The 115,343-nt window shown below is 60.1% G+C and carries 104 protein-coding genes (2 of these 104 only partly in view); 54 read left to right on the top strand and 50 right to left on the bottom strand.

Annotated features, from left to right (window positions below; translation table 11 throughout):
* Positions 1-989, top strand: partial view of an ATP-binding protein gene (locus J3A65_RS00545; RefSeq protein WP_209898415.1) — the 3' portion only. The gene continues 901 nt to the left of window position 1, outside the view; only the last 989 of its 1,890 coding nucleotides appear in the window; the start codon falls outside the window, past its left edge; the stop codon is at positions 987-989.
* Positions 976-2,343: a sigma-54 dependent transcriptional regulator gene (locus tag J3A65_RS00540; protein ID WP_281064454.1), complete on the top strand. Its 1,368-nt coding sequence runs from the start codon at positions 976-978 to the stop codon at positions 2,341-2,343. The genes J3A65_RS00545 and J3A65_RS00540 overlap by 14 nt, the downstream gene beginning before the upstream one ends.
* 36 nt (positions 2,344-2,379) lie before the next feature.
* On the opposite strand, the gene J3A65_RS00535 is transcribed toward J3A65_RS00540, so the two are convergent.
* Positions 2,380-3,636 (bottom strand): D-amino acid dehydrogenase, encoded by a 1,257-nt coding sequence (locus J3A65_RS00535; RefSeq protein ID WP_209898412.1) that lies wholly within the window; start codon positions 3,634-3,636, stop codon positions 2,380-2,382.
* 9 nt (positions 3,637-3,645) lie between these two features.
* Complete coding sequence (alr, locus tag J3A65_RS00530; RefSeq protein ID WP_209898409.1) at positions 3,646-4,800, bottom strand: alanine racemase; 1,155 nt, start codon at positions 4,798-4,800, stop codon at positions 3,646-3,648.
* 124 nt (positions 4,801-4,924) lie between these two features.
* Between alr and J3A65_RS00525 the strand changes: the two genes are divergently transcribed.
* From J3A65_RS00525 to J3A65_RS00490, 8 genes are all read left to right on the top strand, one after another.
* Positions 4,925-5,389: an Lrp/AsnC ligand binding domain-containing protein gene (locus J3A65_RS00525; protein WP_209898406.1), complete on the top strand. Its 465-nt coding sequence runs from the start codon at positions 4,925-4,927 to the stop codon at positions 5,387-5,389.
* 176 nt (positions 5,390-5,565) lie between these two features.
* Positions 5,566-7,005, top strand: coding sequence for an NADH:flavin oxidoreductase (locus J3A65_RS00520; RefSeq protein WP_245341360.1), 1,440 nt, complete (start codon positions 5,566-5,568; stop codon positions 7,003-7,005).
* Positions 7,002-8,525, top strand: coding sequence for a cytochrome c (locus J3A65_RS00515; RefSeq protein WP_209898403.1), 1,524 nt, complete (start codon positions 7,002-7,004; stop codon positions 8,523-8,525). The genes J3A65_RS00520 and J3A65_RS00515 overlap by 4 nt, the downstream gene beginning before the upstream one ends.
* Positions 8,522-8,953 (top strand): hypothetical protein, encoded by a 432-nt coding sequence (locus J3A65_RS00510; RefSeq protein ID WP_174197484.1) that lies wholly within the window; start codon positions 8,522-8,524, stop codon positions 8,951-8,953. The genes J3A65_RS00515 and J3A65_RS00510 overlap by 4 nt, the downstream gene beginning before the upstream one ends.
* Entirely contained in the window at positions 8,950-10,431 is a 1,482-nt protein-coding gene (locus J3A65_RS00505; RefSeq protein ID WP_209898400.1) for a cytochrome c, read from the top strand. Before J3A65_RS00510 ends, J3A65_RS00505 begins: the two co-directional genes overlap by 4 nt.
* Before the next feature lie 18 nt (positions 10,432-10,449).
* Positions 10,450-13,257, top strand: a complete 2,808-nt coding sequence (locus tag J3A65_RS00500; protein WP_209898397.1) for a c-type cytochrome — start codon at positions 10,450-10,452, stop codon at positions 13,255-13,257.
* Between the two features lies 1 nt (position 13,258).
* The gene (locus J3A65_RS00495; RefSeq protein WP_092664265.1) at positions 13,259-15,091 is read left to right on the top strand and encodes a GMC oxidoreductase; all 1,833 of its coding nucleotides are present in this window, start codon (positions 13,259-13,261) and stop codon (positions 15,089-15,091) included.
* Entirely contained in the window at positions 15,091-17,964 is a 2,874-nt protein-coding gene (locus J3A65_RS00490) for a hypothetical protein (RefSeq protein ID WP_209898392.1), read from the top strand. Before J3A65_RS00495 ends, J3A65_RS00490 begins: the two co-directional genes overlap by 1 nt.
* A gap of 15 nt (positions 17,965-17,979) precedes the next feature.
* Here J3A65_RS00490 and J3A65_RS00485 read toward each other — a convergent pair whose 3' ends face one another.
* Complete coding sequence (locus J3A65_RS00485; RefSeq protein ID WP_062458856.1) at positions 17,980-18,447, bottom strand: Lrp/AsnC ligand binding domain-containing protein; 468 nt, start codon at positions 18,445-18,447, stop codon at positions 17,980-17,982.
* A gap of 200 nt (positions 18,448-18,647) precedes the next feature.
* Between J3A65_RS00485 and putA the strand changes: the two genes are divergently transcribed.
* Both putA and J3A65_RS00475 read left to right on the top strand, forming a co-directional pair.
* Positions 18,648-22,304: a trifunctional transcriptional regulator/proline dehydrogenase/L-glutamate gamma-semialdehyde dehydrogenase gene (putA, locus tag J3A65_RS00480; RefSeq protein WP_209899851.1), complete on the top strand. Its 3,657-nt coding sequence runs from the start codon at positions 18,648-18,650 to the stop codon at positions 22,302-22,304.
* A 7-nt stretch (positions 22,305-22,311) separates the two neighbouring features.
* Positions 22,312-23,385, top strand: a complete 1,074-nt coding sequence (locus J3A65_RS00475; protein WP_209898389.1) for a lactonase family protein — start codon at positions 22,312-22,314, stop codon at positions 23,383-23,385.
* 3 nt (positions 23,386-23,388) lie between these two features.
* Here J3A65_RS00475 and copD read toward each other — a convergent pair whose 3' ends face one another.
* The 8 genes from copD to J3A65_RS00435 form a co-directional block, all read right to left on the bottom strand.
* Positions 23,389-24,273, bottom strand: a complete 885-nt coding sequence (copD, locus tag J3A65_RS00470; RefSeq protein ID WP_348635240.1) for a copper homeostasis membrane protein CopD — start codon at positions 24,271-24,273, stop codon at positions 23,389-23,391.
* Complete coding sequence (gene copC, locus J3A65_RS00465; RefSeq protein WP_113110071.1) at positions 24,270-24,632, bottom strand: copper homeostasis periplasmic binding protein CopC; 363 nt, start codon at positions 24,630-24,632, stop codon at positions 24,270-24,272. The genes copD and copC overlap by 4 nt, the downstream gene beginning before the upstream one ends.
* A gap of 10 nt (positions 24,633-24,642) precedes the next feature.
* A complete protein-coding gene (locus tag J3A65_RS00460; RefSeq protein ID WP_209898383.1) occupies positions 24,643-26,007 on the bottom strand; it encodes a PepSY domain-containing protein in 1,365 nt (454 codons plus the stop codon).
* A 91-nt stretch (positions 26,008-26,098) separates the two neighbouring features.
* Complete coding sequence (locus tag J3A65_RS00455; RefSeq protein WP_209898380.1) at positions 26,099-26,506, bottom strand: hypothetical protein; 408 nt, start codon at positions 26,504-26,506, stop codon at positions 26,099-26,101.
* A gap of 94 nt (positions 26,507-26,600) precedes the next feature.
* Positions 26,601-28,502: a potassium transporter Kup gene (locus tag J3A65_RS00450; protein ID WP_062458874.1), complete on the bottom strand. Its 1,902-nt coding sequence runs from the start codon at positions 28,500-28,502 to the stop codon at positions 26,601-26,603.
* A gap of 235 nt (positions 28,503-28,737) precedes the next feature.
* A complete protein-coding gene (locus J3A65_RS00445) occupies positions 28,738-29,454 on the bottom strand; it encodes a Bax inhibitor-1/YccA family protein (RefSeq protein ID WP_062458877.1) in 717 nt (238 codons plus the stop codon).
* 17 nt (positions 29,455-29,471) lie between these two features.
* Positions 29,472-30,242, bottom strand: a complete 771-nt coding sequence (locus J3A65_RS00440) for an anti-sigma factor (protein ID WP_062576492.1) — start codon at positions 30,240-30,242, stop codon at positions 29,472-29,474.
* The gene (locus J3A65_RS00435; protein ID WP_209898377.1) at positions 30,235-30,777 is read right to left on the bottom strand and encodes a sigma-70 family RNA polymerase sigma factor; all 543 of its coding nucleotides are present in this window, start codon (positions 30,775-30,777) and stop codon (positions 30,235-30,237) included. The genes J3A65_RS00440 and J3A65_RS00435 overlap by 8 nt, the downstream gene beginning before the upstream one ends.
* Before the next feature lie 449 nt (positions 30,778-31,226).
* Here J3A65_RS00435 and J3A65_RS00430 point away from each other — a divergent pair, with 449 nt between their 5' ends.
* The 8 genes from J3A65_RS00430 (at position 31,227) to J3A65_RS00395 (ending at position 39,660) form a co-directional block, all read left to right on the top strand.
* Positions 31,227-32,024, top strand: coding sequence for a DeoR/GlpR family DNA-binding transcription regulator (locus tag J3A65_RS00430; RefSeq protein WP_209898374.1), 798 nt, complete (start codon positions 31,227-31,229; stop codon positions 32,022-32,024).
* A 100-nt stretch (positions 32,025-32,124) separates the two neighbouring features.
* On the top strand, positions 32,125-33,651 hold the full coding sequence (gene glpD / locus J3A65_RS00425; protein WP_209898371.1) for a glycerol-3-phosphate dehydrogenase: 1,527 nt from the start codon (positions 32,125-32,127) through the stop codon (positions 33,649-33,651).
* Positions 33,652-33,691: 40 nt separating this feature from the next.
* Positions 33,692-34,765 carry an ABC transporter ATP-binding protein gene (locus tag J3A65_RS00420; protein ID WP_209898368.1) on the top strand — a complete coding sequence of 358 codons (1,074 nt, stop codon included), beginning with the start codon at positions 33,692-33,694 and terminating at the stop codon, positions 34,763-34,765.
* Between the two features lie 11 nt (positions 34,766-34,776).
* Positions 34,777-35,847 carry an ABC transporter ATP-binding protein gene (locus J3A65_RS00415; RefSeq protein ID WP_209898365.1) on the top strand — a complete coding sequence of 357 codons (1,071 nt, stop codon included), beginning with the start codon at positions 34,777-34,779 and terminating at the stop codon, positions 35,845-35,847.
* 5 nt (positions 35,848-35,852) lie between these two features.
* Complete coding sequence (locus J3A65_RS00410; protein WP_062576486.1) at positions 35,853-36,719, top strand: sugar ABC transporter permease; 867 nt, start codon at positions 35,853-35,855, stop codon at positions 36,717-36,719.
* Positions 36,720-36,733: 14 nt separating this feature from the next.
* A complete protein-coding gene (locus J3A65_RS00405; protein WP_209898362.1) occupies positions 36,734-37,561 on the top strand; it encodes a carbohydrate ABC transporter permease in 828 nt (275 codons plus the stop codon).
* 13 nt (positions 37,562-37,574) lie between these two features.
* Entirely contained in the window at positions 37,575-37,856 is a 282-nt protein-coding gene (locus J3A65_RS00400) for a DUF2160 domain-containing protein (RefSeq protein ID WP_062458904.1), read from the top strand.
* A gap of 73 nt (positions 37,857-37,929) precedes the next feature.
* Positions 37,930-39,660, top strand: coding sequence for an ABC transporter substrate-binding protein (locus tag J3A65_RS00395; protein ID WP_113165103.1), 1,731 nt, complete (start codon positions 37,930-37,932; stop codon positions 39,658-39,660).
* Between the two features lie 134 nt (positions 39,661-39,794).
* Here J3A65_RS00395 and J3A65_RS00390 read toward each other — a convergent pair whose 3' ends face one another.
* Complete coding sequence (locus J3A65_RS00390; protein ID WP_209898359.1) at positions 39,795-40,184, bottom strand: DoxX family protein; 390 nt, start codon at positions 40,182-40,184, stop codon at positions 39,795-39,797.
* A gap of 366 nt (positions 40,185-40,550) precedes the next feature.
* Positions 40,551-40,724, bottom strand: coding sequence for a hypothetical protein (locus J3A65_RS00385; protein ID WP_165699857.1), 174 nt, complete (start codon positions 40,722-40,724; stop codon positions 40,551-40,553).
* A 202-nt stretch (positions 40,725-40,926) separates the two neighbouring features.
* On the opposite strand from J3A65_RS00385, the gene gnd reads away from it, so the two are divergent.
* Entirely contained in the window at positions 40,927-41,913 is a 987-nt protein-coding gene (gnd, locus tag J3A65_RS00380) for a phosphogluconate dehydrogenase (NAD(+)-dependent, decarboxylating) (RefSeq protein ID WP_062458911.1), read from the top strand.
* An 80-nt stretch (positions 41,914-41,993) separates the two neighbouring features.
* Here the strand turns inward: gnd and J3A65_RS00375 are convergent, their stop codons facing one another.
* The 11 genes from J3A65_RS00375 to J3A65_RS00325 form a co-directional block, all read right to left on the bottom strand.
* Positions 41,994-43,439 carry a carboxypeptidase gene (locus tag J3A65_RS00375; RefSeq protein WP_348635244.1) on the bottom strand — a complete coding sequence of 482 codons (1,446 nt, stop codon included), beginning with the start codon at positions 43,437-43,439 and terminating at the stop codon, positions 41,994-41,996.
* A gap of 116 nt (positions 43,440-43,555) precedes the next feature.
* Positions 43,556-44,671, bottom strand: coding sequence for an anhydro-N-acetylmuramic acid kinase (locus J3A65_RS00370; protein WP_209898356.1), 1,116 nt, complete (start codon positions 44,669-44,671; stop codon positions 43,556-43,558).
* Between the two features lie 63 nt (positions 44,672-44,734).
* Positions 44,735-46,012, bottom strand: coding sequence for an L-fuconate dehydratase (locus tag J3A65_RS00365; RefSeq protein ID WP_209898353.1), 1,278 nt, complete (start codon positions 46,010-46,012; stop codon positions 44,735-44,737).
* Positions 46,013-46,088: 76 nt separating this feature from the next.
* Positions 46,089-46,820: an SDR family oxidoreductase gene (locus J3A65_RS00360; RefSeq protein WP_209898350.1), complete on the bottom strand. Its 732-nt coding sequence runs from the start codon at positions 46,818-46,820 to the stop codon at positions 46,089-46,091.
* A 25-nt stretch (positions 46,821-46,845) separates the two neighbouring features.
* The gene (locus J3A65_RS00355) at positions 46,846-47,175 is read right to left on the bottom strand and encodes an L-rhamnose mutarotase (protein WP_209898324.1); all 330 of its coding nucleotides are present in this window, start codon (positions 47,173-47,175) and stop codon (positions 46,846-46,848) included.
* A gap of 10 nt (positions 47,176-47,185) precedes the next feature.
* On the bottom strand, positions 47,186-48,196 hold the full coding sequence (locus J3A65_RS00350) for a zinc-binding alcohol dehydrogenase family protein (RefSeq protein WP_209898321.1): 1,011 nt from the start codon (positions 48,194-48,196) through the stop codon (positions 47,186-47,188).
* A 1-nt stretch (position 48,197) separates the two neighbouring features.
* Complete coding sequence (locus J3A65_RS00345; protein ID WP_209898318.1) at positions 48,198-49,019, bottom strand: amidohydrolase family protein; 822 nt, start codon at positions 49,017-49,019, stop codon at positions 48,198-48,200.
* Positions 49,020-49,022: 3 nt separating this feature from the next.
* Entirely contained in the window at positions 49,023-50,036 is a 1,014-nt protein-coding gene (locus tag J3A65_RS00340; protein ID WP_209898315.1) for an aldo/keto reductase, read from the bottom strand.
* A 74-nt stretch (positions 50,037-50,110) separates the two neighbouring features.
* Positions 50,111-51,052: an ABC transporter substrate-binding protein gene (locus tag J3A65_RS00335; protein ID WP_062576463.1), complete on the bottom strand. Its 942-nt coding sequence runs from the start codon at positions 51,050-51,052 to the stop codon at positions 50,111-50,113.
* Between the two features lie 87 nt (positions 51,053-51,139).
* On the bottom strand, positions 51,140-52,168 hold the full coding sequence (locus J3A65_RS00330; protein WP_062458936.1) for an ABC transporter permease: 1,029 nt from the start codon (positions 52,166-52,168) through the stop codon (positions 51,140-51,142).
* Entirely contained in the window at positions 52,161-53,753 is a 1,593-nt protein-coding gene (locus J3A65_RS00325; protein ID WP_209898312.1) for a sugar ABC transporter ATP-binding protein, read from the bottom strand. Before J3A65_RS00325 ends, J3A65_RS00330 begins: the two co-directional genes overlap by 8 nt.
* Positions 53,754-53,973: 220 nt before the next feature.
* Between J3A65_RS00325 and J3A65_RS00320 the strand changes: the two genes are divergently transcribed.
* The 9 genes from J3A65_RS00320 to J3A65_RS00280 all read left to right on the top strand — a co-directional run bounded on the left by J3A65_RS00320 (position 53,974) and on the right by J3A65_RS00280 (position 62,379).
* A complete protein-coding gene (locus J3A65_RS00320; RefSeq protein ID WP_062458943.1) occupies positions 53,974-54,660 on the top strand; it encodes a FadR/GntR family transcriptional regulator in 687 nt (228 codons plus the stop codon).
* 55 nt (positions 54,661-54,715) lie between these two features.
* Positions 54,716-56,248, top strand: a complete 1,533-nt coding sequence (locus J3A65_RS00315; RefSeq protein WP_209898310.1) for an altronate dehydratase family protein — start codon at positions 54,716-54,718, stop codon at positions 56,246-56,248.
* Positions 56,249-56,324: 76 nt separating this feature from the next.
* On the top strand, positions 56,325-57,143 hold the full coding sequence (locus J3A65_RS00310; RefSeq protein ID WP_209898305.1) for a bifunctional allantoicase/(S)-ureidoglycine aminohydrolase: 819 nt from the start codon (positions 56,325-56,327) through the stop codon (positions 57,141-57,143).
* 211 nt (positions 57,144-57,354) lie between these two features.
* Positions 57,355-58,446, top strand: coding sequence for a pyrimidine utilization protein A (rutA, locus tag J3A65_RS00305; RefSeq protein ID WP_062458952.1), 1,092 nt, complete (start codon positions 57,355-57,357; stop codon positions 58,444-58,446).
* Complete coding sequence (gene rutB / locus J3A65_RS00300; protein WP_184655227.1) at positions 58,443-59,177, top strand: pyrimidine utilization protein B; 735 nt, start codon at positions 58,443-58,445, stop codon at positions 59,175-59,177. The genes rutA and rutB overlap by 4 nt, the downstream gene beginning before the upstream one ends.
* A 26-nt stretch (positions 59,178-59,203) precedes the next feature.
* Positions 59,204-59,590 (top strand): pyrimidine utilization protein C, encoded by a 387-nt coding sequence (rutC, locus tag J3A65_RS00295; RefSeq protein ID WP_062458958.1) that lies wholly within the window; start codon positions 59,204-59,206, stop codon positions 59,588-59,590.
* Between the two features lie 4 nt (positions 59,591-59,594).
* Positions 59,595-60,374, top strand: a complete 780-nt coding sequence (gene rutD / locus J3A65_RS00290) for a pyrimidine utilization protein D (RefSeq protein WP_209898302.1) — start codon at positions 59,595-59,597, stop codon at positions 60,372-60,374.
* Positions 60,375-60,413: 39 nt separating this feature from the next.
* Complete coding sequence (locus J3A65_RS00285) at positions 60,414-60,935, top strand: flavin reductase (RefSeq protein ID WP_062576445.1); 522 nt, start codon at positions 60,414-60,416, stop codon at positions 60,933-60,935.
* A 685-nt stretch (positions 60,936-61,620) separates the two neighbouring features.
* Positions 61,621-62,379 carry a WecB/TagA/CpsF family glycosyltransferase gene (locus J3A65_RS00280; protein ID WP_209898299.1) on the top strand — a complete coding sequence of 253 codons (759 nt, stop codon included), beginning with the start codon at positions 61,621-61,623 and terminating at the stop codon, positions 62,377-62,379.
* A gap of 57 nt (positions 62,380-62,436) precedes the next feature.
* Here the strand turns inward: J3A65_RS00280 and J3A65_RS00275 are convergent, their stop codons facing one another.
* The 4 genes from J3A65_RS00275 to J3A65_RS00260 all read right to left on the bottom strand — a co-directional run bounded on the left by J3A65_RS00275 (position 62,437) and on the right by J3A65_RS00260 (position 67,959).
* Positions 62,437-64,020: a hypothetical protein gene (locus J3A65_RS00275; protein ID WP_209898296.1), complete on the bottom strand. Its 1,584-nt coding sequence runs from the start codon at positions 64,018-64,020 to the stop codon at positions 62,437-62,439.
* 6 nt (positions 64,021-64,026) lie between these two features.
* Positions 64,027-65,211: a glycosyltransferase family 4 protein gene (locus tag J3A65_RS00270; protein WP_209898292.1), complete on the bottom strand. Its 1,185-nt coding sequence runs from the start codon at positions 65,209-65,211 to the stop codon at positions 64,027-64,029.
* Between the two features lie 149 nt (positions 65,212-65,360).
* Entirely contained in the window at positions 65,361-66,515 is a 1,155-nt protein-coding gene (locus tag J3A65_RS00265; protein WP_348635812.1) for a glycosyltransferase family 4 protein, read from the bottom strand.
* Between the two features lie 148 nt (positions 66,516-66,663).
* Positions 66,664-67,959, bottom strand: a complete 1,296-nt coding sequence (locus tag J3A65_RS00260) for an O-antigen ligase family protein (protein WP_209898286.1) — start codon at positions 67,957-67,959, stop codon at positions 66,664-66,666.
* Positions 67,960-68,167: 208 nt separating this feature from the next.
* Here J3A65_RS00260 and J3A65_RS00255 point away from each other — a divergent pair, with 208 nt between their 5' ends.
* The 5 genes from J3A65_RS00255 to J3A65_RS00235 all read left to right on the top strand — a co-directional run bounded on the left by J3A65_RS00255 (position 68,168) and on the right by J3A65_RS00235 (position 74,506).
* Positions 68,168-69,703, top strand: a complete 1,536-nt coding sequence (locus tag J3A65_RS00255) for a GumC family protein (protein WP_062458979.1) — start codon at positions 68,168-68,170, stop codon at positions 69,701-69,703.
* 229 nt (positions 69,704-69,932) lie between these two features.
* On the top strand, positions 69,933-70,868 hold the full coding sequence (locus J3A65_RS00250) for a hypothetical protein (protein ID WP_209898284.1): 936 nt from the start codon (positions 69,933-69,935) through the stop codon (positions 70,866-70,868).
* 63 nt (positions 70,869-70,931) lie between these two features.
* Complete coding sequence (locus J3A65_RS00245) at positions 70,932-72,011, top strand: GNAT family N-acetyltransferase (RefSeq protein ID WP_209898280.1); 1,080 nt, start codon at positions 70,932-70,934, stop codon at positions 72,009-72,011.
* Entirely contained in the window at positions 72,001-73,359 is a 1,359-nt protein-coding gene (locus J3A65_RS00240; RefSeq protein ID WP_209898277.1) for a lipopolysaccharide biosynthesis protein, read from the top strand. The genes J3A65_RS00245 and J3A65_RS00240 overlap by 11 nt, the downstream gene beginning before the upstream one ends.
* Positions 73,360-73,468: 109 nt before the next feature.
* The gene (locus tag J3A65_RS00235) at positions 73,469-74,506 is read left to right on the top strand and encodes a dipeptidase (protein WP_209898274.1); all 1,038 of its coding nucleotides are present in this window, start codon (positions 73,469-73,471) and stop codon (positions 74,504-74,506) included.
* 106 nt (positions 74,507-74,612) lie between these two features.
* Here the strand turns inward: J3A65_RS00235 and J3A65_RS23440 are convergent, their stop codons facing one another.
* Both J3A65_RS23440 and J3A65_RS00230 read right to left on the bottom strand, forming a co-directional pair.
* Positions 74,613-74,738 carry a hypothetical protein gene (locus J3A65_RS23440; protein WP_256413830.1) on the bottom strand — a complete coding sequence of 42 codons (126 nt, stop codon included), beginning with the start codon at positions 74,736-74,738 and terminating at the stop codon, positions 74,613-74,615.
* 92 nt (positions 74,739-74,830) lie between these two features.
* Complete coding sequence (locus J3A65_RS00230; protein WP_062458994.1) at positions 74,831-75,139, bottom strand: helix-turn-helix transcriptional regulator; 309 nt, start codon at positions 75,137-75,139, stop codon at positions 74,831-74,833.
* 75 nt (positions 75,140-75,214) lie between these two features.
* On the opposite strand from J3A65_RS00230, the gene J3A65_RS00225 reads away from it, so the two are divergent.
* Genes J3A65_RS00225 through mnhG form a run of 6 tightly spaced genes read left to right on the top strand, consistent with a single transcriptional unit; the run spans position 75,215 to position 81,215 of the window.
* Positions 75,215-78,136, top strand: a complete 2,922-nt coding sequence (locus J3A65_RS00225) for a monovalent cation/H+ antiporter subunit A (RefSeq protein ID WP_209899845.1) — start codon at positions 75,215-75,217, stop codon at positions 78,134-78,136.
* On the top strand, positions 78,136-78,474 hold the full coding sequence (locus J3A65_RS00220; protein ID WP_062458996.1) for a Na+/H+ antiporter subunit C: 339 nt from the start codon (positions 78,136-78,138) through the stop codon (positions 78,472-78,474). Before J3A65_RS00225 ends, J3A65_RS00220 begins: the two co-directional genes overlap by 1 nt.
* Complete coding sequence (locus tag J3A65_RS00215) at positions 78,471-80,096, top strand: monovalent cation/H+ antiporter subunit D (protein ID WP_062576429.1); 1,626 nt, start codon at positions 78,471-78,473, stop codon at positions 80,094-80,096. Before J3A65_RS00220 ends, J3A65_RS00215 begins: the two co-directional genes overlap by 4 nt.
* Complete coding sequence (locus tag J3A65_RS00210; protein ID WP_062459002.1) at positions 80,096-80,572, top strand: Na+/H+ antiporter subunit E; 477 nt, start codon at positions 80,096-80,098, stop codon at positions 80,570-80,572. The genes J3A65_RS00215 and J3A65_RS00210 overlap by 1 nt, the downstream gene beginning before the upstream one ends.
* Entirely contained in the window at positions 80,569-80,850 is a 282-nt protein-coding gene (locus J3A65_RS00205) for a K+/H+ antiporter subunit F (RefSeq protein ID WP_062459005.1), read from the top strand. Before J3A65_RS00210 ends, J3A65_RS00205 begins: the two co-directional genes overlap by 4 nt.
* Entirely contained in the window at positions 80,847-81,215 is a 369-nt protein-coding gene (gene mnhG / locus J3A65_RS00200; RefSeq protein WP_062459008.1) for a monovalent cation/H(+) antiporter subunit G, read from the top strand. Before J3A65_RS00205 ends, mnhG begins: the two co-directional genes overlap by 4 nt.
* A 36-nt stretch (positions 81,216-81,251) precedes the next feature.
* Here mnhG and J3A65_RS00195 read toward each other — a convergent pair whose 3' ends face one another.
* The 3 genes from J3A65_RS00195 to J3A65_RS00185 form a co-directional block, all read right to left on the bottom strand.
* Positions 81,252-81,965, bottom strand: coding sequence for a GntR family transcriptional regulator (locus tag J3A65_RS00195; RefSeq protein WP_162759444.1), 714 nt, complete (start codon positions 81,963-81,965; stop codon positions 81,252-81,254).
* A 106-nt stretch (positions 81,966-82,071) separates the two neighbouring features.
* A complete protein-coding gene (locus J3A65_RS00190; protein WP_209898271.1) occupies positions 82,072-82,890 on the bottom strand; it encodes a TIM barrel protein in 819 nt (272 codons plus the stop codon).
* A gap of 10 nt (positions 82,891-82,900) precedes the next feature.
* Positions 82,901-83,641, bottom strand: a complete 741-nt coding sequence (locus J3A65_RS00185; RefSeq protein ID WP_062459017.1) for an SDR family NAD(P)-dependent oxidoreductase — start codon at positions 83,639-83,641, stop codon at positions 82,901-82,903.
* Between the two features lie 195 nt (positions 83,642-83,836).
* Here J3A65_RS00185 and J3A65_RS00180 point away from each other — a divergent pair, with 195 nt between their 5' ends.
* The gene (locus tag J3A65_RS00180) at positions 83,837-84,535 is read left to right on the top strand and encodes a hypothetical protein (RefSeq protein ID WP_209898268.1); all 699 of its coding nucleotides are present in this window, start codon (positions 83,837-83,839) and stop codon (positions 84,533-84,535) included.
* Entirely contained in the window at positions 84,532-85,440 is a 909-nt protein-coding gene (locus J3A65_RS00175; protein ID WP_209898266.1) for an NAD(P)-dependent oxidoreductase, read from the top strand. Before J3A65_RS00180 ends, J3A65_RS00175 begins: the two co-directional genes overlap by 4 nt.
* Here the strand turns inward: J3A65_RS00175 and J3A65_RS00170 are convergent.
* The gene (locus J3A65_RS00170) at positions 85,410-86,099 is read right to left on the bottom strand and encodes a TetR family transcriptional regulator (RefSeq protein WP_209898263.1); all 690 of its coding nucleotides are present in this window, start codon (positions 86,097-86,099) and stop codon (positions 85,410-85,412) included. The two genes, J3A65_RS00175 and J3A65_RS00170, sit on opposite strands and share 31 nt — an antisense overlap.
* 210 nt (positions 86,100-86,309) lie before the next feature.
* On the opposite strand from J3A65_RS00170, the gene J3A65_RS00165 reads away from it, so the two are divergent.
* The 9 genes from J3A65_RS00165 to J3A65_RS00125 all read left to right on the top strand — a co-directional run bounded on the left by J3A65_RS00165 (position 86,310) and on the right by J3A65_RS00125 (position 94,498).
* Positions 86,310-87,143, top strand: coding sequence for a transporter substrate-binding domain-containing protein (locus J3A65_RS00165; RefSeq protein WP_209898259.1), 834 nt, complete (start codon positions 86,310-86,312; stop codon positions 87,141-87,143).
* Between the two features lie 86 nt (positions 87,144-87,229).
* Positions 87,230-87,670, top strand: coding sequence for a type II 3-dehydroquinate dehydratase (aroQ, locus tag J3A65_RS00160; protein WP_174197518.1), 441 nt, complete (start codon positions 87,230-87,232; stop codon positions 87,668-87,670).
* Entirely contained in the window at positions 87,667-88,728 is a 1,062-nt protein-coding gene (locus J3A65_RS00155; RefSeq protein WP_209898256.1) for a Gfo/Idh/MocA family oxidoreductase, read from the top strand. The genes aroQ and J3A65_RS00155 overlap by 4 nt, the downstream gene beginning before the upstream one ends.
* Positions 88,725-89,549, top strand: coding sequence for a TIM barrel protein (locus J3A65_RS00150; protein WP_209898253.1), 825 nt, complete (start codon positions 88,725-88,727; stop codon positions 89,547-89,549). Before J3A65_RS00155 ends, J3A65_RS00150 begins: the two co-directional genes overlap by 4 nt.
* Positions 89,546-90,373, top strand: a complete 828-nt coding sequence (locus J3A65_RS00145; RefSeq protein WP_209898250.1) for an aldo/keto reductase — start codon at positions 89,546-89,548, stop codon at positions 90,371-90,373. Before J3A65_RS00150 ends, J3A65_RS00145 begins: the two co-directional genes overlap by 4 nt.
* A gap of 37 nt (positions 90,374-90,410) precedes the next feature.
* Positions 90,411-91,073: an amino acid ABC transporter permease gene (locus tag J3A65_RS00140; protein ID WP_092664176.1), complete on the top strand. Its 663-nt coding sequence runs from the start codon at positions 90,411-90,413 to the stop codon at positions 91,071-91,073.
* Between the two features lie 13 nt (positions 91,074-91,086).
* A complete protein-coding gene (locus J3A65_RS00135; protein WP_062459043.1) occupies positions 91,087-91,731 on the top strand; it encodes an amino acid ABC transporter permease in 645 nt (214 codons plus the stop codon).
* A 16-nt stretch (positions 91,732-91,747) separates the two neighbouring features.
* Entirely contained in the window at positions 91,748-92,527 is a 780-nt protein-coding gene (locus J3A65_RS00130; protein ID WP_281064450.1) for an amino acid ABC transporter ATP-binding protein, read from the top strand.
* Positions 92,528-92,608: 81 nt separating this feature from the next.
* Positions 92,609-94,498: a sugar phosphate isomerase/epimerase and 4-hydroxyphenylpyruvate domain-containing protein gene (locus J3A65_RS00125; protein WP_062576410.1), complete on the top strand. Its 1,890-nt coding sequence runs from the start codon at positions 92,609-92,611 to the stop codon at positions 94,496-94,498.
* Positions 94,499-94,563: 65 nt separating this feature from the next.
* On the opposite strand, the gene J3A65_RS00120 is transcribed toward J3A65_RS00125, so the two are convergent.
* The 16 genes from J3A65_RS00120 to J3A65_RS00045 all read right to left on the bottom strand — a co-directional run bounded on the left by J3A65_RS00120 (position 94,564) and on the right by J3A65_RS00045 (position 113,340).
* Positions 94,564-96,219, bottom strand: a complete 1,656-nt coding sequence (locus J3A65_RS00120; RefSeq protein ID WP_209898246.1) for an OFA family MFS transporter — start codon at positions 96,217-96,219, stop codon at positions 94,564-94,566.
* Positions 96,220-96,345: 126 nt separating this feature from the next.
* Entirely contained in the window at positions 96,346-96,663 is a 318-nt protein-coding gene (locus J3A65_RS00115) for a formate dehydrogenase subunit delta (protein WP_209898243.1), read from the bottom strand.
* Between the two features lie 305 nt (positions 96,664-96,968).
* Positions 96,969-99,848, bottom strand: a complete 2,880-nt coding sequence (fdhF, locus tag J3A65_RS00110; RefSeq protein ID WP_209898240.1) for a formate dehydrogenase subunit alpha — start codon at positions 99,846-99,848, stop codon at positions 96,969-96,971.
* Positions 99,849-100,136: 288 nt separating this feature from the next.
* Positions 100,137-101,693 (bottom strand): NADH-quinone oxidoreductase subunit NuoF, encoded by a 1,557-nt coding sequence (locus J3A65_RS00105; RefSeq protein ID WP_209898237.1) that lies wholly within the window; start codon positions 101,691-101,693, stop codon positions 100,137-100,139.
* On the bottom strand, positions 101,690-102,169 hold the full coding sequence (locus J3A65_RS00100) for a formate dehydrogenase subunit gamma (protein WP_209898234.1): 480 nt from the start codon (positions 102,167-102,169) through the stop codon (positions 101,690-101,692). The genes J3A65_RS00105 and J3A65_RS00100 overlap by 4 nt, the downstream gene beginning before the upstream one ends.
* Before the next feature lie 237 nt (positions 102,170-102,406).
* Positions 102,407-103,015, bottom strand: a complete 609-nt coding sequence (locus J3A65_RS00095) for a J domain-containing protein (RefSeq protein ID WP_113110025.1) — start codon at positions 103,013-103,015, stop codon at positions 102,407-102,409.
* A 151-nt stretch (positions 103,016-103,166) separates the two neighbouring features.
* The gene (locus J3A65_RS00090; protein WP_244476187.1) at positions 103,167-104,453 is read right to left on the bottom strand and encodes a TRAP transporter large permease; all 1,287 of its coding nucleotides are present in this window, start codon (positions 104,451-104,453) and stop codon (positions 103,167-103,169) included.
* Between the two features lie 2 nt (positions 104,454-104,455).
* Positions 104,456-104,965: a TRAP transporter small permease gene (locus J3A65_RS00085; RefSeq protein ID WP_062459070.1), complete on the bottom strand. Its 510-nt coding sequence runs from the start codon at positions 104,963-104,965 to the stop codon at positions 104,456-104,458.
* Between the two features lie 90 nt (positions 104,966-105,055).
* A complete protein-coding gene (locus tag J3A65_RS00080; protein ID WP_244508887.1) occupies positions 105,056-106,060 on the bottom strand; it encodes a TRAP transporter substrate-binding protein in 1,005 nt (334 codons plus the stop codon).
* Positions 106,061-106,299: 239 nt separating this feature from the next.
* The gene (locus tag J3A65_RS00075; RefSeq protein ID WP_209898230.1) at positions 106,300-107,100 is read right to left on the bottom strand and encodes a phosphodiesterase; all 801 of its coding nucleotides are present in this window, start codon (positions 107,098-107,100) and stop codon (positions 106,300-106,302) included.
* A gap of 66 nt (positions 107,101-107,166) precedes the next feature.
* Positions 107,167-108,459, bottom strand: coding sequence for an ABC transporter substrate-binding protein (locus J3A65_RS00070; protein WP_209898227.1), 1,293 nt, complete (start codon positions 108,457-108,459; stop codon positions 107,167-107,169).
* Positions 108,460-108,518: 59 nt separating this feature from the next.
* Positions 108,519-109,340 carry a carbohydrate ABC transporter permease gene (locus J3A65_RS00065; protein WP_209898225.1) on the bottom strand — a complete coding sequence of 274 codons (822 nt, stop codon included), beginning with the start codon at positions 109,338-109,340 and terminating at the stop codon, positions 108,519-108,521.
* Positions 109,340-110,260 carry a sugar ABC transporter permease gene (locus tag J3A65_RS00060; protein ID WP_209898222.1) on the bottom strand — a complete coding sequence of 307 codons (921 nt, stop codon included), beginning with the start codon at positions 110,258-110,260 and terminating at the stop codon, positions 109,340-109,342. Before J3A65_RS00060 ends, J3A65_RS00065 begins: the two co-directional genes overlap by 1 nt.
* A gap of 2 nt (positions 110,261-110,262) precedes the next feature.
* Positions 110,263-111,408 (bottom strand): ABC transporter ATP-binding protein, encoded by a 1,146-nt coding sequence (locus J3A65_RS00055; protein ID WP_209898218.1) that lies wholly within the window; start codon positions 111,406-111,408, stop codon positions 110,263-110,265.
* A gap of 161 nt (positions 111,409-111,569) precedes the next feature.
* Positions 111,570-112,358: a potassium channel family protein gene (locus J3A65_RS00050; protein ID WP_062463298.1), complete on the bottom strand. Its 789-nt coding sequence runs from the start codon at positions 112,356-112,358 to the stop codon at positions 111,570-111,572.
* A 91-nt stretch (positions 112,359-112,449) separates the two neighbouring features.
* Positions 112,450-113,340 (bottom strand): LysR family transcriptional regulator, encoded by an 891-nt coding sequence (locus J3A65_RS00045; protein ID WP_209898216.1) that lies wholly within the window; start codon positions 113,338-113,340, stop codon positions 112,450-112,452.
* Between the two features lie 98 nt (positions 113,341-113,438).
* Between J3A65_RS00045 and J3A65_RS00040 the strand changes: the two genes are divergently transcribed.
* Together J3A65_RS00040 and J3A65_RS00035 are read left to right on the top strand one after the other, a co-directional pair.
* Positions 113,439-114,542, top strand: a complete 1,104-nt coding sequence (locus J3A65_RS00040; RefSeq protein WP_209898211.1) for an aldo/keto reductase — start codon at positions 113,439-113,441, stop codon at positions 114,540-114,542.
* Between the two features lie 211 nt (positions 114,543-114,753).
* Positions 114,754-115,343, top strand: the start of a protein-coding gene (locus J3A65_RS00035; protein ID WP_113165144.1) for an LLM class flavin-dependent oxidoreductase. Its footprint extends 760 nt past the window's final position; the window shows 590 of its 1,350 coding nt (coding positions 1-590); its start codon is at positions 114,754-114,756; its stop codon lies off the right edge, out of view.

The following is a 115,343-nucleotide window of genomic DNA, read 5'->3' as shown; positions in this document are numbered from 1 at the left end:
TCGAATATCTTCTGCCAATCTCGAAGGCGATGTCCGATGCGCTTCGCGAAACGCGGCTGATGGCGATCCTGGCCGTAACGACACTATTGGCGCTGGCAGCCTTCCTGCTGCGTCGGCGGCAGGTGACTGAGATGGCGATTGCCCAGCAGAGGCTTGCGCGGGAAGATCTCGAAAATCGGGTTGCAGCGCGCACGATCGACCTCAGTCTGGCGCGCGACAGGCTCGAAGCGGAGATCATGGATCACAAGCAGACCGAGAGCCGGCTGCAGTCCGTCCAGCAGGATCTGGTACATGCCAACAGGCTTGCCATCCTCGGCCAGGTTGCAGCCGGTGTCGCCCACGAGATCAACCAGCCTGTCGCGACGATCCGCGCCTATGCGGACAATTCCAAGGTACTGCTCGAACGGGGCAGGGCCGAGACTGCGGTCGAAAATCTGGATCACATCGCGTCTCTCACGGAACGGATCGGTGCGATTACGGATGATCTGAAGGCACTTGCGCGCAAAGGCCGACCGGCTCCGGAACCGGTCCTGCTGCAGGAAGTCTTCGACGGTGCGACCATGCTGGTTCGCAGCCGCTTCACCGGACGAATGGATACGCTGAAGATCACGCCGCCGCCAAGCGGGCTGGTCGTGATGGGGAGCCGGTTGCGGCTGGAACAGGTGTTTATCAATCTGTTCCAGAATGCGCTGGAGGCTGTTGAGGGCCGGCCGGATGCGCTGATCCAGGTGACGACGGATGTGTCTGCCGATCGGGTGCTGGTGCATGTCTGCGACAACGGTCCCGGCATCGCGCCGCAGATTCTCAAGGCTCTGTTCGAGCCCTTCAACTCGTCGAAGGAAAAAGGGCTGGGGCTCGGCCTCGTCATCTCCAAAGACATCGTCACCGATTACGGCGGGCGCATCGAGGTCGAGAGCCGCGATGGACGGACCTGCTTTACAATATCGCTCGTGAGAGCTGATGAGGAAAACGATCATGACAGAGCCTGACATGGGCGCGGTACCGGTTATCCTGATAGACGACGATGCGGATCTCCTGCGCGCCACAGGCCAGACGCTGGAGCTTGCCGGTTTCGAGCCGATCGCGTTCACCTCGGCCACGGACGCCCTGTCTAAAATTTCCGCCGACTTCCCGGGCATCGTCGTCTCCGACATTCGAATGTTGGGGCTCGATGGTCTCGAACTTTACGACCGCCTCCGCAGTCTGGACGAAGAGCTGCCGGTCATTCTGATGACCGGCCACGGCGATATTCCAATGGCTGTGAAGGCCATCCAAAGCGGCGTCTACGACTTCCTTGCCAAGCCGTTTGCGACGGACAGGCTTGTGCAATGCGTCCGGCGCGCTGCTGAAAAGCGACGTCTGACACTGGAAAACCGCCGGCTGCGCGCAGCAGCTCAAAGTTCCAGCCAGGAATCCCCGTTGATCGGCCAGACACCCGTCATGCAGCGACTACGCAACATGCTTCGCCAGATCGCCGATACCGATATCGATGTCCTCGTCACCGGCGAGACCGGAAGCGGCAAGGAAATCGTTGCCGGTCTTCTGCATGGATGGAGCCGCCGTGCCGCCGGGAACTTCGTGGCGCTCAATTGCGGCGCCTTGCCGCAGCAGGTGATCGAAAGCGAGCTGTTCGGTCACGAACCGGGCGCCTTCACCGGCGCGCAAAAAAAGCGCATCGGTCGCATCGAGCACTCGAGCGGCGGCACGCTTTTTCTCGATGAGATCGAGAGCATGCCGATGTCTGCGCAGGTGCAGATGCTGCGCGTGCTGGAGATGCGCGAGGTGATGCCGCTCGGGACAAACGAAGTGCGTCCCGTGGATCTGCGGATCATCGCCGCGTCCAAGGTGGATCTGGGCGATCAGGCTCAGCGCGAGACGTTTCGGGAGGACCTCTATTTCCGGTTGAACGTCGTTACGATCGCCATTCCGCCCCTGCGGGAGCGGCGGGACGATATTCCCCTGTTGTTCAGCTATTTCGCAGATCGTGCCGCAACCCGCTTCGATCGGGAAGCGCCCTCGATCACGCCAACAATCGGCCAATACCTGCGCGACCATCACTGGCCCGGCAACGTCCGCGAGTTGTCCCATTTTGCCGAGCGTGTGGTTCTGGGGCTCGATCCGACAAGCTCTCCCGCTCAGCAATCAGCCGATCCGGAAACGGGTTCGCTGCCCCAGCGGCTGGAGCGATACGAAGCCGAGATCATTCGTGAAACGTTGACGGCGTGCGATGGCGATGTGCAGCAGACGATTGCAGCGCTCGGCATTCCCCGCAAGACCTTCTACGACAAGCTGCAGCGGCACGGCATCGTCAGAAGCGAATTCGCGGACAAGCGCCTTTCCTGAACTTGCTCGCGGCTCCGCGTTTGCGGGCGACGCCGATCAGCGGCGCGCGTATCGCGCATAGGCAAGGTCGGTTGCATCGATGTCGGGCGTTTTGCCGCTGACGAGATCGCTGATCACCCGCGCCGAGCCGCAGCTCATCGTCCAGCCCAGCGTTCCGTGCCCGGTATTGAGGTAGAGACCACCGATCTTGGTTGCTCCGATCACCGGCGTTCCATCGGGTGTCATCGGACGAAGGCCCGACCAGAACGACGCCTTGGTGATATCGCCGCCGGGGAAAAGGTCGGTCACGGAATGTTCGAGCGTGCGCCTGCGCGGCGCACCGAGATCGTTCGTATAGCCGGAAATTTCGGCCATGCCGCCCACCCGGATGCGGTCGCCCAGCCGCGTGATGGCGATCTTGTAGGTCTCGTCCATGATCGTTGATTCCGGCGCGCGGCTGGCATCCTTGATCGGGATGGTCAGCGAATAGCCCTTGACCGGATAGACCGGCAGATCGATGCCGTGGTCTTTCACGACCAGCGGCGAATAGCTGCCGAGCGCGACCACGACCGCATCGCTTCGAAGCGTTTCGCGGTCCGTCACGACACCCCTGACCTTACCGCCTTCGACATCGAGCCGTTTGATGGTCGTACCATAGGCAAACCGGACGCCGAGAGCTTCGGCCTTGGCGGCGAGAAGATTGGTGAACTTGAAGCAGTCGCCGGTCTCGTCCTTGGGCGTCAGCAGGCCGCCGACGATCTTTTCGCGCACATGGGCGAGCGCCGGTTCCACCCGGATACAGCCTTCGGGATCGAGCACTTCATAGGGAATGCCATCGGCCGCCAGCGCCTTGACATCCTTTGCGGAGGCGTCGAGCTGCTGCTGCGTGCGAAACAGCTGCAGCGTTCCCTGCATGCGCGCGTCGTAATCAATCCCGGTTTCATTCCGGACATCTGCAAGGCAGATCCGGCTGTAATCGGAAAGTCGCAGCATCCGGCTTTTGTTGATCGCGTAGCGCTCCGAGGTGCAGTTCGACAGCATCTTGAACATCCACGACAGCATGGCGCGATCAAGCTTCGGGCGCAGGATCAGCGGCGCGTGCTCCATGAAGATCCATTTGAGCGCCTTCCGGGGTATGCCCGGCGCTGCCCAGGGAGAGCAGTAACCGAACGAGACTTCGCCGGCATTGGCGAAACTCGTCTCAAGCGCAGGGCCTGTCTGGCGATCGACAACGACGACCTCGTGGCCGGCCTTGGCCAGTTGATAGGCGGTGGTCGTGCCGATGACGCCGGCGCCGAGTACGATGACTTTCATGGCATTCCCCTAGACGTCTTGCAGCTGAACTTGGCGGTATAGTCTTTGGTAACGGTGTCCTAGGCCCGTGAGTATCTCATAGGATATCGTTCCGGCGGCCTCGGCAATCGCTTCCAGCGTCTGGTGTTCCCCGACCACCTCGACGAGACTGCCGAGTGTCAAAGTATCCTTTGGCAGCGCGCTGACATCGATGATGATACTGTCCATGGAAACCCGCCCGACGATCGGCAGTCGTACGCCAGCGTGATACACTGCACCCGTGCCGCTGAGGGCACGGGGCAGGCCGTCCGCATAACCGGCTGCGATCGTTGCCAGATGCATCTCTCGGTCAGCAATATGCGATCCGCCATAGCCGATCCGGGTTCCGGTCGGCACGGTACGTGTCTGGACCACGGCGACATCGAGTCTGACGACCGGCTCCATCGGGTTTGGAGCTCCGACGGTCGGGTTGCCGCCGTAAAGCGCAATGCCGGGCCGCGCCAGCGTGTGGTGGAAATCGCCTCCTAGAAAGATGCCACCGGAATTGGCGAGGCAAATCCGAATTCCCGGAAACAGACCAGAAAGTCTTTCAAATTCCGCCAGCTGCTTGCCGTTCATAAGGTGTCCGCCTTCGTCGGCGCATGCGAGATGGCTCATGACGAACTGGAATTCCAAGCCGGCATGCTCGTTCATTTCCCGGGACAGGATGCTGCATTCTTCCGGCGACAAACCGAGACGGGACATGCCGCTGTCGACCTGCAAAACTGCGGGGAGCGATCGGCCAACCTGACGGGCGAGCTCAGACCAGCGGCGCAACTGAGGCAAAGAGTTCAGGACAGGGATGATGCCGTCGGCAGCGCAGCGCTCTTCGTTTCCGGGCTGCAGTCCGTTCAAGACATAGAGACGTGCATCGGCAGGGAGAGTATCCTTGAGCCTGATGGCCTCGACGAACTGGGCCACGAAAAAGTCCCGGCATCCGGCATCGCCGAGCGTTCTTGATACGACCGTTGCACCAAGTCCATAGGCATCAGCCTTCACGACCGCTGCGCAGCGTGCCGGTCGAAGCATGGCGACGAGCGTTTCGTAGTTGCGCCGGAGGGCACCCAGATCGATTGTCAGGTATCCCGATGCACCCTCGGCAACGAACTGTACTTCGGCGTCACCAAACGAGGACGAAATATCCATGCTGCTGCCCTCCCTGTGAGAGCAGATTATTTGAATATTCGGTGAGTTTGGTGCTATTTGATGACAGGATGTGCGACGAATACCGATATTCTGGTGAATTCTGTCGTGTTTTGAAAGAATATGCATGGAAGCGATAGATGCGATTGACCGCAACCTTCTCCGGCTCCTTCGTCTGAAAGGGCGGATCAGCAATGCGGCACTGGCCGCGGAAGTCGGGTTGTCTGCCTCCGCGTGTCTCAGGCGCGTCAAGCTCCTGGAAGAAGCCGGCGTCATCCGCGGGTATACGGCGCTGATCGACAATGGCCAGATCGAGAGCGCCATCGCCGTGATTATCAACATCACGCTGGAGCGGCAGACCGAGGATTATCTCAACCGGTTCGAAGCTGCTGTGAGGAAACATCCGGAAATTCAGGAATGCTTCCTGATGACCGGCGGCTCGGATTATATCCTGCGGGTGGAAGTTGCAAACGCCGGCGCGTTCGAGCGCATCCACAAGGAAATCCTGTCGGCGCTTCCCGGGGTTTTGCGGATCCATTCCAGCTTTTCCATCCGAAACGTGCTTGCCTCACGTTCGAAAAACCGTCGTTAGAAGATCACTCCCGACAGTTCACCTTCGCGAATTAGTGCCGGTTTCGAGGTTGCATATTCCCGTTGCAAGCTCGATAAAATTGCAATAACGTGATCATCAGTCACAAGCATTTTACGCATAGCATCCAAAAATTCTGACCTTTGAATTTGGCGTCCTCTTAACTCAGCGGGCGAACGATGATGCATGACGATCAGCAGTACACTCACGAAGACAATTCCAGACAGATCTTCCAGGAGCTGAAATTCCGCTCTTTGACGGTGAAAAACCGTCTTTTCCGATCGAATGTCTCGGGGCAGTTCGACGATTACAACGGTCACGGCGGCTCTGCGCGTCTGAATTGGGAGGAGAAATTCGCCCGCGGCGGGGTCGGCTGTATCATCTCGTCCTTCACGCCGGTTTCCGTGCGTGGGAGAATCCTCGTGCGCTACGCGATGATCGATGATGATGACAAGATCCCGTTCTGGAGGGCGATCGGCGACCGGGTGCACGCCCACGACTGTCGGTTCTTGATGCAGCTCAGTCATTCGGGCCGCCAGCAGGACATGGGCGGTGCTGAAAACCTCTACAAAAGGGGACTGAGCTCAACGAACAAAAGCGATTACTTTCACGGCCTGCTCGCCGAAGCGATGAGCAGGGAGGATATTCGCACTGTCGTCGAGCAGTTTGCCCAGGGCGCGCGCCGGGCCAAAGAGGCCGGTCTCGACGGTGTCGAGCTGCATGGCGCCAACGGCTATCTCATCACGCAGTTTCTCAGCAGCGGCATCAATGACCGCACCGACGAATACGGCGGCGACTGGGAGGGGCGGGCGCGGTTCGTGCTGGAGATCGTTCGCGCCATTCGCCGCGAGGTCGGTCAGGACTTTCACCTGCAGATGAAGATCAACGGGGTCGATCACAACGACTGGCTCTATCCCTGGATCAAGAAGGGCAATACGCTCGACGAGACGGTCAAGATCTGTACCCTCCTGCTGGATGGCGGCAAGGGTGTCGATGCCTTCCATATTTCCAGCGGGTCGACCTTTCCGCACCCTCGCAACCCGCCGGGTGATCTGCCCCTGAACGACCTGCGACGCTGGTATGACGGCATGCTTTCGCAAGGCACAAGGGCGCGTTTCAACTATTCGATCTTTTCGAATCCGGTCCTGGGACCTGCATTTGTGGCCTGGTGGCGTTTCCGGCGGGGGAAAGTCATCGAAGGCATCAACCTCGATTATGCCCGCGCTGTCACGGAAGCGGTCCGGGGCATCGATCCCAGCGTCAAGGTTCTCTGTACGGGCGGTTTTCAGCATGCCGATGTGATCGGCGAGGCGATCCGCAGCGGCGCCTGCGATGCCGTCAGCATGGCAAGACCGTTGATTGCCAACAATGATTTGCCAAAGATCCTCAAGACCCAGAATGGCCCGGACAAAGGCCGCGAGTGCACCTATTGCAACAAGTGTCTTCTCAATGATCTGGAGAACCCTCTCGGCTGCTACGAGGTAAAACGGTATCCCGGGTCAACGTTTGAGGCCCGGCATCAGAACATGATCGACGAGGTGATGTCGGTGTTTACGCCGCCGGCCTTTCCGGGAAGCGTTGTGGCGACACCACCTCAGGCGGTGGAGGCGGAGCCATGAGTGATCTCAACGATCCGCTGACCCCGGTCGAGATCGTCCTCGGGCGCAAGCGGAAAATCGTCGTGGTGATCGCAGTGCTTGTGCTCGCAGCGATCGTCTACTGGCTCGTTTTCGTCAACCAGTATGTCGTCGCGTTCCGAAACCAGGAAGATCATTTCCTCTACGGCTCGATTGGCAGCGAGGCATCGACCGGGCCACCCTACTGGGTCTTCAAGGCGCTGCCGGTGATGTATGCCGACAAGCTTGGGCCGGCCGGATGGGGTCATTTCGGCATGCTTTACGAGAAGCCGGGCGACGACCTGCCGATCGGCGTCTCCAGGCGCATCGTGTCCGGAGTCGATCGCGTCTGGCTGAACTGCTCGGTTTGTCATGTCGGAACCTACACGCTTCCGAACCAGACGGAGCGGCATCTGGTCTACGGTGCACCTTCAAACAATTTGCGGCTTCAGGAATTCATTCTCTTCTTCATCGACCTCGGGTCGGATCCCGGGTTTACCGCCGACCGGCTGATCGCCGCGATCAACAGTCCAGAAGTCGGCGGCCATCTCAATGCGTTCGAGCAGGTGGTGTATCGCTATGTGATCTTTCCGCGCCTCCAGGCGGCATTCGCAGATCTCGGCAAACGGCTGACATTCGTTGCGCGGCAGGAGAAATGGGGACCCGGGCGGGTGGATACATTCAACCCCTATAAAAGCCTGCAGTTCAACTTTCCGATGGACGCTGCATCGATCAGTGATGCAGCGCTGAACGGAAGCTCCGATTATCCGTCGATCTGGCAGCAACGCCCGCGGGAGGGAATGAACCTTCACTGGGACGGCAATAACAATTCGGTTGCCGAGCGCAACCTGAGCGCAGCACTCGGCGCAGGTGTGACACCGGTAACGGTGGATCGATCGTCGATCCGCCGCATCGAACAATGGATGTGGGATCTTCCCGCGCCACAGTTTCCGGCAAAGGTAGATGTCGACGCTGCCGAGCGCGGCAGGGAGGTGTTCTCGGATACCTGCGCCGGTTGCCATGGCATGAAGACAGGCGGAACCTATTCCTACAATACCGATCATTTCAAGCGGCTCGGACGGACGGTCGCGCTGGCCGATATCGGGACGGATCGCGGCCGCTGGGCCTCCTACACACCGGATTTTGCGGCCGCACAGAACCAGCTCTATGCGGGCTATCCGTGGCGTTTCAAGCGGTTCCACAAGACCAACGGCTATGCGAACCATCCCCTTGACGGGATCTGGGCCCGCTCACCCTATCTGCACAATGGGTCAATACCGACGCTGCGCGATCTGCTCGAACCCTCGTCGCAGCGGCCGGCGCGGTGGTATCGCGGCAGTGAGGTGCTCGACCTGGCACGGGTCGGATATCGATCCGACGATGCGGCACCGGGCGATCAGCTGTTTCTCTATGACACCTCAAAAACCGGTAATTCCAACCGCGGACACGAGGGCAAAGCTTACGGCACGGAGCTTTCCGGAGCCGATAAGGATGCCCTCGTCGAATACATGAAGACGCTATGATCAGGACCCGCTCGCTCAGCACCTGGAAGGCCCGTCACGCCATCGTCGTATGGATCGGCGTGATCCTGAACCTGTGTTTCGTGCTGCCGCTGATCTTCTGCCCGGAATGGCTGCTTTCCCTGTTCGGCATCGTCGTCAACCAGGTGATCTGGGCGCAGTTCGCGGGCCTCCTGCTAGGTATTCTCTCCGTCTTCTATATTCCCGCGTCGATCGATATCGACCGCTACCGGCTATTTGCCTGGCTGCAGGTCTTTCCATCGCGCACAGCCGGCGTCGTGTTCTTCCTGCTTGCCGTGACGGTGTTCGACCAGCCGATCGGCTATATCACCGGTGTCCTTCTCGATGGTTCGGTGGCGATCCCGACGCTGATCTGCCTCCTCAACATCAGCCGCCTTGAACAGGAACTCGCCGACGGGGGCCGCCCATGAGCGCGCGCAAAACCCGGCTGTTCTGGAAAGGGCTTCTGGCGCTGCTGGTCGTCGTCGTGGCGGGTGCGCTTTCCGTTTATCTTCTTCTTTTCCGCCCGGTTGCCGCCCCTCGTACGGAGGATCTCGCCCGGCTTTTCAATCACGGCTCGATCGGCAATGAAGAGGTTCAGGGCCTGCCCTACTGGATCTGGCGCGTGCTGCCGCAGATCTTTCCGGAGCATGTGCCGAACGGCAAGGATGGCTACGGTGCCTTCGGCATGTACTGGCGTGCCGGAGACAAGGTGCCGATCGGCTTTTCGGTGACGACACTGGGTGTCATCGATCGCGTCTCGCCCAACTGTGCCTTCTGCCATCAGGGCAGCTACCGGCTGAAACCCGATGAGCCTCGCGTGCTGGTCTCGGCCGGTGCCGGAACGCGCGTTGATCCGCAGGCCTATATCCGCTTCCTGATCAAGGTCGGTGCCGATGCCCGCTTCACCGCGGACCGGGTGATGCGGGAAATCACCACGATCTACGACATGCCGCTTTATGAGAGGTTGCTCTACCGTTTCGTTCTGATCCCGGCAACGCGCAAGGCATTTCAGGATCAGGCGCGGCGGTTCGCTTGGCAGGACACTCGACCCGACTGGGGCCCGGGCCGCATCGATCCTTTCAACCCCGTCAAATTCCAGAACCTCGAGCTCCCGGACGACGGCACGATCGGCAATTCCGACATGATGCCGCTGTGGAACATGAGCGAGCTTGCCCCGACGAACATTCGCAACTTCTCGCTTCATTGGGACGGGTTGCAAACGGATGTGCGCGAAACCGCGGTATCGGGCGCCATCGGCGATGGCATGAGTTCCAAAACCTTTCTGCGGACCCAGGAAAACCTCGACCGGATGATCGCCTTCACCTCGGTGCAGCGGCCGCCGCCTTCGCCGTTCAAGAGTAGTCGTGAGACGAACGATCCCCTTCGGGTTGACGCCTCCGCCGTCGATGCGGGGCAGGGGGTCTACCAGGCGCAGTGTGCCGTTTGCCATGACACGAACGGTGCGCGCTACCGATCTCCGATCCCGATTGTCGAACTCGGAACGGATCGGCATCGCATCGACATGTGGAGCCCCGCGGCGAAGTCCCGATATGCCGATTACGAGACTGGCTACCGGTGGGGGTTCACGCATTTCCAGAAGGCGGAAGGCTACGTGGCCGTCGATATGGCGGGCCTGTGGTTGCGCGGGCCATATCTCCACAATGGCAGCGTTCCGACGCTTGCCGATCTCCTCAAATCTCCGGAACAGAGGCCGAAGCAGTTTTATCGCGGCTCCGATCTCGTCGACACGGTGAACGGGGGTTTCGTCAGCGCCGAGCGACCGGAAACGGGCGGGTTTCTCTATGACACGAGCCTGCCGGGCAACGGCAATGGCGGCCATCTCTGGGGCACGGACCTGCCGCAGGCCGAAAAGGACAATTTGCTCGCCTATCTGAAGACACTTTGAAAAAGGGGAGGGGGACGCATGCACGGTTGGACCAAGAAAGCGAAGCGTTTCCTCTTCTGGCTGGTCACGACCGCTGCCGCTTTGGTGGTGCTCTTTTTGTTCGTGGCCGGCTTCGTCGTCTGGTCACTCATCCAGCCACCATCCGATCAGTTCGGCAAGGTCGAGGACGAGGCCAAGCTTGCGCGGCGCGACGTTTCCAGTCTGCCAGCCGCAACCGAGCCCTATTTCGCCGAGATGGACAAGGGTCTCCTCAAGGGGATTGAGGGAGGGGCGTATCCGCAGGAAATCCGCCAGATTGCAGCCGCGACGGGGCTTGACCCCGAGGCGATCCGACAGGCGGCAATCCGCGGTCAGAATGCCTGGATTGTCTGGACCGGCGGCAATGATCGCTTCTGGGATTTTGCCGCGCGCAACACGATCGGAGCATTTGATCTTCTGAAGACGGTTTCCTCGCATCCGAGCCAGGCCTATGGCCGCGACAATCGCTTTCGGTATCTCGGGCTCGTCAATGAGCCGGGCTTCGATGAGGCGACGGGACCGGACCCGAAACACTTCGGATTGTGGCTCGACCAGCGCCGGACTGACACGCCTCCCGATCCGTTCGGCGGCAATCCGGACGCGGACAGGCGATACCCAGGCGTGGAAGTGGGTGCGCGGGGTAAGCCGGTTGAGTTTGAAGCCCGGGAGGTGACCCTGCCGGTCGGCTCCTATTACGGGGAACCGACCGGCGTCATGGGGCTGCGCCTGTTTCCCAACCCGGATTTCGACTTGAAGGCCTCGAAAAAGTGGGACCCCGACCGCTACTATAACGACCCTTCCTACTACAACGACAAGGATCTGGTGCGTCCGTACCGCGTCGGCATGTCCTGCGCGTTCTGCCATGTCGGACCGAACCCGATCACGCCGCCGGCGGATGTGGAAAGGCCGCAGTTTTCGCAGATCACCTCGAACCCGGGAGCGCAGTACTTCTGGGTGGACCGGATCTTCTTCTGGAACACGCAACCGCGCGGCGAGGACGATAAGCCGACCTCCAACGAAGGCAATTTCCTTTTCCAGCTGTTCCACACCAATCCGCCGGGCTCGCTGGATACCTCGCTCGTTTCGAGCGATTACATCAACAACCCTCGCACGATGAATGCGGTCTATGAGACAGTAGCGCGCCTTGGAATTGCATCCGGTACGGGCTGGGAAAATTTGACCGGCGACGAGCTGGCGAACAAGCAGTTTCAGGATTACTCGCAGACGGCGGCACTGCATGCCTTCTTCAACAAGCGGGATGGCAAGTCTGCTTCGATGCGGGTGCTGAAGGATGGGGCTGACTCCGTCGGCACGCTTGGGGCGCTCAACCGTGTTTACTTGAACATCGGGCTGTTCAGCGAAGAGTGGCTTCTGCACTTCCGCCCCTTCCTGGGTGGCCAGAAGATATCGCCAATCCGCGTTCCGGATGCACAAAAGAACTCCGTCTATTGGCAGGCGACCGAGACGATGACGGCCGACATGGCGATCTTTTTTCTCGTCACCGGTCGCTCCGATCTCCTCAAGGACGCGCCGGGCGGAAAGGAGCTGCTGGCCGCGCTGGATCAGCAGCAGGTAGCCCGTGGTCGTGATGTCTTCGCTGAAAACTGCGCGGCGTGCCATTCGAGCAAACAACCCAAGGCTCCGGCCGAATTCGGCGTTGGCGAGGGGATCTGCGAGGGCGGCGGCGCGGGGCCGCAGTACCGTGAATGCTGGGACCGCTACTGGGCATGGGCACAATCGGCGCAGTTCAAACAATTGATGCGTGCGCAGGCCGAGAAACCGGACTTTCTCGTCGACAACTATCTGTCAAATGAACGAAGGGTGCCGATCGATCTGGTGCGCACCAATGCGTGCAGTGCCATCGCCACCAATGGCCTGGCCGGCGATATCTGGGATAACTTCACCTCGTCGACGTACAAAACCCTGCCTGCACCGAAGGAAGTGACGGTGCACCATCCGGTTTCGGGTGCAGCAACGCCGATGCAATCACCTGGTAACGGACGCGGCTATTTGCGACCGCCTTCGCTGATCAGCCTCTGGTCGACGGCGCCCTATCTCCTCAACAATTCCGTCGGGCACGAGATCCCCTATTCCTATCCGCGTTATGGCAAGGATACGGCAAGCGGGCCTGTTGGGACGTCTGGTACGCAGGCAAACTCCGGCAACGGAAACTACCCACGATCTCCCAGCGCCTGCCCTGCTGCGGATCCCAAAGACCCCTACATGCCCTGTATCGAAAACCGGCTTTCGGCCTTCGACACGTCGATCCGGCAGATGCTTTCACCGGAAACGCGGCGGATGGACAAAGCGACCGAAGAGGCCGTGCCAGGCTATATCTATCGTACCAGCGCCCCTTCCTGCCTGATCATCCCAAAAGGCTTCGTGCCGGATCAGATCCGCCCCTTTAGCGGCTTGCTCAGCCGCATTGCGCCCTGGGCGTTCAAGGATGACGGATCGATTGCACTCGGGCCCTTCCCGTCGGGATTTCCGGTCAATGCGCTGGTCAATACCAAGCTTTTGCCGGATCATGACGAAGACGCCTGGCCCGTTTACAAGCGGCTGATCACCAATGGTCCCGGCCTGGTTTCGGCCTTCGCAGAGCTGGGCGGGCAATGCTCCGCGCAGGAACTGGCCGACCCGGCGGTGCGGAGCCATTCCGAGACGGTCGTGCGCGAGACCGGCCTGATCGATCGGCTCGTGACCCTCAGCAAGTGCCCCGATTACGTCGTCAATGCGGGACATGCCTTCGGCTCGGATCTGTCGCAGGCGGACAAGGACGCATTGATTTCATTCCTGAAGCAGCTGTGACATGGCAGGGAGCGAAGCGACCCACGACTACATCGTGATTGGCGCCGGTGCGGGTGGGGCGGTCGTGGCTGCGCGGCTTGTGGAGGCGGGGTGCACCGTTCTGGTGATCGAAGCTGGTGGTGATCCGCTCGCCGAACGGCCTTACAGCGATGCGGTTGCAGATGACGACCCCGATATGCCTCTGGCCGATGCTTATAAAGTGCCGGCGTTCCATGCTTTCGCGTCCGAACACGAGGGTTTGGCGCGTGATTACTATGTCAGGCATTATGAGGATACGGCCGTGCAGAAACGCGACTGGCGGTACTGCGATGAAAAGGGCGGAATTCTCTATCCCCGTGCACAGGGGCTGGGTGGCTGCAGTGCCCATCATGCGATGATCATCGTCAAACCGAATGCCTGCGACTGGAACCATATCCGCGACCTCACAGGCGACGAGAGCTGGCGGGCTGCGCATATGCAGACCTATTTCGAACGGATCGAACGCTGCCGCTACCGCATCTTTTTCTGGCGCTGGCTTTCCTTCCTCACTGGTCTCAATCCGACCGGACACGGCTGGTGGGGCTGGATGCAAACGGAACTGGTTTTTCCGCTGAGACCAATCCGCGACCGCCTGCTGTTGAGCTCGCTTCTGCGCTGTGTGCGCGCGGCAGCTGATGCCTTCGGTCATTCCGGGACGCAATGGGAGACGGCGGAAACCGATCCGAATGCGCACCGGGTCTGGAACCCCTTCGCAAGCGGCATCCGCATCGCGCCCCTTTCCACCCGCAGGCATGTGCGGCATGGGCCGCGCGAACGGTTGCTCGACGTCAAGGCGAGGTATCCCGACAGGCTCGATATCCGGCTGAGAACAGCGGTGGCGCGTATTGCGATTGAGGATAGGCGCGCCGTGGGCGTCCACGCGATCGATGCGAACGGCAACGAACTCTTCGTTGAGGCGCGGCGAGAGGTCATCCTCGCAGCCGGCGCTTTCGCATCGCCGAAGATCCTGATGCTGTCGGGAATTGGCGATGCCGCTCATCTCGCTCGTTACGAGATCGCCGTCGTCGAAGATCTGCCGGGCGTTGGCCGCAATCTGCAGGACCGATATGAGATCGGCGTCGTCAGCCGCATGAACAAGCCCTGGGCGACGCTTAAAAACGCAGCCTATTCGATCCGTGACGCGGAATACCGCAAGTGGCGGCGCTTTCGTCTTGGCAACTACACAAGCAACGGCCTGTTGTTTTCCATGGCGCTCAAATCGCGCGACAGCCTGAACGAGCCTGATCTCCACTGCTTTTCGCTGCTGGGTGATTTCCGCGGCTACTACAAAGGCTATTCGCAGCGGATCAGAAAGAAAGACTATCTGAGCTGGGTCGTGCTGAAGGCCTATACGGAAAACCGAGCCGGTACAGTGAGGCTGCGATCTTCGGACTGGCGGACAGACCCGGACATCCAGTTCCATTCGTTTGCCGAAGGCAGCGGTGATTACCGTCGCGATCTCGATGCGATGGTAAAGGGCGTCCGTTTCGTGCGCAAAGTTGCCGAAGGGATGGACGACCTCGTTGCCGAAGAGGAAGAGCCCGGCCGCTGGCGCGACAGCGACGAAGCACTGCGCAACTACGTGGCCGAAAACGCATGGGGTCACCACGCCTGCGGGACCTGCGCCATCGGGCCGCGTGACAGCGGCGGCGTGACGGACAGCCGGTTCAAGGTGCACGGCGTCGATGGGTTGCGGATCGTGGATGCGTCGGTCTTTCCCCGCATTCCCGGCTATTTCCTCGCCTGCGCGGTCTACATGATCGCCGAGAAGGCGGCCGACGTTTTGCTTTCGCCACCACAGGGGGAGATGGCGTGATGACGCAGGTTCAAGCACGCGGCCGGTTTCTCGTTCGGCAAGCCTATCCTTGGCTGAACGACAGGGTTGCGGATTTCGTTCGCGGCTGGCGACGTCTGGATGCGTGGGCCAACCGGCCGCTTCCGACAAGGCGACGCGCCTACTGGAAACTGCTCGCCCCGGACCGTTATCCCTGGTACGCGCCGGCGCTGTTTCTGGTTCTGACCGTCATGCTGGCACTTGGCCCCACCATGGAAACCGATTGGCCGAACCTCATTCTGCTGGTGATCGGACTTGTGCTTTTTCTGGGTCTCAACGCTCTTGCCGAGCGTCGCCAAGTCGCCAACAACTATCTGCTGACCGGGCAACTGACATGTCTGGTTGCGATGCTGGCATTGCTGTTGTGGAGTTCTCTGCCCGAGGTCTACGGGGAGATGGTCGCCGCACCCCGACTGCACGTGGGCGTGGCCGTCGTTCTTGCGATAACCGTCGCGCTTGCTGCTGCATTCGGTTTTGCCGCAGCGCTATTCAGGTCGACAGCCGATGGAGGATTGGCCGATGCCCTGCCAGAGGTGGAGCTGTTTCTTCCGAAGGATCGCTACAGTTTCGTGGGGGGCGGGGCGAAAGCTGCCTTCTTTTCCGCCTTGGCAATCGCTCCGGTTCGTTATCCGGTAGAACTCCTTCTGCCCGGGTCGCTGCTGACCCTGTTCGTCCCCGACCATCTTCTTGCCCTGACTTTCCTTTTCGTCGGCGGGATCATGTGGATCTTGCTTTTCCTCGGCATTCTCTTCGAGCGGCTGATGGAAATCCTGAAGACGCTGGGCCGGATGTTTTTCATCGGTCCGCAGCGCGTGATTTCCATTCTCGTCATTGCCGTCGCCGGGGCACGGCTCGCGGAAATACATTTCATCACGTACCTCTTCAATGGCGGCAGCACGGGTTATGGCAACCCGGTCCTGATGCTTTACATCCTGCTTTCTTATGCGTGCGCCTGGTATTACGGATTTTGGACCGACCAGTTCGTTGCCCGCAGGCTCATGCGCATGCTCACACTCAAGCCCGACTGGCGCACCGCCATATCGGTCGCCTATCCCTACCACGGTGATCCGACACTCAGCCGCGTCGAAAGCGAAGGTCGCACGATCAGCCTGCATGGCGCCGGCCGCTTGAAGCTGCGGGGTCACTACGAAGACGGGTATGCCGGCGGCGGCACGGCGCTCCAGTTCATGACGCCCGCGGAGCTGATCGGTCAGTTCCGGCGCCAGATCGAGCTTCGCTCCCGCGACATAATAAAGGCAGACGATCTGCTGGCGAGCCTGCGCAATTTCGAGCGGGCGGCGGTGATCTATCCGGTCATCGTCGGAACGTTGGCCTTTGGCCTGATTGTCGGGCCGATTGTCCTGACGTTCTATTACGCGGTGCAACCGCCGGAGCTCACAGTCCATGCCGAGGGTGGGGGCGGTCGCGATGCTCTCGCGTTCATGAAGAACCAGGATTATGAAAATGGCGACTGCTCACCTCTGAAAGCGGGCATGCCTCGCATCGCCATCGCGGCTTCCGGAGGTGGTACACGCGCTGCAATCTATACCGCCTCGTTGCTGAGGGGCTTGGCGGAGGCGGGACATGTCTGCGACGTGGTGATGGCGAGCGGCGTTTCCGGCGGGAGCGCTGCGCTTGCGTATTTTGGCTTGCACGAGGCGGAACTGCGCTCCCGCGGTGGCGTCGGCTTCATGGCTTGGGAGCGCTATTCGCGGGAAATGGCGCATCCTTATATTGAAGATGTCATCAATCGCGCCAGCGACCTGCGGATCACATTCGGTCGCTTTCACTGGAGACGTTTTACATGCGGCGAGCCGGCGGTGCCGGATGGTTCTGTGAGCGGCCTTGCACCAGCCCGCTCCAAACTCGGCCATATCCTGGCGGAATCCTTCGCCTGCCGAATGGGGGCGGGAAAGATGGGCGACGTCTCGTTTGGATTGATGCTGAATTCGTCGATCGTCGGATCCTATCCCGATCCTGGAAATCCGTGCCGCCGAGGCGACGGGTATTCGCTGCCGGAACAGGCCAGCCGGTGCCAGGGGTTGCTGGATGGCGCGGGCGCGGGCGGGCGGCTTGTGCTGACCAACATCGGATCGACACAGACGATGCAGGCAAACACGTCGCCCGGGATGGAAATCGTCACCATCGACGAACCTGACGTCTCCGTGTCACGGGCCGCAGCATTGAGCGCCAATTTCCCCCCTGTGTTTCCGGATGCCGCCGTGGATATCATGCCGAGCAGCGGCACTGCCAAACGTTATTGGGTGACGGACGGCGGGACGGTCGAGAATCGCGGTACCGTGACCATGTATCGTGCCTTGCGCGATGCGGCGAGACGAGAACCCAAATCTTGCGGGTGCGGCAGTTCGCCAAAGTTCGCCCCGCTCCACGTCATCGTCGCGGATGTTTCCGCTCTCGCGGGGCCCTATCGCGAAAGTTTCGGTTTCGACTCTGTCCTTGGAGCGGGTGGACAGCTCGGGCTCGGCATGGAAGCGGAACTGCGCGCCGACCTCAAAACGCTCTACGAAACGACCCACTGCAGCAAGATCTACTTTCATGACATCGTGATACCGCCCGTTTTTTCGAGCAATGGAGGCATCGGAACGCACTGGTTGCTGCCGGGCTCGATGACGTTTCGCGATCCCAACCATTCGGGCGAACAGGTTACGCTCCATGCCGAGGACGTCGAAAAACTCGTGCTATCTCTGCACAGCAGCCGGGCCTTCAGCTATCAGGACAACGGGGGCGTCAAGAGGGTCTTGGGTTGGGCGCAGGATGGTCCCGGTAACCGGCATCGTGCGAATTGGGTCAGGCTGCTCGACATGTTGAACGGAAAGCTGCCGCCGCAACTCTGACCAGTGGTCTTGGACCTATCGTTCCTTCACCGCCTCCATGGCAACCGAGGTTGAGGTGCTTGCCACAAATGGCAGACTGGAGATTTTCTCGCCCAGCACTTCGCGATAGCGGCGGATGTTGGGTGTGCGGATCTTCAGGAGATAATCAAAGCGCCCAGCGATCATGTGGCACTCCTCGACTTCAGGAATTCGCCACACCGCCGCGTTGAACGCGTTGAGTGCCGTTTCGCGCGTATCGGACAGTTTCACCTCTGCGAAAGCGACGTGGTCGAGGCCAAGTTTCTTCGGGTTGAGGACGGCGCGGAAGCCGAGAATGAAGCCGTCCTGCATCAGCCGCTTCAGGCGCGCATTCACCGGAGTCTTGGAAAGGCCGACTTTGTCGGCAAGATCCGTCACCGAGACGCGGCCATCGCCGACCAGGACATCCATGATCTTCCGGTCAAAGTGGTCGATATCCCCAGGTGTATCGCTCTTCCTCTCCATTTTCTCTGTCGTCCTCCCGAAACGTGGTGAAATTCTCCAAATTCTACGCATTTTCAGAGAAGCTATATAGAGCAGTTTCGATTATTTTTCTCGCATCGCGGGATCGTTGCTGGTCCGCTAGATTGGCTTGATATTCGGGAGGCGGAACAATGGCATCTGCGATGGAACACAACACATTCTCGCCTGGCTCTTTGGAGACCATGCCCTTTGAAGATTTCGCCCCGCCGATCCGGCCGCAGTCGGATTTGCGCAAGGCCATCACAGCCGCCTATCGCAGACCTGAAATCGACAGTGTGCTGCCGCTTCTCGAGCAGGCAACACTGCCCGCCGACCTCGCAGACAAAGTCCGCTCGACAGCGCGCGATCTGATTGTCGCGCTGCGCCGCAAGGCCAAGGGGTCGGGCGTCGAAGCGCTTGTGCAGGAATACTCGCTTTCCAGCCAGGAAGGCATCGCCCTGATGTGCCTGGCTGAGGCGCTGCTGCGCATTCCGGATATGGCGACGCGCGATGCGCTGATCCGCGACAAGATTTCCGGCGGAAACTGGAAGTCGCATGTGGGCGAGGGCCGTTCGCTCTTCGTCAACGCTGCAACCTGGGGCCTTGTCGTGACCGGCAAGCTGACGTCGACCGTCAGCGACCGCAGCCTTTCGGCGGCACTGACGCGCCTGATCGCCCGCTGTGGCGAACCGGTCATCCGCCGCGGCGTCGATATGGCGATGCGGATGATGGGCGAGCAGTTCGTCACCGGTGAGACGATCGAGGAAGCGCTGCGCCGCTCGCGGACCATGGAGCAGAAGGGCTTTCGCTATTCCTACGACATGCTTGGCGAGGCAGCGACGACAGGAGAAGACGCGGAGCGCTATTACAAGGATTACGAGAAGGCGATCCATGCGATCGGAAAGGCCTCTGCCGGACGCGGGATCTACAACGGCCCTGGCATTTCCATCAAGCTCTCGGCACTTCATCCGCGCTATACCCGCGCCCAGGCCGGCCGCGTCATGGAAGAACTTCTGCCGCGCGTCAAAGCGCTGGCCGCCATCGCCAAGTCCTACAATATTGGTCTGAACATCGATGCGGAGGAGGCCGATCGCCTCGAATTGTCGCTCGATCTTCTGGAGGACCTCTGCTTCGACCCTGCTCTTTCTGGCTGGGACGGCATCGGCTTCGTTGTGCAGGCCTATGGCAAGCGATGCCCGTTCGTGCTCGATTTCATCATCGACCTCGCACGCCGTTCCAACCGCCGCATCATGCTGCGTCTGGTCAAGGGCGCCTATTGGGATGCGGAAATCAAGAAGGCGCAGATCGAAGGCCTCGAAGACTTCCCGGTCTTTACCCGCAAGGTGCACACGGATGTCTCCTACATCGCCTGCGCCCGGAAACTGCTTGGCGCCCGCGATGCCGTCTTTCCGCAATTTGCCTCGCACAATGCCCAGACTCTCGCCACGATCTATCAACTGGCCGGACCTGATTTCAAGGTTGGCGATTACGAGTTCCAGTGCCTGCACGGCATGGGCGAGCCGCTTTACGAAGAGGTCGTCGGTCAGGCAAAGCTGAACCGGCCCGCCCGCATCTATGCGCCTGTTGGAACCCACGAAACGCTTCTCGCCTATCTCGTCCGCCGTCTCCTGGAAAACGGCGCCAATTCATCCTTCGTGAACCGGATCGGCGATGACCAGGTGTCCGTCGACGAGCTGATTGCCGATCCGGCCGCCGTCGTTCGCGGCATGTCCGTTCCCGGCGGAAAACACGATCAGATCGCTCTGCCTGCCGACCTGTTCGGCAAGGACCGTCAGAACTCCCTAGGGTTCGATCTCTCCAACGAAACGACGCTCGCCTCGCTTGCGGCAGTTTTCCAGGACGGCGCCCGGGCTCCCTTCACGGCGGCACCGGAGCTTGCTGATGGAACTTCATCAGGAGAAACGAGGCCGGTGCTCAATCCGGCTGACCATCAGGATGTGGTCGGCTCAGTCACCGAAGCAGGCGTGGAGGATGCGCAAAAGGCAGCGGCTCTCGCAGAGGAGGCTTTTGCCGAGTGGCAGTCCGTTGCGCCGCAGGAACGGGCTGCCTGCCTCGAAAGGGCTGCCGATGCCATGCAGGAAAGCATGCCGTCCCTTCTCGGCCTGATCATGCGCGAGGCCGGAAAATCCCTGCCGAACGCGATTGCCGAAGTGCGCGAGGCGATCGATTTTCTGCGCTATTATGCGGAACAGGCCAAGCGCACGCTGGGGCCGGGGCATAAGGCGCTCGGGCCGGTAGTCTGCATCAGCCCGTGGAACTTCCCGCTGGCAATCTTCACCGGTCAGATCGCGGCCGCTCTCGTCGCCGGCAACAGCGTGCTGGCAAAGCCCGCTGAGGAAACGCCGTTGATCGCAGCGGCAGGCGTGAAACTTCTCTATCAGGCCGGCGTACCACGCGGCGCGCTTCAGCTTTTGCCGGGTGATGGAAAGATCGGCGCAGCGCTGGTGGCTGCCCCCGAAACCCAGGGCGTGATGTTTACCGGTTCAACAGACGTCGCTCGCCTGATCCAGGCCGAGCTTGCCGGCCGGCTGTCGAACGCCGGAAAGCCGATCCCGCTGATTGCCGAAACGGGTGGCCAGAACGCGATGATCGTCGATTCCTCGGCGCTGGCTGAACAGGTGGTCGGCGACGTTATCGCGTCCGCCTTCGACAGCGCCGGTCAGCGTTGCTCGGCCCTCCGTGTCCTGTGCCTGCAGGAAGACATAGCGGACCGCGTGCTGACCATGCTGCGCGGCGCCCTTGCCGAACTCACGGTCGGGCGCACCGACCAGCTGAAGATCGATATCGGGCCGGTCATCACAGCCGAAGCGAAGGGTGTTATCGACGGCCACATCGATGCGATACGCGCCAAGGGCCGGCGCATTGAGCAGGTCGCCATCCCCGCTGCAACGGCTGCCGGAACCTTCGTCGCGCCGACGATCATCGAACTGAACAACCTCTCGGACCTCGAGAGGGAAGTGTTCGGACCTGTCCTTCACGTCATCCGCTATCGTCGTGAGGATCTCGACAGGCTGATCGACGATATCAACGCCACCGGCTACGGTCTCACATTCGGCCTCCACACGCGTCTCGACGAAACGATTGCGCATGTGACGAGCCGTGTCCGGGCCGGCAATATCTACGTCAACCGCAACGTCATCGGCGCTGTCGTCGGCGTGCAGCCGTTTGGCGGGCGCGGCCTCTCGGGCACGGGGCCCAAGGCCGGCGGTCCGCTCTATCTCGGTCGCCTGCTGCAGCAACCGCCGGTGCCGCCGCGCCACAGTTCGGTTCATGTCGATCCGGCGATCTCGTTGCTGGCCGAATGGCTGCGCGCCAAGGGCAAAACCGAGGACGCCGAAGCGATCCGCGAACTGGGTGGCGAATCCGCTCTCGGCATGTCGCAGGAACTTCCGGGGCCCGTCGGTGAGCGCAACACCTATAGTCTGCATCCGCGCGGGCGCATCCTGCTCGTGCCGCAGACAGAGGCGGGTCTCGTTTCCCAGCTGGGTGCCGCGCTCGCAACAGGCAACAGCGTCACCATCGACACGGACTCCGGGCTGGAGGGCAAGTTCTCCGATCTATCGGCCGAAATCGCTGCCCGAATCATCTGGTCTTCCGATTGGGCAAACCATGGACCCTATGCCGGTGCGTTGGTGGAAGGCGACGGCAATAGCCTGATCTCCGTCTCGCGCCGTATTGCCAGCCTTCCCGGCCCGCTGGTGCTGACGCAGGCGGCTTCCTCAGCTGACGTCGCCGGCATGGATGATCCCTATTGCCTGAACTGGCTGCTTGAAGAAGTGTCGGTCTCCGTGAATACGGCGGCCGCTGGCGGCAATGCGAGCCTGATGGCGATAGGGTGAGGACAGCATGGACGATCTTCAGACGGCGCGCGTCATCATAGGCAGCTACACGGAATCGATGCCGCATGTGGAGGGAAAGGGAAAAGGCGTCAGCCTGCTTTCCCTTGATCTAAAAACAGCGCGATTCGAAGAGGTCGCGGCGTTTGAAGCGATTCGCAACCCCACCTATCTGGCGCAAGGGCAGGATGGACGCGTCCTCTACGCCGTCGAGGAAGTCGACGACGAGGCGCAGGCGGGCGTGGTTGTGCTGCAGATCGACGGGGACGGCGGTCTAAAATTGGCGAAGCGAGTTTCGGCAAGAGGTTCTGCGCCCTGTCATGTCACGCTCGACAGGTCAGGGGAGCGCCTGTTCGTTGCCAATTACGGCAGCGGAAGTGCGGTCGCTTACGGTCTTGATCATCAGGGTCTTCCTAATGACGACGAGGTCATGGTGATCCAGCGGACAGGATCCGGCCCCGTCACCGACAGGCAGGAAGGCCCGCATGTGCACCAGGTTTTGGTCATGCCTGGCGATCGGCATGTTCTCGTTTGCGATCTCGGGACCGACGAGATCGCCAGATATGCATTCGGCGATCAGGGAATAGGCTCAGAGCCGGATGTCGTGCTGCACGTGTCCGGCGGTTCGCTTCCACGCCATATCGTCTGCTCGCAGGATGGCCGCCGGCTCTACGTCGCGCATGAGGCCGCCTGCACCGTCGGCTCCTATGCCATCGAGGGAGACAATTTCACGCTCCTGTCAGAAACCAGCACAGTGCCGGCCGATTTTGCCGGCACGTCGTCCTGCGCGGCGATCAAAATTCATCCGAATGGCAGGTTTCTTTATGTCTCCAACCGCGGCCACGACACGATCGTCGCCTGTGAAATTTTGGCCGATGGCGGGTTGAGAACCCTCGGCTGGTATCCCACCATGGGCAGAATCCCGCGGGATTTCGCCATCGATCCCACCGGTCGCTATCTCATCGTCGCCAACCAGGACAGCCACTCGCTGGTGTTCTTTGAGATCAATGGGGAACACGGAACGCTGACTACCATCGGCGAGCCGTTCGAGATCGGCAGTCCCGTCTGCGTCCTGTTCGCCTGACGTCTAGACCGGCTGCAAACGACCGAAATAGGCGACGAGGGCGAGCACTCCGAGGCTAAGCCCGATTTCCGTGACCGTCGCGCAGACGAGGCTTCGATACATCAGCGAGCTGCGGTCGAGCAGCCGCACGAAGACGTAACGGTTGACGATCGCCAGCGCGACCATGGTTGCAACGATCAAGATCTTGGCCGAAAGCAGCAGCTGATAGGGCAAGGACCAGTTAAGCGGCAGGCCGCCGACGATGAGCCATGTGCTGAACAGCCCTGTTACGATCACAAGTGCCACGGCAACATGACCTGCCCGGGAAAAGCCGATCAAAGCGGTCGTGGCATCGTGTCGAGTCGACTGGTCCCTGAGCGCGGGGAGAAGCAGAGCGACCGGTAACAGCGCCCCGAACCAGAACCCGCCCGAGAGAAGGTGCAGCAGATCGTTCGCCCGGTGCAGCAGGCGCAACGGTCCATCGTGGATAGCGGCGTGTCCGGAGATCGGAAGGCTGGCGAGAGCGACCATAGCCGCCAGCGCCGTCGGCAGGATTTTCGAGCGCGAGGAGGGCGTAAGGGCCGCGAACAACAGGCCTGCAGCAATCGCCTGCACTATCCAGACGGTGCCGATACTGGTCTGGGTTATGACCGTCCACAGTATACCGAGATCCGCCGCATCCTGCCAGCCGTCGCCGAGAAGGGCGGCGCTGAGCGGCAGAGATGCAACCGTCGCACCCGCTATCACAAGCACCGACAGGCCGCGGATCGGTGTGAGCTTCGCCCACACCGATTGCCGTAGACCGTCCGGCACAAAACCGGCGATATAGGTTGCGGCGCCCCAGAGGAACAGGGCGCCTGCGTAGAAGCCGAAACGGCAGACTACAATGAGGGTCTCAGCCGTTGTCACGGCTTCACGGTGAACGTGTAAGTGCCGTTGGTCTTGTGGCCATCGACCGAAAGCACATTCCATCTGACCGTATATGTGCCGGGCTTGAGCGGCCCGGTGACCGGCGCAGTCAGCGTCTTGTCAGCGTCTTTCAGCACGCCTTTGCCGATCTCGATCTCCTTGCCGTCGGGGCCGAGAAGGTGAAGCTTGCTGAACGGCAGGTTCAGGGCTTCGGAAAATGCCAGGTCCAGTTCTTCCGGCGATGCAACGGATGCCTTGTCGGTTGGGGTCGTTGATTTGACGCTGGCATGGGCAGCAGCCTGGCCAGCGGCGGCAACAAAAGCCGCGAGTGCAAGCGAAGCGATGAGTGTGTTACGCATGTGTTTTCCTTTAAGCGAAGGCGCGTTTGAGCGGCGGAACGAAGCGGACGACGATCTGGTCGAAGGCGATCATCGCGACGATCGCAATCCCGCTCATCGGAAACGCGATGGCAAAAACCAGCGTGATCAGCCACAGACCGAAATAGACGGAACGGCTCGGCGGCATCGGCGGGACGCCAAGGCGGCCGGATGGACGGCGTTTCCACCACATGACGACAGCGGTGACGCAGGTAAAGACGATTGCAAGGCAGGTGGCGAGCATCAGCATCTGGTTAAACCGACCCCATTCCTGGCCCATATGAACATTGACACCCCACGCGACAGCCTTTCCAGGCGCCGGATAGAGCGGATAACCCATGTCGACCAGCGGTGTTCCGGAATACTGATCAATATGGATCGTCCTTTCCTTCGAAAGGTCGTCAGGAAAGATGGAGGCGGTATAGACGCCCGTTTCCGTGCGGGGGATCGCCGTATCGAAACCCGGGGCTATGCCCAGATCCTTCGCGATCGCGACGGCCTTTCCGAGGCCTATCGGTTCGCCGGTCAGCGTACCCGACATCGGCACCGGCGCCTTTTCGACGCTCCAGCCGCTATTGGGCGCGACATCGCCCGTCACCTTCTTCGACACCGGCACGTTGTCCCAAAGCTCTGCGGGATAGCCGAGGCCCTTGTTGGTGAGCCAGGCCTGGACATTGCTGCCCCAGGTGTTCGACCAGAACATGCCTGTGGCGGCGAGAAAGAAGATCAGCAACCCTCCGAAAGCGCCGGTGACCGCGTGCATGTCGCGCCAGAACACCCGCCGCGAAGGATTTCCGCGCACCGTCACCACACCGCCGGTCTGTCGCCGCGGCCACCAGAGATAGATCCCGGTCGCGACCAGAACCATGGCAAAGCCGCCGGCGATCTCTGTCAGGATGTTGGGAAATGTACCGAAATAGGCGAGGCTGTGGATGCTTCTGACCACCTGATTGAACTCTTCGGCGGACGCGACCGTATCCAGCACGTCGCCATCGTAGGGATTGACGAAGACGAGCGTGGAGCCGGCTTTGGACGACACGGTGACTATGGCGCTCCGTGTTGCCGAAGCAGGGTCCTTGTAAGAGCGCGCCACCGAACCCGGGACGGCGGATGCGGCGACTTCGACGATCCGGTCCGGCGAAAGCGGCGAACCGGCGGCTTCCACCTGGTAGCGATATGCAAAAAACGTATCGTTGATTTCGTCCTTGAACAGGTAGAGCCCACCGGTGATGGCTAGGTTGAGCATGAAGGGAATGGCGAGAAGACCCGCAAAGAAATGCCAGCGCCATAGGGCGCGGTAAAGCGAAACGCTCGAGGCGTCGCTTTCCGCGGGTGAGGCGGAAGTTAAGATGGTCATTCGGTATCATCCTGATGGCAGGCGGGGCTGTGCCGATCTGCAACATTGAACAAGCCGCGGGCAAAAGCCGCAGCGGAGGCTCAAATGATCATCAGGCGAAGGGGGGTGCTCGGGGACCGGTATTCGGCGGATATAACTGGCGGGTGATCTCGCCCGCCGGGAACGGATACTTGGCCAGTTCTTGGGCGAGGAATACCCGTTCTGCGTGGATCGGCGCGGGTGGCACCATGGCCGCGGCGCTTATGCGGCAGGCTTCGCAGTCGGTCTTGGCGAATTGGCTATGGTGGTGTTGTCCGTCCCGGTCAGGCCGATCGCTGTTTGACGTGACGCAGAGCGTCGGCAGCGTGCCGTCCGGCAGCACATACTCGGCATAGTCAGCCGGATCGAAACCGGTGGCTGCAAGGGCAGGCGGCTGATGCGAGAGGCCGAGAACAACAAGCGCGATGGCGCATAGAATGCGCACCGCCCATTGTTCCGATTTGCCGACCAGCCTTCCCATCGCGTCCTCGTGCACGGGGTTCGATCTTTCGATAGCACACCCCGGCGCAAGTACAATGCGGCATACTGTCCGCGTGATGACGAACGGGATCAGGTCAGATCGCCACCTGCTCTCCCAATTCCACGACACGGTTGGGTGGGAGCTTGAAATAGGCGGATGGGTCGATCGCGAAATCGGCCAGTGCCATGTAGATCTGCTCCTGCCAGGCCGGCAACCCGGTATTCGGTGTGCTGACCAGGTTCCGCCGTCCCAGATAGAACGAGGTCTGCATGATCTCGAACTTGAAGCCCGCCTTCCGACAGAGCGTCAGCGCTCTGGTGACATTTGGCTCGTCCATGTAGCCGAAGGTGATGTCGAGGCGGATAAAACGTTTGGAAATGCGTTTCATTTCCACCCGTTCGCGATCGGGAACGTAGGGCTTGTCCTGCGTCCAGATCGTCAGGATGACGTTTTGTTCGTGCAGGACATGATTGTGCTTGATGTTGTGCAGCAGGACTGCCGGCGTCCGGTTGGGAACGCTGGTGAGGAAGATTGCAGTGCCGGGAACCACGACCGGCGAATGATCGGATTCCTTTTCGATCATCGGAATGAAGACTTCCAGCGGGATGTCGTTCCTGGCGGTCTTGTCCTTGATGTATTTCGAACCCTTCGTCCACGTCCACATCAGGATCATGATAAAGAAGGCGAGCGCCACGGGCACCCAGCCGCCGTCGTGGATTTTGAGAAGGTTTGCGGCAAGGAACACCGCTTCGATCAACAGCAGCGGCAGCAGAAGTGCGCCGGCGATGAGGGCCGAGTATCCGCGCACCGCCCGCAAGAACTGGAACGACATCAGCGTTGTCACGACCATCGCGCCCGTGACCGAGATACCGTAGGCGGTTGCCAGCGATTCCGAATCGCCGAAGGAGAAGATCAGCACCAGGACGCCGATGAACAGAATCATGTTCACGGCCGGAACATAGATCTGGCCGGTATTGGTTTCCGAGGTGAACTTGATCATCAAACGCGGCAGGAAGCCGAGATGCACGGCCTGGCGCGCAAGCGAAAACGCGCCCGTAATGACAGCCTGGCTGGCGATGACGGTTGCCATCGTCGCCAGAATGACCATCGGCAGCAGCGCCCAGTCCGGATAAAGCAGGTAGAACGGGTTCTCGATGGCGGCCGGGTTGCTCAGGACCAACGCGCCCTGCCCAAGGTAATTCAATGCCAGCGCGGGAAACACGAGGATGAACCAGGCGACACTGATTGGCTTGCGACCGAAATGGCCGAGATCGGCGTAAAGGGCTTCCGCGCCCGTCACGGTCAGAAATACCGCGCCGAGCACGATGAGACCCGCCCAGCCGGCATGGGTGATAAACCAGAGCGCATTGATAGGGTTGAGGGCTTCGAGGATGGTCCAATCGTCGCCGATATGGATCATGCCACCCCATGCCATCGCCAGAAACCAGACGACCGTGATCGGGCCGAAGAATTTGGCAACTGCTTCGGTGCCCTTGGACTGGATCGCAAACAGGCCGACCATGATCGCGGCTGAGAGCGGCAAGACATAGTCGGAGAAGGCGGGCGTCACGAGCTTCATACCTTCAAGCGCCGACATGACCGACAGTGCGGGTGTGATCATTGCATCGCCGATGAACAGAGCCGAACCGATCAGGCCTGCAAAGAACAGGACAGGCATGTAGCCGCCTGTCTTCTTCATCAACAGGGCAAGCAGCGACAGCGTGCCGCCTTCTCCGTCATTATCGGCGCGAAGCAGGAACAGGACGTATTTGAACGTGACGATGATCGTCAGTGTCCAAACCATCAGAGAGATCAGTCCGATGACATGTTCGGGCTGGACGCCATTCTCTGAAAATGGTCGCAGAGCCTCCCGGAACGCGTAGAGCGGACTGGTGCCAATATCACCGTAGACGACGCCGATCGAGCCCAAGAGCAGGACAAGAAATTTCCGGTGGCCTGCGGCTTTGTCGGCCGAACCGGCGGTCGAGGATGTCATGCGGACTCCAGTCTGAGGGTTTTCCAACCGAACGAGCTCGAACGGTTTACTGCCGGAATAGACGCGTAAACACGTGTTGAACGAATTCGATCCACGCATTCCTATTTCATCTGAAGTCGCAGGTCGATATCCTTCAGCAGGCCGTCATTCGCGTGGTCACAGAAAAGCAGGGCGGAGTGATCCGCCCTGCTGGTAGAGGTCCGAAAGGTGTCTCGGAACCGGTTGTTCTTGTCGTCTATTCTTCGCGCTGGCCGGTGAAATTGAGCAGCAGCTGGAAGATGTTGACGAAGTTCAGGTAGAGTGACAGCGCGCCCATCACGGCCATTTTCTGCTGGCTTTCCTGATCGTAGTTTTCTGCATACTGCTGCTTGATGTTCTGGGTATCCCAAGCAGTCAGGCCGACGAATACGACGATACCGATCACCGATACGGCAAACTGCAGGGCGCTGGAGCCGAGGAAGATGTTGACGATCGAAGCGATCATCACACCGATCAGACCCATGATCATGAACGAGCCGAACTTGGCGAGGTCACGCTTGGTGACGTAGCCGTAAAGGCTGGTCGCGCCGAACATGGTGGCGGCGATAAAGAAGGTGCGGGCGATGCTTGCGCCGGTAAATACAAGGAATACCGAAGCAAGGGACAGACCCATGACGGCGCAGAACGCCCAGAAGGTCATCTGCGCAGAGGCGGCCGACATGGACTGAATCTTGAACGAGAAGAAGAACACGAAGGCGAGCGGCGCCAGCATCACCACCCACTTCAGCGGGCTGGAGAAGATCGGCACGTAAAGCGCCGGCGTGGTGCCGACGATGAAGGCGACGATACCGGTGATGACGAGGCCAAGCCCCATGTAATTGTAGATGCGCAGCATGTGCTGGCGAAGGCCTTCATCGAAGACTGCGCCGGATTGTGCTGTCGTGGCGCCCCAGCGCCGGTCGTTTTCATACATTCGGAATCTCCTGTTGATCAGTAAAGGGAATTCTTGAGAAGCTCGGCCTCGTCTGCGAGGCCGATATCGGTCGTGCTCGACACCACGGCGTAAGCCACGTCGCCGATCTGCCACCAGGCCGCTTCGGCCTTCGGCATATTCATGTCCTTGATCGGCTCGACCGCGAAATGGCCAGGTCGCACCGCATAGAGCGATACTCTGACGCCATCGGCCGTGCGCATACTTGCCTCGACGCTTGGGCCGTAGTCCGAAGGGAAGATCTGCACGTCGGTTACCTGCCAGCCCTTGGGCAGTTCTGGCATGACGATTGCCGTTGCGGCGCGGATGTCCTCCCGGTCGTAGGTCCTTGCTTCCGGCTGGGATGGCATTTTTTCGCGAACGAGCGACGTCTCGTGCGCCCGCACCGCGTTTTCGATCAGTGCCGGCGGCTGGACCGAAGCATTGACTTCGCTTGGACCAAACGGACCGATCGAGGAATTGGCAAACCATCCTGCCGAAACAAGCATGGCAATCGCCGCGACGCGTCTGAGAGCGGTAAAAGTACGCCGGCTTTCAAGGCTCGCGGAAAGTCGTCTCGCCGCCTCGCGGGTCTCCGTCCTGCCATGCACGGCGTCATCGGTGAGAGCGAGCTTCAGCGTCGTCCGCATTCCGAGATCTGCCATGACGCGTGCGGCGTCTTCCGGGTGGCTGGACAGGTAGTTCTCGACACGCAGGCGTCCCGCCGCGTCGAGCTGGTTGTCCACGTAGGCGTCGAGGTCATTCAGGACGACCGTTCCGGTCTCATTCATCTTTGCCTCCTACGATTTTCAGGTGGCCGCTACGCCCTTTGTCATCTTCCATGCTGCGCAGCCGAGCACGGGCCCTCGATATCCGCGACATCAGCGTGCCGACTGGAATACCCAACGTGTCGGCGGCTTCCTGATAGGACAGGTCTTCCACCGCAACGAGGTGCAACGCTTCGCGCTGATCCTCCGGCAAGGTCATGAAAGCCTCGCGAACCTGCTGCAGGCGAACCGAATGTTCCTGCGCTGCCGGATAGGACGGCTCGGTTGCGGTCGAGCCATCATCGGCAAACAGGTCGTCGCGGCGACGACGGGCAAGGGCGCTGCGGCGACCGTCCAGATGCGTGTTGTGGACGATCGAGAGCAGCCAGTTCCGCAGATTTCCACCCGAGTGGAAGGTTGAACGCTTCTCATACGCTTTGACCAGCGCGTCATGCACCAGGTCTTCGGCGTCGACAGAGTTGCGCGCAAGCGAGCGTGCGTAGCGTCTCAACGCGGCAAGCTGTGCGATCACGTCGAATGAGCGTTTGTTCCGGTCCATACCTGCTTATACGAACGCCGGCCGGATTTTATTCCATTAGTCAGAAATTATTTTCGTGATTTTTTGCCCTTCAAAGACGCAGGGCAAACCCTCGTTTTGACGGCCAAGGTAGGTATGCGTCCGGTGCATGTCTGCCCTGACAATTCCTGCCTAGAAAATGAGCGGGTTTAGCGTATCTTCCATCTTGTCGAAACGATTTACCTCCTCCCAAATCGTCAGACACGCAGAACCCTCCCTCCTCCTCCCAGAGGTTTCTGCAGCAGAGCACCGGCACTCCTCCTCCCAGCCGTTGCTCTCGTGTTTTGAAGAGCCTGCCGCACCTCCTCCCGCGGCGGGCTCTTTTCGTTTTCACCCTATGGCAACGTCCTCAGGCGACCTCCTTCGTAAAGGCTGTTGCCTGCGCGCGGCTTTTGTCTCAAAGTGAAAGAAAACGAAAGCACGGGGACGAGATGCATCTGACGGACAGGCAGGCAAGGATCGTCGAGGTGGCGAGGATGACCGGGCGGGTCCTGGTGGAGGATCTGGCCACTCAGTTCTCCGTCACGCCGCAGACGATCCGCAAGGACTTGAATGATCTCTGTGAGGCGGACGTCCTCAACCGCATCCATGGTGGAGCCACGTTTCCGCGCAGCATCGAGAACATGCGCTATGAAGCGCGCCGCCAGATCGCTGCCGTCGAGAAGCAGGCGATCGGCGAGGCTGCGGCAGCCCTCATTCCGGACGGAGCGTCCCTGTTCATCAACATCGGGACCACGACGGAGGCCGTCGGTGAAGCGCTGGCCGCCCACAAGGACCTTATGGTCATTACAAATAATATCAACGTTGCCAACAGGTTGAGAGTAGTCGACGATATCGAGGTCGTCATTGCCGGGGGTGTCGTTCGCCAGTCTGATGGCGGCATCGTCGGCGAGGCGGCCGTCGACTTTATCCGGCAGTTCAAGGTTGACTATGCGGTCATCGGTGCGTCGGCCATCGACCACGACGGCGCTCTGCTCGACTACGATTTTCGCGAAGTGAAAGTGGCGCAGGCGATCATTGCCAACGCCCGGCATGTGATCCTCGTGGCCGACTCGACAAAATTCGAACGAACGGCGCCGGTTCGTATCGCCCAGATCTCCCAGGTTCATACGTTCATCACCGACGCCTGCCAGTCCGAACTGATCCGTGATCTTTGCCATCAGACGAATGTTGCGCTGATCGAAACAGCCACCTCGGATGCTGCAACGCACGCGTCTTCTTTCGTTTGACATTCGAGATATTTTCACTCTAATGGGGTTAGCTTTCGATTTGCCGCTGCCGGCATGTCGAGCCGGGCTCTGTGAGGGGACAGGGCTTAGCGAGGGGATAATGAGTCAGGCAATTCACGACGTCTTTGTGATCGGTGGAGGGATCAACGGTTGCGGTATCGCGCGCGATGCTGTGGGTCGCGGCTATTCGGTCGCCTTGGCAGAAATGAACGATTTTGCCTCAGGCACGTCGTCAGGCGCCACCAAGCTTATCCATGGGGGGCTGCGCTATCTCGAGCATTATGAATTTCGGCTGGTGCGCGAGTCTCTTATGGAGCGCGAAGTGCTGTGGGCAATGGCACCACATATCATCTGGCCGATGCGCTTCGTTCTCCCCTATCACAAGGGTGGCGTCCGACCCTCCTGGCTGATCCGGCTGGGGTTGTTTCTCTACGATCACCTGGGTGGCCGCAAGCTCCTGCCGCCGACGGCAACGCTTGATATGCGCAAAGATCCGGCCGGAAAGCCTTTGAAATCAGTGTTTACGAAGGCCTTCGAATACTCCGATGGCTGGGTGGACGACGCGCGGATGGTGGTGCTGAACGCCCGTGACGCTGCCGACAAGGGTGCCCTGATCCTTCCGCGCACGAAAGTCGTTTCGGCGCGGCGCGAAGAAGGCATTTGGACGATTGTTACCCGAAGCACGGTCACCGGCTCCAGTCAGACCCACAAGTCTCGTATGCTGGTCAATGCCGCCGGCCCGTGGGTGGACCAGGTGATCCGCTCCGCCTTCGGCGAAAACGAAGCGCACCATGTCCGGCTGGTTCAGGGCAGCCATATCGTCGTCAAGAAGAAGTTCGACGACCCGCGCGCCTATTTCTTCCAGAACCCGGATAACCGGATCATTTTTGCTATCCCCTACGAAGAGGATTTCACGCTGATCGGCACGACCGATCGCGACTTCAAGGAGGATCCGAAGGACGTTCGGATCTCCGAAGAGGAAACCAACTATCTCTGCAAGGCGGCGAGCGAGTATTTCAAGGAGCCGGTGCGCAAGGAAGATATCGTCTGGACCTACTCGGCTGTCCGACCGCTGTTCGACGACGGCGCCTCGAAAGCGCAGGAGGCAACCCGCGACTATGTGTTGAAGCTGGATACGGTCGGCCTCGGGGAGGGCGGAGCGCCGCTTCTCAATGTGTTCGGTGGCAAGCTCACCACTTATCGACGGCTTTCGGAACATGCGGTCGAAAAGATCGGCGAAGCCATCGGCGTCAAAGGCAAGCCCTGGACCGCTGACAGCCACCTCCCGGGTGGCGATTTCCCTGCCCGCGGCTACGAAAGCGAAGTCGCTGGGCTGAAGGCGCGATATCCCTTCCTGACCGATCGCCATGCGCGTAGGCTGGTCCGCCGTTACGGTACGAGGGCCGCCACATTGCTCGGCAACGCTGCTCGAGCAGAGGATCTTGGGCATAATTTCGGAGGCGAACTCTATGAGGTGGAGGTTCGCTATCTTGCCGATCAGGAATGGGCGTTAAGCGCCGAGGACGTGCTTTGGAGGAGAACCAAGGACGGGCTACGGCTCGACGCTGACGAGAAGAGGGTTTTGGAGGAGTACATGGCCGCAATACCGGAAAGGATCGCCGGATAAGCGGCATGTGTTCCCGCTGTGAGGAGGCAGGGGAACAAGCATGTTGGAATTGCGAAAAGCTGCGAAAATGGTGGCGGGCGAATATCATATTCACCCGAGCGACCTTACGCTCGAGCGTGGCAGTCTGAATGTGCTGCTCGGCCCGACGCTTTCGGGCAAGACATCGCTGATGCGGCTGATGGCTGGATTGGACCGGCCGACGGAGGGTGCTGTCTATTTCGATGGAATAGACGTGACCGGCATGCCGGTACAAAAGCGCAATATCGCGATGGTGTACCAGCAGTTCATCAACTATCCGCTCCTGACCGTCTATGAAAACATTGCCTCGCCGATGCGCATTTCCGGCAAGGACAAGGCGACCGTCGACCGCGAGGTGCGCAAGGCTGCGGAACTCTTGCGGTTGACGCCCTATCTCGACCGTACGCCGCTGCATCTCTCCGGCGGCCAGCAGCAGCGCACCGCCCTTGCCCGCGCCCTGGTCAAGAACGCCAGCCTCGTGCTGATGGACGAGCCACTCGCCAACCTCGATTACAAGCTGCGTGAAGAACTGCGGGAAGAGCTTCCCAAGATCTTTGCCCAGTCCGGCGCAATCTTTGTCTATGCGACGACCGAACCTTCGGAAGCGCTGATGCTGGGCGGCAATACGGCAACCCTTTCCGAGGGCCGCATCACCCAGTTCGGGCCGACGATCGACATTTATAGAAGGCCGGCGGATCTGACGACCGCGAAGACCTTTGCCGATCCGCCGCTGAATTTCATCGAGGTGGTCAAGTCGGGTGGCGGGCTCCGCCACCGCGAAGGCGACGTTCTTCCCTTGCCTGCGCATCTCGGAACCATACCGGATGGTCCTCTGACGGTTGCGTTTCATCCACATCATCTGGGCTTCACGCAGCAGACCGAGAATTCGGCCCGCCTTGCCGCCCGCACGCAGATCTCGGAAATCACCGGTTCGGAAAGCTTCGTGCATCTTGAATATGAAGGCGTGAAATGGGTCATGCTGGCGCCCGGCATTCACAACATTGATCCAGATACCGGCATCGAAGTCTTTCTCGATACCCGACATCTGATGGCGTTCGGCAGCGATGGCCGGGCAATCGCTGCGGCTGCGGCTTAGGGGGAAACATCATGGCACGCATCACCCTCGACCATATCCGCCACGCCTACGGCGCCAACCCTGTCGCCGACAGCGACTATGCGCTTCGCGAAGTTCATCACGAATGGAACGACGGTGGCGCCTACGCGCTGCTTGGCCCCTCCGGCTGCGGCAAGACCACGCTGCTGAACATCATCTCCGGTCTGCTGCAGCCGTCGCACGGACGCATCCTGTTTGATGGAAACGACGTGACGGAAGTCTCGACACAGGGTCGCAACATCGCGCAGGTGTTCCAGTTCCCGGTCATCTACGACACGATGACGGTCTACGACAATCTGGCCTTCCCGCTGCGAAACCGCAAAGTACCCGAGGCCGAAGTCGACAAGCGCGTTCGCGACATGCTGGGGATCATCGATCTTGCCGATTGGGCCGACCGCAAGGCGCGGGGCCTGACCGCCGACCAGAAGCAGAAGATCTCGCTTGGCCGCGGCCTTGTGCGCAACGACGTCAACGCGATCCTGTTTGATGAACCGCTGACCGTGATCGATCCCCATATGAAGTGGGTTCTGCGTTCGCAGTTGAAGCGCATCCACAAGCAGTTTGGCTTTACCATGGTCTATGTCACCCACGACCAGACCGAAGCCCTGACCTTCGCAGACAAGGTCGTCGTGATGTACGATGGCGAGATCGTGCAGATCGGCACCCCTGCGGAACTGTTCGAGAAGCCCAGCCATACATTCGTCGGCTATTTCATCGGCTCGCCCGGCATGAACGTCCTGCCGGCGCAGCTGAATGAGGGGTCTGTCGTGGTCGGCAGTCAGCGGATGGACCTCAATGTGCCGCCGAAGACGAAGCTGGGCGACCGGATCGAACTCGGCATCCGTCCGGAGTTCATCCATCTCGGCCGCGAGGGAATGCCGGTGAAGATCAGCCGGATCGAGGATATTGGCCGCCGCCGCATCGTTCGTGCCGAATTCGAGGGAAAGCCGCTTGCGATCGTCGCCGACGAGAATACGGAAATTCCGGCGGAAGCCCGCGTGAGCTTTGATCCTGCAGGTATCAATATCTACGCCAATTCCTGGCGCGTCGGCGGGGAGGCGTGAACGGCATGGAAAAGACCTATAACAACAAGGCCTGGTTCTTCGTTCTTCCGGTGCTGCTGCTGGTACTGTTTTCAGCGGCGATACCGTTGATGACCGTTGTGAACTACTCGGTGCAGGACACGTTCGGCAACAACGAATTCTTCTGGGCAGGCACTGGCTGGTTTACCGAAATCCTGAATTCGGATCGGTTCTGGGCGGCGTTGCAGCGCAACCTGCTGTTCTCTGTCATCATTCTTGCGCTGGAAATTCCGCTCGGCATCTTCATCGCGCTGAACATGCCGAAAAAGGGTCTAGGCGTCCCGGTCTGCCTCGTTTTGATGGCGCTGCCGCTGCTGATCCCGTGGAACGTGGTCGGCACCATCTGGCAGGTGTTTGGTCGCGTCGATATCGGCCTTCTCGGCCGCACGCTCGCAATCCTCGGCATCGACTACAACTATGTCCGCGATCCGATCGATGCCTGGGTCACCGTCATCGTGATGGATGTCTGGCACTGGACGAGCCTTGTCGTGCTCCTCTGCTATGCCGGTCTCGTGTCGATCCCGGATGCCTACTATCAGGCTGCGAAAATCGATGGCGCGTCGCGCTGGTCGGTGTTCCGCTTTATCCAGTTGCCGAAGATGAAGCGGGTGCTGCTGATTGCCGTGCTCCTGCGCTTCATGGATAGTTTCATGATTTATACCGAACCCTTCGTCGTCACCGGCGGCGGGCCCGGCAACTCGACAACCTTCCTGTCGATCGATCTCGTCAAGATGGCGGTCGGGCAGTTCGACCTCGGGCCGGCCGCGGCGATGTCGATCATCTACTTCCTCATCATCCTGCTGATGTCGTGGATCTTCTACACGGTCATGACCAGCAGCGACAAAGACGCGTGAGGAGGACGGTTACAATGGCTCAAGTCAACACATTCAAGCCGGCGCGCAGCTACTCCTGGCTCGTCTCGACGATCTACATCATCTTCCTGCTGCTGCCGATCTACTGGCTGGTCAATATGAGCTTCAAGGAGAATGCCGAGATCACCGGTACCTTCTCCCTCTTCCCGCATAACCCGACGCTTCGGAATTACACGGTGATCTTCACCGATCCGTCCTGGTACAACGGCTATATCAACTCGATTATCTATGTGGGTCTGAACACGCTGATCTCGGTGGCGGCGGCACTTCCCGCGGCCTACGCCTTCTCGCGCTACCGGTTTCTCGGCGACAAGCACCTGTTCTTCTGGCTGCTGACCAACCGGATGGCGCCACCTGCGGTCTTTGCGCTGCCATTCTTCCAGCTCTATTCCGCCTTCGGACTGATCGACACGCATATCTCCGTTGCACTCGCCCACTGCCTGTTCAACGTCCCGCTGGCCGTCTGGATTCTCGAAGGCTTCATGTCCGGCGTGCCAAAGGAAATCGACGAAACAGCTTATATCGACGGCTATTCCTTCCCGCGCTTTTTCGTGAAGATCTTCATGCCGTTGATCGCGTCCGGCATCGGCGTCGCGGCCTTCTTCTGCTTCATGTTTTCGTGGGTCGAACTGCTGCTTGCCCGCACGCTGACGACCACTGCCGCCAAGCCGATCTCGGCCATCATGACCCGCACCGTTTCGGCGTCCGGCATGGACTGGGGCGTTCTGGCAGCCGCCGGCGTGCTGACGATCGTGCCGGGCGCGCTCGTGATCTACTTTGTCCGCAACTACATCGCCAAGGGCTTTGCCCTGGGTCGGGTCTAGAGGGAGAACGCACATGAGTTTTTCATGGATGGCCTGGACGCTGCCGACGACGCTTTTCTTCGTGACCATCTTCGCCTTGATTGCAGCGATGGGCATCTGGGAGTATTTTTCTCCGGGGGGAGCGCCACGGGTTGGGATCCTGCGCTTCGAGACAACGCGGGGGGACCGGCTCTTCATTTCGCTGCTTGGTGCAGCATTCATCAATCTCGCATGGTTGGGGCTGATCGGCCCCAATCTGTGGTGGGCTCTTGCCCTCGCTGTGGTCTACGCCGTCGGCGTTTTCCGCTTCGTCTGAAGGCAAGTTTGATACGGCGCGCGGGAGGACTGGCGCCGAAACGAAATCGCAATCGCAACTCTGGGAGGACATTATGCGACGGCATCTCTTGACAACGACAGCAGGCATATTGCTGGCACTGGCAGGCACGGCTCACGCCGGCATGAACGAGGCGAAGCAGTTCCTTGACAAGGAAATCAAGGACCTTTCTTCCCTCTCGCGCGCCGAGCAGGAAAAGGAGCTGCAATGGTTCATCGATGCGGCGAAGCCCTTCTCCGGTCTCGACATCAAGGTCGTTTCCGAAACGCTGACCACGCATGAATACGAATCGAAAGTGCTGGCGCCAGCCTTCACGGCGATCACCGGCATCAAGATCACCCACGACCTGATCGGCGAAGGCGATGTCGTCGAGAAGCTGCAGACGCAGATGCAGTCGGGCGAGAACATCTATGACGCCTATGTCAACGATAGCGACCTGATCGGCACGCATTGGCGTTACCAGCAGGCCCGTTCCCTGACGGACTTCATGGCGAAGGAAGGTAAGGACGTTACCAATCCCGGCCTCGATCTCGACGACTTCATCGGCCTGAAGTTCACCACCGCGCCCGACAAGAAGCTCTACCAGCTTCCGGACCAGCAGTTCGCCAACCTTTACTGGTTCAGGTACGACTGGTTCAACGACGCCAAGAACAAGGCTGATTTCAAGGCCAAATACGGCTACGACCTCGGTGTTCCCGTCAACTGGTCCGCTTACGAAGACATCGCGGAATTCTTCACCGGCCGTGATATCGGCGGAAAGAAGGTCTTCGGTCACATGGACTACGGCAAGAAGGACCCGTCGCTCGGCTGGCGCTTCACCGATGCGTGGCTTTCGATGGCTGGCAACGGCGACAAGGGTCTACCGAACGGTCTGCCGGTCGACGAATGGGGTATCAAGGTCAACGAAAAGTCACAGCCGGTCGGCTCCTGCGTCGCGCGCGGCGGTGACACCAATGGTCCTGCCTCCGTCTATTCGATCCAGAAATATCTCGACTGGATGAAGGCCTATGCACCGCCAGCTGCCCAGGGCATGAACTTCTCGGAATCCGGTCCTGTCCCCGCGGGCGGCGAAATCGCTCAGCAGATGTTCATGTACACGGCCTTCACCGCCGATATGGTGAAGCCAGGCCTGCCTGTCATGAACGAGGACGGCACGCCGAAATGGCGTTTCGCGCCAAGCCCCCACGGCGTTTACTGGAAAGACGGCATGAAGCTTGGCTATCAGGACGTCGGTTCCTGGACGCTGATGAAGTCCACGCCCGATGACCGCGCAAAGGCGGCCTGGCTCTACGCCCAGTTCGTCACGTCCAAGACCGTCGACCTGAAGAAGAGCCATGTGGGCCTGACGCTGATCCGCGAAAGCTCGATCCGCCATCAGAGCTTTACCGATCGCGCACCGAAACTCGGCGGCCTGATCGAGTTCTACCGCTCGCCGGCGCGTGTTCAATGGTCGCCGACCGGCACCAACGTTCCTGATTATCCGAAGCTCGCACAGCTTTGGTGGCAGGCGATCGGGGATGCTGCATCGGGTGCCAAGACGCCACAGTTGGCAATGGACTCGCTTTGCGCCGAGCAGGAAAAGGTGCTCCAGCGTCTGGAACGCGCTGGCGTCCAGAAGGACATGGGTCCCAAGCTCGCAGAAGAGCATGACCTGGCCTACTGGAACAAGGATGCGGTGGCCAAGGGCAATCTGGCTCCGCAGCTGAAGATCGAGAACGAAAAGGAAAAGCCGATCACCGTCAACTACGACGACCTGGTGAAGAGCTGGGCTGACGCAAAGAAGTGATCTGACCGATCAAGGCTCCCGAAGGGGAAGCGGCGGCAAGAGACGACCGCGCCGAACATCATCGGCGCGGTCGTTTCGCGTTCGTCACTGTTGCGGACACACGGCAGAGCCTCCCAACCTGCCTTGATCCGGTCCTATGCCTTTTTCAGCTTGGCATCGACACTGAGCGGTCCGGCTCCGGACGTGACGAAATACAGGAACACGAAGCAGAGCACGGCAGCAGCCATTCCGCCGTTTTCGGGCGGGAAAATGCTTTTGGGAAAGTGGCTGATGAAGTAAGCCGCGGCCATCAGTCCGGACAGGAGGAATGCCGCTATCCGTGTCTGGAAACCGACCAGGAAGAGGAAGCCGCAGACAAGCTCAAAGAGACCCGCGATCCAGGGCAACGAGCCCGTGGGCGGCATGAAGGTACCGGCGTGGAAATGAAAGATTTTCGCCATGCCGAAGGAGAAGATGACGAGGCCGACGGCAATACGCAGGATGCTGAGAAGAACAGGCTGGTAAGCCTGGATTTTGTTGACCATTGGGAAGCTCCGTTAAATGTCGATGCTCTTCTGACATCGACCAAACGAAGGTCAACTGCACGTCTTCGTGAAACAGTTATGGAATGCGCGAGACCTCTAGAGCGCCGAAGCGTCTTCTCAAATGGTGACCGCGTTGACGATCATCAAAACGGGGACACAGCCCAAGGCAATTGCCCCAATCCAGGCCATCAGTATCTTTATGAAATACCGCTGCTGCATAAAGATCTCGTTGTATTCGTGAAGCATTAAGCACCCCTACGCCGTTGAAGGGAATGAACCACCTCTTCAAAAGCGAGTCGAGTGCAGCCTTGCAACAGACTGAATCAGACGTATACGCGGACCACTTCCTCCAACGATAAAGTCAATTCACTGCAGGTTGAGAGGCAGTTGAATCCCCTTGGGAACATGCGGCTTGCGAAGATTGGCAATCTCGATCCGTCCATAGATCTCCTTGCGTTCCTTGTCATGACGTTCCCTGAGCGCCTTCGACTGAGCCACGAGGGCAAGAGCACGGGCGACGACCTCTTCAGTTCTCTGCATGGCGTTCTCCTCAATGTTCTTCCTTTGTTCTCATTTTCGCTGAAGGTTGTCAACAGTATTTTCTTCCCGTGCCTAGGCTGGCGGTTTCGGCGCATCTGCTGTGCATGTCTGCAGGTGTCAATTTCTGAACGAACTGATATGCCTCATCTCAGTCGGGCCTGATGGTTCGGACCACAACATGGTTTTTCGGAAGGGAAACGGAATGCAGATCGGAATGATAGGCCTCGGCCGTATGGGCGCCAATATGGTGCGACGGCTCCTGCGTGATGGCCATGAATGTGTGGTATTCGATGTCAGTCAGGCCAATGTCGAGGCTCTGGAGCGGGAAGGGGCCGTGGGCGCCACCTCGCTGGAAGATATGGTCGCCAAGCTCGCGAAACCGGCCACCGTTTGGCTGATGCTGCCTGCAGCGATCACCGACCAGACGATCGAGAAGCTCTCGGGTGTCATGTCGGCGGGCGACGTGCTGATCGACGGCGGAAACTCCAACTACCAGGACGATATCGATCGCGCAGGGCGTCTTTCGGGCATCGGCCTCGACTATATCGATGTCGGCACGAGCGGTGGCGTCTGGGGTCTGGAACGCGGCTATTGCCTGATGATCGGCGGACCGGATGAAGCGGTGAAGCGCCTCGATCCGATCTTCCTGTCGCTCTCCCCGGGAGCCGGCAAGGAAGCACAGCGGACCTCGGAACTTGGCTATATCCATTGCGGCCCAGCAGGATCAGGTCACTTCGTGAAGATGGTCCACAACGGCATCGAATACGGTATGATGGCGGCCTATGCCGAAGGCCTCAACCTGATGAAGTCTGCCAATATCGGCAAGGTGGCACGTAGCGCCGATGCGGAAACCAGCCCGCTCGCCAATCCGCACTACTATCACTACGATCTGGACGTGGCTGAAATCACCGAAGTCTGGCGTCACGGCAGCGTCGTTTCGTCGTGGCTGCTCGATCTTCTTGCCGGCTCTCTGCACAACGATCCGACGCTTGACGCCTTCAGTGGTCGAGTTTCGGATTCCGGCGAGGGACGGTGGATGATGAAGGCCGGTATCGATACCGGCGTGCCGCTTCCGGTCCTGTCGTCCGCTCTCTTCCAGCGCTTCTCGTCGCAGGGTCACGAGCAGTATTCGAACCAGGTTCTGTCGGCACTTCGGGCAGCCTTCGGCGGTCATTCGGAAAAGAAATAAGCTGGGTTATATCACATACGAAATCCGGCACCCCTGGGGTGCCGGATTTATTTTGAAAGCTCGATAGACCTCGCTAGTCCCTACTCGACAGTCTTGGCCTCGTAGAACGCCTTCGCATCGGTGAGGAATGCCGCCCGCGAAGCTGGGTTGGTATAGAACATGTGGCCGCCGCTATAGGTCTTCAGTTCCGCCCGGCCGGCTGCCAACTGTGTCGGCAGATGATCGATCACGTAGCGGCTCACACCATAGGGTGTCAGCGCGTCGCTATGGCCATGCACGACCAGCAGGCGGAAGGACGGGGTGACCGACAGCAGGTCGCGGATGTCAGTTGAAGCGCTGGCAAGCGCGCGAGCATCGCCGCCCCGGCTGCCATTCCATTCCCACCGGCGGTTCACATCCTCGTTCAAAAGCGAGTAGGTCATGTCGCTCGAAAATTTCAGCTCGCCTGTCGCATAGGAGGCGAAGGCTGCACTGTAGGCGCGGGTGTAGCCCTCCAGAATGGGATCGTCGTTGCGCCCGTACGCGTCCTCGGGATAGGCGTCCGGCACGGCGTAAGATGCATCATAGGGGCTGACGACCCGGCCCGGTCCAGCCATTTGCTTTGCGTAGACATCGCCGACCAAGCCTCGCGTTCTGGCAACGACCTCTTTGGGGATGCCCGTGAAGCCAGCAACCTTTCCATAAAACGCCTCGGCTTCTTCGCCCACAGGCGCAGCGCCCGCCACGGTCGGAAGATAGTCGCGCAACGCAAAGCGTTCGGCCTCGGCGAGCTTTTCAGGAGTGAAGCTTTTGGTCCGCTCCATCTCGGCTGCCGCAAGCGAGGGCAGTTGCAGTGCGGCGCTCAGCGGATCGTCGGAATTTGCGAGGAACCGGCCTTCGATAAACGGCGAGAGCATGATGATGCCGGAGGGGATGATGCCCTGGCTATTCTTCATCGCGATCGCGACTTTCGCCGCGCGGAACCCGCCATAGCTTTCGCCGACCAGATATTTTGGTGCATTCAGCCGGTCGTTCTTCTGGACGTAGAGCGAGATCACCTTGGCAAGGCTGTCGGCATCCTGATTTACGCCGTAGAAATTCTTGGCAACATCGTCGCTGGCGGCGCGGCTCCATCCGGTGCCGGCGGGATCGATCATGACAAGATCGGTAAATGCCAGCCAGCTTTGCGGATTGTCCCTGATCTGCGGTGTAGTTCCGTCGTTGCCGTTCTTGCCGAATTCGATGATCCGCGGGCCCAGCAGCCCGAGATGCAGATAGGCCGATGCGGCACCCGGGCCGCCGTTGAAGGCGAATGTGAGCGGACGACCCGGCGTGCGATCCTTGGCGATATAGGCCGTGTAGAAGATCTTGGCCGTTCGATTGCCGTCCTGGCCGAACAGGTCAAGCGTCCCGGCGGTCGCTGTATAGGGCAGATCGGCGCTGCCCTCGGTTTTGAGAACGTGCTCGGTCGTGCTGTCATCGGGGATAAGCCCGAATATGCCGGGGGGCTGTTGCGCCACGGCTGGGGCGCAAAGCGCAAGAAGCACCAGGATGGATGCAAGGATCCGGTAAAGACGCAAAGCTGTTTCCTCCGTGACGGCTATGTCAGTTATGTAGGGCGGCAAGACCCATCCGGGAAACTCAATTCCGCTTGAGGCTCAAGTCAGCCCGCCAGTCGTCCGCCCTGCAGAGGCCTTGGCGCACCTGTCGTCGTCGGAAAGCTGATCGGCAGACCGCGTAGCACGCGTACGGCGAGGAATGCGAACAGTTCCGCCTCGACGGCATCGCCCCGCCAGCCGAACTCGTCCGCGGACATGGCCTCGACGCCGGCGCGCTGTTTTAGCATCGCCATGATCGTCGGGTTGCGACGTCCGCCACCGGCAACGATCAGTCGCTTCGGACGTCTCGGCAAAAGGTCGAGCGCCTTGCCGACCGTCGATGCGGTGAAGGCCGAAAGTGTAGCCGCGCCGTCTTCGGGCGAAAGCCCGTCGGCCATTGCCGCGGTAAACGAATAGCGGTCGAGCGATTTCGGGTAGGGCGCCGTCATGTACGGATGCTGAAGCAGGCGGGCCAGGCGCTCCTCATCGACCTTGCCCGAAGCACCAAGCGCTCCGTCCCGGTCCATCTCGCCAAGCCCGAGCGATTTGATGAAATCGTTGAGCGGGGCGTTGGCCGGGCCGGTATCAAAGGCGATCACCAGATCCTCGCCATCCCACCAGCTGATATTGCCGACACCGCCGAGGTTGAGAACGGCGCTATCTCCCGATCGATCGACGCCACGCAGCAGCGCCGCGTGATAGACCGCGGCAAGCGGTGCGCCCTGACCACCGGCGCGAACGTCCGCGGTTCTGAAATCATAGGCGACCTTGCAGCCCAGGATCGACGCCATCAATTCGCCATCACCGAGCTGCCGCGTGTCGCCGAGGCGTTCCCGGGTCGGTGCACGGTGGAGAACGGTCTGGCCGTGAAAGCCGACAATGTCGATATCGGCCATCGTCATGCCGGCAATCTCGACAAGATCCTGCACTGCGCGTGATTGCGCCCGCGTCAATGCCTCCTCGGCCACGGCGAAGATCGCGGGCTCCGGTCCTTCGAATTCCCAGACGCGCGCTTGGGCGAGCGTTTCCTCGAGAAGAGAGCGGATCTCGGGCGGATAGGGCGCCAACGTATAGGCGCCTGCTGTCTCCACCGTTTCGCCGTCGGTCTTCAAGAGTGCGACGTCGATATTGCCGTCGAGGACGGTCCCGGTCATCAGGCCGACGGCCCAGATTGGCTCCATTGGAGATCCCCCTCAAGTTCAAGCGACGCAATCACCCGGGAGTAACAGAGACCGCCATCGCCCTCAACGTCCGAAGCGGAATTCCTCCAGCGTCCCCGCCTTCATCTCGATCGAGAAGCCGGGCATTTTCGGCGGCATATAGGCGGCGTTCTCGATGACGCAGGGTTCGAGGAAATGCTCGTGCAGGTGATCGACATACTCGATGACGCGGCCTTCCATCGTGCCGGACACCGCAACGTAGTCGATCATCGAGAGATGCTGGACATATTCGCAAAGGCCGACGCCGCCGGCATGCGGCCAGACCGGGAGGCCATATTTGGCGGCAATCAATAGGACGGAAAGCACCTCGTTCAGCCCGCCCATGCGGCAGCTGTCGATCTGTACGATATCGATCGCGCCCTCGGCGATGAACTGCTTGAACATGATGCGGTTCTGGCACATCTCGCCGGTTGCGACCTTCACCGGCCCGATCGCCTGGCGGATCTTGCGGTGACCGGCAATATCATCCGGGCTGGTCGGCTCCTCGATGAAGAAGGGCTTGGAGAAGGCGAGCTTGTTGACCCAGTCGATCGCTTGATCGACCTCCCAGACCTGGTTGGCATCGATCATCAGGTAACGGTCGGGGCCGATCACCTCGCGCGCGATGGTCAGGCGGCGAATGTCGTCTTCCAGGTCGCGTCCGACCTTCATCTTGATATGATCGAAACCGGCATCGATCGCTTCCTGGCAAAGCCTGCGCAGCTTCTCGTCATCATAGCCGAGCCAGCCGGCGGAGGTCGTGTAGCAGGGGTAGCCCTTGCTTTCGAGATTGGCGATCCGTTCCGGCTTCCCTGCCTCGGCTTTTCTGAGAATGGCAAGAGCCTCGTCGCGTGTGAGGACGTCGGTCAGATAGCGATAGTCGATGATATCGGCGATCTCTTCCGGCGACATGTCCGCCACCAGCCGCCACACCGGCTTGCCTTCTTCCTTGGCGAGCAGGTCCCAGAAGGCGTTGACGACGGCGCCGGTCGCAAGATGCATGGCGCCCTTGTCCGGGCCGATCCAGCGCAACTGGCTGTCGCCGGTCAGGTGTCGCCAAAATTCCCCCGGATTGGCCTTCATCACCTCCGTATCGGCGCCGATGACGAGATGGCGCATCGCCTCGATCGCCATGCAGCAGATGTCGTTGCCGCGGCCGATCGTGAAGGTGAGGCCATGACCCTCAAGCGCTGGATCGTCGGTTTCGAGGATCACGTAGGCTGCCGAATAATCCGGATCCGGGTTCATGGCATCGGAACCGTCGAGGCTCTGCGAGGTCGGAAAGCGCAGGTCGACAACCCGCATATCGATAACTTTGGCCATAGCTATTCCTTCCGCTGATCGGCGGTTCAAGATGATCGGGTTGTGCGCCGTAAACGACGGCAGAGGATTGAAAGGCTCAGATGGTCCAGCCGCCGTCGATGGCGAAGGCCTGTCCGCTCGTATAGGTGGCCGTGGCAATATAGACGGCGAGATCGGCGATCTCTTCCGGCGATCCAAGACGGCCCATCGGCTGGCGGGCGATGAAGGCGGCACGGGCGGTCTCATAATCGCCCTGGGCGCGCATGCGGTCCTGCAGCGACGGGCTTTCCACCGTACCCGGGCAGATCGCATTGCAGCGGATGCCTTGCGTCACGTAGTCGGCCGCGACCGATTTGGTCAGTCCGATCACAGCCGCCTTGGTCACGCCATAGGCGAAGCGGTTCGGCACGCCCTTCACGCTGGACGCGACGGAGGCCATGTTGATGATGGCGCCATCCTTGCGCTCCAGCATGCCCGGCAGCACGGCACGGATCGTGCGGATCATGGCGCGCACGTTGAGGTCGAAGGCAAAATCGAGATCGCTATCCGGCATCTCCAGCACCGAACCGGCGTGCACGACGCCTGCGCAGTTGAAGAGCACATCGACCTGACCGATATCAGAGACGCAGGCCTTGACGGCATCCTCGTTCAGCACGTCGAGCTTCGCCGTTGTCAGGTTGTCGACCTTCGGCAACTCGGAAAGCGCTGTCTCGTTGATATCGGTGGCATGAACCTTCGCACCTGCGGCGAGGAAGGCAAGCGCACTGGCGCGGCCGATTCCCTGACCCGCCGCGGTGATCAGAACTGTCTTGCCATTCAGACTTGCCATCGATTTCAACTCTCCCGTTTGCGCGTCAATCATGATGGAAAACCTCTTCCATCATCGCCCACCATTCGCTCTCGGCCCTCGTTTCCAAAGGCTTCTGGCAGGGAGTGGTAAAGGCCCACCATTCCTGGTTCTTCTCGTCGGCCGCCATCCGCGCCATGTCGGCTGCGAAATCGGTGCCGTGATATTCCCATGTGCCGAACAGGAGGTTTTCCGGTTCGCGCAGGAAGATCGTATAGTTCCTGATGTTGCAGCGGGAAATCAAGTCGAGGATTTCCGGCCATACCGCCGCGTGCAGTTCCCGATACTTTGCAAGCATCTCCGGCTGCACGCCGATCATCATTCCCATGCGCTGCATGACTTACTCCTCAGGCGACTTCAATGAGCGCCTTGACCACCGCCTGCGCGGGGTCCGTCAATTTGGAAAACCGGTCCGGCACATCCGAAAGGTGCATGCGGTGCGTAATCAAGGCATCCGGAACATGGCCGGCGCGCATCGCGTCCATCACCCGCTCGAAGTCCGCAATCGTCGCGTTGCGGCTGCCGAGGAGCGTGGTTTCGCGCTTGTGAAACTCGGGATCCGAAAAGCCGATCGTGCTGGAGACGATCGACACCAGGACATAGGTGCCGCCATGTCCGACAAAGGAGAAGCCGCGCTCCATCGCCTTCGGATTGCCGGTCGCGTCGAATACGGCGTCGAAGAAGTCGCCGTTGGTGATGGCGGAAAGCTGGTCGGCGTCGTCAGGCGAAAGCGCGACCGTGGACGTAATGCCCAACTGGCTCTTCGCAAAATCGAGCCTGTCTTCACGACCGTCGATGACAGTTACCTCGGCACCTTCGAGCTGTGCGAAAATCGCGACCGATAGCCCGATCGGACCGGCGCCGACGACGAGAACCTTCTGACCTTTTTCCACCCGTGCACGGGCGACGGCGTGCGCGCCGATCGCCAGAAACTCGACCATCGCCGCCTGATCAAGGGTCAGTCCGTCTGCCTTCACCGCAAACTGCTCGGGAATGCTCAGATATTCCGTCATGCCGCCATCGCGATGGACGCCGAGCACACCGATATTGCGGCAGCAGTTGGTCTTGCCCTTCAGGCAGGCATTGCAGTGGCCACAGGAAATGTAGGGGATGATCGAGACGATATCGCCCACCTGAAGCGAGCTTCCCTCAGGCGCTTCCTCGACGGTTGCCGCCAGTTCGTGGCCCATGACGCGCGGATAGGAAAGATAGGGCTGGTTGCCGGTGAAGATATGCAGGTCGGTGCCGCAGACGCCGATACGGCGGACCTTCAGAAGCACCTCGCTTTCGCCACGTGCGGGCTTGTCCCGGTCAATCGCCGAAAGCTTGCCCGGTTCATCGCATATGATAGTCAGCATCCTAGATCTCTTTCAGTCGATAGAAACGTTTGGCATTGCCGCCGAAGACGGCCGCATGGTTCTCTTCCGGGACGATGTCCAGGCATTGCCGAAGCCACGCGCCGTATTCTCCGGCAAGCCGCAACACCGGCCAGTCGCTGCCCCAGATGACGCGGTCCGGTCCGAACAGGTCGAAGATCGTTTCCGCATAGGGGCGCACGGATTGCGGCTTCTGGTCTCCCGCTTCGGTGAGAAGGCCCGATAGCTTGCAATGCACATTCGGCAGGGCCGCCAGCGCCTTCATGCGGGCGTACCAGTCTATAAACCGTCCCTCGGAGATCGGCGGCTTGGCGCCGTGGTCGATGACGATCGGAAGTTCCTGATGGCTTCGGGCGAAGTTGCAGAGCGATCTGAGATGCCTCGGAAGCACAAGCGCATCGAAGACCAGATCATGTTCGATCATCGTCGCGATACCGGCGTCCAGCGTGGGATCGTCGATCCAGCGGTCATCGCTCAGGTCCTGCAGCATCGGGCGGAAACCCTTCAGCTTGGGATGCCTGGTGAGCTGTCCGATATTTTCCCGCGCAGCCGGTGCTTTCAAATCCGTCCAGCCGACTACACCCAGAATGAAAGGGTGGTTGTCGGCGAGATCCAGCATGAACTGCGTATCGGCTTGCGTCTCCATCGTCTGCACCAGCACGGTGCCCTCGACGCCGGCGTCTTCCAGCAACGGCCGCAGATCGTCCGGCAGGAAATCCCGGTGAATGGCCTCAAGCTCCGGCCCTGGCCATTGGCCGGTCCGGTCGGCGATCCGCCAGAAATGCTGGTGGGCATCGATCCGCATCGATCAGGCTCCGATGCCGGGAAGAGGAGTGCCTTCGGCCAGAAGCCCGCTTTCGCTCAGGCGCGACCAGAAGGATGCAGGGATTTCCTCGGCAAACCAATCGACATTCGAGGTGATCTGTTCGGCATTGCGGGCGCCGGACACGATCGTCGCGACCGCCGGATGCGCCAGCGGAAACTGGAGTGCCGCAGCCTGAAGGGTCACGCCTTCTTCCACGCAGACCGCCCGCAACTGCTCGACACGGGCGAGGATCTCAGCCGGCGCTTCGGTATAGTTGAACTTCTTGTTTCCGGCGAGAAGCCCGGAATTGAACGGACCCGCGGCAACGATCGCCACACCTTGCTTCGCGCATTCATCCATGAAGGCAAGACTTTCCTGTTCGAGCAGCGTGTAGCGACCGGCCAGCATCGTGCAATCGATGTCGAAAACCTTCATCGCGTCGGCGACGACTTCCCATTCGTTGACGCCGAGGCCGACAGCCTTGGTCGACCCTTCATCCCGCAATTTGCCCAGCGCCTTGAAACCGCCGCCATCGGTCAGTTGCTGCCAGTAGTGATCGTGGCGGTCGCCATGCGTCATGCGACCAATATCGTGAATATAGAGGATGTCCGGCTTCAGAATCCCAAGGCGCTGCTGGCTTGCGCCAAAGGACCGCAGAATGCCGTCATAGCTGTAGTCGTAGACAGGACGGAAGGGCAGGGGTTCGGCGTAGCCGTCCTCTTCCGGACCAACCGTCTCATCCGGCGTCATGACGCGCCCGACCTTGGTGCTCAGAACATAGTCTGCGCGGGGAAGATCGGTCAGCATCGTGCCAAGGCGGCGTTCGGAGCGGGTAAAGCCGTAGAAGGGAGCGGTGTCGAAATAGCGGATACCGGCATCCCACGCGGCACTGAAAGCGCCGGCGGATTCCGCATAGGGCGTGACGCGATAAAGGTTGCCCATCTGGGCGCAGCCGAGTCCGATCAGCGTCACATCCAAATCGACACGCGGGAATTTGCGGGTATCACTGGCGTTCATCGGGCAACCTTCATTTCGTCACTGCAGAGAAAGACGATACGCGCCATTCGCGACGCGTATCGAGGCGGGGAGGCTTAGTAGAGAACGTTCTTGGCTTCCGGCTTGTCGATATTGTCCTTGGTGACGACGACGACACCCGTATCGACAAACTTCTCGACCTTTTCCTTTTTCAGGAGCTTGGAGATCGTCTTGACGCCGAGATCGCCCATCTGGAACGAGCCCTGCACTGCAATCGCCTGAAGCGTGCCGTCCTTGACGAATTCCTGCAGGTCTTGGTTACCGTCGAAACCGATCGCGACAAGCTTGCCGGATTTGCCGGACTGCTTGATGGCGCGGCCCATGCCGATTGCCGTTGGCTCATTGGCGCCGAAGATGGCCTTGAGGTCGGAATTTGCGGCCAGAACGTCCGTGGTCTGGTTCAGCGCCGTCGCCATCTGCGACTGCGAGTAGAACGGGCCGACGATCTGGAGCTTCGAGTTTGCCTTGATATAGTCGGTGAAGCCACCGACACGGCCGATTTCGGAACCGGCGCCTGCCACATAGGACATGACGGCGATCTTGCCTTCCTTGCCGACCTTCTCGATCAACGCCTTGGCAGCCAGTTCGCCGGCGGTCTTGTTGTCGGTCGCAAGGAACGACTGGTAATACTGTTCCGAGCCTTTGCTCAGCATCGAGTCGACAATCACGACCGGAATACGGGCTTCCCAGGCCTTCTTGACGGCGGGGATCAGCGCGTCAGGATCGGACGGCGCAAGTACGATGCCGGCGACGCCGCGGTTGACGGCGTTTTCGACCATGTTGACCTGGTCGGCGATGGCGGATTCCGATGCCGGACCCTGGAAGGTCATCGTGTTCCCGGCGCCGACTTCCTTCATAGCGGCATCAGCGCCCTTCTGGACGTTCTGCCAGAAGGTCGAGTTGACGGTCTTGACGATGACGGCGATCTCGGCTGCCTGTGCAGAGGCCGCACCCAAGATCATCGCCGAAGCAAGCAACGCGGTTGCTAGTTTCTTCATGTTCAATCCTCCTCAAACGGACGGCGTTTTCGCCGTCCCGGGGGAACTCCCACCCCCATTATCGCGGAAAAGGGTCCGCACCCTTCTTCACCGGCGGTTGCGCAGTTGATCGATCCAGACGGTGATCAGGATGACGAGGCCGATGATGATCTGTTGTGTGAAGGCGGAAACGCCGTTCATGTTGAGCCCGTTGCGCAGGATGCCGATGACGAAGGCGCCGATTGCCGTTCCGGAAATCGTGCCGACACCGCCGATCAGCGAGGTGCCGCCGATGACGGCGCTGGCAATGGCATCGAGTTCGTACATCACGCCTTCGTTCGGCTGCGCCGTCACGAGGCGGGACATCAGCACGCAACCGGTCAAACCAGCGAGCGTGCCTGACAATATGTAGGTGAAATTGGTCACGCGGGCGACATTGACGCCTGACAGCCGGGCTGCATCCGCATTCGAACCGACCGCATAGATATGCCGACCAAGCACGGAGCGGTTCAGCATGAAGGACACCGCGATCGCGATCACGATCATCAGAATGACCGGATAGGGAATGCCCGGAAAGACCACCGTCGGGAAGCCGTCGTCGCCGATGGTGACGACGCGAAACAACGAGCCGTTGCCGAGCACGCCGAAGGATTCACCAAGGCCGGAAACGGCGCGGGCACCGGTAATCTGAAGCGCCACGCCGCGGGCGATCAGCATCATGCCGAGCGTCGCGATAAAAGGCGGCAGTTTCATCTGGGTCACCAGAATGCCGTTAATCAGGCCACAAAGGCTGCCGACCAGAATGCCGACGAACATGCCGAGCGGAACCGGCAGGCCGAGCTCTTTCACGCAGAGAGCCGCGACGACGCCCGCGAGCGCAAGCACCGAGCCGACGGACAAATCGATGCCGCCGGTAATGATCACGCAGGTGGCGCCGATGCCGAGAAGGGCGATCGAAGTGACCTGCAAGGCGATCGTCATCGCATTGTTGACGGTAAAGAAGGCATTGCTGCTGAAGGAAAACACCAGCACCAGAACGAACAGGCTGCCGAGTGCGGCAAACTTCTGGATGATGTCCTTTTGCCGGTCGCTCAGCGAAACGCTGCGCGACTTCGAGGGTTCGGTAATATCAGCCATGCTTGCTCCTTGCGCCAGCGTCCGCACCTGATGTCCGGCTGTATCCGGAGGCGTAGCGCATAATTTCTTCCTGGTTGGTCTTTGCCGTTTCCAGCACGCCGGTGATCCGGCCATGATGAAAGACCGCAACCCGGTCCGTCATGCCCATGATTTCGGGCAGTTCCGAACTGATCAGCACCACGCCGATGCCGTTTGCGGCCAGTTCGTCCATGATCTTGTAGATCGCGAGCTTTGCGCCCACGTCGATGCCGCGGGTCGGCTCGTCGAAGAACAGGACCTTCGACTTGCGGAAAAGCCATTTGCCGATGATGATCTTCTGCTGGTTGCCGCCCGAAAGAAGCCGCACCTGCTGCCGGATCGACGGCGTGCGGATGTTGAGGAGGTCGACATACTCGTTGGCGACCTTGTCTTGCGCCTTGAAATCGATCAGTCCGAAGCGATCCGACAGCGCTTCCATGTTGGCAAGCGTCATGTTCGCATCAACAGGCATCTTGATCGCCAGTCCCTGCGCCTTGCGGTCTTCCGAGAGGTAGGCGATGCCCGCATCGATCGCGTCCCGCGGCGAGGAGATCGACAGGGTCTGCCCATGCAGGGTGATCGTGCCGGCATCGATCGCATCGGCACCGAAGATGGCGCGGGCGACTTCGGTGCGTCCGGCACCCATCAGGCCTGCAAAACCGAGAATTTCGCCGCGGCGAAGCGTGAAAGAGATGTCGCTGAAGACACCGGTGCGATTGAGACCTTGCACGCCGAGAATGACGTCGTCACTGGGCGTCGAGGTTCTGTCGGGAAACTTTTCTTCCAGCGAGCGGCCGACCATTTTGGCGACGATGTCATCGACGGTCGTCGCGGCAAAATCGTCTGTGGCGATGTAACGACCGTCACGCAGGACGGTGACGCGATCGACGATTTCGGCCATCTCGTCGAGCCGGTGGGAAATGTAGATGACCCCGACGCCCGATGCCTTGAGATCACGGATGACCTTGAACAGAAGCCGCGTTTCCTGCTCGGTCAGAGACGAGGTCGGCTCGTCCATGATCAGCACTTCCGCATCCAGCGACAATGCCTTGGCGATCTCCACCATCTGGCACTGCGCCACGGAAAGCCCACGGACGGAGACATCAGGGCTGATATCCACACCGAGCCGGTCGAGGCAGCGTTTGGCATCCGCCCGAAGCTTCTTGCGATCGACCAGAAAGCCGCGGCGGGGCTCGCGGGCCAGATAGATGTTTTCGGCGACGGTCAGATGCGGAACGAGATTGAGTTCCTGGTGGATGATGGCGATGCCAGCGGATTCGGACTGCCGCGTCGACGAGAAATTCCGCTCTTCACCCTTGTAGGTGATGGTTCCGGATGTGGGCTGATAAACGCCGCTGATGATCTTCATCAGCGTTGATTTGCCTGCGCCGTTTTCGCCGCACACGGCATGCACTTCGCCGCGACGAAGGTCGAAGCTGACGTCGGCCAGAGCTTTGACGCCCGGAAATTCCTTTGAGATGTTGTCGAGCCGCAGAAGCGCGTCAGCTGCTGGCGCGCCAACGGCCGGGCGCAAACGCGCCTCGAGCACCGAATGATCGGTCTGCATCCTCCACATCCTCCTCTTGTCGCAAGCTTGCGACTGCCGGTCAGCTCCACCCATCCGGTCTGGCCAATATTGCTAGGCGGCCTTACCAAAATGGTCAAGCCAGTTTCGTGGCGTCGGGCGAAATTTGTGTTTTCTCAGCGTTACGGGACATATAGCTGTCGTCATTGGCCTTGCCAGTTCAACGGTCAGGCAATATGGTAAGGCCAGTTTTGGAGCGCTTATGAACGGAATTCGGATCCCGGAACGCCGGCTTTATCAACAGATCGCAGACCAGATCCGCGGCTTGGTGCAGAATGGGCAGTTTCGTTTCGGCCAGCGCCTGCCGGCGGAACGCGAGCTTGCGCAGCAGCTTGGTGTGTCGCGCCCGTCGCTACGCGAGGCGTTGATCGCGCTTGAACTGGACGGCACTGTCGAGATCCGCATGGGGTCTGGCGTCTATGTCGTTCCGGCCGCCGAGCGGCGCGCTGCATGGTCGGGGTCCATGGGAGAGAGCCCGGCCGAGCTGATGCAGGCGCGTGCGACAATTGAGGGTGCCGCCATCGTTCTTGCCTGCGCGCGCATCACGCCGGAGGCCCTTGCTACGCTTCGTCAGACGCTCGACGCGATGGCGATCGAGATAGAGGAAGGCCGCAAACCGGTCGACCAGGATCGCCAGTTCCACCTGACGATCGCCACCCAGTCGGGAAACAGTGTCATTGGCCGTATCATCGGCGATCTGTTCGACGATCGGCACAGCCCTCTTTCCGCCCAGCTTCGGGAGCATTTCGAAACACCGGAAACATGGAGTTGCGCCCTCGCGGAGCATGAGGAAATCCTGACCGCGCTGGAGGCGCGTGACGGGCTGCTAGCCCAGGCAATGATGCGCATGCATCTGGAGGAATCGAAACGCCGCTGGCTTGACCACTAGCAGCGGAAAACCAAAACCAACCCCGATTTTGATACCTCCAGGGAGGAGGTCCATTATGAATGACATGACATCCCCGGTCATCGTGCTCAATACTGCCGATGACGTTGCCGTTGCCCGCCGGTCGATCCAGCAGGGTTCGCCTGTTGGCATCGAGGCCTTGATGGCGCGCGATCTGATCGGCCGTGGCCACAAGGTTGCGCTCAGGGCGATTGCGGCCGGCCAGGAAGTCAAGAAATACGGTCAGGTGATCGGTCTTGCGACGCAGGATATCGCTCCCGGCAATCACGTGCACCTGCACAATCTGGCCATGCTTCCCTCCACGCACGAGCACCAGTTCTGCGTCGATGGTGGCGAGCGCGCGCTTTTGCCGCTCGATCAGCGCCGGACATTCATGGGTTTCGATCGCGGCCTCGGTGGCGCCGGCACGCGCAACTACATCGGCATCATTTCCTCGGTGAACTGTTCCGCCACCGTCTCGCGCTACATTGCCGACTATTTCAACCGCATGGGCGGACTGGACGGGTTCGGCAATATCGATGGCGTCGTGGCGCTGACGCATAGCAGCGGCTGCGCGATCAACAACAAGTCGGAAGGCTATCGCCTGCTGATCCGCACCATTCAGGGCTATGCCCGCCATCCCAATTTCGGCGGGATCCTGATGATCGGCCTCGGCTGCGAGACCAACCAGATCGCGCCGATCCTCGAACATTACCGGATGGAGGAAGGCGAGAGGCTGCGGACGATGACGATCCAGCAGCATGGCGGAACCAAGAAGACGATCGACGCCGCGATCGCCATCATCAAGGAAATGCTGCCCATGGTGAATTCCGCCGTGCGCACGGATCAGCCTTTGTCGAAACTGAAGCTTGCTCTCGAATGCGGCGGCTCGGATGGATATTCGGGCATTTCAGCAAACCCGGCGCTCGGCCATGCTTCGGATTTGATCGTCCGCAATGGCGGCACGACCGTTCTTGCCGAAACGCCTGAGATCTACGGTGCAGAACATCTGCTGACGCGTCGCGCGTCGACACCTGAGGTCGCGCAGAAGCTTCTGTCGCGCATCGATTGGTGGCGCGACTATACGGCGCGCAACGGTGACGAGCTGAACAACAATCCCTCCTACGGCAACAAGCTTGGCGGTCTCACGACCATTCTCGAGAAGTCACTCGGTGCTGTCGCCAAGGGTGGCTCCATGCCGCTGAAGGCGGTCTACGAGTTTGCCGAGACGGTGACAGAGCAGGGCTTCGTCTTCATGGACACGCCCGGCTATGATCCGGTCGCCGTGACCGGCCAGGTCGCCGGCGGCTGCAACGTCATCTGTTTCACCACCGGCCGCGGCTCGGTTTCCGGCTTCAAGCCGGCCCCTTGCGTCAAGATTGCCACCAATTCCGAAATGTACGAGCACATGAAGGAAGACATGGACATCAACTGCGGAGGTATCGTCACCGGCGACGAGACGATCGAGCAGTCCGGCGAGCGTATTTTCGAGCATGTGATCGCTGTCGCGTCCGGCGAAAAGACCGTGAGCGAGATCTACGACTACGGCGACAACGAATTTGTGCCGTGGCAGGTCGGTGCCGTCACCTGACGGAAAACGGATATTGCCCGTGGTGAAAACCGTGCTTACACCTGAGGGATAAGCCAAGCATGGGGAATCGCAGCGCATGACGACCAGCCGTTACTACTCGAATATGGGTGGCCTGCCGCCACAGACGAACCTTCTCAGTAGCAAGGCGGTGTTCACAACCGCCTATGCGGTCATTCCGCGTACTGTCATGAGCGACATCGTCACCAGCATGCTGCCGCATTGGGAGAATGCGCGCGCCTGGATCATTTCCCGGCCGCTCTCCGGCTTCGCCGAAACCTTTGCGCAATACATTATGGAGGTCTCTCCGCAGGGCGGTAGCGCTCGTCCCGAGCCCGACCCGCGGGCCTCGGCCGCCATCTTCGTCGTGGATGGCGAGATGACGATCGAGATGGATGGGCAGCAAAACCAATTGCGGACCGGGTCGTTTGCCTATCTTCCGGCCGGCTCGAAATGGCAGATCTGGAACCGTAGTGGCGCTCCGGTGCGGTTCCACTGGGTTCGCAAGGCGTTCCAGGTGGTCGATGGTCTGGACCTGCCGCCGGTAATCTTTACCCATGAGGACGACTGCGTGCTCGACCCCATGCCTGATACGGAGGGCAAATGGGCGACGACCCGCTTCATCGATCCCTCCGACATCCGCTATGACATGCACCTCAACATCGTCACCTTCGAGCCGGGTGCGGTGATCCCGTTCATGGAAACCCACATCATGGAACACGGGCTCTATGTTCTCGAAGGCAAGGCCGTCTACCGCCTGAACCAGGATTGGGTCGAAGTGGAAGCCGGCGACTATATGTGGCTGCGCTCCTACTGCCCGCAGGCCTGCTATGCCGGTGGTCCCGGTCGCTTCCGCTACCTGCTCTACAAAGACGTCAACCGGCATCCCGCACTGTAACGGGACCTGCCGAAGCCGTTGCTGCACACGGCTTCGGCAGATCTCCCACCGAAAAATTTATCAAATGGTCAAAAATTTATCAGCCGATAAAATATCTTTGAGGCTCCGTCTGGCAAGTCATTGAAACTTATGAGAGGCTACAACTGGCACGTAGCTTGCGTCCGTTCTGTTTATCGCATTGTCTGGAAATCCAGCATGGAAGGATCGGAATATGGAAGTCGGAGTCTTCATCCCAATCGGCAACAACGGTTGGCTGCTTTCGGAAAACGCACCGCAGTACAAGCCGTCGTTCGAGCTGAACAAGGAAATCACGCTCAAGGCCGAAAAATACGGGTTTGATTTCGCGCTGTCGATGATCAAGCTGCGCGGCTTCGGCGGCAAGACGGAATTCTGGGACTACAATCTGGAATCCTTCACGCTGATGGCGGGCCTTGCCGCCGTCACTTCCAAGATCAAGCTGTTCGGCACCGCCGCAACACTGATCATGCCACCGGCAATCGTTGCGCGCATGGCAACGACGATCGACAGCATCTCCGGCGGACGCTTCGGCATCAACCTGATCACCGGCTGGCAGCGCCCCGAATACAGCCAGATGGGGCTCTGGCCCGGCGACGACTATTTCGCCGATCGCTATGCCTATCTCGGCGAATACACCACCGTTCTGAAGGAACTGCTGACCACCGGTCAGTCGGATCTCAAGGGCAAGTACTTCCAGATGGACGACTGCCGCATGAAGCCGATCCCGGAAGGGGATGTGAAGGTGATCTGCGCAGGCTCATCCAATGCCGGCATGGCCTTCTCGGCGGAATATGCCGATTACAGCTTCTGCTTCGGCGTCGGCGTCAACACGCCGAAGGCCTTTGCGCCCACCAACGAACGCCTGCTGGCCGCGACGGAGAAGACGGGTCGCGATGTGCGCTCGTTCGTGCTGACCATGGTTCTTGCCGAAGAGAAATCCGAAGACGCCTGGGCCAAGTGGGAGCACTACAAGGCCGGTGCCGATCAGGACGCGATCAAGTGGCTCGGCCTTCAGAGCGCTGTTGATACCAAGTCCGGCTCCGACACAAATGTCCGCCACATGGCAAACCCGGTTTCGGCGGTCAACATCAACATGGGAACGATCATTGGCTCCTATGCCGAGGTTGCGGCGATGCTGGACGAGATGGCCGAAGTGCCGGGCACCGGCGGTGTCATGCTGACCTTCGACGATTTTCTCGAAGGCATCGAAAAGTTCGGACAATTCGTGCAGCCGCTGATGAAAAGCCGCCAGCACATCAAGATGGAACTGGAGGCTGCGGAATGACCGGTGTCGCAGGATATCAGGCACCAGCAAGCCGTCTGGAAAGCGTGACGCTTCCCGCACGACCGGAACCGATCTCGATGAAGCCATCGGAAACCGCCGTCGTCGTCGTCGACATGCAGAACGCCTATTCAACAGAAGGCGGCTATGTCGATCTCGCCGGCTTCGACATCGCCGGCGCCAAGGGCACGATCGCCAACATCAAGAAGACGCTGGATGCAGCGCGTGAGAACGGCGTGCAGGTGATCTATTTCCAGAATGGCTGGGACAAGGACTATGTGGAAGCCGGCGGTCCCGGGTCCCCCAACTGGCACAAGTCGAATGCGCTGAAGACTATGCGGGCGCGGCCGGAACTGCAGGGCCAGCTTCTTGCCAAGGGCACCTGGGATTACGCGATCGTTGACGAGTTGCAGCCGAAGCCTGGCGACATCCTCGTGCCGAAGACCCGCTACTCGGGCTTCTTCAACACCAATATGGACAGCGTGCTGCGCGCACGCGGCATCCGCAATCTCGTCTTTGTCGGCATTGCCACGAATGTCTGCGTCGAAAGCTCGCTGAGAGACGCGTTTCACCTCGAATATTTCGGCGTGATGCTGGAGGATGCCACGCATCACCTGGGGCCGGACTTCATTCAGCAGGCGACCGTCTACAACGTGGAGAAATTCTTCGGCTGGGTCGCGACCGTCAATGATTTCTGTGGCGCCATCAGCCAGGCCGCTCCGACCGATATGTGAATTTGAAAAACAAAGAGGAGAACGGAATGCCAAAGTCGATCATCGTTCCGGAAGGAACCCAGAAGCCGATCGCGCCCTATTCGCCGGGAACGCTGGCAGACGGCATTGTCTACGTCTCGGGGACCTTGCCCTTCGACAAGAACAACGACGTCGTCCATGTGGGTGATGCCGGAGCACAGACCCGTCACGTCCTGGAGGTCATCAAATCCGTCATCGAGACCGCCGGCGGCACGATGGAGGACGTCACGATGAACCATATCTTCATCACCGACTGGGCGAATTATCAGGCCGTGAACAAGGTCTACGCGGAGTATTTCCCGGGCGACAAGCCAGCCAGGTATTGCGTTCAGTGCGGCCTGGTGAAGCCGGACGCTCTCGTTGAGATCGCCACAGTCGCCCACATCGGCAAGTAACGGCATGGTTCATTACGATATTTTTGGCGCGTCGGGAGAGGACGCGCCGACCATCATTCTGTCCTCCGGCCTCGGCGGCAGCGGCACCTACTGGACGCCGCAGATCGAGGCGCTTTCCGAGCATTTCCGGGTGATCACCTACGATCACTTGGGAACTGGCCGTTCCCCTGGCGAGGTGCCCGAGCAAGGCGGCATCGCGGCCATGGCGGATGACGTCATGAAGCTCGCGGAAGAGCTCGGCCTCAAGACATTCAGCTTCATGGGCCATGCGCTTGGTGGTCTAATCGGGCTCGAGATCGCCGCACGCCAGCCGGAGGTGATCGACAGGCTTGTGCTGATCAATGCATGGGACAAGGCCGATCCGCATTCCGGCCGCTGTTTCGACGTGCGGATTGCGCTTCTCAAAAACTCCGGCGTCCCGGCCTTCGTGAAGGCGCAACCGCTGTTTCTCTATCCGGCCGTCTGGATGTCTGAAAACGCCGAACGCATGAATGCCGAGGAGGCGCATGCAGCGGCCCATTTTCAGGGCGAGCAGAACATCATGAGGCGCATTGCAGCTCTGAGAAGCTTCGACATCGGCGACCGGCTTGCCGAAATCACTCATCAGACCTTGCTGGTCGCCACGAAGGATGATCTCCTTGTGCCCTACACCCGCTCGGTACGGCTTTCGAACATGATGCCCCATGCCGAACTCGCTTTGCTGGATTTCGGCGCACATGCGGTGAATATCGTTGATGCACCGAAATTCAACAAACTCGTGGTAGATTTTCTAAGCCGGGTTTGATTTCATCTGTACGCTCGAGCTGAAAGTTTTGAGATAGCCATGTCCGTGAATGCATCTGCCCCTGCGCTCGACGTTAATCCAGAAGTCGTTGACGCACGGATGAACTTTCGAAACGCGATGTCGCGCCTAGGCGCCGCCGTTCATATCGTCACCACGGATGGACCGGGTGGCCGTGCCGGATTTGCCGCCACCGCAGTCTGCAGCGTTTCGGACAGTCCCCCGACGCTTCTCGTTTGCCTCAACCGAACCTCGAGCGCCTATTTGCCGCTTAAGGAAAACGGCGTCCTCTGCGTCAACGTCCTCTCGGCCGACCATGCAGACCTCAGCCAGCTTTTCGGGGGCAAGACGCCCGTCGATGAACGGTTTGCCGGAGCAACGTGGGCGCCACTAACAACGGGCAGCCCGGCACTCGACGACGCTCTCGTCTGTTTCGATTGCCGCGTTGTGTCCGTTGCCGACGGTCACACGCATGACATCCTGATCTGCGAAGTGCTCACCACGGTGCAGCCAAAGGTTGGTCAGTCGCTTATCTATCTCGATCGAAAGTATCACGCGCTTTAGTGGGGAGTGACATTGGGGTTTGTTCAGACGAGCAATGCTCGGATGACCGCCCGAGGTCAAAGCGCATGGTCTGAACGTAAGGGCAGGAGTTCATGGGAAGCACAATGTGGTGCCTGGCAGCTGTCGCGGAAATCGCGATTGTCGTCGCGGCCGTCGTCTATACCGCGCGTGACCGCCGGAAGCAGCAGCGGAAAAGCCGCCGAAACGCGTACAGAAACGGCAACCGTTAAGACGTTTGTTCTGCGGTAGAAAATCGATGTTCACCGGCAGACTTTAAACCGATCCGGTCATCGAGATCTTCTGCGACCGACCGGGTTCCCGAGAATGCCGCGCGAATATGTCTCGGGGTCCCGTACGGTCAGCGTTGAAGCACGCTGATTCTCATGGATCGACGCTTTTCAGGTGAACGGCGAGGTTGTCCCGAATTGGAACGCACACCCTCTGCATGGTCCTTTTTGGTAAGCATCTGAGTGAATATCAACCACCTCATTCGCGTTGTTTTTCAACGAGTTCTGACATTGTTTCAGAATTAACTATCGCACTACATATCAATTGAGTGATGGACGGCGAGGGCTATATCTCATCGTAGAAAGGTCCCCGCAAGCCGTGGTCTGACCTTCCAAACGAGGCAGATATGGGTAAGCCATCACTACATCCTGGCGACGTTTACGCACAGGAAAGCACGATGGGTCAGTGGCCCACGACGCTGCTTGGCGGTCTTCCCGTTGTCCGCTGCAGCATGGATGAGGCGGCGCAGGGTTTCATCGATGAAGCGCTCCTTCACCGGGGCAGCAGTGCCAAGCCGTTCTATTCCACCTCGGCAAACGGACAGGTGATCGCGATGTGCGCGAAGAAGGCCGACTTCCAGGAGTTGATGCTGGAAGCCGACCAGATCCACGCCGATGGCATGCCCATGATCATGTATTCCAGAATGTTTTCGTCGCATCCTGTAACTGAACGGATCGCGACGACCGATCTCGTGCATTCCGTGGCAGTCAAGGCAGAGCGGGCAGGTGTCAGTTTCTATTTTCTCGGCGGAACCGAAGAGGTCAACGCCAAGGCAGTCGCCGCAATGCGGACCAGGTATCCAAACCTAACATTCGCTGGGCGCAGAAACGGCTACTTCAAGCGTGGCGAAGAGGATGCGGTGATCGCCGACATCCAGGCAAGCAAGCCCGATATTCTATGGATCGGGTTGGGCTTCCCACTTGAGCAGGCCTTTGTCAGCCGGAACATCGACCGGTTGCGATCTGTCGGTGTGATCAAGACATCAGGCGGTCTGTTCGACTTCGTCTCGGGGAAAAACGCCCGCGCCCCGTTGTGGATGCAGCGGTACGGGTTGGAGTGGGTTTACCGGATGTATAATGAGCCACGCCGCCTGACGATGCGGTATCTGCTGTCGAACCCGGCTGCCATTCGAGCGCTGTTTACCCACTCGAATTGATCGGGTGCTGACTTCCGATGAAGGCAGGTCATTGATGCGCTTATTACGAGCCGCGCGTCACGCGCCAGGTTTGTAGAAGCTGCCGACGATGCCGGCAGCGAAGGACCATTTCGGCCGGATAATACTCCCGTCGATCGCTTCCATGTAACCATTGCCATTCAACGTATGCAGCTTTCGGCCGGGCCAGTGCTTGCCGGGGCTTAAGTGCTTTACGATCACCTGATCGAACCGTTCGTCATCCAGGCGCGTCACTTCGGCAAGGCTCAAAGCTGCCCCATAGCCGTTGCGGCAATCCTGCACGGGACGCAGCAGTTTGCCGTCGCGCCATATCATGTTGCCCGCGGGTCTCGCGGATCGGTCGTTGATGACGAGCGGGTTCGCGGCATGTGGTCGCCAGGGGCCGAGAAGCGTTTCCGCCGACCATAAGCACAGCGTATCGGAATAGCCGCCGATACCATCCCTTGTCACAGCAAACATCCAGAACTTTCCCGCGTGCTGGATGATCGTCGCATCGGCGGCCTCGATGCCGGAAACAAGTGTCGCGTGTTTTTCCCAGCCGAACGGAAAGCGCGTTGCCCTGTAGATGGAAATCTCGCCGCTGAGAGACGCCTCCGGAACCATCCAGATCTCACCATCCGCTTCGATGAGGAACGGATAAGACAGATGCCAGGACTCTTCCAGAACAGGGATGGCTGGGCCCGGCCGTCCTTGTTCGTCAAACTCGACGACGCTGATGATGCCCTTCTGGGTCTTCTGATCTAGATCCTCGAAGAAGAGATAGTCCTTGCCCTGCCAACGAAACGGAAACGGGTCTGCATAAAAATGGTCGATCGGGTCCGCGAGAACCTCCCAGGGTGTCCCGCCGAGGTCGCGTCGTTGCCAAACGTCATTGTCAGAGGTGACCCGACGCCAGCCGATGCGCCAGTGGGGAGCGTGGCAGCATAGCCGATAGGCAGCGCGGGCCGCGGCAGATGCCAGCATCTTGGCGCTACGAACAGTCACCACTTTGCGGGTGATAGCGCGCGCGTGTGGCTGGGCCGTGTTGTCTGCAATACGCGGCGCGCGCGGTTCTTCCGGCAAAGCCTTGATGAGAAGGATGGCTGTCCGTGACCAAACGGCTTCCATCGCGCCACCGATACCAGCCGCAGCTTCGAGGGACGCAAAGCCATCGGCAACAATCCAGCGCTCGCCGGAAGGCAGGGTGCACTCAATCTCGATATGCGGTGTTCCCTCGAAAAACAGCGCCGAAGCGAGACTGAATTCACCGGCGTGGCCGTTGAACAACGGCCGATAGATCCGTGTCGATCGGGGGGATGCGCTTCGGTTCGATGTGAGGTCGATGACAATATCCGGAGCTGCGTTGTCTGACCGGGTTCGCCAGTCCGCCAGCGCATCCGGCTCAATACGGTCGCAGAGGCACGGCTGATGGCGTCGAAGCACCATCTTCTCAAGCTGCAAAAGGCTTTCGAGGGCAGGCTGCGCTGCCTGATCAGCCCCTTGGACCAATTGAAGGCGCACCGTGGTACCGGCGGCGCGCTGCTCAAGCCGACGGCAGAGCCACTGTATCCACGCCGATGTGGAGGAGCGCTCCGCCACAATCTCGATGGTCAGCGGAGGGACGGAGTTTGAAACGCTGTCCATCGTCATTTATTTCTGAAGCTGTCCGGACGCCTGCAACCTGTCTTCCGATGTTTTCGGCTGTCGGCGGATCAGGCGCCGGTAGCCGTCGACCATTGCATCGAGCGAGTGTTGTTCGCGCAGCCGGTGCCCGCACTCCGATAGCCTCTGCCGCAGAAGGGGATCGGAAAGTACAGCGCGAACTGCTTTTGCAAATGACGCCGTATTGGTCGTATCGACGAACAGGGCACAGGGCTCTCCCCTGACCTGCAAGACTTCTCGCATGACGGACAAGTCGGAACTCACAACCGGAATGCCGGCCTGAGCGGCTTCCACCGGCGCGAGGCCGAACGTCTCTCCAGACGTCGGGAAAACGAAGACGTCGAGGCTTTTCAGGAAGGCGCCGATTTCGCTGGACGGCATCTCGCCTGCGAAATGAAGCCGATCCCAAACGCCGAGTTCTGCGCCGAGAGCTCGCAGTCGTGGCGCTTCCGGTCCCTGACCTGCCAGTGCCAGATGGACATCCGGCATGACCGGCAACAATCTGATGGCGAGATCAATTCTTTTGATGGCGTTGAGACGGGCGACGCTTCCGATGATCGGGACGTCGGCTGGAAGGCCGAATTTTGCCCGCGCTTCCTGCTGCGTCATCGAAACGGTTCTGTCGGCAAAGCCGTGCGGAACATAGGTCAGTCGACGCTTGTAGGATGCCGGGTGTCCTTGGTAGTCCAGCCAGGTGGCCTTCGAATTTACAGTGATCTCGTCGTAGCAGCCGGCAATGCCAAGCACCTTATCGACAAGGGCGACCGGCCCGGAAATCGTCGCCTGCGGTGAGACGTGGTTGGCAATGATCAATGGTACGCCGAGCAAGCGACCGACCGGAGCTGCGACAACATTGCCGAAATGCTGAAAGGTCAGCATCACGTCGGGCTTTATCGTGCGCACGAGCTGCGACAGACGACGAAGCATGGCAAGGTTCTGCGAAATCCCCTGCGGTCTCGGATCGGCCGCAAAATGCGCATTTTCGAAGTGGTCGCAGCCGCTGGTCTTGCGATAGAGGAACAGGTGATGCGCCTCGAATTCGGGCTGTCCGGAAATCGCTGGTTTCGACAGCTGTTCGGCGAGAAGGCGCGTGATCTCCTGAGCGCCCGCTGCTTCAGCTTGCGTCTGGATAAAGAGAAGACGTGTCGGACGTCGCTGCGCGCTCTCGGCCATAGGTTTTCCGGTTCACTCGTATAGTGACGATAAAGACAGCGAAAGCTCAAGAGAGGCTAAACACGATACTTAGCATTCGAACGATACTGCGTATTACTGGGATTTTCTTGCAAGTCGAGAGGCGCGGACGTTTTGCGCGGCGCATGACCTCAACTCGACGTCTTGAACGCAGAAGAGCGGCGGGGAGCCCCTTTTTCAGCGTTGCTCTTGATGATGATCTTTGTGTACTCGCTGACCATCAAATTGAGAGAGTAACGTTCGGCGAGTTCGCGTCCCGATGCGGAGAGCCGGTCATACAGCGCCTTGTCTGCGAGCAGCAACTCGATGCAGCTGACGAACTTATCAGTGTTTTCGGCATCGACGAACACGGCACAGGCAGATCTTTCCACCTGCAGGACTTCGCGCAGCACCGGCAGGTCGTTCGCAATGACAGGCACGCCTGCCTGCGCGGCCTCAACGGCTGCAAGCCCGAATGTCTCTGCGGCCGTCGGAAACGCGAAGACGTCGAGACACGCAAGGAAAGTCCCGATCTGCTCCGGGTTGACCTCTCCTGCGAAATGGACACGGTCTGCAACGCCAAGCGTATGGGCGAGAGCCTCGAGGCATTCTCTGTGTGGGCCTTGGCCGGCAATGGCCAGGTGCAGATTTGGCACATGCGGCAGTGTTGAGACTGCCAGATCAATGCGCTTCAGAGGATGCAACCGGGCGACCGTTCCCATGATCGTCACATCCTTGGGCAGATCGAAACAGTCCCTTGCCTTCTCTTTCGATAACGACGTGGTTTTCTGCGCAAAGCCATGCGGAATATGGACCAGCCGTTTGCGGTAGCTTCGTGCATAGGACTGGAAGTAATTCCAGGTCGCATGGGAGTTGACGGTTATCACGTCATAGAAACCAAGTGTGCCGAGGATGCGATCGGCCAGGCCAACAAAGCGGTTCACGGTTGCGGGCGAGGACACCTGATTTGCGACGATATAGGGAATGCCCATTACCCGCCCGACAAGTGCACCGAGCACATTGCCGTAGTGCTGAAAGGTCAACATCGTATCCGGCTTGATCTTGCGCACGATGGAGAAAAAATTCCGCGCGAAGGTGAGACATTCGCCGAGGCTTTGAGGCCTGCGGGGTGCTGCAAAATGGACATTGGGGAAGTGATCGCAGCCATCGGTCTTCCGGTACAGGAAAAGATGGTGCGTTTCGTATTCCGGCACACCCGTCAGTTGCCCACGCGAAAGCTCCTGGCCGAGAAGCCGCGAGATCTCCTGCGCGCCCGCCAATTCCGCCTGAGTTTGCAGAAAAAGCACACGCCTCGGCTGCCTGGCTCGGTTGGACAATTTCAACTCCTAATTGGTGGGGCAATAGTAGATTGTTCGTCTAAACAATAGGCTAACAGCATCGTTTCCAACAGTAACGATGATTTGTGCGGGTATCGTAAACGTACTATTTCACTTCTCACGTTGATGCCGGCAAACGACCGCGATGAACTCGGACGCCGCCATGCAGATAGGCTGCGTCTGCTTTTTGAAGTCCTGGATAGTGCTGGTACACTTGTCGCCTGATCGAGAAGACAAGGATGAGAAAGATGAAGATCAGGAGAGACGTCGACCGACCGATTTCGTTCTCGACGAGGTTGTTGACGGTGTACATGTTGACGTAGGCAAACGACAGGCCGATGAACTTGTCTCTGACATTTCCGACCGATACGACGAGCAGAAGATAGGTCGCTGACAGTGCTGCGAGAAACAGCAGGAAGCCGGCGATGCCGCCTTCGATGATGAGCGTGATATAGCCGTTGTGGAAGTTGTCGAGCACCCAGCCATAGACGCTTTTGAAGCTCGTCAGGCGTTCCGGAGTCCAGAAGCTGTCAAGGCCGAAGCCGAAGATCTCGCGTCCCTGCAATTCACGAAAGCCGTAGCTCCAGATCTTCATGCGGCTGTTGGTATCGACAGTGATGCCTGCAACGCCGATCTTGTCGGCATCGACCACGAACGTCGTTGAGACGAGATTGATGATCGGTATCGCGAACAGGAGACCGGTGAGCAGTGCTAGTCTCTGGAGGAGCTTTGGCAGTCTGGAAATCACAATCGATGCGACGCCCAGAACTGAAATAAGCTGGCCGCCGCGGGACCCTGCCATATAGACCGCGAGCAAGGCGATCCCGACCATTGCGATACGACCGACGAGCGCGCCCCATTGCGCGAGCGGCGTGACGCGTTGGCGCAGTGGAAGACCAACGCCCGCGATCAGCGCGTAGGCCGCATATGCTGCGAGCCCGTTCTTTTGCCCGGCAATGCCGCGCCACTTTCCCGCATGCTCCCAGCTGCTGTCGACACCGATCGAGGGGACCAGCAGCGCGACCAGAACGCAGACCACGACGAAGGTGGAGAGCGCCGCGAACATGACCCGCAGCGACTGTTCGAGCGTAAGCGTGTTGGCGATCGCAAGCGACGTCACCAGCGCGTTGAAGATCAGGATTGCCTTGATGTAGCTGTCGGCACTCTGCACGCCCCACACCGCGGAAAAACTGACATAGAGAAGGAACGCTGCAAGCAGGGTGCATTCTATGCCGGAGGGGATCCTGAGCCCCACCTTGATAAACGCCACCACGACGATCCAGCCGGAGAGCATCAGGAAGACGAGATAACGGGCCTGCTCCGTCCAAGCGGGCAGCTTCAGCTCTTCGGCCGGCACCCACATGGAAAGAAGCAGAAGCAGGAACATGGCCGGTGCGATATAGCGATGCGCCATTTCAAAATCCGCCTCGTATCCGTTAATCCAAATGCCTCAAAGTCCCTACTCCTGAAACCCTTAAACCGGCATTAAGCGGCGGGTCGTCGGCAAGGTTATCCGTTCGATCGGTCAGGCTTGGCTTAAAACAATCTTAAGCACAGGCTGTGATAAATGCGGTGGAATGAGAGAGCCGGTGCTCTGCCATTAGCCGTGAGACGTGAACCGAATGCAGCCTCCATATCCAGCTCGGTCGAACAGCTCCGCACCTGAAGGGCTGACAAACTACCTTCAGATCGATCTGGGGCGGCTGGCCTATTGGCTGCGCCAAAAATTCCGCTGGATCGTCGCAGCTGCCCTCATCGGACTGGTGCTTGCAGTTTCCTACACGGTCATTTCCAAGCCGCGTTATACGGTGACGAGTGAACTCGTCATCGATCCCGCCGGTCTGCAGATCGTGGGCGAAGAGACGGGTTCGCGCAACGACATGCGCGAAACGCTGCTCCTCAATGCCGACAGCAAGCTTCAAACCCTGCTGTCGCGCAACGTGCTTCTCCGGGTGATCGAAAAGCTCGATCTCACCAACGATATCGAATTCGTTCCAGCAGGCGGTTTTAGCCTGTTCAGCTTCGGTGGACCCGCGACGCCGGTCGACCCGAGAATCATCGCGCTGGAATCTCTCAACAAGAGACTTGCAGCCCAGCGGGATGAGAAATCCTTCGTGCTGTTCATGTCGGTCTGGACATGGGATGCCGAAAAATCCATTCGGATCTCGCAAGCGCTGATCGAGGAGTTCAAGGCCGAACTCAATGCCGGCGATGTCGACGGCGCGAAGAGAACGACAGACTCGCTTCTTGCACGGCTCACCGAGCTGAAGAAGGGTGTCATCGAGGCCGAAGAGGCCGTCGAAACATTTCGGCGCGAAAGCGGCCTTCGCTCTTCGCAAGGCGAGCTTTCCAGCAGCCGTTCCATGGTCCAGGTCGACACCCAGTTGCGCGAGGCTCGCGAACGTCTGATCGCCGCTGACTCGCGCTACAAGCAGATGCTTGCCGGTGGCAACGATTCCTTGGCGATGCAGTCCGCAACGCTTGCCGCGCTGCGGGCCCAGTATTCGACCCTCAAGCAGGAAGCCGACGAGCAGTTGCTGACGTTCGGTACAAGGCATCCGAGGAGGGCCGCGGTTCAGTCGCGGCTGCAGTCGCTCGACCAGGAAATCGCCCGGGAAATGTCCCGGCTGACGCTTGCTGCCCGCAACGAATACGATCAGGCAAAGGCCGTTGTCGAAAAGCTCGAAGGTGAATCGAAGACCGTTTCTACCAGTGTGTTCTCGGATAACGATGCGCAGGTGCGTCTGAGGGAATTGTCGCGAGAGGCATCTGCGAGAGCCGCAGTCTACGAAGCCTTTCTCGGACGGGCGCGAATGGCAGCCGAACGTCAACAGCTTGATACGACCAATCTCCGTGTAATCTCTGCTCCCATCGCTCCGAGAGAGCGGAGCTGGCCGCCGAGCATCGCGCAGGCGGCCGTTTTCGGCGCCGCAGTCGGACTGACATTGGGTGCACTCGGCGTGCTCGCTTTCGGCATCGCGATGGATGTCAATCATCCGCAACGGGGGCCGGAACACGCCCGCACCGAGACGCTGGACGAAGACTATCCGAAAGAGATCGAGCGCAAGCCTGCACCGCGCACCGGTTCGTTGTTGTCGATGCTCCCGGACGAGCCATCGCCTGCGCCGCGCTCGTATCGGTGGAACCCGGACGCCTGATGGGTCGCAGTTCTGCCCGAGAGAATAGGGCGGATTTTAATGGTCGGCCTCACTCCATGTTAACCGATTTGAAAAGAACAAAGCCCGCGTTTACTCATCGCTGGCCGGAGTGCTGTATCTGAGAGCAAGGTCAGCCCTTCGCTTTATCTGTTCCAGCGAAGATATCCTGAAAGTATCAAGACCGATTGTCGACCCTTGGTGACGAACGGATGTTAGGGAGTGGATTTCAATGAATTCTATGCTCATGAACAAGGACATCATTGCCAACTGGGAAGACCGCCACGCGCGTTTGTTCGGCAATGAGATCGTCAAGCTCAATCATCGCCTCCTTGAAACCGGTCTGTTCTCGAGGGAGGCTGTCGGCAAGTTGATCGAACGCTGCCCGGATAGCGAGTTCGGGCTGGAATCCATGTCCGACGACATCACCAACCCATCGCGACTTTATGGCGTCCGCAACGGCATTTCGGGCGCTGAGGCACTCGCTGCAGTCGAAAAGGGCCGCATGTGGATGAACATTCGCCGCGTGATGGACTGGGCGCCGGAATATGGCCGTTTGCTCGACACGATCTTTTCCGAATTCGCCGGCCGCATGCCCGGGTTCGAGACCTTCAAACGCAATCTCGGAGTGCTCGTCTCGTCTCCCAACGCCAACGTCTTCTACCACGCCGATATCCAGGGCCAGTCGCTTTGGCAGATCGAGGGCAGCAAGCGGGTCTATCTTTACCCGCGCTCGGAGGTGTTTCTGCGCCCGATGCAGGTGGAGAAGATCCTGCTGCGCGAGACCGATGAAAAAATGCCCTACGAGACGTGGTTCGACGAATACGCAACGGCTGTCGATCTGCATCCGGGAGAAATGGTGACATGGCCGCTTTATGCACCGCATCGCGTACAGAACCATGATTGCATGAACATCTCCGTGACGATGGAGCATTGGACGAAGCAGATCTGGAATTCCTACGCGGTCCATTATGGCAACGGCGTGTTTCGCCGCACGCTCGGCGTGAAGGGCCTGTCGACCGAAAATTCGGGCCTGCATGTCTATCCGAAGGCGGCGGCGGCCTTTGCCTGGAAAAAGGCTGGGAAGCAGAAAAAGGGTGATGTCGTCGTCAAGCGCGATTTCAAGCTTGATGCATCGGCCGAAGGCGGTCGGGTCGCACTGAGCTGAGAACAGGACAAACTGCCGAAGACAATTCCCCGCCAGAGTACGATCGAGAAAAGCCCCGAAGCCATGAAAGTCACCGTAGAAGAGACGTTCGATTTTTCAGGGCCGGAATATCGCCGCCTCTATTCGGAAGGGAAGGGCACTGCCTTTCAGGCGCCGATGTGGCTCGACATGCTGCACCGGCGCCTCGGTCCTTCCCTGGGCGCGAAGCAGCGGACGGTGACGTTCCGCAACGAAGCCGACGACAGTCTCCTTGCCGTGCTTCCCCTCGTGACGCAGCGCTCATCCGGGGTGATGATAATGCAGCCTGCGGATTTCGGTATCAGCGACTACAACACGATCGTCTGCGACGCGGAGCGTTTCGAGCAGATCGCCGCATCACCGGCCGTTCTAAAGGCGTTGCGCGAAACGCTTCGCGGTGGCGACCTGCTGATGTTCCGCAAGGTTCGTGCCGATGGCTTCGACATCCAGCGTCTGTTCATGGGGGCTCGCGAAAGCCGGGGAGAGAACTCTGCCTACGCGTTCGATATCGGCGACGATTTCGACCATTGGCGCCTGAAGGTGATGAACCGCAACTTCACCAAGAACCTTGGCAGGTTGCACCGACAGACGGAAGCAGCCTACGGCCCCTACCTGCACAAAGCCATTACGGACGAGCAGGAAATCCGCGCGGTCTTCGACTTCCTTCGGGAGGCGCGACAGGACCGTTATTCGGAGAACCTGCTGGATCGCCATGAATATTTCGATCTCTATCGTGATTATGCCGTCGCAGCGGCGGCTTCAGGAGAAGCTGTGCTTTACGTCAGCTATCTCGCTGGAGAACCTGTCGCTGCCCTGTTCGGGCTGGCAGGCGACGGCGAGTTTCACGCAACGCTGCTTGCATCCGACATCAAGAAGCATCAGAAAATCTCCGCCGGAATGCAGATCCTTTACCGCGTCGCACAGCTGCGCCACCAGGACGGCCGCAAAGTAATGGATCTCTGCCTCGGCGATCCCGGGTACAAAACGCATTTTCGCCCGACGGAAACGACGATGCGCAATATCACCGTAGCCCTGTCACTCAAGGGTGCTGCGGTCGCCGCCATTTATCACCATGCGAAGCCGCTCAAGAACTTCCTGAGAAAAGGGGTCGCCAATGTCCGGTGATGCATCCGACCACGTGGCGCCCGCTGCCCACCGCACCTTTGCCGGTCGGATCGGCGCGCTTATCCGCCGGCCGGATATCGGCGGGATGGCTGTCGTCGTCGGCGTCAAGATCGGCATGGTGTTGCTCAACTTCACGCTGATCACGCTTGCTGCTCGGCTTCTCGATCCCGAAGCGTTCGGACATTACTCGATCCTCTACTCCGCAGCGGGGCTGCTCTGCATCGTGGCAGCCGCCGGGCAGGAACCGTTTGTGCTGCGGATGTGGAACGAGATGACGGCCGCGGGCAATGCCGCAAAGCTGAAAGGCGCGCTCTACTTCACGCTGCTTCTGTCGCTCAGCGGCACCGTTATCGTCGCGATCGGTCTGTATTTCTGGGCTTCCGCATTGGTCGATGGCCAGACAGCGATAACCTGCGTCATCTATATGATGATCGTCTCCGTGCTGCAGATCTGTATGCATCTTGTGCGAACCGAGATCGGCGTTGCCTCGGGAGACGGCGCGGGCAACGCCATTGTCGGGAGCGTGCCCGTCCTCTATCTGCTCGCCTGTCTCTTCAGCGGGACACGCCCGGATACGGCCCATCTCTTCCTGGCCTTGGCGGTCGGAGCAGGTCTTGCTCTCCTTCTGCAGCTCTACCTGATCCGCGGACGCATCCTGCACCGGTTTCCAGACTTCCAGCGTATCCGTGCGGTTGCGGACTACCGGCTATGGCTTCCGCGATCGGTCCGCTTCTGGCTCGCGACGTCTCTCGAAGCTACTAATCAGTACATAGACGTGATCATCATCGGCTATCTGATGGACCCGGTAATCGCAGGGGCCTATTTCGTGACGGTTCGCCTCGCCAATCTGTTTGCGGCCGCTGCGGACTCCGTCAATCTGTTCGGAACGCGCCATCTCCCGGGGCTCTACTATCGCGGAGAACAGCGGGCGCTCAACAAGATGCTCGACAGCCTTGCCTGGATAACCCTTGCCTTCAGCGCGATCGGCCTGATCGGCATTCTGGTCGGCGGCTATTTCGCCCTTCTGCTGATCAACGAACCCTATGCTGCGTATTTCCCGGAACTGCTGGTCCTCTGCCTCGGCACTGCGGCGCTCGGAACGACCAGGCCCTCTGTGATCATGCTGCTTCTGGCAGGCCACGAAGGGCGCTATCTCCAGATCATGGCCGTGTGCGTCGTGGTGCGGATTGCCGGCTTCTTCCTGTTCGTCCCGCATTTCGGGGTGATGGGCGCCGTTGCGACGACCGCTGCCGCTTTCGCGCTTCAGTCGATCGTCTTGCGCATTGCGGACAAAGCCCTGACCGGGTTCGATTCGTCGATGTTCCGGCTTCTCCTGAGGCGGGCATGATAAAAGAGCTGCAGCGAATTCTTTCCGCTGTGTCTCGCGGGTGTATTTCGGAGCCGGAGACCCTATCTAGAAGTCTTCCGCATCATGCTTCCCCAGGACTTTTCCACAGATGACGAACTCTCCCGTTCCGGTTTTCGACGGTCATAACGACGTGCTCTTGCGTTTGCGCCTGAGCGACGCGAAGGATCCTGTCGGTGACTTTCTGGACGGGCGGAAGGATGGTCATATCGATCTGCCGCGAGCCCGCGAGGGTGGATTGGCCGGGGGTCTCTGCGCCATCTATGTGCCGTCGCCGTCCATGGCAAAGGACCAGAACGGCGATTTTCCGACCCCGGCTCAACCCGAGGCGCTGAACCAGACCATCGCCATGGCTCGGATCCTGTTGGATATCGAGCGCCGTTCCAACGGCGGGGTCACGGTCTGTCGGACTGCGGACGATCTCCGCCGCTCGATTGCAACGGGCAGCTTTGCCGCTGTGATGCATATCGAGGGCGCCGAAGCAATTGCCGGGGATCTCGATGCGCTTTACGTGCTTCACCAAGCGGGCTTGCGAACTCTTGGTCCCGTCTGGAGCCGTCCGAACATCTTTGCCTATGGCGTTCCGTTCAAGTTCCCGTCAACGCCGGATATCGGCCCGGGCCTGAGTGACGCCGGACGAGACCTGATTCGTGCGTGCAACGACCTCAGGATTATGGTCGATCTGTCGCATTTGAACGAGGCCGGTTTCTGGGACGTCGCAAAAATCTCGAAGGCGCCGCTTGTCGCATCCCATTCCAATGCGCACGCGCTATCTTCGCACAGCCGAAACCTCACGGACCGCCAGCTCGACGCGATCCGTGATACAGGCGGGCTCGTCGGCATCAATTTCGGTGTCCTGTTCTTGCGCGACGACGGGCGCAGAGACGAAAGCACGCGCCTCGATGTGCTTGTGCGGCACATTGCCTATATCGCCGAGCGGATCGGAATCAATCACGTCGCCCTAGGCTCGGATTTCGACGGTACGACCGTGCCTTCGGACTTGAAAGATGCAAGCGGCCTTCCGCGCCTGATCGAAGCCCTGCGTAACCATGGCTTCTCGGACGAGGATATCGCGAAGATCTCATTCGAAAACTGGATCGACGTGCTGGACCGAAGCTGGGCTGCGTGAGCGGCATAAAGCAGCCGCCGGCAGATGTGCGAAACGTTAAAAGTGAACTGACCCGGCGTCAGACGCCAGCGCGAGTTGCGAGTTTCTCAAACGCCTGAGAGATGCATTAGCGTGCCATCGCGTATTTGTAGGGTTGGCCGCGTTCCAGGGTGCTGCCCGACGGCAGGACGTAGGAAGCCGCGACCGCCAGGCTGACGACGGCGAACGATGCGGAAAGCAGAGCAATTTTCATGTGATAATCCCTCCCTCACATGTAGGGAGAAAGCTCTTGGCGCGAATTTGGTTCCCGGGGTCTGAAATGGTTTGCGGTGCCGATCGGCAGCCTCAGCATTCTTGCTTCTGTTCGCCGGGACAGATCCCAATTCCATTCTCGGTCACGACGAATGCAAGGCCCGCGCCTTCGAACGCCTGGCGCAACTGAGCCTCGGTCGATCTGTGAATATCGTGTCGCTGGCCCTCGTAGTCGCGTACGGTGCTGCGCGACACGCCTGAGCGATCGGCAAGGTCCGACTGGGTCCAGTCGAGGAACCCTCGGGCCGCCCGGCAAAGCGCTGGAGACAATATACAAGTTTGCGCGGCTTGACCCATCGCTCTATTCTGCCCATATTGGTCAATACAAATCATATAGGTCAACTTTCGAGAGATTGCTAGTGGCGCGTATTGTGCGCTCTCAGGCCATCGAAACACACGAGGAACAGACACATTGGGATAACGCTGGGGCCATATTTCCTGCTTGTTCTTCTGGTTCTGCCGTTTGTCGGCAGTCTTGCTTCGGCATTTTTTCTGAAGACATCGTCGCGTGTGCTGCCATCCTGGACTGCCGGTGGGGTATCGCTTGCGTGCCTTCTGATCGTCATTGCCTCCTACCCTTCGATTACGGAGGGCCAGGTTGTCCGTCTGACGTTCGAGTGGATCCCGCAGCTTGGGCTCGAGTTCAAGTTGCGACTTGATGGGTTCGCGTGGATGTTCGCGCTACTGATCGCCGGCATCGGTTTGCTGGTCGTCATCTACGCGCGATACTACATGTCCGAAGAGGACTCGGTTCCGCGCTTCTTCTCGTTCCTACTGGCGTTCATGGGTGCCATGATGGGGATCGTGCTTTCCGGCAACGTCATTCTCCTCTCGATCTTCTGGGAGCTGACGAGCATCTTCTCGTTCCTGCTGATCAGTTACTGGCACAACAACTCCGCTGCGCGCGATGGCGCGCGTATGGCCCTGACGATCACCGGCATAGGTGGGTTCTGCCTTCTCGTTGGCCTTCTGCTTCTCGGCAATATCGTCGGCAGCTACGACCTTGATAAAATTCTCGAAGCCGGCGACGTCATTCGCGCACATTCCCTCTATGTCCCGGCACTCGTCTTCGTCCTGCTCGGCGCTCTGACAAAGAGCGCGCAGTTTCCGTTCCATTTCTGGCTGCCGAACGCGATGGCGGCGCCGACGCCGGTATCGGCCTATCTCCATTCTGCGACCATGGTAAAGGCCGGTGTCTTTCTCCTGGCGCGCATGTCTCCGGCGCTGTCCGGCAGTTACGAATGGTTCATTCTCGTCGGTGCAGCCGGCATGATAACGCTTCTGCTGGGCGCGTACTTCGCGATGTTCCAGCAGGATCTGAAGGGTCTGCTCGCCTATTCCACGATCAGCCATCTCGGCCTGATCACCACGCTGCTCAGCCTCGGGAGCCCGCTGGCAACGGTCGCTGCGATCTTTCACATGCTGAACCATGCGACGTTCAAGGCGTCGCTGTTCATGGCAGCCGGTATCATCGACCACGAGACCGGTACGCGTGATATGCGAAAATTGAGCGGACTGTTCCGGTTCATGCCGATTACCGGCACACTTGCCATGGTCGCCAGTGCGGCGATGGCGGGCGTCCCGCTTTTGAACGGCTTCCTGTCGAAGGAGATGTTCTTCGCAGAAGCGGTCGAGACCCACGCGGACTCGTTCCTGGACCGCATCCTTCCTTACGTCGCCACTCTCGCCGGTGCGTTCAGCGTCGCCTATTCGCTCCGTTTCATTCACACCGTCTTTTTCGGCCCTAAGCCGGTTGGTCTTCCCAAGGAAAAGCCGCACGAGCCGCCGCACTGGATGCTGTTCCCGATCGAACTTCTGGTCGTCGCGTGTCTGGTCGTCGGCGTCATTCCGGCGATCGCCGTTGGACCGATCCTGCAGGCGGCCGCGATGGGCGTACTCGGGCCGGATACGCCTGAATACAGCCTTTCGATCTGGCACGGCTTCAACCTTCCGCTCGTTATGAGCATCGTTGCTCTTGTCGCCGGCGCGCTGATCTACATCCTCCTTCGAAATTATCTTGCGCAGTGCAAAGACGGTGCGCCCGTGTTCAGACGCTTCCGCGGACAGCGCATCTTCGAGCGTATCCTCGTCGAAGTCTCATGGCGCTGGGCAAGGCTCGCGGAGCGGCGGATCGGTACCCGCAAGCTGCAGCCGCAGTTGCGCTGGGTCGTGTTCACCGGCTTTGTCGCAGGTCTCCTGCCGCTCTGGCTCTCCGGGTTCGAGCCGCGGCCGTTCGTGTTCTCCGGGGTCGACAAGGCCTTCGCGGCCATCTGGCTGATTGGTATTTGTCTGGCGCTCGGCACCGCGTTTCTTGCGAAATATCACCGTTTGGCGGCGCTCGTCATGCTTGGCGGCGTCGGGCTGATCGTCTGCGTCACGTTCGTTTGGTTGTCGGCGCCTGATCTCGCGATCACGCAGCTTCTGGTCGAGATCATCACGACGGTACTGATCCTTCTCGGCCTACGCTGGTTGCCGAAGCGGAACGAAATCAATGATGCACCGATTACCGTCCGCGCCCGGCTGAGACGCTTCCGGGATCTTGCGCTCGCCGTTTTCTGCGGTGTCGGCATGACCTTCATATCCTATGCGGTGATGACGATGCCGGTGCCGGACGCTATCGCTACTTACTTCCTGGAAAACGCTTATTCGCAGGGCGGAGGCCGCAACGTCGTCAACGTGATCCTGGTGGACTTCCGCGGCTTCGATACGTTTGGCGAAATCGCAGTTCTCGGCGTGGTGGCGCTCACCGTCTATGCGCTGCTTCGCCGTTTCCGGCCGGCCGACGATACGATGGCGATGCCCGAACAGCAGCGGGCACAGAACCGCTTCGACGAAGAGCGGCCGGATCGGTCTGCGGGCGATACGGCTCGGGACTACATGCTGATCCCGTCGGTCATCATGCAGTGGCTCTTCCCTGTCATCATCATGTTCGCTGTCTATCTGTTCCTGCGTGGTCACGACATGCCGGGCGGCGGGTTCTCGGCAGGCCTGACGCTGTCGCTCGCCTTCCTGCTGCAGTATCTGGCTGGCGGAACACGCTGGGCAGAAGATCGGATCCGAATTCTGCCGCTGCGCTGGATGGGTGCTGGCCTTCTGACTGCGGCCTTAACCGGTATCGGAGCCTGGGCTTTCGGCTACCCGTTCCTCACCTCGCACTTCCAGTATGTCGAGCTTCCGCTTGTCGGGAAAATGCCGGCGGCAACGGCATTGCTGTTTGATCTCGGCGTCTTCTCGCTCGTCGTTGGCTCGACGGTTCTGATCATGGTGGCGTTGGCGCACCAGTCGATCCGCATCAATCGCCTGCGGGCAATCGATGCAGCAAAGACGAAGGAAACCTGATGGAAATCATTCTCTCCATCGCCATCGGCGTCATGACCTTTTGCGGCGTGTGGCTCATCCTGCGCCCACGGACCTATCAGGTCATCGTCGGGCTTTCCCTTCTGGCCTATGCCGTCAACCTGTTCATCTTCAGCGTCGGCGGGGTGAAGACCAATGTGCCGCCGGTTCTCGTGGACGGCACGGCCACCGCAAGCCTTGCGGATCCGGTGCCCCAGGCACTGGTGCTGACGGCAATTGTCATCGGATTTGCCACGACGGCACTGTTTCTGGTCGTGCTTCTCGCCTCCCGCGGCCTGACCGGCTCCGACCATGTTGACGGCAGGAGCGACCCGTCATGAACGGCTGGGCGCATCACCTCATCATAGCACCGATCCTGGTCCCGCTGCTTGCGGCGGCAGTGCTGTTGTTCATCGACGAACGACAGCGCGTTGCCAAGGCGATGGTCAGCCTGACGTCGGTGGTGATCCTCGTCTGCGTTTCGTTCGTGCTGTTTCGTATCGAGAGCGGTCCGAGCGATTTCGAAGGCGTCTATCTGCTGGGCAACTGGGCCGCTCCATTTGGGATCGTGCTGGTGCTCGACGGGCTGTCGGCGATGATGCTGCTTCTGACGGCGCTGGTGGCGCTTGCGTCGCTCGTCTATTCGATGGCCCGCTGGCATACGGTCGGCGCCCATTTCCACACCATGTTCCAGCTGCTGCTGATGGGGGTGGATGGTGCATTCCTCACCGGCGATCTCTTCAACCTCTTTGTTTTCTTCGAGGTGATGCTGGCTGCATCCTATGGTCTGCTTCTCCACGGCTCGGGTCCGCTGCGGGTGAAGGCCGGCCTCCATTACATCGCCGTCAATCTTGCGGCCGCACTTCTCTTCCTGATCGGTGTCAGCCTGATTTACGGAACAGCCGGCACGCTGAATATGGCCGACCTTGCAGCGCGCATTCCGCAGATCGAGCCGGACCGACGCATGCTGATGGAAGCCGGCGCCGGCGTGCTTGGGATCGCATTTCTCATCAAGGCCGGCATGTGGCCGCTCTGCTTCTGGCTTCCGACCGCCTATAGCGCCGCTTCGGCACCCGTCGCGGGCGTTTTCGCGATCCTCAGCAAGCTCGGCATCTATGTCATCTTGCGGCTGATCATGCTGCTGTTTGAAACCGGGCCATCGGCCGGGTTCGGATCGACATTCCTGCTCATCGGCGGTATCGCGACAGTGGTGTTTGGAACGATCGGCGTGCTCGCGTCGCAGGCCCTGGGCCGGTTGGCCGGATATTCGGTTCTGGTGTCGTCCGGCACGCTTCTGATGGTGCTCGGCATCAACGATGGTGCGGTCTCGTCCGGCGCACTCCTCTATCTCGTGAGCTCGACCCTGACGATCAGCGCCTTCTTCATGCTGATCGAACTTGTCGAGCGTGGTCAGGATGCGGGCGCTAGCGTCCTCACCGTGACGATGGAAGCTTACGGCGACGCCGACGACGATGAGCCGCAAGAGGGCGACGGGGTCACGATGCCCGGGACGATGGCGATCCTCGGCATATGCTTTGCAGCCTGTGCGATCCTTCTGTCCGGTCTGCCGCCACTGTCTGGCTTTATCGCCAAATTCGCGATGTTGTCCGCGATGATGGGCACCGGCGCCATTGGCGTGCCGCCGACTGCTGCGGTCTGGACGCTCATCGTTCTCGTCATCCTGTCAGGCGTCGCAGCGCTTATCGCGATGACGCGTGTTGGCATCAGGACGTTCTGGAGCTCGATCGAGGGCACCGTGCCGCGGGTGCTGGTCATCGAGATCGTACCAGTCATGTTCCTTCTGAGCCTTACCCTTGTGCTGACGGTTCAGGCTGGACCCGCGATGCAGTACATGGACACGACGATACGGACCCTCGCCAGCCCGGAAAATTACATCAACGCCGTCAGAAACGCGACAGTCCTGAAGGGCGTCGCCGACAGCAACGGACAGGGAGGCGATTGATGTTTCCATTCCCGATCCTTGCCGTCTTCCTGGTCCTCATGTGGCTGCTGCTGAACGGGTTCACGCTCGGCCACCTGATTATCGGCACAATGGTCGCAGTCTTCGCCTGCTGGGCTATGGCTTCCCTGAGACCGGAAAAGCCGAGACTCGGCAAATGGTACCTTCTCCCGAAGCTTTTGGGGATGGTGCTCTACGACGTTGCAAAGTCGAACGCGCAGGTTGCCGCAGTCATCCTGAGGAGCGGTTCGCGGCGGCATAATCCGGCCTTTCTGACGATCCAGCTGCAGACGCACAACCATTTCTCGCTTGCGGTGCTCGCGATCGTTCTGACGAGCACGCCCGGCTCAGCCTGGCTGGAATACGATTCCAACGACAATACCGTGCTGTTGCATGTTCTCGATCTCGACGACGAGGCGAAGTGGCGCGATATGGTCAAGAACCGCTATGAAAAGCTCTTGATGGAGATCTTCGTATGAGTGCCATCATCGTCTTCACAGCTGTGGCTGTCGCACAATTGATGCTGGCTGCGGCCATGGCTATCGCCTCTGTGCGCATGTTCGGCGGCCCGCGGGCGCAGGACAGGATCATTGCACTGGACACGCTCTACATCAACGCGATGCTGATGCTTGTCACGTTCGGGATCGGCACGGGTCGGGTCATCTATTTCGAAGCGGCGCTGGTGATCGGCATGCTGGGTTTCGTGGCAACCGTTGCGCTCGCCAAATTTCTGATGCGGGGTGAGGTGATCGAATGAGTGAAGCCACTGATCTGCCGCTCTGGGCCGCCATCGCGGTCGCGGTATTCCTGCTTGTCGGTGCGGCGCTGGCGCTGATCGGCGCGATCGGCTTTCTCCGGCTGCCGACGTTTTACGAGCGCATCCATGCGCCAACCCTCGGCACCAGCTGGGGTGTGGGCGGCGTCATGGTCGCATCGATGATCTTTTTCTCCGTGACATCAGGTCGACCAATGATGCACGAGATCCTCATCGGGATCTTCGTCACGGTTACGACGCCGGCCACCTTCCTTCTCCTCGCACGCGCCGCGCTGCATCGAGACAGAGTTGAGAAGACGAAAGGCGTGCCGGAGAAACACCGCGCCGATATCGTAAACAACGATTGAGACGGATCTGTCCTGTCGTCCGTTCCGGTTGCGGGACTAGTCCGGCAGAAGGCCGATATGGTCGAGTTTCGCGCTGCGTGCGGCTCGTCCACCGGGAAGTCGTAGCGGCTCTTCCTCAATACCGTACCGAACCGCCATCATCAGGACATGGGTCCCAAGCATGTCCAGTCCTTCGGTGATCCGATTGCTTTCCAGAAGCTCGACGATGGCGATATGTTCAGCACTTGCGTTTTTGCGCGTGGGCAGCGTGGAACGGTGCGATCGAAGTGCCGCGACCTTGCTCGACACGAGCTGGTAGGCGTTGAACAGATACGGATTGCCGCAATTCTCCAGCGATGCATCGTGGAAATGATCATCAGCGCGGGCGGATCGATGGTTGTCGCCCGCCTCGCACGCCGCCATCATGTCTTCGGCAGCTGCCCGCATCGCCTTCAATGTTTCACCGCGACGACGCGACATGGCGAGGCGAACTGCCTCGATCTCGATCGTCCTGCGAAATTCGCACAGGTTTTCCGTATCTTCGCGAGTCGGCAGAAAGACAAAACTTCCCCTTTGCGGACGCACATCGATGAGGCCCTGCTGTTCAAGGGTAGCGAAGGCTTCTTTCACGGGGCTCCGACTGACGCCAAGCGTGGTCGCCAGCTTGTCTTCCGAAAGTGCGTCACCCAGCTCGAGCTCGCCATCGATGATGGCTCGTCTCAGCCTCTCGGTCACCCTTGCGCCCAGCGAGGATCGTGGTTTTGCATCCATTCCTACGGTCCCTTCCTTCCCGGAGCGGATCATACGCTCCGACGCGGCATAACCGAATTCTGTACGCGCCCTCAGGGAGTGAGGCAACATTCCCTGAGGGCGCTTGTCAGGTCGCGATCTTGTCCAGGAAGCGCCGCGTGGCAGCCATTCCCACTTCTGCCCGCTGCATGAAGCTGAGCGCCGCGTCTCCTATATGCGGGGTCTCGACGCTAATCACGACATCTGCGGGCAGGGCGGCCATCAGATCCTTCAACCACAGGCCGCCGTCGCCTGGAAACATCCGGGCGGTGCGTGCCTCGGCAATGCAACCGGCGTTGTCTGCCGGTTGCATTGCCGGCGCGTCGCAAAGCTGGAGATATAGCGCCTGGCCCTTCGGCACGCTTGCGACATCAGCGGGGCTTCCGCCGGAGCGTGACAGGTGCAGCGCGTCTATCAGAAGGCCGACATTGTTCCGGCCCGTCGCACTCGCCAGGCGGCTTGCATCATGGATGTTGGCAGTGGAACGCCAACGCATGAACTCGATCGCCATCTTGATCCCGTATTGCGCCGCCGCGTCGGCAATGCGGCCAAGATTGTCCGCTGCACGGGAAAGATCCGGGTCCTCGCAGGTGATCTGCATGACCGGCATTGCGAATTCACCGGCAGTCTCGATCACCGGAAGCCAGGTTTTGATGTCCGTCTCCGGCAGGAGGGTGAACACCTCGCCGTCGTAGAACGACATGCCCGTGTCCGACGCTGCAGCGTTGATTTCGCGGATCAGCTTCTGGTTCCCAACGATCGGATGGGCAAGCTCCAGCCCGTGCGGAGCGATCAGCCGCAGGCTGACGAGATCGTAACCGCAGGCGGCTGCGATCCTGACGTTCTCGACCGGAGGACAACCGAACACGGTCAGATAGGCGAGCGAAAGGGGATGTTGCCTGTACATACGCGTGGCCTCAATACGTCGCGCGCCCGCCGGAGACGTCGAAGACGGCGCCGGTCGAGAACGAGCATTCCTCAGACGCCAGCCAGTTGACGAGCGATGCGACTTCTTCCGCTTCGCCCAGGCGACCAACAGGGATCTTCGCTGTTACATAGGCTTTAAATTCCGGTGTCAGCTGGTTCATCATTTCCGTTTCGATCGCAGCCGGCGTCACGCAGTTGACGCGGATCTGCGTCGTTGCCAGTTCCTTGCCGATCGATTTCGTCAGGCCGATAACACCCGCCTTCGAAGCGGAGTAGGCGACCGCGTTGGGATTGCCTTCCTTGCCGGCGATCGAGGCGATATTGACGATGCGGCCATAGCCGGTCTTCAGCATTTGCCGAACCGCCGATTGGCAGCAGTAGAAGACCGCATCGAGATTGAGCGACATCACAAAACGCCAGCCGTCATGCGGGTAATCGACGAATTTTTCGAGCGGGCCGTTGTGACCGGCGCAGGTCACGAGAATGCCGAGCGGCCCCAGGTCCGCGACCGCTTGCACCGTAGCTTCCTCGACGGCTGCGGGGTCCATGACGTTGACCACATAACCCTTGGCGCCCGGAAGTTTGGCAGCAGCCTCTTCGACCCGTTCCTTGTTGATGTCCCATAGCGCGACCTTGTGGCCTTTGGCCGCAAGTCTTGCTGCGATCGGAAATCCGAGCCCGCCGGCTCCGCCGGTAACGATTGCGACGCGGGGTGTTTCCTGGTTCGCCATGATTGTCTCCTCCTGGCATTACGACCCGTTTCCCAAGAGCCGCTTTCTTCGTTTGTCGTCTTCACGCATCCGTATGACCGGAACCTTGCGCTTGACATTTGTAGCATACTAACATTCTAGTGGACTACATGGGTCGCAAATGACCGGCTTGTCAAGCGCTGAGGATGCAGGGCAAGTGAATGGGAGGAGAAGACGATGGGAATGAATGGCAACGCCTTTCTGGCGATCTGGCACGACATCGAAGAGGGCGGGCATGCCGAATATATCGAATGGCATACCCGTGAACATATGCCGGAGCGCCTTTCGATCCCGGGTTTCAGGACCGGCAAGCGGCTGCATGCTCCTGATGCGTCCCGCTACGCTTTCGGAACCGTCTATTCCGGCGAGACACTGGAGACGTTCCGTTCCCCCGACTACCTCGAGCGTTTGAACAACCCGACACCCTGGACGACGGCTGTTGCGCCGAGTTTCCGTAATTTTCTGCGCGTCGCCTGCGAACGCATTGCTGAAGCCGGCCATGGTGACGGTGGCAGCATGGCGACGATCCGCTTCGATCTCTCGGGCGACGATGGCGAAACCCGGCTGCGGGCAAGTGCTCAGGCACTCGCGGACGCGATGCTCGCGGTGCGTGGTGTCTCCTGCGTCCACGTCGGTGTTTCCCGCAACGAGGTTTCGAGCGTCCGCACCAAGGAAACCGAGCTGCGGGCTGTAATGAACGAGACGGTCTTCGACGTCGTCGTTCTGGTCGAGGGGTCGTCGAGCGCAGGACTGCAGGCGGCCTTGCCCGAGGTGGAGCGGCTGGCAGTTGAAAGAGGCATCCTTCAAGCGCCGGTCACTGATATCTATGAGACCGCCTTCTCGATTACCTCGGAAGATATGCGGGGCGCGCCATGACCCGGATTCTGATGACCGGCGGCGCCGGCTTTCTGGGCGGCTGGATCCTCAAGGCGTTGAAGGCCGAAGGCCATGACGTGCGGATCTTCGATCGCTCTACCGACCGCCGCATCCTGCGGGAGATCGCGGGCGACGAAGCGGATCACGTCGAGTGGGTTCAGGGCGACATTACCGATGGCGCTGCGGTGAAGGCCGCTGCAAAAAATTGCGCATCCATTATTCATCTCGCGGCTCTGTTGACGCCGCCCTGCAAGAGCGATCCTGTTTTAGGCGCGACGGTGAACCTGATCGGCACGCTGAACGTGTTCGAAGCAGCCAAGGCTAACGGCATTGCGAGGATCGCCTATGCCAGCAGCGCTGCCGTTTTTGGCCCCGATGACGGAACGACGCCGCATCCGGTCACGCATTACGGCGCCTTCAAGCTTGCCTGCGAAGGAAGCGCCCGCGCGTACTGGGCCGATGCGGGCATTGCCAGCATTGGCCTCCGACCGACTGTTGTCTACGGGCCTGGGCGCGAAAGCGGGCTGACGGCGGGGCCAACGCTTGCATGCCGCGAAGCGGTTCTCGGCAATGCCTACACGATCGGATACTCCGGTCCGCAGGATCTCGTTTTCGTCGCCGATGTTGCAGCGGCCTTCGCGGCGGCGGCAACAAGACCGTTCGAGGGCGCGCATGCGTTTTCGGTGGGCGGTGCCTGCGAGGACGTCCCGGCCGTGATCGCAGCGATCACGGCCGAGGTCCCGGGCGCGAACATCGATTTTGGCGGCCCAGCCGTGCCGATGGCGCCGGATATCAAAGCCACCGACAATCAGGTTCTGCTGGGCCCGATCCCCGTCACGCCGCTCCGACAGGGAATATCACAGACTGTCGCCCATTACCGATCGATCGCGGGGAGGGGCCGATGACCGTCCGCGGCAACATATCGCAGGATCATGTCGGTCATGGTTTCCAGGCGCGCCTCGATAGCGTCCGCAGCCATCAGGTCGCGTCCGAACAGGACCTTCAGCGTGTGGCGATTGGAAACATAGGTAAAGCCGAGGGCGGAAATCGAGATGTAGAGATCGAGAGGGTCCACGCGTCGGAAAAGGCCCTTTGCGGCACCGATATCGAGGATCGTCGAGACCTTCGTCACGACCGAGCTGTTAAGCCCCTTCATGTCGCCGGCCGACTGCAGATGGGCTGCGCCGTGCAGGTTTTCGGTGTTGATCATTCGGACGAAGGCGGGGTTGTCGATATAATACCGGAAGGTAAAGGCGATCAGCGCCTTCATCGCACCGACGGGATCTTCCGGATCGAGCACGAGCGCGTCTTCGGCACTGCGGATGCCGGTGTAAAGATGCTCCATCGCGGCAAGGTAGAGATCCTCCTTGCTGCCGAAGTAGTGGTAGACCATCGCCTTGTTGGAATTCGCGCGCTGAGCGATGCGATCGACCCGTGCGCCACCGATTCCGTAGGTCGAAAATTCCGTGATTGCCGATTCCAGCAAAAAGCGTCTGCGCCTTTCCGGCGACCTTTGGCCCGGGTCAAGGCTCGTATCAGCGGACATGTTTTCGGTGGTCGTCATCTCAATTCCTCGGCCTCGCGGCCCCGTTACCACAGCAGGCAACAGGGAGCAGCGGCTTAAGTGTAAGCAATCAATCCGCGAGCAGGAATAGCACGTCGATTGACATCAACCAACTGGTTGGTTAATTGAAATACGGGTATTTCCGTCTGGGTTGCGAAGAGGAGTCGCCGCCCAGGCATCAAAAGGCATCAACCCTGAGGAGGACATTTCATGCCAGGCAAATTTTCATTCCGCACACTCGCATTGACGCTGGTTGCGGGCGTCAGCATGGCGCTCGGCGCGTCAGCCGCCCATGCGCAGGCTCTTGAGAAGATCAAAAGCGCCGGCGTCATCCGGGTCGGCGTCATGGGCGAACAGGCACCATGGGGCTCGATCGACGCCAGCGGCCAGAACATCGGCTATGACGTCGATGTGGCCAAGCTGATCGGCGAGGAAATGGGCGTCAAGGTCGAGTTCGTACCGAACGCCGTCTCGGCCCGCATCCCGAACCTTCTGACCGGCAAGGTCGATCTGCAGATGGCCGTCATGGGCATGTATCCGGATCGCGCCAAGGCCGTGCAGTTCAGCAAGCCTTATGCAGGCCTGAAGATCATTCTTCTGTCGAGCGCCAAGAACAAGATCACCACGATCGAGGACGCGAAAAGCCTGCGCATCGGCGTGCCACGCGGCGCGGCACAGGACAAGGCGATCACCACCCTTCTGGGTGACGTTCCCAACATCCGCCGCTTCGACGACGACAGCTCCAACATCCAGGCGCTCGTCTCCGGCCAGGTCGATGCGATCGGTGGCAACACGACCTACAAGATCAATCTCGACCGCGCATCGCCAGGCAACGACTACGAGCAGAAGCTGGTCTTCAACGAACAGTGGATGGGCGTTACCACCAAGCTCGGCGACAAGGAGATCAACGACTGGCTGAACAAGTTCATCGACAAGATCAAGGCCGATGGCCGTCTCGAAGCGATCAATAAGAAGTGGCTGGCAGCCGACGCACTTCCGAACTTCCCGGAAAAGCTCGAAGGCATCCCCTTCACCGTACAGTAAAAGTTAGCGTCAATTCCACGACCGCATGACGAAACGGGGCGCGCAGCCGCGATTGGAAAAGCGCGCCCCGATCTGCAGCAAAAGGCATGGACATGCGCACGATCTTTATTCTGAACGGACCCAATCTCAATCTTCTCGGTCAGCGCGAGCCGGATATCTACGGCCGCACGACGCTCGACGAAATCCGTGGCTGGCTGGAAGCGGATGCCGCCGAACTCGGCGTCGCGATCGATTTCCGCCAGTCGAATTTTGAAGGCGAGATCATCGAATCCATTCACGCCGCCCGCCATGACGCCGCGGGTATCATCATCAATCCGGCTGCCTACACGTTCACGTCGATCGCAATTCTTGATGCGCTGAAGACCTTCGACAAGCCGAAGATCGAGCTGCACATTTCAAACGTGCATCAGCGCGAGGAAATCTATCACAAGTCACTCGTCTCGAAGACCGCGACGGCAGTCATGGCGGGCTTCGGTGCCTACGGCTATCGCCTCGCTCTGCGCGCCATGGCGGAGATGACGCAATGACCCGCATCGGTCTGATGGGTGCCGGTCTGATCGGCCGCGAACATGCCGACCTCCTGGTGTCCAACCGCCGCGCCGAAATTGCTGCGATCTGCGATCCGTCGTCCGCTGCAGCCGAACTCGCCGCGCGCCTCTCCGTCCCGTACTTTGCCGACTACGACACCATGCTCGACGAGGCAAAGCCCGACGGCGCCATCATCGCGCTGCCGAACAATCTCCATACACCGGCCGCTCTCGCCTGCATCGAGCGCGGCGTACCCTGCATGATCGAAAAGCCGATCGCCGAAAGCATCGCCTCGGCTGCCCGCATTGTCGAGGCGTCGGAGCGAGGCGGGGTGCCCGTTCTTGTCGGTCATCAGCGCCGCCACAGCCCCGACATCCGTTCCGCCAAACGCGCCATCGACGCCGGAGAACTCGGACCGCTGGTCGCTGTCAGCGGCATGACCCTGTTCGACAAGCCGGACGACTATTTCAACACCGAATGGCGTCGCAAGCGCGGCGGCGGCGTGTTGTTGATCAACCTCATCCACGATATCGACGTCCTGCGCTATCTGGTCGGCGAGATCGAAAGCATCCGCGCCTTCACATCCTCGGCCCGCCGCGGTTTTGAGGTCGAAGACACCGCAAGCATTTCGATCCGCTTCGTCAACGGCGTGCTCGGCACATTCCTGATCTCGGACGCAGCCGTCAGCCCCTGGGCCTGGGAATATACGTCCGGGCAGGCGCTCTATCATCCGGCACAGCCCGGTCCCTGCCTTTTCCTCGCCGGACGAAAGGCAGCACTGTCTGTTTCTGACATGTACCTTTGGCGGCACGCGGAAGAAAACGATCACTGGCAGCATCCGCTGGTTCGCGAATACCGCCCCGGCGATGGCTCGCTCACCTATGTCAACCAGCTTGACCACTTCGTGGATGTGATCCGTGGCGATGCAACGCCGCTGATCAGCGCGCGCGACGGGATGTCGACGCTTGCCGCGACGCTTGCGGTCGATCTCGCCGGGCGCGAGGATCGCACCGTGACGCTCGCTGAAATGCTCTCACCGGCAAAGGTGGCCGCATGAAGAAGACATGGTCCCTCTCTTTTCTGACCGGGCTCGGCGTCGCACCGGAAGAAGCGGTGCGTGCGGCGGCAGACGCTGGATACGACTATCTCGGCTTACGCCTGATGCCGGCATTTCCCGGCGGCCTTGCCTATCCGCTGATGGATGACCCGGCGCGCGTGAAATCCCTGATAAGCCTGATGGGCGACAGCGGCGTTGCAGTGTTCGATATCGAGATGATCCGGATTTCGCCGGATTTCGATCCGGAGCCGCTGCTGCCGTTTCTCGAATGTGCCGGCCAGCTCGGCGCCCGCGCCATTCTTGTTGCCGGTGACGATGCCGACGAGGGTCGTCTGACAACCTCCTTTGTCAAACTGTGCGAGGCAGCACGTCCGTTCGGCCTGTCGATGGATCTGGAGTTCATGCCGCAATCGGAGCTGCGGGATCTCAGCGCTGCGATCCGCGTCCTGAGCGCGGCCGACCAGCCGAATCAGGGCGTGATCATCGATACGCTGCATGTCTCGCGGGCCCGCACGACAATCGAAGAGATCACTGCTGTGCCGCGCAAGTGGCTGAACTATGCGCAGATCTGCGATGCTCCAGCCAAGATCCCGGAGACGCGGGAAGAACTGAACTACACGGCCCGCCACGCGCGGCTTTTGCCGGGCGAGGGGGAGCTCGACCTTGCCGGCATGTTTGCGGCGATGCCGGCGGATCTGCCGGTCGCTGTGGAAATCCCCAACGACGAGCAATCGGCTGGCCTTTCCGCTGCAGAATGGGCCAAGCGAACGCTGATCGCGTCGCGCAGAATTCTCGAACCCGAATCCGACGAGGGCCAATGACCGGCTTGCAAATAAAGACCATCCAGGGCGTGGATATCCCGAGCCTCGGTTTCGGCACATTCGAACTGAAAGGACCGGAAGGCGAGGCGGCGATCCGTACTGCCATCGAACTCGGTTACCGCCAGATCGATACTGCGATACGCTATGGAAACGAGGTCGAAGTCGGCAACGCCATTCGCCAAAGCGGCGTGGCACGGGGAGAGCTCTTCGTCACCACCAAGATCTGGTTCAACGATCTCGATCCGGAAACGGTCGCCGCCCGCGTTGATGAGAGCCTGGAACGGCTGGGTTTCGACTATGTCGATCTGCTCCTCGTCCACTGGCCAACCAAGGACGTGCCCCTCGGCGAAACGCTTGATGCATTTGCGCAGGCAAAAGCCAAGGGCAAAACAAGGCTGATCGGTGTCAGCAATTTCACCGTGGCACTGCTCGACGAGGCGCTCGACGTCCACAAGGCCGAGCTGTTTTGCAATCAGGTCGAATATCATCCATTCCTGTCGCAGGAAAAACTGCTCGAGCGCATGCGCCGGGCCGACATCCTGCTCAATGCCTATCAGCCGATTGCCCGCGGCAAGGTGTTCAGCTCCAAGCTGCTGACCGAGCTCGGAGCGAAGTACGGCAAATCGGCGGGTCAGATAGCGTTGCGCTGGCATGTCCAGCAAGACCATGTCGGTGCCATTCCGCGCTCCGCGAAGGCCGAAAACATCCGGTCCAACATGGACATTTTCGATTTTGAACTGTCGTCGGAAGACATGGCTGCCATTCATGCGCTGGCGCGTGGCGAGCGCTATTCCCGTTTCGAGTGGGAACCCGATTGGGACTGAGACGCGGCGATGGTGAAGGCAATGAGGGAGGTAGAACATGACACTTGATTTCAGCGTCGTCACCGATGCTTGGCAATCGCTGGTCTATGGCACGTTGGGAACCCTGTTCCTGGCCGTAGCCGGCATGATGATTGCGACTGTTATCGGCGTGCTGGGCGTGGCGATCCTCAGAACGAACATGGTCATCCCGTCCTTTCTCGTCACAGCTTTCGTCGAGGTGATCCGCAACACGCCTTTCCTCGTGCAGATCTACTTCATCTTCTTTGCGCTGCCTCTGGCCGGCGTCCGGCTCAACCCCACCATGACCGCGGTTCTGGCACTGGGGTTGAACGGTGGCGCCTATGCGATCGAGATTATTCGCGGTGGTGTGGAAAGCATTCCCAAGGGGCAGACCGAGGCCGGTCTGGCTCTCGGCCTCCACAATCATGAAGTCTTCCGGATGATCGTGCTGAAGCCGGCGCTGCGGGCCATCTATCCGTCGCTGTCGAGCCAGTTCATCCTTTTGACGCTGACGACCGCGATCTGCACCTCGATTTCGGCTTACGAACTGACATCGGTGGGTCAGCGTATCGAGGCTGAAACCTTCCGCAGTTTCGAGACCTACTTCACCCTGACCGGCATCTATCTCGTCATTTCGATGGTGACCATGTGGACGCTTGCCGCCATTGGCCGGCGTGCCTTCAACTATCCGCAGCGCTGAGGAGGACCAGGATATGGGATACCAAGAACTGACCTACCTGCTGCAAGGCCTTGGCTGGACGCTTGTCCTGACCGCGATGGCCTTTGTCGGCGGCATCATCTCGGGCGTCATCGTGGCGCTGATGCGGGTGTCGAGGATCGCCTTGGTCCGTTATATCGCAATCGGCTGGATCGGGCTCTTCCAGGGCACACCGCTTCTGATGCAGCTCTTCGTCGCCTATTTCGGCCTGCCGCTTCTGGGCTTCGATCTACCCGGTTGGGCCGCCGTCGGCATCGCGCTGACCGCGCATGCTTCGGCATTTCTGGGCGAAATCTGGCGTGGCGCGATCGAGGCGGTGCCGAAGGGCCAGACTGAAGCTGCCGATGCGCTCGGCCTCCACACCCGCAGCCTGATGTTCGACGTCATCATGCCGCAGGCCTTCAAGCTATCGCTGCCGGCAACCGTCGGCTTCCTGGTCCAGCTTCTGAAAGGCACGTCGCTTGCTGCCATCGTCGGCTTCATCGAGCTGACGCGTGCAGGTTCGATCGTCTCCAACCAGATCTACCAACCGCTTCTCGTGTTCGGCGTCGTCGGCGCCATGTATTTCGCAATGTGTTGGCCGCTGTCCCTGTGGGGACGACGCATCGAGCGGCGTATGTCCGCCGGTTTGGCAAGATAGAGTAGGGAAAATGACCATGGCAATTGTGACCAACACCAACGCCCAGTCGACCGGCAAAGAGCCGATGATCATGATGCGCGACGTGGAAAAGTGGTACGGCGCATTCTACGCCCTCAAGAAAGTCAACCTGACCGTCGCAAAGGGCGAAAAGATCGTTCTCTGCGGTCCGTCGGGGTCGGGCAAGTCGACGCTGATCCGCTGTATCAACCGGCTGGAAGCAAGTCAGGGTGGCGAGATCGTCGTATCGGGCCATACCGTAAAGGACGACCAGAAGGCGATCGATGCGGTCCGCCGCGAAGTCGGAATGGTGTTTCAGCAGTTCAACCTTTTCCCGCACAAGACGGTGCTCGAGAACTGCATTCTCGCGCCCATGCGCGTGCGCAAACTGTCGCGTCCCGAGGCGGAAAAGACGGCCCGCAAATATCTGGAACGGGTCCGCATCGGCGATCAGGCGGACAAATACCCGGCCCAGCTTTCCGGCGGCCAGCAGCAGCGCGTCGCGATTGCCCGCGCTCTCTGCATGGAACCCAAGGCAATGCTGTTTGACGAACCAACCTCGGCTCTTGACCCTGAAATGGTCAAGGAAGTGCTCGATACGATGGTGTCGCTCGCCCGCGACGGCATGACGATGATCTGCGTGACGCATGAAATGGGTTTCGCCCGCCAGGTCGCCGACCGCGTCATCTTCATGGCCGACGGCGAGATCGTCGAGGAAAATGATCCCGAAAGTTTCTTCAGCGCGCCCGCCCATCCCCGGACCCGGGCATTCCTGGGCGAGATCCTGTCGCATCATTGAACCCGCGTACAAGGCGCGTATCTGCATGCGTAAGCGCTTAAGGCACACCGTAAACGAGGCTGAAGCAAACGAGGGCAAGTCATGAAGACGTCCATAGCGACCGTATCGATCAGCGGTGAACTTCCGGAAAAGCTTGCAGCCATTGCGCAGGCGGGGTTCAGCGGTGTCGAGATCTTCGAAAACGACTTCCTGGCCTTCGACGGGACTCCTGCCGATGTCGGGCGCATGGTCCGCGATCACGGGTTGGAGATTACCCTGTTCCAGCCCTTCCGCGATTTCGAGGGCATGCCGGAACCGCACCGCTCGCGGCTGTTCGACCGGGCGGAGCGCAAGTTCGACATCATGCAGGAGCTGGGCACCGATCTGGTCCTCGTCTGCTCCAACGTGTCGCCGCTCGCGCTCGGCGGTATCGATCGAGCGGTGGCGGATTTTCACGAACTCGGGGAACGCGCTGCCAAGCGTGGCCTGAAAGTCGGTTACGAGGCGCTCGCCTGGGGCAAACACATTTCCGATCATCGCGATGCCTGGGAAGTTGTCCGGCGCACCAACCACCCGAATATCGGCATCATCCTCGACAGTTTCCACACGCTGTCGCGACAGATCGACATCAATTCGATCCGCTCTATCCCGAAGGAAAAGATCTTCATCGTCCAGCTGGCCGATGCGCCATTGATCGACATGGATCTGCTTTACTGGAGCCGACACTTCCGCAACATGCCGGGCGAGGGAGATCTGCCGGTCGAAGCATTTACCAGCGCCGTCGCCGAAACCGGCTATGATGGCTATTTCTCGCTGGAGATCTTCAATGACCAGTTCCGCGGCGGCTCGGCAAAGGCTATCGCGGCAGATGGTCACCGATCACTGATCACGCTTGGAGATCGGGTGCGTCGCAATCCGAATGCGTCGGGCCTGACGCTCCCGGTCATGCCGGACCGCAGCGCCGTGCAAGGGGTCGGCTTCGTCGAATTTTCGGCAAGCGAGGCCGACGCCGGAGAACTGGCCGGCATCTTGCGCACGCTCGGTTTTTCCAAGACCGCACAACACCGCAGCAAGAAAGTCAGCGTGTTTTCGCAGGGCAATATCAAACTACTTCTGAATACGGACGAGATGGGCTTTGCGAGTGCATCCTACGCCGTGCACGGCACCTCGGCCTATGCAATGGCTTTGAAGGTGGACGACGCGCGCGATGCGATGGATCGTGCGGTGGCATTGGGCGCCGAAGTGTTCAATCAACCCGTCGAGACGGGCGAGGTGACGATCCCCTCTATCCGCGGTGTCGGCGGAGGTCTGATCTACCTGCTCGATGACAAGACGGATCTTTCCCGCATCTGGGATATCGATTTCGCCCCAGTCGATGATGAGCATAAGAAGCAGGATGCCCACCTCCTGAGCGTCGATCATATCGCCCAGACGGTAGCGTATGAGGAGATGCTCACCTGGGTGCTTTTCTACACCTCGATCTTCGAGATGCAGAAGACGCCGATGGTCGATATCATCGACCCATCGGGCGTGGTGCGCAGCCAGGTTGTCGAAGCGCCGCAAGGCTACCTTCGCATTACCCTCAATGGTGCGGAAAACCGGCGAACGCTTGCTGGGCATTTTATTGCGGAGACATTCGGGTCCGGCATCCAGCATCTGGCATTCGAAACTGCGGATATCTTTGCGACGGCCGCGGCCCTGAAGGCGAACGGCTTCCGGCCCTTGCCGATCTCGCCAAACTATTATGGCGACGTGGAAACCCGCTTCGGTCTCGATCCGGACCTGACGGAGAGGCTAAAGGCGGAGAACATTCTCTACGACCGCGACGAGAACGGCGAATACTTCCAGCTCTATAGCGGCACGTTTGGGGAAGGCTTCTTCTTCGAGATCGTCCAGCGGCGCGATTATCGCGGTTATGGCGCAGCCAATGCGATCTTCCGCATTGCGGCCCTGAAGAAACAGATCAGGCCGGAAGGTGTGCCACGGCTTTAGGCTTCGCGGGAACCTTTGGTGATGAGGGGCCGGCCGGGTAGGCCGGCCCCTCATGCGTTTTTGGCTTAGCCGAACAGAACCAGGCTGCTTTTCAGCGTGACCCAGATGCCCCAGATCATGGGGATGCCGACGACGGCCCAGGCGAGAGCGGCCTGAGCGGAGAAGCCACCCTTGCCGATGCCGAATGAACCGGTCGGGCCAGCATTTGCAGCGGCAGTCTTTGCCTGCAGCGAGGCAACCTCTGCGTCGGACATAAACCACTTGTCGGCAAGCGGCCGCACCAGCGAGTTGGCGATGAGGCCAAGCACAAGCATGCCCGCAAGAATATACATCGTGCCGGTGTAGAGAGCCGGTCCCGGCGCAACGCCGGCAGCAATCTGCGCTTCACGAATGTAGTTCACCACGACCGGACCGACGATGCCGGCAGTCGCCCAGGCCGTCAGAAGACGACCGTGGATCGCGCCGACGAACTGGGTTCCGAAGATATCGGCAAGATAGGCCGGGATGGTTGCGAAGCCGCCGCCATACATGGACAGGATGATGCCGAATGCCAGAACGAACAGACCCTTGTTGCCGAGGTTGGCAAGTGTCGGTGCGGTTGCATAGAGGATAATGCCGAGGATGAAGAACGTGTAGTAGGTGTTCTTGCGGCCGAGCTTGTCCGAAAGCGAGGCCCAGACAAAGCGTCCGCCGATGTTGAAGAGCGACAGAAGGCCGGTGAAGCCCGCAGCGATTGCTGCGATCTGTGCCTTCTGTCCAGCGTCGAGCTGCGCGAACGCGACGTCCGGCAGACCGATCAGCGAACCGGCGAAGATTTCCTGCAGCATCGGCGATGCCATGCCGATAACGCCGATACCGGCGGAGACGTTGAGGCAAAGCACGGCCCAAATCAGCCAGAACTGCTTTGTCTTGTGGGCGTCACGCAGGTGAACGTGCTTCGTCGTGATCATCGTCGACTTCGAAGCCGGCGGTGTCCAGCCTTCAGGACGCCATCCTGCCGGCGGGATGCGGTAGCCAAAGGCGCCACCCATCATGAAGCAGAAATAGATCGCCGCCATGGCGATGAAGGTCTGCCACACGCCGACCGATACGTCGGTCTTGAAGAAGTTCATCAGAAGGTTGGCAAGCGGAGCGCCGATCATTGCGCCGCCGCCGAAGCCCATGATCGCCATGCCTGTCGCCATGCCGCGGCGGTCCGGGAACCACTTGATCAGCGTCGATACCGGCGAGATGTAGCCGAGACCGAGACCGATGCCGCCGATCACGCCAGCACCCACCCACATCAGCCAAAGCTGGTGGGTCATGACGCCCATTGCGGCTACGAGAATGCCGCCGCACCAGCAGCATGCCGATACGAAACCAGCCTTGCGTGGCCCCACTTTTTCAAGCCAGCCGCCCCAAATGGCGGCGGAGCAACCCAGCAACACGAAGAACAGCGTGTAGATCCAGCCGAGATCGGCAACGCGCCAGTTGCAGCTTGTTGTAAACAGGGCCGTCAGCAGGCCCATTCCTGTGCATGACGGGTCGGCCGCACCGGGAATGGCGCGCGAAAGCGGCAGCCAGAAGACGCTGAAGCCGTAGGCCATGCCGATGCAAAGGTGGATAGCAAGCGCTGCCGGCGGCACAAGCCAACGGTTGAAGCCCGGTTTTGCGATAATACGTTCCTTCTCCAGGAGACCGGCGCTTTCGGCGCGGCCTCCTGCTGTTCCTGCAATTGCCATAAAAGAAGATCCCTCTCTGAGTAATGGCTTTCAACGTGAACTCACCACTGCCCTCCAGCTGAAGGCGAGCGCACGTGATGCTTTCCGGTGTGATCTGCCGGAAGCGGTTTCGTCTGGCCCCATTCCCTAACGTCCGGAAGTACCCACGGCAGTTCCCTCTTTGGTTCCCGTACCCATACCGTCCGTTTCTTTCGGTCGGCGGATCAGTGTCGAAGCCTCGATGACAAGCGGCAGCAGTCCTGCGCCGCCGGCATCGAGATGCTCGAAAAGGTGCCGGCGCATGCGCGGCTCCCAGAATTTATTGATATGCGTGGCAACGCCATCCATCCGCACGCCTTCCGGCTGCGACAGGAAAAATGTTGCGATCTGGTTTGCCATTCGGACCAGCTTTTCGTGGCCGTGATGTTCATCGGGCACGCTCGTGTCAAACTGATCATGCGACATCGTTAGAAACTCCGATGGCGATGAAGCGACCCTTCATGGACGGAGCGCGATAGGTCCCGCCGATCCGCGCAACCGAATTTCTCCGGCTATGATAGCTGAAACCTATCGTATGATTGGCTGGTACCAAGATTGAGCGAGTTGCACTGTTTCCGTTACGACGGCTAGTTTCAAGAACTGCACTTGCGACGAACAGTGGCGTCATAGGACTCTGCGACAAATTGGCACTCCCCCTTAATCTGGTTCTTGACCTGTTTGCAAGAGCCCTGCGGCCTCACCGACTGCCTATTTGCAATTGATAATTCCGATTACTCCGCAGCCTCCATTCGACCTGCGATGCGTCTCGATCTGCGCGACAGGTCGCCGTAGTCCTGCTGCCATTCCGTCGGGCCATTGGAAGGAGACACCTGCACTGCCGTGACCTTGTATTCCGGACAGTTGGTAGCCCAGTCGGAATAGTCGGTGGTGATCACATTCGCCTGCGTATCGGGATGGTGGAAGGTGGTGTAGACGACACCCGGCGCCACGCGGTCGGTGATGAGAGTCCGCAGTGTCGTATCGCCGGCCCGGCTGGCAAGCTTGATCCAGTCGCCGTCCTTGATGCCACGCTGCTCGGCGTCGTGCGGATGGATTTCAAGACGGTCTTCCGCATGCCAGACGACGTTGTCGGTCCGCCGCGTCTGCGCCCCGACGTTGTACTGCGACAGAATACGGCCGGTGGTGAGCAGAAGCGGGAAACGCGGCCCGGTGCGTTCGTCGGTCGCGACATATTCCGTGCGGATGAACTTGCCCTTGCCGCGCACGAAGCCGTCGACATGCATGATCGGCGAACCCAGCGGATGCGCTTCGTTGCAGGGCCACTGCACCGAGCCCATCTCTTCCAGATAGTCGTAGGAGACCTTGGCAAAGCTCGGGGTCGTAGCGGCGATCTCGTCCATCACCTGCGACGGATGGGTGTAGTTCCACGGCAGCCCCATCGCCTGCGCCAGTTTCTGCGTCACTTCCCAGTCGGCAAGGCCATTCTTCGGGCTCATCACCTTGCGAACCCGGTTGATGCGCCGCTCCGCATTGGTGAACGTGCCGTCCTTTTCGAGGAAGGTCGAGCCGGGCAGGAAGACATGCGCGTAATTGGCGGTTTCGTTGAGGAACAGGTCGTGCACGACGACGCATTCCATCGCTTCGAGACCGGCGGAGACATGCTTGGTATCCGGGTCGGACTGCAGGATATCCTCGCCCTGGATGTAGATGCCCCTGAATGTGCCCTCGACCGCCGCATCCAGCATGTTGGGAATGCGCAGCCCCGGTTCGTTGTTGAGCGTCACGCCCCACAGTTTCTCGAATGTCTCGCGGGTGGCATCGTCGGAGATGTGGCGATAGCCCGGCAGCTCGTGCGGGAAGGAGCCCATGTCGCAGGCGCCCTGGACATTGTTCTGGCCCCGCAGCGGATTGACGCCGACGCCGGGCCGGCCGAGATTGCCGGTGACCATGGCAAGGTTGGCGATCGCCATCACCGTCGTCGAGCCCTGGCTGTGCTCGGTGACGCCGAGACCGTAATAGATCGAGCCATTGCCGCCGGTCGCAAACAGCCGGGCTGCACCGCGCAGCAGATCGGCGGGAACGCCGGTATAGGCCTCCGTCGCTTCCGGGCTATGCGCGTCTTCCGAAACAAACGCCGCCCAATCCTCGAATTCCGACCAGTCGCAGCGCTCGCGGATAAAGGCTTCGGCAAACAGTCCCTCGGTGACGATGACATGCGCCAGCGCGGTCAGGACAGCCACATTGGTGCCTGGCTTTAAGGGGAGGTGAAACGCTGCCTCGACATGGGGCGAGCGGACGATATCGGTGCGGCGCGGATCGATGACGATGAGTTTCGCACCCTGCCGCAACCGCTTCTTCAGCCGCGACCCGAATACCGGATGACCGTCGGTCGGGTTGGCGCCGATGATCATGACCACGTCGGTGTGCTCGACGCTGTCGAAATTCTGCGTTCCGGCCGAGGTTCCGAAAGCCTGGCCGAGCCCATAACCAGTCGGCGAATGGCAGACGCGGGCGCAGGTGTCGACATTGTTGTTGCCGAAACCGGCGCGGATCAGCTTCTGAACGAGGAATGTCTCTTCGTTGGTGCAGCGCGACGAGGTGATGCCGCCGATCGACTCGCGCCCATACTGATACTGGATGCGCCGGAACTCGGAGGCGACATGGCTGAACGCTTCTTCCCAGCTCACCTCGCGCCAGGGATCGGAAATTTTTTCGCGGATCATTGGATTGAGGATGCGGTCCTTGTGGCTCGCATAGCCATAGGCAAACCGTCCCTTGACGCAGGAGTGGCCGCGATTAGCCTGGCCGTCCTTCCACGGTACCATCCGTACCAGTTCTTCGCCGCGCATTTCAGCCTTGAACGAACAGCCGACACCGCAATAGGCGCAGGTCGTGACCGTCGAATGCTCGGGCTGGCCGATGGCGATTACCGATTTCTCGGTCAGCGTCGCGGTCGGACAGGCCTGCACGCAGGCACCGCAGGAGACGCATTCGGAATCGAGGAAATGTTCATGCGCCCCGGGCGAGACGCGGCTCTCGAAACCGCGGCCCTCGATTGTCAGCGCGAATGTGCCCTGCACTTCCTCGCAGGCGCGGACGCAGCGCGAACAGACGATGCATTTGGAAGGGTCATAGGTAAAGTAAGGGTTCGACTCGTCCTTCGGCATCCACTTCGCATTGATGGCGCCGTCGGTCCGGGCCCTCACATGGTTGTCGCCCTCGTAGCCATAGCGAACGTCGCGAAGCCCGACGGCACCCGCCATGTCCTGCAGCTCGCAGTCGCCATTGGCGGCGCAGGTGAGGCAATCGAGCGGGTGGTCGGAGATGTAGAGCTCCATCACGCCCTTGCGGATCTGCTTCAGCCGCTCCGTCTGCGTGTGGACGACGATCCCGGGCGCGACCGGCGTGGTGCAGGAGGCCGGCGTGCCGTTGCGGCCTTCGACCTCGATGAGACAGAGCCGGCAGGACCCGAAGGCATCCACCATGTCGGTGGCGCAGAGCTTCGGCACCTGAATACCGGCTTCCATCGAAGCCCGCATGATCGAGGTGCCGGCGGGAACGGTGATCTGGCGCCCGTCGATGGTCAGCGTCACCGTCTCGGTGGATTTCGAAACTGGTGTGCCGTAGTCGATTTCATGAACGAGGGACATGATGCGTCTCCTGTTTGAAAATGGGGGTGTGGACTGGGCGGCGTGGAGAAAGATCCCCTCTGGCCTGCCAGCTATCTCCGCCACAAGGGGGGCGAACAGATGCCGGGGCGACAATGCCCAATAGGGAAGCAAGCCGCGCGGCAGGTTGAGCCCTCCCACCTGTGGGGAGGGCGGCGAGCACAGCGAGCGGGAGGGGTCTTGTTGCCCGCCCTTCGCTATAGCTGCGGGCATTCGTAATTCGAAAAGCCAAATCGTTGGCTTTTCGTCTGCTACGCAGAGCACTCCTCATCATTCCGCCGCCTCCACCATCGGTGCCGGCGCAAAATCCTCCGGAAAATGGTTCATCGCGCTCATGACCGGATAGGGCGTGAAGCCGCCGAGCGCGCAGAGCGAGCCGAACTTCATCGTGTTGCAGAGATCCTCCAGCAGCACCTTGTTCTTGTCAGGCTCGATGCCGGCGCGGATCTTGTCGACCGTCTCGACGCCGCGGGTGGAGCCGATGCGGCAGGGTGTGCACTTGCCGCAGCTTTCGATGGCGCAGAACTCCATTGCGAAACGGGCCTGTTTCAGCATGTCGGCGCTATCATCGAACACCGAGATGCCCGCGTGGCCGATCAGTCCGCCTCTTTCGGCAAAGGCCTCGTAGTCGAAGGGCGTATTGAAAAGTTGCCTAGGGAAGTAAGCGCCGAGCGGACCGCCCACCTGTACCGCCTTGACCGACCGCCCGGTCGCCGTGCCGCCACCGATATCTTCGATGATCTGGCCGAGCGTCAGCCCGAAAGCCGCCTCGAACAGGCCGCCATGCTTGACGTTGCCGGCGATCTGAATCGGGATCGTGCCGCGCGAGCGGCCCATGCCGAAATCCCGGTAGAATTCTGCGCCGCGCTCCATGATCACAGGCACAGAGGCGAGAGAGATGACGTTGTTGACCACCGTCGGCCGGCCGAGAAATCCCTGCAAAGCCGGTAGCGGCGGTTTTGCCCGCACGGTACCGCGCTTGCCTTCCAGCGAGTTCAAGAGCGACGTCTCCTCGCCGCAGACGTAGGCGCCGGCACCGGAGCGGATCTCGATGTCGAAGGCATAGACCGAGCCGATTACAGAAAGCCCGAGGATGCCAGCAGCGCGGGCGATCTCGACGGCCTCGGTCATCGTAGCAATGGCATGCGGATATTCGGAACGGGTATAGACATAACCCTTCGTGGCGCCGGTCGCGATGCCTGCGATCGCCATGCCCTCGATCAGCACGAAGGGATCACCCTCCATGATCATCCGGTCGGCAAACGTGCCGCTGTCGCCCTCGTCGGCATTGCAGACGATGTATTTCTGGTCGCCCGGCGCGTCCATCACCGTCTTCCATTTGATGCCGGTCGGAAAACCGGCACCGCCGCGGCCGCGAAGTCCGCTGTCGGTCACCTGAGCGACGATCTCGGCCTGCGACATTGCGATGGCGTTCCGAAGGCCCACAAGTCCGTTGTGCCCACGATAATCGTCGAGAGACAGGGGATCAGTGATGCCGCAGCGGGCAAAGGTCAGCCGGGTCTGCTGACGAAGGAAAGGAATTTCCTCCGTCAGCCCGAGACAGAGGTCGTGGCCTCCGCCATCCATCAACCCGGCATCGAACAGACCCGCCACGTCGCCGGTCTTGACCGGACCGTAGGCAACGCGCCCTCTGTCCGTCTCGACCTCGACCAGCGGCTCCAGCCAGACCATGCCGCGCGAGCCGTTGCGGACAAGCTTGGCATCCAGCCCGCGGCTGTCGATTTCCTGCGCGATGGCCTTTGCCACCCTGTCTGCGCCGAGGGCGAGGGCGGCGGCATCGCGCGGAACGAAGATCGTAACCGTCATCGCCTTGCCTCCTGCACCATGTCGCCGAGACACTGCTCGTCGACCCGACCAAAGAGTTCGCCGTCCATCATCGCGGCCGGTGCGCAGGCGCAGAGACCGAGACAGTAGACCGGCTCCAGCGTGACCGAGCCATCGAGCGTCGTCTGGTGAAAATCGATCCCGAGAACCTGCCGGGCGCGATCCGCGATATGGTCGCTGCCCATCGACTGGCAGGCCTCGGCCCGACAGAGCTTCAGCACATGACGGCCCGCCGGATGATCGCGGAATTCGTGATAGAAGGTGACGACGCCGTGCACCTCGGCGCGAGACAGGTTGAGTTCGGTCGCGATCACCTGCTTGACCTCATCCGGCACGTAACCGAACTCCGCCTGAATGGCATGCAGGATGGGCAGCATCGGCCCTTCGAGATGCTTCAGGCTTGCGATAATGCTCAGCGACCGCGCGGTGAACTCACCGGCGGAAATATGCATGTTCATATGAGCGGCCTCCCCGCTGATCCCGCAAGCCGACCTCCACGACAGCCAACGGGGTCAAAACACGTGCAAGGTGGGCGAACCCAGCTTCACGATGCAGGAAAGTGTCTCATCTCATGATTTTTGGTCAATAGTGCAGAACGGTTACGCAATAGAACAAAGCTATCGCAGAACCTGCCGCCATTCGGACGCTTCCGAGTCTTAACTGCAAGACCCGCAACTATAGCGATGCACGAAGTCTTAGCAGAAGCCGTTCAGCTTGAGGATCTTGTGCGCCTCGATCGATGCGCGAAGCTCGTCTTCCGATGTTCGGCTGCCCTGGTTTGCATCGGGATGGTGCATCTTGAGGCGCTCTTTGTAGCGGAGCCTGATCTGCGCGGGCGTTGCGTCTTGCGGAAGTCCGAGTGTCTCGAACGCCTTTGCTTCGAGAACCTTGAGCTTTCTTGCCTGCTGTTCCGCCTTTTGCGCCTTACGCTGCTCCGCGCTCTTTCGCGCGTTGAGCGCCTTTGCCGACCCGGAGCGGGTCGTCAGCGGCATCGGAATTTCGGTTGGCTGCTTGACACCGGTTCCCATCGTTGAGCGCTGGCCAGCGACCGCTTCCTTCTGGTAGCGGGCGACCACGGGATCGGACTGGGCGGGCGAAAAGTTATAGCCCTTGTTATAATCCTTGATGTGCTCGAGACAGAACAGAAGATACAGGCCTTCGCCGCCCTGGCCGACTGGCGCACGGTGGGAACCCTTTTTTTCGCAGCCATCCCACTGGCATCTCGGCCCGGATGTGTCGCTTTGCGGCGCAGGCTTTTTGCGGATGGACTTCAGGCCCACAAATATCTTCGAATCGACTGTCATACGCGTCTATATGGCGGCAAGCTGCGATCTCGGCAAGCGGCGAACCTGCGTTCCACATTTATCCGTGTTTTTCGGAAAACAACTGTGCTTTTGGCGGCGATATCCGGCCTGGGTTACCGAGCATCGCCGCAGCTATCTCGGGGTTACTTGATCAAAAACCGGTGAGACGGGGCAGCCAGGTCGAAAGCGCCGGAATGAAGGTGATCACAAGCAGGATCACGACATAGGCGATGAGGAACGGTGTCATTTCCCGCGAGATCTCGCTGACCCTGATCCTGACCGCGGCCGACACGACATAGAGAAGCTGGCCGACGGGTGGAGTAATCAGCCCGATCGTCAGGTTGAGAATGACGATCATCGCAAAGTGGATCGGATCGATCCCCAGGCTGAAGGCGATCGGCGCCAGGATCGGCACCAGGATCATGACGCCGGGAAGCGGATCCATGAATGTGCCGAAAAGCAGCAACAGCACGTTGACGGCGAGAAGGAACATGATCGGGCTGAGGTTCCACGATATGATCAGGTCCGCCATATATTGCGGCACGCCTTCAATGATCAGCACCCAGGCAAAGGCGCGTGCGGCAGCAAGGATGAGCAGAATGCCGACGGTGATCATCGCCGAACGGAAGATGATATCAGGCAGATCCCGCATGTGCAGGGAGCGGTAGATGAACATGCCGCAAAACAGCGAATAGAACACCGCGATGACGGATGCCTCGGTCGGGGTGAAGTACCCGGCGCGGATGCCGCCGACGACGATGACGATCAGGGCGACCGCCGGCATCGCGTAAACCGTCGTCCTTACCATCTCGGCAAGAGTCGGCCGCAGATCCATCGAGCGGTAGTTGCGCTTGCGGGAAATGTAGAAATTCACGAGGCACATCGCGGCGGAGATCAGGAGACCGGGGATCACACCCGCAACGAACAGTCCGCCGACCGAAACGCGATTGTCCTGCAGGGCATAGATGATCATGGTGATCGACGGCGGGATGATCGGATCGACGATCGCCACGGCCGCGGCAAGCGCGGACGCATAGCGCTTCTCGTAACCGCTTTTTTCCATCATCCGGATTGTCATGGCGCCGGGTCCGGCCGCTGCCGCGAGCGCCGAGCCGGAAATGCCGGCAAACAGCGTCGTCGAAATGATGCTGGCATAGCCAAGCCCGCCTCGAGCGCGGCCGACAAATTGCGCCGCAAGGCGCAGAAGGTGGTGCGTCAGGGCGCCGCCCGTCATCAGTTCAGCCGCGAGGATAAAGAACGGGACCGCGAGGAGAGGAAAGCTGTCGACGCCGGAGAACATTTCCTTGATCACGACGATCTGCGGATAGCGGCTGCCGAGAATGACGGCGAGCCAGGTCGAAATCGCCAGCGTGAAGGCTATCGGCACGCCGACGGCCATCAGGATGAAAAACGAAACGAAGAGAATGGAAATCATCATGGTCAGGCAGCAACCGGCGGGAGGTCGTCTTCGCCCTGCAGCGCGCTCATGCCGCCGATGACGTAGGTGCGCAGAACCAGGAGAAGATGGATGGTCAAAAGGGTGAAGCCGATCGGGATCGCGAGATAGATATAGCCGAAGGGGATCTGCGTGGACGGCGTCGTCTGCAGCATCGTGCGGCCAACGTAGGTTTTGCCGGCCCAGATCATGACCGCGAAGAACGCGAACATGATGATCGCCGAGATGATGCGAAGGATGCGGGCTTTGCGATCTCCGACCGCGATCTGGACGTTGTCGATCGCCGTCAACGAACCGTGCCTGAGCGTAATGCCGGCTCCGATGAATGTCAGCCAGATCATCAGGTGGCGGGCAACTTCGTCCGACCAGGTGATCGACTGATTGGTGAGAAACCGAAGGCAGACGTTGAGAAACACCAGGATCGCCATCGCAGACAGTATAGCGATCAGCAGCCAGCGATTGAGATCGACGAAAATACGTTCGAATTTCTGCATTGCACCCCCGGCGCTCGAAGCGCCGCCCCTCGGATCGATCCGCTGACGGGCGTCCACCTGAAGAGGGCGCCCGTCGAAGTGTTGACGCGCTTATTTCGTGGCGATGATCTGGTCGACAAGTTCCTTGGTATAGGTCTTGTAGTAACCGTCATAGGCGGACTGGATCGACTTCTGGAACGCGGCCTTCTGCTCGTCACTGAGCACGTTGACCTGCATGCCTGAAGCCTTCGCCTTTTCCACGCCGTTCTTTTCGGAGGCGTCGACAAAGGCGCGCATGGCTTCTTTGCCCTTCAGCGCACCGTCCGCGAAGATCTTCTGTTCGTCCTCGGAAAGGCTTTCCCAGAACGATGGCGCCACGATCAGCATTGCCGGCGAATAGACGTGTCCGGACACCGTCAGATACTTCTGAACTTCCCAGAGCTTGGCGGAGACGATGACCGAAAGCGGGTTTTCCTGTCCGTCGATCGCGCCCTGCTGCAGGGCTGGAATGACTTCCGGCCAGGACATTGGCGTCGGTGCGGCACCAGCCGTCTTGAAGGCCGCGATATGGACCGGATTTTCCATGGTGCGGATCTTCAGCCCGGCCAGATCCTCCGGCTTTTCGATCGGCTGGCGGTTGTTGGTGATGTGGCGAAAGCCCTGCTCGCCCCAGGCAAGGGCGATCAGCTCGCGATCGCGGAACTTTTCAAGGATGCCTTCACCGATCGGTCCGTCCAGCACGGCGCGCGCATGCGTCAGGTCGCGAAACAGGAACGGAATATCAGTGACGCCAATCTCGGGTACGAAGTTGGAAAGTGCCCCGGAGGAGACCACGACGGCCTGGACGCCGGTTCCAAGCTGCAGGCCTTCGATGACTTCGCGCTCGCCACCCTGTGCGGAGGACGGGAAATGCGTGAACTTGAATTTGCCCTGGCTGGTTTCGGTAACGTATTTGTCCCAGCCATCGGCGGCGGCACCGTAATGGGAATCGCGCGCCAGCGCGTAGGCGATCTTCACCTCGGTTGCCTGTGCCAAGGCACCGGTTGCCCAGGTCGCTGCAAGGGTGGCAGCCGCAACGGCGCCAGCAAAAGTCCGTCTGTTCAACGCATGAAACACGTGTTTTCCTCCCGTAGAGCGCGTCGTCCTCATCCGCGCATGTGGACGACCTCCATCCGCGAAAACCTGATAGACGTCAAGTTCATCCAAGGCCGATAGAAGAGCCTCGCCGGGGGTATTTCGGTTGCAGTCTGATCGACGGCTGATGTCTGTGGTGGAAAAGACGCATCGCCTGCTTTCAGGCTCTGCAAGACGCAGGCTTTGGTCGAGGCGCACGACGTCGCCTCGACTGCCTGAAATCATGGTCCTTCGCAGATCGGCGCCTGGCCGGTCACCGTCTCGCCCACTTCGACGGCATAGGCGCGCAGGCCATGTGCATCGAGGTTGATAATCCGGTAGCAGGGATTGCCGCCCGTCCAGAACGGCATCGGATTGGCAAGGTCTGTCACGAATCGATGGGCGCAGGCCTGACCGGAGCTGTAGGCGATGCCCTCGGCGCTCGTTCCCGACATCGGAACATGGATATGGCCGAACACGATATGACGGATGCCCGCTTTGTGGCCGGCAAGCCGGCGCATGATCCGCCCGTCGTCATGCATGCCGATGTGATCGAAATGGGCAATGCCGCAGTCGATCGGCGGGTGATGGATAAAGACTGTGACCGGGTGCTTGCCGGCACCTTCGAGCGCCTCGTCCAGAAACGCCATGCGGTCTTCGCCGAAGACGCCACCGATGACAGCGGCCTCATGGCTATCGAGAAAGACAAGCCGTCCGAACTCGGTATCGAGGAAGGACTGGATATATCCGTTTGCATCGAGCGGATGGGCAGGGAATGCCGCCCTGAAATTCGGCCGGTCGTCATGGTTGCCGAGCATCAGGCGCACTTCGAACGGTACGGGCGCCAGAATATCCTTGAGGATGTCATAGGCTTCGGGATCACCGTGATTGCAGAGGTCGCCGGTCATCACCAACAGGTCCGCATCGGCGTGCTTCTCGAGGACATCAGCCACGGCTGCGCGCAACTGTTTCTCGGGGTCGACACCGTTCACGGACTGGCCTGACAGCATCAGGTGCGTATCGGTGATCTGCAGAATTTTCATCGTCGTTCTCTCAAGAATGAAGAGGCCGCGGAGAGGCTCCCCGCGGCCGTAGGCATTGGTCAGTGATTACTTCATCAACGCGTTGGTCTGCTCGACGATCTGCTTCAGACCGGCCTCGGGCGTGACTTCGCCGCGCATGACGGTGCCGATGATGTCGCGCTGGGTGCGCCAGATGCGAACGGAATCGCCACCCGGATAACCGGCCCATGGCAGCGAGCGTTCAGCCTGGAGCGAAGCGGTTTTGACGTTCGGATGCTCGGCATAGTAGGGCGCGAGGAATTCCGGACCGGTGGCGAGTTTGTTGGTCGGCAGGTAACCGGTGATGCGAACGATGACGTTCTGCGCTTCCGGGCCTGTCACCCACTTCATATACTTCCAGGCAGCGTCCTGCTTTTCCTTGTCCTGGGTCAGCATTACGGCCGAGTTTCCGCCGGTCGGCACGCCGCCCTTTTCAGGGTTATCCAGCGGGAAGGTCGAGGTCACCAGCTTGAAGCGGTCACCGACCAGCGCTTCGATCGTCTGCACGTGGGCAGGCGTCGAGAAGATGAAGCCGGTCAGGCCTGCACCGAACTGCTGACGCGACTGGTCCCAGTCAAGCAGGTTCTGGCCGCCTTCGGTGACGAAACGACGCGCCAGCTTCAGAGCATTGAGGCCGATCTCGTTGTCGAAGCCGACGGTCTTGGTGGTCTCGTCAACCAGCTTGCCGCCCTGATTGGTGATGAGCGCCTGCCACAACCAGTCATCCGGCCACAGGTTGATATCGTAGCCCATGCCGGACACCTTGGCGTCCTGCGCGTGGATCTTGTTGGCAAGCTGGATCAGGCCGTCGAACGTCTTCGGCATGTTGTCCGGATCGCCGCCGGCCTTACGGACCAGTTCGGCGTTGACGTAGATGATCGGCGAAGAGGCGTTGACCGGCAGGCCGTACTGCTTGCCGTCGACCATGCCCAGCGCTGACATCTTCGGCGAATAGTTCTTGTCGAGGAAGGCTTGGCCGCCGTCCTTTTCGATGAACGGCGCGAGATCGGTGATCTGCTTGCGCGGTGCAAGTGTATGGACCAGTTCCGCCGTCAGATTGTAGCCGGAGAAATAGACGTCCGGCAGGTTGCCGGTGACGGCTGCGCGAAGCACCTGCTGCTGGCCATCGTTATAGCCAGGCGCCGGCGCCAGGAAGTTGATCTTGATGTCCGGATTGTTCTTCATGAACTCATCGGCCAGCGGCTGATGAAATTTGGTGAAGCCCGGCAGGTTGTAGAGAATGTTGAGGGTGACATCCGCTGCAAAGCTCTGCGCGGAGAATCCCGTCAGAGCAAGGCCAAGGGCCAGGCCGCCGAGAGCGGTCCGTCGTTTGATGTTCATTGTCGTCTCCGAAGGGTTCGGTTGAGGGAGGAAGGCTAAGGCTAGTAAGGCTAGAGCAGTTACTTCACGCCGGTCATGGTGATGCCGGCGATGAAATGTTTTCTGGCAAGAAGAAAGCAGACAACCATGGGGGCGGTGATGATCGTCGCGCCCGCCATGAGTGCGCCGTAGTTCGCTCCGGATTCGACGTCCGCGAAGAACAGCATGCCGAGCGGCGGCGGCGCCAGATTGGTGTCGGTGACAACGATCATCGGCCAGTAGAGGTCGTTCCAGTGGGCAACCAGCGAGAACACCGAGAAGGCCGCAAGCGAAGGCAGCGAGCCGCGCAGCACCAGCCGGAAGCAGATTTCCAGTTCCGAAAATCCATCCATGCGTGCGGCTTCGATGATCTCGTCGGGATAGCTGCGAAACGACTGGTTGAAGAGGAAGATCGCAAAGACCGAGAGAAGAAAAGGCATCATCATCGCGAAATAGGTGTTGAGCAGCTGCGCTTTCGCGAGCCCCACGAAGAGGGGGAGGGCAAGCGCCTGGATCGGCACGGTGAGTGCGGCAATGACCAGCGTCAGCAGCAGTTTGCGGCCGGGAAAGCGGAGTTTCGCGAGCGCGTAGGCTGCAGGCACGGCAGTCAGCACCTGCACGATCAGGATGCCGAAGCAGACGATCACGCCGTTCAGCATGAAGCGGAGCATCGGTACCTGACTGGCGGCCCGCGAATAGTTGTCGACGGCTGCAAATTTCTCCGGGATCGGCCAGAGCGAGACGCTGAAGATCTCGGCCGGCGAACGGATGGAGGTCAGAAACATCCAGTAGAACGGCAGCAGCATCACGAAGGCCCCGGCGGCCAGAACGACATGCGGCAAATATCTGCGGAGCGCGGCCATCAGTAATGTACCTTCCGGTCCATATGCACCGTCTGGCCGATCGAGAGCACCAGCACGATGGCAAGAAAAATCAGGGTGAGGGCGGCCGCATAGCCGGTGTTGGAATATTCGAAGCCTTCAAGGTAAAGCGCGAACAGCAGCACTTCCGAGCCTGAGCGACCTTTGGTCAGAACCGCGACGGTTTCGAAAACCTTGAATGCGGATATCGACGTGGTGACGATGACGAACATCATCGTCGGCCCCAGCATCGGCAATGTGACCGTCAGGAAGCGGTCGATCGGATTCTTCGCGCCGTCGAGCCGGACGGCCTCATGCAGATCCTTCGGGATCGCGGTCAGGCCGGCCAGGAAGAGCACCATGTTGAAGCCCAGCACCTGCCAGATGCCGATGATCGCCATGGTCGGGATGAGCAGCGACGGGTTGGACAGAAAGCCGACCGGCTCGAAGCCGAACCACTTGATTGCCGCATTGACCGGCCCGAGCGAGGGGTGCAGCAGGAACTGGAACACGGTTGCCATCGCCACGAGCGTTGCCGTTACCGGCAGGAAATAGGCGATCTCCCAGAAGGCGCGGCTGCGCTTTCTGTTATAGACGAGAAGCGCCACCCCGAGCGCCAGGATGACGCCCGCCGGAATAACGATGACCGCGTAAAGCACCGTGTTCCACAATGCCCGCAGGAATACCGGATCGCTGAACGCCTTGCGAAAGTTGTCGAGGCCAACGAAGCTGGTGGACATGGCGCCGAGCTGATAGTCCGTGACCGAGAAGACGGCGAGAACAAGCATCGGAATGATGTAGATGGCGAGCATCAGCAGCACAGCCGGAGCAACGAAGAAAAGCCCCCGGCGTGCCATGCGGCGTGCTGTCGAGGATTTGCGTGGCCGGGCCTCTGAAATTGCCTCTACCGTTGAAGCCGCCATACTCACGCCGGCACCTGTTCGTGAACGGTGATCTCGCGGCGCTTCTCGTCGGACCCGAAAAGATGGACGCCTTCCTTTGAAAACGCCAGCCGAACATTTCCATCCGCATCCGCGCCAAGATCGTCACCGACCCGCTGCCGCATGACGATGGAAATGGAAGGATCGCAGTTGAGATTGAAGGTGACAAAACGGTCTGCGCCCTGAGTTTCGGTGCGTACTAGGCGTGCCTCGATGCCGTCTTCTGCGGGAAAGACATCTTCGGCGCGGATGCCGAGTGTCGCAGGTCCCGGCCATGCGTTGCGCGCGGTGATACCGAGCTTTTGTCCGAACAGAACGATCTCTCCCGATGCGTCCAATTCGACGGGCAGGAGGTTGATCGATGGCGTTCCGATGAAACGTGCCACCGTCAGGGTCGAAGGGCGCCGGTAAAGTTCGTCCGGTGTGCCGAGCTGCTCGATGCGGCCTTCCGACATCAGGGCAATGCGGTCCGACATGGTCATCGCTTCGATCTGGTCATGGGTGACATAGATGAAGGTGGCGCCAAGGCGGCTGTGCAGGTTGGTCAGTTCGCCACGCATATGTGCGCGCAGTTTCGCGTCTAGATTGGACAGCGGCTCATCCATCAGGAAGGCGGAAGGCGAACGGACCAGGGCGCGGGCAAGCGCCACGCGCTGGCGCTGGCCGCCGGAAAGCTGTGCCGGCCTTCGATCGAGCAGATGGCCGATCTGCAGCACGTCGGCTGCTTCCTTTACCGAAGCATCGATCTCGCGGAGCATTTCGGCATTCGCGATCATGCGCCCGATCAGCGGCAACCTCGACCAGACCGAAAGGCGGCGCATGCGCAGCGGCGTCGCGATATTGTCGCGCACGGTCATATGAGGATAGAGCGCGTAGGACTGGAACACCATTGCCAGATTGCGGTCGGACGGATCCACATCGGTGACATCGCGGCTGCCGATCGACACCGTTCCGCGATCCGCGGTCTCAAGGCCTGCGATGATCCGGAGCAACGTGGATTTGCCGCAGCCGGACATGCCCACGAGCGATAGAAACTCGCCAGGACGAATGGAAAGGTCGATGCCCTTCAGGACGTCGTCGGCCCCGAAGCCTTTCCCGATGCCGGCAATGTTAAGCGATTGAGGCTGCATTCTGAGCTCCTTTTCGAAGGGGCTATGCAGCTGCGACATGACGGTGTTGCGACAGTTTTGAGAAGGTTATGTAACGGAGGAGGAGGGCGGGAGGTGGACTGTTGGGTGCTAAGCCTGCCCCTCAGGGTCGACGGCGGTTAGAGACCTCGCCGGTCATTCGTTCAGCTGCCCTCATCCGGAATGTTCAACACCTCTCCACAGGCCTTGCAATGCACCGCGTCTGCGTCATGGCGTTGCAGAGCGCAGCGCGGGCAGGGAAACGTGACCTTGTGCGGCCTGACGATCGCCTGCGCCAGCCGGACGAACAGCGAGATGCCGATGATCATGGTGAAGACGGATGTCAGCTTGCCGACCGTTCCCGGAAGCGTGATATCGCCGAAACCGGTCGTGGTGACCGTTGCCACCGTGAAGTAGAGCGCGTCGATGAAACCTTCGCTTCCGTCACGATTGTAGAAGAACGTGGTGTAAACGAACCCGGTCATCAGAAACAGGAACACCAGGAAGTTCAGCACGGCGCGCACGACGTCCAGGTACGACACGCAGCCCGCACGCCGCAGAACCTCCTTCAGCAACGGGCTTTGTCCGATGGCCCAAAGGCGCATGACGCGAAGAAAAGCAAAGTTGAACAGCGCGTCGGGGAAAAGCAGCGTCACCAGGAGGACGAGATCGATCCAGGTCAACGGCCTTGCGAGCCAGTGTCGCAGTGACGGTGCTGCGACGGCGCGGACCATGAGCTCCAAGCCGATCCAGGCTGCGATGATGTAATCGACGATCAGATAGGACGGGCTGGACCGAAGATACGGGCCGAGCAGGAAGAATGCCAGGATCGCCAGATCGACGACCGCAAATGCAGCCTGCATGGCGATGGCGTTCCGACCCGTAGGGCGCTCGAGCAACCGCACGCAGTCCCTGAACTTGATCCGGTCGCTTCTTTTTTCGACAATTTTCATGAGGTCCAGATAGATCGAAAGGAGATGTCATCAAGCCTACGCACAAAAACACGTTGCTGACCGCGCCAGTAGCAAATTGCGGAGGCCTTGCTCAACTGGTTTTCAAGGCAGCGATCAGCGCCCGCAACGCCGGCGGGGATTGTCGCCGGCTTGGGTGATAAAGATGAAAACCCGGGAATCTTGGGCACCAGTCGGCGAGGACCTGGATGAGCTTGCCCGACGCAATATCCTCCGCCACGTCATGCTCCATAATGTAACCAAGTCCGGCGCCCGCTCGTACGGCTGCAGCCGGAAGATCGCCGTCGTTGGCGACCAGAGGCCCGCGGGTGCGGATCTTGATGTCCTTGTCACCCCTCTGGAATTCCCAGGGAAGAAGTCCGCCCGATGTCTTCAGCCGATAACCGATGCAGGCATGACGGTCGAGATCATAGGGTGTCAGGGGAGGCGGGTATCTCTCGAAATAGGAGGGCGTGCCGACGACCACCGTCCTCAGGTCCGGGCCGATCTTGACTGCGATCATGTCCTTGTCGACCGTTTCTCCCAGCCGGATGCCCGCATCGAAACCAGCCGCGACGATGTCGGTCAAACCGTCGTCAATGTTGACCTCCACGCGCACATCCGGGTTTGCAAGCAGGAAACCCGGCAGTTTCGGGAGAAGCACGATCCTGGCCGCATAGGCAAAGGTGGTGATCCGCACTGTGCCAGACGGGTTGTCGCGCCATTCAGCCATTGCCTGCAGGCCGTCTTCTATCTCCGTCAGCGCCGGGTTCAGTGATCGAAGCAGCCGCTCGCCCGCTTCCGTCGGAGACACGCTGCGTGTCGTGCGCGCCAGAAGCCGAACGCCCAGCCTTTCTTCCAGCCCGCGCATCGCATGGCTGAGTGCCGATGGCGACATGGCGAGGATCGCGGCCGCACGGGTAAAGCTGCACTCTCTTGCGACCGTCGCGAACGCCATGAGATCATTGAGGTGGTTGCGCTCCATTGCTGCAAGCTGCTCACAAGTTCATGCCGCCCGCAACCTCTAATCGGCAGGAGCAGGTGTTGCTAGGTTCTTCGTCATCACCAGCATGGAGAAGACGCATGGATCTCACGCATTACCGCACACTCGGCAAATCCGGACTGATCGTCAGCCCGCTCGCGCTCGGAACGATGACGTTCGGCGCCGGTCGGTGGGGCGCCGGTGAAAAGACGTCGCGTGATTTGTTCGATACCTATACCGACGCCGGCGGCAACTTCGTCGATACCGCCGACATCTATTCGGGTGGCGAAAGCGAAACCATGCTCGGCACGTTCATGAAGGACAACGGCAACCGGGATCGTCTGGTGATCGCCACCAAGTCCGGTTTTCCCCGCGCGCGGGGCACGCCGCTCTGGGGTGGGAATGGCGCGAAAAACATCCGGCTCGGGATGGAGGGTTCGCTGCGGCGGATGAAAACCGATTATATCGACATGTACTGGATCCATGTCTGGGATCGTACGACGCCCGCCGAGGAGGTGCTGCAGACCCTGGCGGACGCGGTGCACGCCGGAAAGATCCTGCATTACGGCTTTTCCAACACGCCGGCCTGGTATGTCGCCAAGATTGCAACACTTGCGGAAGCGCACGGCCTTCCGAAGCCGATCGGCCTGCAGTACAGTTATTCGCTCATCGACAGAGGCGTCGAGCTCGATGTTATCCCGGCAGGTGCCGAGTTCGGCTTGGGGCTCGTTCCATGGAGCCCGCTCGCTGCCGGCTTGCTGTCCGGCAAGTATGGTCGCGACAAGATTGCCGATGCGGGGCGCGCCACAGCGATGCCCGATAGCGGTGCACCGACGAGCGAGGGAGACAGCGACGGCCGGTTGAACGGGGACAATCCGTTTGGGGGCATGTTGTTTACCGAGCGCAACTTCGACGTGGTCGATGTCGTGAAGACGGTCGCAGACGAGATCGGCCGTTCCCCGGCGCAAGTTGCCCTTGCATGGGTGGTGAACCGACCTGGCGTGTCCTCGGTTCTGATCGGTGCGAGCCGAGTCGCCCAACTCACGGAGAACGTCGCGTCGCTCGGGATCACACTGAGTGATGATCATTTGCAACGGCTGGAACAGGCAACGATGCTGCCGCTCCTCAATCCGTATTTCATCTTCCAAATCCCACGGGAAACATTGTTCGGCGGTCAGGCGGTTCAACCCTTCGCACCGTCCTGACGGGCAGGACCCTTGCCGATGTTTTACCGTTGTCGGCCGGGATATCGAGCGGGCTGATCCCCTTGCCCTCAGATTGCGTGCGGTATTTGCGCGAAAACAACCGGTCGGTTCTTGCCGACCGGGAGGCTGCTGCTAAGCTTCGGGCAAGTGTGCGCAGAGCGGATCGATACCGCGCACCGATCGGCATCAATCGGGAGTTCGAAATAACAGCATGGCGCGTCGCGACAAACTCAAGCTTGGCACATTCGTCTATACCTTCGGCTTTCATCCCGCTTCATGGCTGCATCCTGATAGCGATGTGAACGGCGCCAATGATTTCGCCCATCTCCTCAACGTCGCGAAACAGTCCGAGGCGGCCAAGTTCGATTTCATGTTCATGGCGGACTCTCCCGCGGCCGCTGTCGGCGATCCAGCAGCGCTGGCGCGACAGCCGACCAAGATGAACCGTTTCGAGCCGCTTTCGCTTCTCTCGGCGCTCGCGGTTTCCACCGAAAAGCTCGGTCTGGTCGCGACCGTTTCGACCAGTTATTACGAACCCTACAACGTCGCGCGCATCTTTGCCTCGATCGATCATTTGAGCGGCGGCCGCGCCTGCTGGAATGTCGTGACATCAGATCACAACGAGACGGGCTATAACTTCAACCGCGACGGACTCGATCCCCACGCCCTGCGCTACGAGCGGGGTGCGGAATTCGTCGATGTCGTTTTCGGTTTGTGGGACAGTTTCGAGGCGGACGCGCTCAAGCTCGATCGCGAGACCGGGATCTATTATGACAAGGATAAGCTGCATACGCTCAACCA

Origin of the sequence: Rhizobium sp. PvP014, from assembly GCF_017876855.1 — a bacterium.
GTDB classification, from domain to species: domain Bacteria; phylum Pseudomonadota; class Alphaproteobacteria; order Rhizobiales; family Rhizobiaceae; genus Neorhizobium; species Neorhizobium soli.
Note: the sequence above shows the minus strand (reverse complement) of the source record. Positions and strands in the feature narration are given on the sequence as shown.

Bases quoted from the DNA above. Each gene is read 5' to 3' on its own strand.
- J3A65_RS00540 (WP_281064454.1), top strand. From the start codon at position 976: ATGACAGAGCCTGACATGGGCGCGGTACCGGTTATCCTGATAGACGAC.
- J3A65_RS00535 (WP_209898412.1), bottom strand. From the start codon at position 3,636: ATGAAAGTCATCGTACTCGGCGCCGGCGTCATCGGCACGACCACCGCC.
- alr (WP_209898409.1), bottom strand. From the start codon at position 4,800: ATGGATATTTCGTCCTCGTTTGGTGACGCCGAAGTACAGTTCGTTGCC.
- J3A65_RS00525 (WP_209898406.1), top strand. From the start codon at position 4,925: ATGGAAGCGATAGATGCGATTGACCGCAACCTTCTCCGGCTCCTTCGT.
- J3A65_RS00520 (WP_245341360.1), top strand. From the start codon at position 5,566: ATGATGCATGACGATCAGCAGTACACTCACGAAGACAATTCCAGACAG.
- J3A65_RS00515 (WP_209898403.1), top strand. From the start codon at position 7,002: ATGAGTGATCTCAACGATCCGCTGACCCCGGTCGAGATCGTCCTCGGG.
- J3A65_RS00510 (WP_174197484.1), top strand. From the start codon at position 8,522: ATGATCAGGACCCGCTCGCTCAGCACCTGGAAGGCCCGTCACGCCATC.
- J3A65_RS00505 (WP_209898400.1), top strand. From the start codon at position 8,950: ATGAGCGCGCGCAAAACCCGGCTGTTCTGGAAAGGGCTTCTGGCGCTG.
- J3A65_RS00500 (WP_209898397.1), top strand. From the start codon at position 10,450: ATGCACGGTTGGACCAAGAAAGCGAAGCGTTTCCTCTTCTGGCTGGTC.
- J3A65_RS00495 (WP_092664265.1), top strand. From the start codon at position 13,259: ATGGCAGGGAGCGAAGCGACCCACGACTACATCGTGATTGGCGCCGGT.
- J3A65_RS00490 (WP_209898392.1), top strand. From the start codon at position 15,091: ATGACGCAGGTTCAAGCACGCGGCCGGTTTCTCGTTCGGCAAGCCTAT.
- J3A65_RS00485 (WP_062458856.1), bottom strand. From the start codon at position 18,447: ATGGAGAGGAAGAGCGATACACCTGGGGATATCGACCACTTTGACCGG.
- putA (WP_209899851.1), top strand. From the start codon at position 18,648: ATGCCCTTTGAAGATTTCGCCCCGCCGATCCGGCCGCAGTCGGATTTG.
- J3A65_RS00475 (WP_209898389.1), top strand. From the start codon at position 22,312: ATGGACGATCTTCAGACGGCGCGCGTCATCATAGGCAGCTACACGGAA.
- copC (WP_113110071.1), bottom strand. From the start codon at position 24,632: ATGCGTAACACACTCATCGCTTCGCTTGCACTCGCGGCTTTTGTTGCC.
- J3A65_RS00460 (WP_209898383.1), bottom strand. From the start codon at position 26,007: ATGACCATCTTAACTTCCGCCTCACCCGCGGAAAGCGACGCCTCGAGC.
- J3A65_RS00455 (WP_209898380.1), bottom strand. From the start codon at position 26,506: ATGGGAAGGCTGGTCGGCAAATCGGAACAATGGGCGGTGCGCATTCTA.
- J3A65_RS00450 (WP_062458874.1), bottom strand. From the start codon at position 28,502: ATGACATCCTCGACCGCCGGTTCGGCCGACAAAGCCGCAGGCCACCGG.
- J3A65_RS00445 (WP_062458877.1), bottom strand. From the start codon at position 29,454: ATGTATGAAAACGACCGGCGCTGGGGCGCCACGACAGCACAATCCGGC.
- J3A65_RS00440 (WP_062576492.1), bottom strand. From the start codon at position 30,242: ATGAATGAGACCGGAACGGTCGTCCTGAATGACCTCGACGCCTACGTG.
- J3A65_RS00435 (WP_209898377.1), bottom strand. From the start codon at position 30,777: ATGGACCGGAACAAACGCTCATTCGACGTGATCGCACAGCTTGCCGCG.
- J3A65_RS00430 (WP_209898374.1), top strand. From the start codon at position 31,227: ATGCATCTGACGGACAGGCAGGCAAGGATCGTCGAGGTGGCGAGGATG.
- glpD (WP_209898371.1), top strand. From the start codon at position 32,125: ATGAGTCAGGCAATTCACGACGTCTTTGTGATCGGTGGAGGGATCAAC.
- J3A65_RS00420 (WP_209898368.1), top strand. From the start codon at position 33,692: ATGTTGGAATTGCGAAAAGCTGCGAAAATGGTGGCGGGCGAATATCAT.
- J3A65_RS00415 (WP_209898365.1), top strand. From the start codon at position 34,777: ATGGCACGCATCACCCTCGACCATATCCGCCACGCCTACGGCGCCAAC.
- J3A65_RS00410 (WP_062576486.1), top strand. From the start codon at position 35,853: ATGGAAAAGACCTATAACAACAAGGCCTGGTTCTTCGTTCTTCCGGTG.
- J3A65_RS00405 (WP_209898362.1), top strand. From the start codon at position 36,734: ATGGCTCAAGTCAACACATTCAAGCCGGCGCGCAGCTACTCCTGGCTC.
- J3A65_RS00400 (WP_062458904.1), top strand. From the start codon at position 37,575: ATGAGTTTTTCATGGATGGCCTGGACGCTGCCGACGACGCTTTTCTTC.
- J3A65_RS00395 (WP_113165103.1), top strand. From the start codon at position 37,930: ATGCGACGGCATCTCTTGACAACGACAGCAGGCATATTGCTGGCACTG.
- J3A65_RS00390 (WP_209898359.1), bottom strand. From the start codon at position 40,184: ATGGTCAACAAAATCCAGGCTTACCAGCCTGTTCTTCTCAGCATCCTG.
- J3A65_RS00385 (WP_165699857.1), bottom strand. From the start codon at position 40,724: ATGCAGAGAACTGAAGAGGTCGTCGCCCGTGCTCTTGCCCTCGTGGCT.
- gnd (WP_062458911.1), top strand. From the start codon at position 40,927: ATGCAGATCGGAATGATAGGCCTCGGCCGTATGGGCGCCAATATGGTG.
- J3A65_RS00370 (WP_209898356.1), bottom strand. From the start codon at position 44,671: ATGGAGCCAATCTGGGCCGTCGGCCTGATGACCGGGACCGTCCTCGAC.
- J3A65_RS00365 (WP_209898353.1), bottom strand. From the start codon at position 46,012: ATGGCCAAAGTTATCGATATGCGGGTTGTCGACCTGCGCTTTCCGACC.
- J3A65_RS00360 (WP_209898350.1), bottom strand. From the start codon at position 46,820: ATGGCAAGTCTGAATGGCAAGACAGTTCTGATCACCGCGGCGGGTCAG.
- J3A65_RS00355 (WP_209898324.1), bottom strand. From the start codon at position 47,175: ATGCAGCGCATGGGAATGATGATCGGCGTGCAGCCGGAGATGCTTGCA.
- J3A65_RS00350 (WP_209898321.1), bottom strand. From the start codon at position 48,196: ATGCTGACTATCATATGCGATGAACCGGGCAAGCTTTCGGCGATTGAC.
- J3A65_RS00345 (WP_209898318.1), bottom strand. From the start codon at position 49,019: ATGCGGATCGATGCCCACCAGCATTTCTGGCGGATCGCCGACCGGACC.
- J3A65_RS00340 (WP_209898315.1), bottom strand. From the start codon at position 50,036: ATGAACGCCAGTGATACCCGCAAATTCCCGCGTGTCGATTTGGATGTG.
- J3A65_RS00335 (WP_062576463.1), bottom strand. From the start codon at position 51,052: ATGAAGAAACTAGCAACCGCGTTGCTTGCTTCGGCGATGATCTTGGGT.
- J3A65_RS00330 (WP_062458936.1), bottom strand. From the start codon at position 52,168: ATGGCTGATATTACCGAACCCTCGAAGTCGCGCAGCGTTTCGCTGAGC.
- J3A65_RS00325 (WP_209898312.1), bottom strand. From the start codon at position 53,753: ATGCAGACCGATCATTCGGTGCTCGAGGCGCGTTTGCGCCCGGCCGTT.
- J3A65_RS00320 (WP_062458943.1), top strand. From the start codon at position 53,974: ATGAACGGAATTCGGATCCCGGAACGCCGGCTTTATCAACAGATCGCA.
- J3A65_RS00315 (WP_209898310.1), top strand. From the start codon at position 54,716: ATGAATGACATGACATCCCCGGTCATCGTGCTCAATACTGCCGATGAC.
- J3A65_RS00310 (WP_209898305.1), top strand. From the start codon at position 56,325: ATGACGACCAGCCGTTACTACTCGAATATGGGTGGCCTGCCGCCACAG.
- rutA (WP_062458952.1), top strand. From the start codon at position 57,355: ATGGAAGTCGGAGTCTTCATCCCAATCGGCAACAACGGTTGGCTGCTT.
- rutB (WP_184655227.1), top strand. From the start codon at position 58,443: ATGACCGGTGTCGCAGGATATCAGGCACCAGCAAGCCGTCTGGAAAGC.
- rutC (WP_062458958.1), top strand. From the start codon at position 59,204: ATGCCAAAGTCGATCATCGTTCCGGAAGGAACCCAGAAGCCGATCGCG.
- rutD (WP_209898302.1), top strand. From the start codon at position 59,595: ATGGTTCATTACGATATTTTTGGCGCGTCGGGAGAGGACGCGCCGACC.
- J3A65_RS00285 (WP_062576445.1), top strand. From the start codon at position 60,414: ATGTCCGTGAATGCATCTGCCCCTGCGCTCGACGTTAATCCAGAAGTC.
- J3A65_RS00280 (WP_209898299.1), top strand. From the start codon at position 61,621: ATGGGTCAGTGGCCCACGACGCTGCTTGGCGGTCTTCCCGTTGTCCGC.
- J3A65_RS00275 (WP_209898296.1), bottom strand. From the start codon at position 64,020: ATGGACAGCGTTTCAAACTCCGTCCCTCCGCTGACCATCGAGATTGTG.
- J3A65_RS00270 (WP_209898292.1), bottom strand. From the start codon at position 65,211: ATGGCCGAGAGCGCGCAGCGACGTCCGACACGTCTTCTCTTTATCCAG.
- J3A65_RS00260 (WP_209898286.1), bottom strand. From the start codon at position 67,959: ATGGCGCATCGCTATATCGCACCGGCCATGTTCCTGCTTCTGCTTCTT.
- J3A65_RS00255 (WP_062458979.1), top strand. From the start codon at position 68,168: ATGCAGCCTCCATATCCAGCTCGGTCGAACAGCTCCGCACCTGAAGGG.
- J3A65_RS00250 (WP_209898284.1), top strand. From the start codon at position 69,933: ATGAATTCTATGCTCATGAACAAGGACATCATTGCCAACTGGGAAGAC.
- J3A65_RS00245 (WP_209898280.1), top strand. From the start codon at position 70,932: ATGAAAGTCACCGTAGAAGAGACGTTCGATTTTTCAGGGCCGGAATAT.
- J3A65_RS00240 (WP_209898277.1), top strand. From the start codon at position 72,001: ATGTCCGGTGATGCATCCGACCACGTGGCGCCCGCTGCCCACCGCACC.
- J3A65_RS00235 (WP_209898274.1), top strand. From the start codon at position 73,469: ATGACGAACTCTCCCGTTCCGGTTTTCGACGGTCATAACGACGTGCTC.
- J3A65_RS23440 (WP_256413830.1), bottom strand. From the start codon at position 74,738: ATGAAAATTGCTCTGCTTTCCGCATCGTTCGCCGTCGTCAGCCTGGCG.
- J3A65_RS00220 (WP_062458996.1), top strand. From the start codon at position 78,136: ATGGAAATCATTCTCTCCATCGCCATCGGCGTCATGACCTTTTGCGGC.
- J3A65_RS00215 (WP_062576429.1), top strand. From the start codon at position 78,471: ATGAACGGCTGGGCGCATCACCTCATCATAGCACCGATCCTGGTCCCG.
- J3A65_RS00210 (WP_062459002.1), top strand. From the start codon at position 80,096: ATGTTTCCATTCCCGATCCTTGCCGTCTTCCTGGTCCTCATGTGGCTG.
- J3A65_RS00205 (WP_062459005.1), top strand. From the start codon at position 80,569: ATGAGTGCCATCATCGTCTTCACAGCTGTGGCTGTCGCACAATTGATG.
- mnhG (WP_062459008.1), top strand. From the start codon at position 80,847: ATGAGTGAAGCCACTGATCTGCCGCTCTGGGCCGCCATCGCGGTCGCG.
- J3A65_RS00195 (WP_162759444.1), bottom strand. From the start codon at position 81,965: ATGGATGCAAAACCACGATCCTCGCTGGGCGCAAGGGTGACCGAGAGG.
- J3A65_RS00190 (WP_209898271.1), bottom strand. From the start codon at position 82,890: ATGTACAGGCAACATCCCCTTTCGCTCGCCTATCTGACCGTGTTCGGT.
- J3A65_RS00185 (WP_062459017.1), bottom strand. From the start codon at position 83,641: ATGGCGAACCAGGAAACACCCCGCGTCGCAATCGTTACCGGCGGAGCC.
- J3A65_RS00180 (WP_209898268.1), top strand. From the start codon at position 83,837: ATGGGAATGAATGGCAACGCCTTTCTGGCGATCTGGCACGACATCGAA.
- J3A65_RS00175 (WP_209898266.1), top strand. From the start codon at position 84,532: ATGACCCGGATTCTGATGACCGGCGGCGCCGGCTTTCTGGGCGGCTGG.
- J3A65_RS00170 (WP_209898263.1), bottom strand. From the start codon at position 86,099: ATGACGACCACCGAAAACATGTCCGCTGATACGAGCCTTGACCCGGGC.
- J3A65_RS00165 (WP_209898259.1), top strand. From the start codon at position 86,310: ATGCCAGGCAAATTTTCATTCCGCACACTCGCATTGACGCTGGTTGCG.
- aroQ (WP_174197518.1), top strand. From the start codon at position 87,230: ATGGACATGCGCACGATCTTTATTCTGAACGGACCCAATCTCAATCTT.
- J3A65_RS00155 (WP_209898256.1), top strand. From the start codon at position 87,667: ATGACCCGCATCGGTCTGATGGGTGCCGGTCTGATCGGCCGCGAACAT.
- J3A65_RS00150 (WP_209898253.1), top strand. From the start codon at position 88,725: ATGAAGAAGACATGGTCCCTCTCTTTTCTGACCGGGCTCGGCGTCGCA.
- J3A65_RS00145 (WP_209898250.1), top strand. From the start codon at position 89,546: ATGACCGGCTTGCAAATAAAGACCATCCAGGGCGTGGATATCCCGAGC.
- J3A65_RS00140 (WP_092664176.1), top strand. From the start codon at position 90,411: ATGACACTTGATTTCAGCGTCGTCACCGATGCTTGGCAATCGCTGGTC.
- J3A65_RS00135 (WP_062459043.1), top strand. From the start codon at position 91,087: ATGGGATACCAAGAACTGACCTACCTGCTGCAAGGCCTTGGCTGGACG.
- J3A65_RS00130 (WP_281064450.1), top strand. From the start codon at position 91,748: ATGGCAATTGTGACCAACACCAACGCCCAGTCGACCGGCAAAGAGCCG.
- J3A65_RS00125 (WP_062576410.1), top strand. From the start codon at position 92,609: ATGAAGACGTCCATAGCGACCGTATCGATCAGCGGTGAACTTCCGGAA.
- J3A65_RS00120 (WP_209898246.1), bottom strand. From the start codon at position 96,219: ATGGCAATTGCAGGAACAGCAGGAGGCCGCGCCGAAAGCGCCGGTCTC.
- J3A65_RS00115 (WP_209898243.1), bottom strand. From the start codon at position 96,663: ATGTCGCATGATCAGTTTGACACGAGCGTGCCCGATGAACATCACGGC.
- fdhF (WP_209898240.1), bottom strand. From the start codon at position 99,848: ATGTCCCTCGTTCATGAAATCGACTACGGCACACCAGTTTCGAAATCC.
- J3A65_RS00105 (WP_209898237.1), bottom strand. From the start codon at position 101,693: ATGACGGTTACGATCTTCGTTCCGCGCGATGCCGCCGCCCTCGCCCTC.
- J3A65_RS00100 (WP_209898234.1), bottom strand. From the start codon at position 102,169: ATGAACATGCATATTTCCGCCGGTGAGTTCACCGCGCGGTCGCTGAGC.
- J3A65_RS00095 (WP_113110025.1), bottom strand. From the start codon at position 103,015: ATGACAGTCGATTCGAAGATATTTGTGGGCCTGAAGTCCATCCGCAAA.
- J3A65_RS00090 (WP_244476187.1), bottom strand. From the start codon at position 104,453: ATGATGATTTCCATTCTCTTCGTTTCGTTTTTCATCCTGATGGCCGTC.
- J3A65_RS00085 (WP_062459070.1), bottom strand. From the start codon at position 104,965: ATGCAGAAATTCGAACGTATTTTCGTCGATCTCAATCGCTGGCTGCTG.
- J3A65_RS00075 (WP_209898230.1), bottom strand. From the start codon at position 107,100: ATGAAAATTCTGCAGATCACCGATACGCACCTGATGCTGTCAGGCCAG.
- J3A65_RS00070 (WP_209898227.1), bottom strand. From the start codon at position 108,459: ATGAACATCAAACGACGGACCGCTCTCGGCGGCCTGGCCCTTGGCCTT.
- J3A65_RS00065 (WP_209898225.1), bottom strand. From the start codon at position 109,340: ATGGCCGCGCTCCGCAGATATTTGCCGCATGTCGTTCTGGCCGCCGGG.
- J3A65_RS00060 (WP_209898222.1), bottom strand. From the start codon at position 110,260: ATGGCGGCTTCAACGGTAGAGGCAATTTCAGAGGCCCGGCCACGCAAA.
- J3A65_RS00055 (WP_209898218.1), bottom strand. From the start codon at position 111,408: ATGCAGCCTCAATCGCTTAACATTGCCGGCATCGGGAAAGGCTTCGGG.
- J3A65_RS00050 (WP_062463298.1), bottom strand. From the start codon at position 112,358: ATGAAAATTGTCGAAAAAAGAAGCGACCGGATCAAGTTCAGGGACTGC.
- J3A65_RS00045 (WP_209898216.1), bottom strand. From the start codon at position 113,340: ATGGAGCGCAACCACCTCAATGATCTCATGGCGTTCGCGACGGTCGCA.
- J3A65_RS00040 (WP_209898211.1), top strand. From the start codon at position 113,439: ATGGATCTCACGCATTACCGCACACTCGGCAAATCCGGACTGATCGTC.